General features: G+C 61.6%; 111 protein-coding genes, 1 tRNA gene and 3 pseudogenes (2 of these 115 cut by a window edge). 73 read left to right on the top strand and 42 right to left on the bottom strand.

All coding sequences use genetic code 11. The annotated features are described in order from the left end of the window. Positions 1–1,108 carry the 5' portion of a M24 family metallopeptidase gene (locus tag BWR18_RS17475; RefSeq protein WP_076630399.1) on the bottom strand. It extends 44 nt beyond the left edge of the window, so only the first 1,108 of its 1,152 coding nucleotides appear in the window; its start codon is at positions 1,106–1,108; the stop codon falls past the left edge of the window. 190 nt (positions 1,109–1,298) lie between these two features. Here BWR18_RS17475 and BWR18_RS17470 point away from each other — a divergent pair, with 190 nt between their 5' ends. The 5 genes and pseudogenes from BWR18_RS17470 to BWR18_RS22150 form a co-directional block, all read left to right on the top strand. Next, positions 1,299–2,399 (top strand): ABC transporter ATP-binding protein, encoded by a 1,101-nt coding sequence (locus tag BWR18_RS17470; RefSeq protein WP_076630398.1) that lies wholly within the window; start codon positions 1,299–1,301, stop codon positions 2,397–2,399. A gap of 81 nt (positions 2,400–2,480) precedes the next feature. After that, positions 2,481–3,590, top strand: a complete 1,110-nt coding sequence (locus tag BWR18_RS17465; protein ID WP_076629699.1) for an extracellular solute-binding protein — start codon at positions 2,481–2,483, stop codon at positions 3,588–3,590. A 92-nt stretch (positions 3,591–3,682) separates the two neighbouring features. Next, positions 3,683–3,970: a DUF1330 domain-containing protein gene (locus tag BWR18_RS17460; RefSeq protein ID WP_076629698.1), complete on the top strand. Its 288-nt coding sequence runs from the start codon at positions 3,683–3,685 to the stop codon at positions 3,968–3,970. A 3-nt stretch (positions 3,971–3,973) separates the two neighbouring features. Continuing rightward, complete coding sequence (locus tag BWR18_RS22155; protein ID WP_254684891.1) at positions 3,974–5,617, top strand: ABC transporter permease; 1,644 nt, start codon at positions 3,974–3,976, stop codon at positions 5,615–5,617. A 12-nt stretch (positions 5,618–5,629) separates the two neighbouring features. After that, positions 5,630–6,508: pseudogene (locus BWR18_RS22150) on the top strand (ABC transporter permease); the annotation flags it as partial. 95 nt (positions 6,509–6,603) lie between these two features. Here the strand turns inward: BWR18_RS22150 and BWR18_RS17450 are convergent. Beyond that, positions 6,604–7,956, bottom strand: coding sequence for a lytic murein transglycosylase (locus tag BWR18_RS17450; RefSeq protein ID WP_076629697.1), 1,353 nt, complete (start codon positions 7,954–7,956; stop codon positions 6,604–6,606). Positions 7,957–8,025: 69 nt separating this feature from the next. Next, positions 8,026–8,745: a helix-turn-helix transcriptional regulator gene (locus tag BWR18_RS17445; RefSeq protein ID WP_076629696.1), complete on the bottom strand. Its 720-nt coding sequence runs from the start codon at positions 8,743–8,745 to the stop codon at positions 8,026–8,028. A gap of 85 nt (positions 8,746–8,830) precedes the next feature. Here BWR18_RS17445 and BWR18_RS17440 point away from each other — a divergent pair, with 85 nt between their 5' ends. Next, positions 8,831–9,523, top strand: coding sequence for a glutathione S-transferase family protein (locus BWR18_RS17440; RefSeq protein WP_076629695.1), 693 nt, complete (start codon positions 8,831–8,833; stop codon positions 9,521–9,523). On the opposite strand, the gene rnr is transcribed toward BWR18_RS17440, so the two are convergent. Genes rnr through dapE form a run of 4 tightly spaced genes read right to left on the bottom strand, consistent with a single transcriptional unit; the run spans position 9,520 to position 13,937 of the window. Then, positions 9,520–11,775: a ribonuclease R gene (gene rnr / locus BWR18_RS17435; RefSeq protein ID WP_076629694.1), complete on the bottom strand. Its 2,256-nt coding sequence runs from the start codon at positions 11,773–11,775 to the stop codon at positions 9,520–9,522. The genes BWR18_RS17440 and rnr overlap by 4 nt on opposite strands. 31 nt (positions 11,776–11,806) lie before the next feature. Next, the gene (locus tag BWR18_RS17430) at positions 11,807–12,376 is read right to left on the bottom strand and encodes a TIGR04282 family arsenosugar biosynthesis glycosyltransferase (RefSeq protein ID WP_157598822.1); all 570 of its coding nucleotides are present in this window, start codon (positions 12,374–12,376) and stop codon (positions 11,807–11,809) included. After that, the gene (locus tag BWR18_RS17425) at positions 12,373–12,795 is read right to left on the bottom strand and encodes a GNAT family N-acetyltransferase (protein ID WP_076629692.1); all 423 of its coding nucleotides are present in this window, start codon (positions 12,793–12,795) and stop codon (positions 12,373–12,375) included. Before BWR18_RS17425 ends, BWR18_RS17430 begins: the two co-directional genes overlap by 4 nt. Beyond that, positions 12,792–13,937 (bottom strand): succinyl-diaminopimelate desuccinylase, encoded by a 1,146-nt coding sequence (gene dapE / locus BWR18_RS17420; RefSeq protein ID WP_076630397.1) that lies wholly within the window; start codon positions 13,935–13,937, stop codon positions 12,792–12,794. Before dapE ends, BWR18_RS17425 begins: the two co-directional genes overlap by 4 nt. Before the next feature lie 317 nt (positions 13,938–14,254). On the opposite strand from dapE, the gene BWR18_RS17415 reads away from it, so the two are divergent. Further along, a complete protein-coding gene (locus BWR18_RS17415) occupies positions 14,255–15,334 on the top strand; it encodes a Hint domain-containing protein (RefSeq protein ID WP_076629691.1) in 1,080 nt (359 codons plus the stop codon). Positions 15,335–15,341: 7 nt separating this feature from the next. On the opposite strand, the gene BWR18_RS17410 is transcribed toward BWR18_RS17415, so the two are convergent. Continuing rightward, positions 15,342–16,097 (bottom strand): class II aldolase and adducin N-terminal domain-containing protein, encoded by a 756-nt coding sequence (locus tag BWR18_RS17410; protein WP_076629690.1) that lies wholly within the window; start codon positions 16,095–16,097, stop codon positions 15,342–15,344. Between the two features lie 52 nt (positions 16,098–16,149). Then, on the bottom strand, positions 16,150–17,130 hold the full coding sequence (locus BWR18_RS17405) for a DNA topoisomerase IB (RefSeq protein ID WP_076630396.1): 981 nt from the start codon (positions 17,128–17,130) through the stop codon (positions 16,150–16,152). Positions 17,131–17,220: 90 nt separating this feature from the next. Between BWR18_RS17405 and ade the strand changes: the two genes are divergently transcribed. From ade to BWR18_RS17390, 3 genes are all read left to right on the top strand, one after another. Further along, on the top strand, positions 17,221–19,035 hold the full coding sequence (gene ade / locus BWR18_RS17400) for an adenine deaminase (RefSeq protein ID WP_076629689.1): 1,815 nt from the start codon (positions 17,221–17,223) through the stop codon (positions 19,033–19,035). Beyond that, on the top strand, positions 19,032–20,492 hold the full coding sequence (locus BWR18_RS17395; RefSeq protein WP_076629688.1) for an AMP nucleosidase: 1,461 nt from the start codon (positions 19,032–19,034) through the stop codon (positions 20,490–20,492). Before ade ends, BWR18_RS17395 begins: the two co-directional genes overlap by 4 nt. A gap of 163 nt (positions 20,493–20,655) precedes the next feature. Next, positions 20,656–20,943, top strand: a complete 288-nt coding sequence (locus BWR18_RS17390; protein WP_076629687.1) for an HU family DNA-binding protein — start codon at positions 20,656–20,658, stop codon at positions 20,941–20,943. A gap of 52 nt (positions 20,944–20,995) precedes the next feature. Here BWR18_RS17390 and BWR18_RS17385 read toward each other — a convergent pair whose 3' ends face one another. Beyond that, complete coding sequence (locus tag BWR18_RS17385) at positions 20,996–22,363, bottom strand: DUF3179 domain-containing protein (RefSeq protein WP_076629686.1); 1,368 nt, start codon at positions 22,361–22,363, stop codon at positions 20,996–20,998. A gap of 131 nt (positions 22,364–22,494) precedes the next feature. Between BWR18_RS17385 and BWR18_RS17380 the strand changes: the two genes are divergently transcribed. From BWR18_RS17380 to BWR18_RS17330, 11 genes are all read left to right on the top strand, one after another. After that, entirely contained in the window at positions 22,495–23,364 is an 870-nt protein-coding gene (locus tag BWR18_RS17380; protein WP_076629685.1) for a DMT family transporter, read from the top strand. Positions 23,365–23,435: 71 nt separating this feature from the next. After that, positions 23,436–23,837: a thioredoxin family protein gene (locus BWR18_RS17375; protein ID WP_076629684.1), complete on the top strand. Its 402-nt coding sequence runs from the start codon at positions 23,436–23,438 to the stop codon at positions 23,835–23,837. Next, positions 23,806–24,807, top strand: coding sequence for a GlxA family transcriptional regulator (locus BWR18_RS17370; protein ID WP_254684889.1), 1,002 nt, complete (start codon positions 23,806–23,808; stop codon positions 24,805–24,807). The genes BWR18_RS17375 and BWR18_RS17370 overlap by 32 nt, the downstream gene beginning before the upstream one ends. 61 nt (positions 24,808–24,868) lie before the next feature. Then, entirely contained in the window at positions 24,869–26,116 is a 1,248-nt protein-coding gene (locus tag BWR18_RS17365; protein WP_076629682.1) for a glycosyltransferase family 4 protein, read from the top strand. A gap of 3 nt (positions 26,117–26,119) precedes the next feature. Beyond that, a complete protein-coding gene (locus BWR18_RS17360) occupies positions 26,120–26,890 on the top strand; it encodes an NAD-dependent epimerase/dehydratase family protein (protein ID WP_076629681.1) in 771 nt (256 codons plus the stop codon). Further along, positions 26,887–27,498 (top strand): sugar transferase, encoded by a 612-nt coding sequence (locus tag BWR18_RS17355; RefSeq protein ID WP_076629680.1) that lies wholly within the window; start codon positions 26,887–26,889, stop codon positions 27,496–27,498. Before BWR18_RS17360 ends, BWR18_RS17355 begins: the two co-directional genes overlap by 4 nt. Before the next feature lie 200 nt (positions 27,499–27,698). Next, complete coding sequence (locus tag BWR18_RS17350; protein WP_076629679.1) at positions 27,699–29,606, top strand: polysaccharide biosynthesis protein; 1,908 nt, start codon at positions 27,699–27,701, stop codon at positions 29,604–29,606. Positions 29,607–29,772: 166 nt separating this feature from the next. Further along, positions 29,773–31,887: a YjbH domain-containing protein gene (locus BWR18_RS17345; protein ID WP_076630395.1), complete on the top strand. Its 2,115-nt coding sequence runs from the start codon at positions 29,773–29,775 to the stop codon at positions 31,885–31,887. Continuing rightward, positions 31,884–32,570, top strand: coding sequence for a YjbF family lipoprotein (locus BWR18_RS17340; protein ID WP_076629678.1), 687 nt, complete (start codon positions 31,884–31,886; stop codon positions 32,568–32,570). Before BWR18_RS17345 ends, BWR18_RS17340 begins: the two co-directional genes overlap by 4 nt. 116 nt (positions 32,571–32,686) lie before the next feature. After that, the gene (locus BWR18_RS17335; RefSeq protein ID WP_076629677.1) at positions 32,687–32,932 is read left to right on the top strand and encodes a hypothetical protein; all 246 of its coding nucleotides are present in this window, start codon (positions 32,687–32,689) and stop codon (positions 32,930–32,932) included. A gap of 267 nt (positions 32,933–33,199) precedes the next feature. After that, the gene (locus tag BWR18_RS17330) at positions 33,200–33,457 is read left to right on the top strand and encodes a hypothetical protein (protein ID WP_076629676.1); all 258 of its coding nucleotides are present in this window, start codon (positions 33,200–33,202) and stop codon (positions 33,455–33,457) included. A 529-nt stretch (positions 33,458–33,986) separates the two neighbouring features. On the opposite strand, the gene BWR18_RS17325 is transcribed toward BWR18_RS17330, so the two are convergent. Next, complete coding sequence (locus BWR18_RS17325; protein WP_368073625.1) at positions 33,987–34,454, bottom strand: glutathione peroxidase; 468 nt, start codon at positions 34,452–34,454, stop codon at positions 33,987–33,989. 173 nt (positions 34,455–34,627) lie between these two features. Here BWR18_RS17325 and msrB point away from each other — a divergent pair, with 173 nt between their 5' ends. From msrB to BWR18_RS17310, 3 genes are all read left to right on the top strand, one after another. Further along, a complete protein-coding gene (gene msrB / locus BWR18_RS17320) occupies positions 34,628–35,071 on the top strand; it encodes a peptide-methionine (R)-S-oxide reductase MsrB (protein WP_076629674.1) in 444 nt (147 codons plus the stop codon). Further along, positions 35,068–35,574: a peptide-methionine (S)-S-oxide reductase MsrA gene (msrA, locus tag BWR18_RS17315; RefSeq protein ID WP_076629673.1), complete on the top strand. Its 507-nt coding sequence runs from the start codon at positions 35,068–35,070 to the stop codon at positions 35,572–35,574. The genes msrB and msrA overlap by 4 nt, the downstream gene beginning before the upstream one ends. Positions 35,575–35,650: 76 nt before the next feature. Then, positions 35,651–35,824 carry a DUF1328 domain-containing protein gene (locus tag BWR18_RS17310; RefSeq protein WP_076629672.1) on the top strand — a complete coding sequence of 58 codons (174 nt, stop codon included), beginning with the start codon at positions 35,651–35,653 and terminating at the stop codon, positions 35,822–35,824. A 42-nt stretch (positions 35,825–35,866) separates the two neighbouring features. Here BWR18_RS17310 and BWR18_RS17305 read toward each other — a convergent pair whose 3' ends face one another. From BWR18_RS17305 to BWR18_RS17285, 5 genes are all read right to left on the bottom strand, one after another. After that, on the bottom strand, positions 35,867–37,858 hold the full coding sequence (locus BWR18_RS17305; protein ID WP_076629671.1) for a hydantoinase/oxoprolinase family protein: 1,992 nt from the start codon (positions 37,856–37,858) through the stop codon (positions 35,867–35,869). 25 nt (positions 37,859–37,883) lie between these two features. Beyond that, the gene (gene queG / locus BWR18_RS17300) at positions 37,884–38,927 is read right to left on the bottom strand and encodes a tRNA epoxyqueuosine(34) reductase QueG (protein WP_076629670.1); all 1,044 of its coding nucleotides are present in this window, start codon (positions 38,925–38,927) and stop codon (positions 37,884–37,886) included. Positions 38,928–38,990: 63 nt separating this feature from the next. Further along, complete coding sequence (gene fzlA, locus BWR18_RS17295; RefSeq protein WP_076630394.1) at positions 38,991–39,656, bottom strand: FtsZ-binding protein FzlA; 666 nt, start codon at positions 39,654–39,656, stop codon at positions 38,991–38,993. A 57-nt stretch (positions 39,657–39,713) separates the two neighbouring features. Next, positions 39,714–40,439, bottom strand: a complete 726-nt coding sequence (gene mtgA, locus BWR18_RS17290; RefSeq protein WP_076629669.1) for a monofunctional biosynthetic peptidoglycan transglycosylase — start codon at positions 40,437–40,439, stop codon at positions 39,714–39,716. Between the two features lie 36 nt (positions 40,440–40,475). Continuing rightward, entirely contained in the window at positions 40,476–41,084 is a 609-nt protein-coding gene (locus tag BWR18_RS17285; RefSeq protein ID WP_172839400.1) for an SGNH/GDSL hydrolase family protein, read from the bottom strand. Between the two features lie 207 nt (positions 41,085–41,291). Here BWR18_RS17285 and BWR18_RS17280 point away from each other — a divergent pair, with 207 nt between their 5' ends. Beyond that, entirely contained in the window at positions 41,292–41,525 is a 234-nt protein-coding gene (locus BWR18_RS17280) for a hypothetical protein (protein ID WP_076629667.1), read from the top strand. Here BWR18_RS17280 and gltB read toward each other — a convergent pair whose 3' ends face one another. From gltB to BWR18_RS17260, 4 genes are all read right to left on the bottom strand, one after another. Continuing rightward, complete coding sequence (gene gltB, locus BWR18_RS17275; RefSeq protein WP_076629666.1) at positions 41,526–46,055, bottom strand: glutamate synthase large subunit; 4,530 nt, start codon at positions 46,053–46,055, stop codon at positions 41,526–41,528. Next, entirely contained in the window at positions 46,052–46,756 is a 705-nt protein-coding gene (locus BWR18_RS17270; RefSeq protein ID WP_076629665.1) for a hypothetical protein, read from the bottom strand. Before BWR18_RS17270 ends, gltB begins: the two co-directional genes overlap by 4 nt. Then, positions 46,753–47,190 (bottom strand): GFA family protein, encoded by a 438-nt coding sequence (locus tag BWR18_RS17265; protein WP_083957747.1) that lies wholly within the window; start codon positions 47,188–47,190, stop codon positions 46,753–46,755. The genes BWR18_RS17270 and BWR18_RS17265 overlap by 4 nt, the downstream gene beginning before the upstream one ends. Before the next feature lie 113 nt (positions 47,191–47,303). After that, entirely contained in the window at positions 47,304–48,746 is a 1,443-nt protein-coding gene (locus tag BWR18_RS17260; protein ID WP_076629664.1) for an NAD(P)-dependent oxidoreductase, read from the bottom strand. Positions 48,747–48,958: 212 nt separating this feature from the next. On the opposite strand from BWR18_RS17260, the gene BWR18_RS17255 reads away from it, so the two are divergent. Continuing rightward, the gene (locus tag BWR18_RS17255) at positions 48,959–49,762 is read left to right on the top strand and encodes an undecaprenyl-diphosphate phosphatase (RefSeq protein ID WP_076629663.1); all 804 of its coding nucleotides are present in this window, start codon (positions 48,959–48,961) and stop codon (positions 49,760–49,762) included. Here the strand turns inward: BWR18_RS17255 and BWR18_RS17250 are convergent. Further along, positions 49,759–50,739 (bottom strand): complex I NDUFA9 subunit family protein, encoded by a 981-nt coding sequence (locus BWR18_RS17250; RefSeq protein ID WP_076629662.1) that lies wholly within the window; start codon positions 50,737–50,739, stop codon positions 49,759–49,761. The two genes, BWR18_RS17255 and BWR18_RS17250, sit on opposite strands and share 4 nt — an antisense overlap. A gap of 203 nt (positions 50,740–50,942) precedes the next feature. Between BWR18_RS17250 and BWR18_RS17245 the strand changes: the two genes are divergently transcribed. Together BWR18_RS17245 and BWR18_RS21780 are read left to right on the top strand one after the other, a co-directional pair. Next, positions 50,943–51,029, top strand: a tRNA-Leu gene (locus BWR18_RS17245). A 475-nt stretch (positions 51,030–51,504) separates the two neighbouring features. Next, positions 51,505–51,620 (top strand): annotated as a pseudogene (locus BWR18_RS21780) (IS5/IS1182 family transposase); the annotation flags it as partial. A 145-nt stretch (positions 51,621–51,765) separates the two neighbouring features. Here the strand turns inward: BWR18_RS21780 and BWR18_RS21775 are convergent. Next, complete coding sequence (locus tag BWR18_RS21775; protein WP_157598818.1) at positions 51,766–51,942, bottom strand: hypothetical protein; 177 nt, start codon at positions 51,940–51,942, stop codon at positions 51,766–51,768. 93 nt (positions 51,943–52,035) lie between these two features. Between BWR18_RS21775 and BWR18_RS17235 the strand changes: the two genes are divergently transcribed. Next, on the top strand, positions 52,036–53,070 hold the full coding sequence (locus tag BWR18_RS17235; protein ID WP_076630392.1) for a zinc-binding dehydrogenase: 1,035 nt from the start codon (positions 52,036–52,038) through the stop codon (positions 53,068–53,070). Positions 53,071–53,073: 3 nt separating this feature from the next. Here BWR18_RS17235 and BWR18_RS17230 read toward each other — a convergent pair whose 3' ends face one another. Next, a complete protein-coding gene (locus BWR18_RS17230; RefSeq protein ID WP_076629661.1) occupies positions 53,074–53,901 on the bottom strand; it encodes a nitroreductase family protein in 828 nt (275 codons plus the stop codon). Positions 53,902–54,026: 125 nt separating this feature from the next. Here BWR18_RS17230 and BWR18_RS17225 point away from each other — a divergent pair, with 125 nt between their 5' ends. From BWR18_RS17225 to BWR18_RS17195, 7 genes are read left to right on the top strand one after another with little or no spacing between them, the layout of a single operon-like run. Next, positions 54,027–54,740 (top strand): succinate dehydrogenase/fumarate reductase iron-sulfur subunit, encoded by a 714-nt coding sequence (locus BWR18_RS17225; RefSeq protein ID WP_076629660.1) that lies wholly within the window; start codon positions 54,027–54,029, stop codon positions 54,738–54,740. Then, positions 54,740–55,072, top strand: a complete 333-nt coding sequence (locus BWR18_RS17220; protein ID WP_076629659.1) for a succinate dehydrogenase — start codon at positions 54,740–54,742, stop codon at positions 55,070–55,072. Before BWR18_RS17225 ends, BWR18_RS17220 begins: the two co-directional genes overlap by 1 nt. Continuing rightward, complete coding sequence (sdhC, locus tag BWR18_RS17215; protein ID WP_076629658.1) at positions 55,069–55,419, top strand: succinate dehydrogenase, cytochrome b556 subunit; 351 nt, start codon at positions 55,069–55,071, stop codon at positions 55,417–55,419. The genes BWR18_RS17220 and sdhC overlap by 4 nt, the downstream gene beginning before the upstream one ends. A 1-nt stretch (position 55,420) precedes the next feature. After that, complete coding sequence (locus tag BWR18_RS17210; protein ID WP_157598816.1) at positions 55,421–57,178, top strand: L-aspartate oxidase; 1,758 nt, start codon at positions 55,421–55,423, stop codon at positions 57,176–57,178. Then, positions 57,175–58,131 carry a fumarate hydratase gene (locus BWR18_RS17205; RefSeq protein WP_076629657.1) on the top strand — a complete coding sequence of 319 codons (957 nt, stop codon included), beginning with the start codon at positions 57,175–57,177 and terminating at the stop codon, positions 58,129–58,131. The genes BWR18_RS17210 and BWR18_RS17205 overlap by 4 nt, the downstream gene beginning before the upstream one ends. Continuing rightward, positions 58,128–58,793 (top strand): fumarate hydratase C-terminal domain-containing protein, encoded by a 666-nt coding sequence (locus BWR18_RS17200; protein ID WP_076629656.1) that lies wholly within the window; start codon positions 58,128–58,130, stop codon positions 58,791–58,793. The genes BWR18_RS17205 and BWR18_RS17200 overlap by 4 nt, the downstream gene beginning before the upstream one ends. 7 nt (positions 58,794–58,800) lie before the next feature. Beyond that, positions 58,801–59,547 carry a sulfite exporter TauE/SafE family protein gene (locus tag BWR18_RS17195; protein ID WP_076629655.1) on the top strand — a complete coding sequence of 249 codons (747 nt, stop codon included), beginning with the start codon at positions 58,801–58,803 and terminating at the stop codon, positions 59,545–59,547. Between the two features lie 7 nt (positions 59,548–59,554). Here the strand turns inward: BWR18_RS17195 and BWR18_RS17190 are convergent, their stop codons facing one another. The 3 genes from BWR18_RS17190 to BWR18_RS21770 all read right to left on the bottom strand — a co-directional run bounded on the left by BWR18_RS17190 (position 59,555) and on the right by BWR18_RS21770 (position 61,974). Next, a complete protein-coding gene (locus BWR18_RS17190; RefSeq protein WP_076629654.1) occupies positions 59,555–60,298 on the bottom strand; it encodes a sulfite exporter TauE/SafE family protein in 744 nt (247 codons plus the stop codon). Beyond that, positions 60,295–61,197 carry a LysR family transcriptional regulator gene (locus BWR18_RS17185; protein WP_076629653.1) on the bottom strand — a complete coding sequence of 301 codons (903 nt, stop codon included), beginning with the start codon at positions 61,195–61,197 and terminating at the stop codon, positions 60,295–60,297. Before BWR18_RS17185 ends, BWR18_RS17190 begins: the two co-directional genes overlap by 4 nt. Positions 61,198–61,581: 384 nt before the next feature. Beyond that, a complete protein-coding gene (locus BWR18_RS21770; protein ID WP_157598814.1) occupies positions 61,582–61,974 on the bottom strand; it encodes a hypothetical protein in 393 nt (130 codons plus the stop codon). Positions 61,975–62,119: 145 nt separating this feature from the next. On the opposite strand from BWR18_RS21770, the gene BWR18_RS17175 reads away from it, so the two are divergent. Then, entirely contained in the window at positions 62,120–62,392 is a 273-nt protein-coding gene (locus BWR18_RS17175; RefSeq protein WP_076629651.1) for a metal/formaldehyde-sensitive transcriptional repressor, read from the top strand. 29 nt (positions 62,393–62,421) lie between these two features. Then, the gene (gene dmeF / locus BWR18_RS17170) at positions 62,422–63,378 is read left to right on the top strand and encodes a CDF family Co(II)/Ni(II) efflux transporter DmeF (RefSeq protein ID WP_076630390.1); all 957 of its coding nucleotides are present in this window, start codon (positions 62,422–62,424) and stop codon (positions 63,376–63,378) included. Between the two features lie 472 nt (positions 63,379–63,850). Here the strand turns inward: dmeF and BWR18_RS17165 are convergent, their stop codons facing one another. After that, complete coding sequence (locus BWR18_RS17165; RefSeq protein WP_083957746.1) at positions 63,851–64,426, bottom strand: class I SAM-dependent methyltransferase; 576 nt, start codon at positions 64,424–64,426, stop codon at positions 63,851–63,853. 598 nt (positions 64,427–65,024) lie between these two features. Between BWR18_RS17165 and BWR18_RS17160 the strand changes: the two genes are divergently transcribed. Further along, positions 65,025–65,681 (top strand): transglycosylase domain-containing protein, encoded by a 657-nt coding sequence (locus BWR18_RS17160; protein WP_076629649.1) that lies wholly within the window; start codon positions 65,025–65,027, stop codon positions 65,679–65,681. Positions 65,682–65,803: 122 nt separating this feature from the next. Then, positions 65,804–66,037, top strand: a pseudogene (locus BWR18_RS22505) (IS110 family transposase); the annotation flags it as partial. 594 nt (positions 66,038–66,631) lie between these two features. Here the strand turns inward: BWR18_RS22505 and BWR18_RS17155 are convergent. Together BWR18_RS17155 and BWR18_RS17150 are read right to left on the bottom strand one after the other, a co-directional pair. After that, positions 66,632–68,290 carry a Y-family DNA polymerase gene (locus tag BWR18_RS17155; RefSeq protein ID WP_076629648.1) on the bottom strand — a complete coding sequence of 553 codons (1,659 nt, stop codon included), beginning with the start codon at positions 68,288–68,290 and terminating at the stop codon, positions 66,632–66,634. Between the two features lie 78 nt (positions 68,291–68,368). Then, positions 68,369–68,986 (bottom strand): TetR/AcrR family transcriptional regulator, encoded by a 618-nt coding sequence (locus BWR18_RS17150; protein ID WP_076629647.1) that lies wholly within the window; start codon positions 68,984–68,986, stop codon positions 68,369–68,371. A 185-nt stretch (positions 68,987–69,171) separates the two neighbouring features. Here BWR18_RS17150 and BWR18_RS17145 point away from each other — a divergent pair, with 185 nt between their 5' ends. The 6 genes from BWR18_RS17145 (at position 69,172) to BWR18_RS17120 (ending at position 73,911) form a co-directional block, all read left to right on the top strand. After that, positions 69,172–70,095 (top strand): AEC family transporter, encoded by a 924-nt coding sequence (locus BWR18_RS17145; RefSeq protein ID WP_076629646.1) that lies wholly within the window; start codon positions 69,172–69,174, stop codon positions 70,093–70,095. Positions 70,096–70,195: 100 nt separating this feature from the next. Then, positions 70,196–71,026 (top strand): S-formylglutathione hydrolase, encoded by an 831-nt coding sequence (gene fghA, locus BWR18_RS17140; protein WP_076629645.1) that lies wholly within the window; start codon positions 70,196–70,198, stop codon positions 71,024–71,026. Continuing rightward, the gene (locus BWR18_RS17135; protein ID WP_076629644.1) at positions 71,023–71,472 is read left to right on the top strand and encodes a YaiI/YqxD family protein; all 450 of its coding nucleotides are present in this window, start codon (positions 71,023–71,025) and stop codon (positions 71,470–71,472) included. Before fghA ends, BWR18_RS17135 begins: the two co-directional genes overlap by 4 nt. Beyond that, a complete protein-coding gene (locus BWR18_RS17130; protein WP_076629643.1) occupies positions 71,469–72,089 on the top strand; it encodes an HAD family hydrolase in 621 nt (206 codons plus the stop codon). Before BWR18_RS17135 ends, BWR18_RS17130 begins: the two co-directional genes overlap by 4 nt. Then, a complete protein-coding gene (locus BWR18_RS17125) occupies positions 72,086–73,000 on the top strand; it encodes an ornithine cyclodeaminase family protein (RefSeq protein WP_076629642.1) in 915 nt (304 codons plus the stop codon). Before BWR18_RS17130 ends, BWR18_RS17125 begins: the two co-directional genes overlap by 4 nt. Continuing rightward, positions 73,000–73,911, top strand: coding sequence for an alpha/beta hydrolase (locus BWR18_RS17120; RefSeq protein ID WP_368073624.1), 912 nt, complete (start codon positions 73,000–73,002; stop codon positions 73,909–73,911). Before BWR18_RS17125 ends, BWR18_RS17120 begins: the two co-directional genes overlap by 1 nt. Here the strand turns inward: BWR18_RS17120 and BWR18_RS17115 are convergent. Further along, a complete protein-coding gene (locus BWR18_RS17115) occupies positions 73,908–75,149 on the bottom strand; it encodes an MFS transporter (protein ID WP_076629641.1) in 1,242 nt (413 codons plus the stop codon). The genes BWR18_RS17120 and BWR18_RS17115 overlap by 4 nt on opposite strands. Positions 75,150–75,286: 137 nt before the next feature. Here BWR18_RS17115 and zapE point away from each other — a divergent pair, with 137 nt between their 5' ends. Next, positions 75,287–76,342 (top strand): cell division protein ZapE, encoded by a 1,056-nt coding sequence (gene zapE / locus BWR18_RS17110; protein ID WP_076629640.1) that lies wholly within the window; start codon positions 75,287–75,289, stop codon positions 76,340–76,342. Here zapE and BWR18_RS17105 read toward each other — a convergent pair. The 5 genes from BWR18_RS17105 to BWR18_RS17085 all read right to left on the bottom strand — a co-directional run bounded on the left by BWR18_RS17105 (position 76,339) and on the right by BWR18_RS17085 (position 83,276). Next, the gene (locus BWR18_RS17105) at positions 76,339–76,890 is read right to left on the bottom strand and encodes a hypothetical protein (RefSeq protein WP_076629639.1); all 552 of its coding nucleotides are present in this window, start codon (positions 76,888–76,890) and stop codon (positions 76,339–76,341) included. The two genes, zapE and BWR18_RS17105, sit on opposite strands and share 4 nt — an antisense overlap. Positions 76,891–77,029: 139 nt before the next feature. Continuing rightward, the gene (locus BWR18_RS17100; protein WP_076629638.1) at positions 77,030–78,301 is read right to left on the bottom strand and encodes a bifunctional folylpolyglutamate synthase/dihydrofolate synthase; all 1,272 of its coding nucleotides are present in this window, start codon (positions 78,299–78,301) and stop codon (positions 77,030–77,032) included. Beyond that, the gene (gene accD / locus BWR18_RS17095; RefSeq protein ID WP_076629637.1) at positions 78,298–79,227 is read right to left on the bottom strand and encodes an acetyl-CoA carboxylase, carboxyltransferase subunit beta; all 930 of its coding nucleotides are present in this window, start codon (positions 79,225–79,227) and stop codon (positions 78,298–78,300) included. Before accD ends, BWR18_RS17100 begins: the two co-directional genes overlap by 4 nt. Positions 79,228–79,284: 57 nt before the next feature. Further along, a complete protein-coding gene (locus tag BWR18_RS17090; protein ID WP_076629636.1) occupies positions 79,285–80,193 on the bottom strand; it encodes a CPBP family intramembrane glutamic endopeptidase in 909 nt (302 codons plus the stop codon). Further along, positions 80,193–83,276: an ABC transporter transmembrane domain-containing protein gene (locus BWR18_RS17085; protein WP_076629635.1), complete on the bottom strand. Its 3,084-nt coding sequence runs from the start codon at positions 83,274–83,276 to the stop codon at positions 80,193–80,195. Before BWR18_RS17085 ends, BWR18_RS17090 begins: the two co-directional genes overlap by 1 nt. 168 nt (positions 83,277–83,444) lie before the next feature. Between BWR18_RS17085 and ilvD the strand changes: the two genes are divergently transcribed. The 4 genes from ilvD to BWR18_RS17065 are packed head-to-tail and all read left to right on the top strand — an operon-like array spanning position 83,445 to position 87,040. Next, positions 83,445–85,208, top strand: coding sequence for a dihydroxy-acid dehydratase (gene ilvD / locus BWR18_RS17080; RefSeq protein ID WP_076629634.1), 1,764 nt, complete (start codon positions 83,445–83,447; stop codon positions 85,206–85,208). Beyond that, entirely contained in the window at positions 85,189–85,833 is a 645-nt protein-coding gene (locus BWR18_RS17075) for a hypothetical protein (protein WP_076629633.1), read from the top strand. The genes ilvD and BWR18_RS17075 overlap by 20 nt, the downstream gene beginning before the upstream one ends. 48 nt (positions 85,834–85,881) lie before the next feature. Continuing rightward, positions 85,882–86,655, top strand: a complete 774-nt coding sequence (locus BWR18_RS17070; protein ID WP_076629632.1) for a DUF6478 family protein — start codon at positions 85,882–85,884, stop codon at positions 86,653–86,655. Positions 86,656–86,668: 13 nt separating this feature from the next. Continuing rightward, the gene (locus tag BWR18_RS17065; RefSeq protein ID WP_076629631.1) at positions 86,669–87,040 is read left to right on the top strand and encodes a hypothetical protein; all 372 of its coding nucleotides are present in this window, start codon (positions 86,669–86,671) and stop codon (positions 87,038–87,040) included. Here the strand turns inward: BWR18_RS17065 and BWR18_RS17060 are convergent. Genes BWR18_RS17060 through BWR18_RS17050 form a run of 3 tightly spaced genes read right to left on the bottom strand, consistent with a single transcriptional unit; the run spans position 87,037 to position 90,027 of the window. After that, entirely contained in the window at positions 87,037–88,038 is a 1,002-nt protein-coding gene (locus BWR18_RS17060; protein ID WP_076629630.1) for an ABC transporter substrate-binding protein, read from the bottom strand. The genes BWR18_RS17065 and BWR18_RS17060 overlap by 4 nt on opposite strands. Continuing rightward, positions 88,017–89,339, bottom strand: a complete 1,323-nt coding sequence (locus tag BWR18_RS17055; protein ID WP_368073623.1) for a sensor histidine kinase N-terminal domain-containing protein — start codon at positions 89,337–89,339, stop codon at positions 88,017–88,019. Before BWR18_RS17055 ends, BWR18_RS17060 begins: the two co-directional genes overlap by 22 nt. Before the next feature lie 22 nt (positions 89,340–89,361). Beyond that, positions 89,362–90,027: a response regulator transcription factor gene (locus BWR18_RS17050; RefSeq protein WP_076629628.1), complete on the bottom strand. Its 666-nt coding sequence runs from the start codon at positions 90,025–90,027 to the stop codon at positions 89,362–89,364. A gap of 114 nt (positions 90,028–90,141) precedes the next feature. Here BWR18_RS17050 and BWR18_RS17045 point away from each other — a divergent pair, with 114 nt between their 5' ends. The 5 genes from BWR18_RS17045 to BWR18_RS17025 all read left to right on the top strand — a co-directional run bounded on the left by BWR18_RS17045 (position 90,142) and on the right by BWR18_RS17025 (position 95,245). Beyond that, entirely contained in the window at positions 90,142–91,125 is a 984-nt protein-coding gene (locus BWR18_RS17045) for a Bug family tripartite tricarboxylate transporter substrate binding protein (RefSeq protein WP_076630388.1), read from the top strand. A gap of 142 nt (positions 91,126–91,267) precedes the next feature. After that, a complete protein-coding gene (locus BWR18_RS17040) occupies positions 91,268–91,762 on the top strand; it encodes a tripartite tricarboxylate transporter TctB family protein (RefSeq protein ID WP_076630387.1) in 495 nt (164 codons plus the stop codon). A gap of 3 nt (positions 91,763–91,765) precedes the next feature. Continuing rightward, positions 91,766–93,280: a tripartite tricarboxylate transporter permease gene (locus tag BWR18_RS17035; protein ID WP_076629627.1), complete on the top strand. Its 1,515-nt coding sequence runs from the start codon at positions 91,766–91,768 to the stop codon at positions 93,278–93,280. Beyond that, a complete protein-coding gene (locus tag BWR18_RS17030; protein WP_076629626.1) occupies positions 93,273–94,466 on the top strand; it encodes a CaiB/BaiF CoA transferase family protein in 1,194 nt (397 codons plus the stop codon). Before BWR18_RS17035 ends, BWR18_RS17030 begins: the two co-directional genes overlap by 8 nt. Then, positions 94,463–95,245 (top strand): citryl-CoA lyase, encoded by a 783-nt coding sequence (locus BWR18_RS17025; protein WP_076629625.1) that lies wholly within the window; start codon positions 94,463–94,465, stop codon positions 95,243–95,245. Before BWR18_RS17030 ends, BWR18_RS17025 begins: the two co-directional genes overlap by 4 nt. On the opposite strand, the gene BWR18_RS17020 is transcribed toward BWR18_RS17025, so the two are convergent. From BWR18_RS17020 to BWR18_RS17010, 3 genes are all read right to left on the bottom strand, one after another. Further along, positions 95,242–96,009, bottom strand: a complete 768-nt coding sequence (locus BWR18_RS17020) for an SDR family oxidoreductase (RefSeq protein ID WP_076629624.1) — start codon at positions 96,007–96,009, stop codon at positions 95,242–95,244. The genes BWR18_RS17025 and BWR18_RS17020 overlap by 4 nt on opposite strands. After that, positions 96,010–97,041 (bottom strand): zinc-dependent alcohol dehydrogenase, encoded by a 1,032-nt coding sequence (locus BWR18_RS17015; RefSeq protein WP_076629623.1) that lies wholly within the window; start codon positions 97,039–97,041, stop codon positions 96,010–96,012. 88 nt (positions 97,042–97,129) lie between these two features. Then, positions 97,130–99,313 (bottom strand): dehydrogenase E1 component subunit alpha/beta, encoded by a 2,184-nt coding sequence (locus BWR18_RS17010; protein WP_076629622.1) that lies wholly within the window; start codon positions 99,311–99,313, stop codon positions 97,130–97,132. A gap of 169 nt (positions 99,314–99,482) precedes the next feature. Here BWR18_RS17010 and pcaF point away from each other — a divergent pair, with 169 nt between their 5' ends. From pcaF to BWR18_RS16925, 17 genes are all read left to right on the top strand, one after another. After that, the gene (pcaF, locus tag BWR18_RS17005; RefSeq protein WP_076629621.1) at positions 99,483–100,685 is read left to right on the top strand and encodes a 3-oxoadipyl-CoA thiolase; all 1,203 of its coding nucleotides are present in this window, start codon (positions 99,483–99,485) and stop codon (positions 100,683–100,685) included. A gap of 31 nt (positions 100,686–100,716) precedes the next feature. Then, on the top strand, positions 100,717–101,694 hold the full coding sequence (gene paaA, locus BWR18_RS17000; RefSeq protein WP_076629620.1) for a 1,2-phenylacetyl-CoA epoxidase subunit PaaA: 978 nt from the start codon (positions 100,717–100,719) through the stop codon (positions 101,692–101,694). Further along, the gene (locus BWR18_RS16995) at positions 101,691–102,155 is read left to right on the top strand and encodes a DUF3291 domain-containing protein (protein WP_076629619.1); all 465 of its coding nucleotides are present in this window, start codon (positions 101,691–101,693) and stop codon (positions 102,153–102,155) included. The genes paaA and BWR18_RS16995 overlap by 4 nt, the downstream gene beginning before the upstream one ends. Positions 102,156–102,159: 4 nt before the next feature. Beyond that, positions 102,160–102,444 carry a 1,2-phenylacetyl-CoA epoxidase subunit PaaB gene (gene paaB, locus BWR18_RS16990; RefSeq protein WP_076629618.1) on the top strand — a complete coding sequence of 95 codons (285 nt, stop codon included), beginning with the start codon at positions 102,160–102,162 and terminating at the stop codon, positions 102,442–102,444. Positions 102,445–102,464: 20 nt separating this feature from the next. Next, complete coding sequence (gene paaC, locus BWR18_RS16985; protein ID WP_076630386.1) at positions 102,465–103,163, top strand: 1,2-phenylacetyl-CoA epoxidase subunit PaaC; 699 nt, start codon at positions 102,465–102,467, stop codon at positions 103,161–103,163. Beyond that, complete coding sequence (gene paaD, locus BWR18_RS16980) at positions 103,157–103,624, top strand: 1,2-phenylacetyl-CoA epoxidase subunit PaaD (RefSeq protein ID WP_076629617.1); 468 nt, start codon at positions 103,157–103,159, stop codon at positions 103,622–103,624. Before paaC ends, paaD begins: the two co-directional genes overlap by 7 nt. Before the next feature lie 15 nt (positions 103,625–103,639). Next, the gene (locus BWR18_RS16975) at positions 103,640–103,996 is read left to right on the top strand and encodes a nuclear transport factor 2 family protein (RefSeq protein ID WP_076629616.1); all 357 of its coding nucleotides are present in this window, start codon (positions 103,640–103,642) and stop codon (positions 103,994–103,996) included. Between the two features lie 9 nt (positions 103,997–104,005). Then, entirely contained in the window at positions 104,006–105,070 is a 1,065-nt protein-coding gene (locus BWR18_RS16970; protein WP_076629615.1) for a 2Fe-2S iron-sulfur cluster-binding protein, read from the top strand. Between the two features lie 9 nt (positions 105,071–105,079). Next, the gene (gene paaZ, locus BWR18_RS16965) at positions 105,080–107,095 is read left to right on the top strand and encodes a phenylacetic acid degradation bifunctional protein PaaZ (protein ID WP_076629614.1); all 2,016 of its coding nucleotides are present in this window, start codon (positions 105,080–105,082) and stop codon (positions 107,093–107,095) included. Further along, positions 107,085–107,831 (top strand): PaaX family transcriptional regulator C-terminal domain-containing protein, encoded by a 747-nt coding sequence (locus tag BWR18_RS16960; RefSeq protein ID WP_076629613.1) that lies wholly within the window; start codon positions 107,085–107,087, stop codon positions 107,829–107,831. The genes paaZ and BWR18_RS16960 overlap by 11 nt, the downstream gene beginning before the upstream one ends. Positions 107,832–107,873: 42 nt before the next feature. Then, complete coding sequence (locus BWR18_RS16955; RefSeq protein ID WP_076629612.1) at positions 107,874–108,488, top strand: ribonuclease D; 615 nt, start codon at positions 107,874–107,876, stop codon at positions 108,486–108,488. Next, positions 108,485–109,468 (top strand): KpsF/GutQ family sugar-phosphate isomerase, encoded by a 984-nt coding sequence (locus BWR18_RS16950; protein WP_076629611.1) that lies wholly within the window; start codon positions 108,485–108,487, stop codon positions 109,466–109,468. The genes BWR18_RS16955 and BWR18_RS16950 overlap by 4 nt, the downstream gene beginning before the upstream one ends. A 9-nt stretch (positions 109,469–109,477) precedes the next feature. Continuing rightward, on the top strand, positions 109,478–110,077 hold the full coding sequence (locus BWR18_RS16945; RefSeq protein WP_076629610.1) for a hypothetical protein: 600 nt from the start codon (positions 109,478–109,480) through the stop codon (positions 110,075–110,077). A gap of 40 nt (positions 110,078–110,117) precedes the next feature. Then, positions 110,118–110,570 (top strand): lipopolysaccharide transport periplasmic protein LptA, encoded by a 453-nt coding sequence (gene lptA / locus BWR18_RS16940; RefSeq protein ID WP_172839429.1) that lies wholly within the window; start codon positions 110,118–110,120, stop codon positions 110,568–110,570. Then, positions 110,570–111,328, top strand: coding sequence for an LPS export ABC transporter ATP-binding protein (lptB, locus tag BWR18_RS16935; protein ID WP_076629608.1), 759 nt, complete (start codon positions 110,570–110,572; stop codon positions 111,326–111,328). The genes lptA and lptB overlap by 1 nt, the downstream gene beginning before the upstream one ends. 231 nt (positions 111,329–111,559) lie before the next feature. Continuing rightward, positions 111,560–112,123: a ribosome hibernation-promoting factor, HPF/YfiA family gene (hpf, locus tag BWR18_RS16930; protein WP_076629607.1), complete on the top strand. Its 564-nt coding sequence runs from the start codon at positions 111,560–111,562 to the stop codon at positions 112,121–112,123. 36 nt (positions 112,124–112,159) lie between these two features. Then, the gene (locus BWR18_RS16925) at positions 112,160–112,624 is read left to right on the top strand and encodes a PTS sugar transporter subunit IIA (RefSeq protein ID WP_076629606.1); all 465 of its coding nucleotides are present in this window, start codon (positions 112,160–112,162) and stop codon (positions 112,622–112,624) included. Here BWR18_RS16925 and BWR18_RS16920 read toward each other — a convergent pair. Then, on the bottom strand, positions 112,621–113,549 hold the 3' portion of the coding sequence (locus tag BWR18_RS16920; RefSeq protein ID WP_076629605.1) for a nodulation protein NodH. It continues 499 nt past the right edge of the window; 929 of the gene's 1,428 nt are visible here — the last part of the coding sequence; its start codon lies off the right edge, out of view; its stop codon occupies positions 112,621–112,623. The two genes, BWR18_RS16925 and BWR18_RS16920, sit on opposite strands and share 4 nt — an antisense overlap.

The following is a 113,549-nucleotide window of genomic DNA, read 5'->3' as shown; positions in this document are numbered from 1 at the left end:
CGGCCGGGCCATCCTCGGTGATCCGGATGCTTTCGGTGATGGCAAGGCCCCAACCCTCCATCCACAGACCCGGCATGAAGTGAAACGTCATGTTCGGCTCAAGCACCGTGTGATCGTCAGCGCGGAAGGATATGGTGCGTTCGCCCCAGTCCGGTGGATAGCTCAGACCGATGGGATAGCCGCACCGGGCCGTCCGTTCGATCCCGACCTTCTTCAGCGCGGTGTTCAGGGCTGCGGCCACGTCGCGCGCCTGATGGCCCGCCCGCGCGGCGTCAATTCCAGCCTCCAGCCCTTCGATCACGGCGGCTTCGGCGCGTTTCATGTCATCCGGCGGATCACCCAAAAACACCGACCGGCACAAAGGGGCGTGGTAGCGGCGATAGCATCCCGCGATCTCCAGCGTGGTCGCTTCACCCGAACGAAACCCATCGCCGTTCCATGTCAAATGCGGGGCCGCGGCATCGGCGCCCGATGGGACAAGGGGCACGATGGCCGGGTAATCGCCCCAGTCGCCATCCACGCCCCGAATGGCATCGCGGTAGGCGTCGGCGACCACCTCGTTCTTTGGCACACCCGGCGCGATCCGCTCTGCCATGCCGCCGATCACCGCCTCTGAAATACGCGCAGCCTTGCGCATGAAACCGATCTCGGCCTCTGATTTCACAGCCCGGCACCAATTCACGAGCGATGTCGCGTCCGCAAGCTCCAGCCCGGCGTCACCCAACACGGCGTGCGCTTTGGCTGAGTAATAGTAATTGTCCATCTCGACCCCGACACGGCCAGACAGACGTGTGGCCAGGTCCTCCATCGGGTGGCGCGCGGGTGTTTGGATGCAGTGCTCCGCATACCCGACGGAGCACGCGTCCCCCATCCAGGTGGTCCGCCGCGCACCGGCCACATCCTGCAACCGGCCCCACCACACGGGATCGTCCTGAAGCGTCACGATCACGGCCTGATGCACATAAAAGGACCAGCCATCATATCCGGTCAGCCACCCCATGTTCGACGGGTCCGTGATCAGCAGGCAATCCAGGCTTGCGCTGGACATTGCGGCCCGCACCCGCGCCAAGCGGGTGTGATATTCTGCAATTTCAAAGGCGTGCGCCATGATTCTCAGCATCCCATCGTTCCAATAGTGCAGGAACAATGCCCGAAAACGCGCAACTGTGCAGTGAATCCGACCGGATTGGGCCACCAAAGCGCCTTTTGTGTCATAGTTGGTTGCAATGCGCTGGCAGCCTCGGTTTAGTTTGCGCAAAGCGGCGGCACCAGACCGCCACAAGAACGGGGAGCCAAGTTTGGCCGACACTGCGACTGACCAGGCGTTCGTCGAATTCGAACGCGTGCAGAAGAGTTATGACGGCGAGATCCTCGTCGTCAAAGACCTCAACCTCTCGATGCCGAAGGGCGAGTTCCTGACGATGCTCGGGCCGTCGGGGTCCGGCAAGACGACGTGCCTGATGATGCTCGCAGGGTTCGAGACGGCGACCCATGGCGAAATCAAGCTGGATGGCCGCCCGATCAACAATATCCCACCGCATAAGCGTGGTATTGGGATGGTGTTTCAGAATTACGCGCTTTTTCCGCACATGACGGTCGCCGAAAACCTGAGCTTCCCGCTTGAGGTCCGCAAGATCGGCAAGTCAGAGCGCGAGAAAAAGGTCATGCGCGCGCTTGGCATGGTGCAGATGCAGGACTTTGCCGGGCGGCGGCCGGCGCAACTGTCAGGCGGGCAGCAACAGCGCATCGCGCTGGCCCGTGCGCTGGTGTTCGAACCTGAACTTGTGCTGATGGACGAACCGCTGGGCGCGCTGGACAAGCAGTTGCGCGAGACGCTGCAATTCGAGATCACGCGCCTGGCCCACGATCTGGGGATCACGACCGTCTATGTGACCCACGACCAGACAGAGGCGTTGACCATGTCGGACCGCGTGGCGGTGTTCGACGATGGGCGCATCCAGCAACTGGCGCCGCCGGATGAGCTGTATGAAGAGCCGCACAACAGTTTCGTGGCGCAGTTCATTGGGGAAAACAACACGCTCATGGGCACCGTCAGCAAGATCAACGGCGACCGGTGCGAGGTGACGCTGGACAATGGTGACATCATCGACGCCAAGCCGGTGAACGTGACCGAGGTCGGCCAGAAAACGCGCGTGTCCATCCGCCCCGAACGGGTCGAGATGAACAAGGACCGCCTGCAACCGGATGTCCATACGCTCAAGGCCGAGGTGCTGGAATTTGTCTATATGGGCGACATCTTTCGCACGCGCCTGCGGGTCGCCGGAAACGACGATTTCGTCATCAAGACACGCAACGCCCCCGATCAGGTCCGCCTGACACCGGGCACCCAGATCGAGATCGGGTGGTTGCCACAGGATTGCCGGGCGCTTGACGCCTGAGCAAAAGGAAGAAGGCTTGGGCTGCGCCCGTGGTCCGGCCTTCGCACAGATCAAACGGGCGTTTACAACGGGAGTAAGTTCATGAAACTCACCAAGACCCTACTTGCCACGACAGCACTGACGCTGGCATCCGGTACGGCATTCGCAGACGGCCATATGGCCAGCGACATGACCCTCGTCAGCTGGGGCGGCGCGTATCAGAACAGCCAGCAGAAGGCTTATGTCGAGCCCTATCTGGAGATGAACGACGGCGTGACCGCCGTTTGGGACGAAAGCTCGGCTGAAGCCGTGGCCAAACTGCGCGCCATGAACGAAGCGGGCAGCGTCACCTGGGACGTGGTTGACGTCGTGGCGGCGGATGCGATCCGCCTGTGCGACGAGGGCCTCGCGCTGGAGATTGACCCGGACGAAGATCTGGCCGCAGCCCCCGATGGCACATCCGCGTCGGACGACTTTGGCGACCTGCTGGTCTCCGACTGCTTTATCCCACAGATCGTGTATTCGACCACGTTCGGCTACCGCACCGACCTGGTGGGTGACACACCACCCACGGAAGTCTGCGCCGTCTTCGACACCGAAACCTATCCCGGCAAGCGGTCGCTGGAAAAGCGCCCGATCAACAACATGGAATGGGCGCTGCTGTGTGACGGCGTGGCCAAGGACGACGTGTATGACGTGCTGGCGACCGACGAAGGTCAGCAACAGGCGCTGGACAAGCTGGCCACCATCAAGGACGACGTGATCTGGTGGTCTGCCGGTGCTGACACGCCGCAACTGCTGGCCGATGGCGAGGTCATCATGGGCTCGACCTATAACGGTCGTCTGTTTGCGGCCATCGAAGAGCAGGACCAACCCATCGGTATGCTTTGGGACGCGCAGGTGTTCGACCTTGACGGTTGGATCATCCCCACCGGCCTGAGCCCCGAGCGGGAAGCGCGTGCGCGTGACTTCATCAAGTTCGCGACCGACACGCAACGTCTGGCGGATCAAGCCAAGTACATCAGCTACGGTCCGGCGCGTGCGTCGTCCGCACCGCTGGTCGGTCAGCACGCGACGCTGGGCATCGACATGGCGCCACACATGCCGACCGATCCCGACAACGCACAGAACACGTTCCTTTATAACTACGAGTTCTGGGCGGACTACCGCGACGACATCGACGCCAAATTCCAGGCGTGGCTGGCGCAATAAGCCCCGGTTGGGCGGACGACGCGTCCGCCTTACTGCACATCAATCGTAAGGCGGGGGTGTCCCCCGCCTTGCTCCACCACCGGGGGAAGACCATGCGCAAGGGCTATATCATCGGCCACGTGACGATCCACGACGCGGACGCCTACCAGGCGTATGGCGCCAACAACAACGAGATCTTCCCGAAATATGGCGGCACGTTCCTTGCGCGCGGCGGACAGGCAGAAGTGCTGGAAGGCACGTCGCACCCGCGCCACGTCATTGTTGAATTCCCGAGCTATGCAGATGCCCTGGCGTGCTACAACAGCCCGGAATACCAGGAAAACATGAAAATCCGGCTGGCCAACTCGGACGGCACGATCATGGTTGTCGAGGGGGTCTGAGCGATGGCGGACACAACCACGATGATCGCCGCGGACGGCACGCCGCTGAAGCGCAGCCTGGCCCGCGCCCTGCGTCGCCAGAAACTGCGCGCGTTGGGTTTGATCGCGCCGCTGCTGTTGTTTGTGCTGATCACCTTCATCGTTCCCATCGCCTCTATGCTCTTCCGTTCGGTCGAGAACGATATTGTCGCCAACACGCTTCCCTACACAGTCGAGGCGCTGGCGGATTGGGATGCGACAGGCACCGACCTGCCGCCCGCGCCTGTGTATGAGGCGATGTTTTACGACATGTTCCTCGCCGCCGAAGCCAAGCGGCATACCCGCCTTGGCACCCGCCTGAATTACGAGACCACCGGCATGTCGTCCCTGTTCCGCCAATCCGGGCGCAATATGGATGATGTGGCCGACATATCTTATGAACCGCTCGAAGACCTTGATGACGCGTGGGACGAAGGCGAAACATGGTACGCGTTGTTCAACAGCCGGGGCGTGTCCGACACCACGCTGCTGGCTGATCAGCGCATACGGGTTGCGCGCCTCTCAGGCAACGAGGCGGGGGCAGACATCAACTTTGCACCGGACGCAGAGGTGTCCGCCCTGCTTCCGCTGGCCGCGCGCGAATATACGGCATGGGCTGTTTTTGTTGCGACCCAGGACAATCGCGACCCGGCGGAACGTGATCCGTGGGAGTCGGTGGCACCTGCCCTTGTCACCGATCTGCGAGCCGCCGATCTGTCTGGTTATGCGGGACCTGCGGCTGACATGTTGCGCACGGCCCAGCGGGCCAACCTGCCCATCCCCGATTTCGCCCAGGAATTCGGCGCCATGGACGAAGACTGGGCGTCGCTTGAGCCCTGGCAAACCATTCAGACCCATTCGGGCACCTATACACCCGGCTATTTCCTCAACGCCATTGACGCACAGAAAACGCCCGAGGGCGTCGCCTGGCAGCCCGAAGAAAAGCAGATCCTTCTGACGCTGTTCGGCCGGACGATCTGGATGTCGCTTCTGATCACCTTTTCCTGCATCGCGCTTGGCTATCCCATCGCGTGGCTGCTGGCGAACCTGCCGATGCGGCAAGCCAACGTCCTGCTGATCCTGGTCCTGCTGCCGTTCTGGACCTCGCTCCTGGTGCGGACCTCGGCGTGGAAGGTCATGCTGCAACAACAGGGGGTGATCAACGATGTGCTGGTCTGGATCGGCCTTGTCGCCGATGACGGGCGGCTGATCATGATCAACAACCAGTTCGGCACCATCGTGGCGATGACGCATATCCTGCTGCCCTTTATGATCCTGCCAATGTATTCGGTGATGCAGACCATTCCGCCCAGCTATCTGCGGGCGGCAAAGTCACTTGGGGCGACAAACTGGACCGCCTTTTGGCGCGTCTACTTTCCGCAATCGGTGCCGGGCATTGGCGCGGGCAGCATCCTGGTCTTCATCCTGTCCATCGGCTACTACATCACGCCGGAGATTGTGGGCGGCACCAAAGGCGTCTTCATCTCGAACCGGATCGCCTTCCATATCTCGTCATCGCTGAACTGGGGGCTGGCCGCTGCGCTTGGCACCATCCTGCTGGCCGCGGTGCTGGTCCTCTATTGGGCCTATGACAAGATCGTGGGCATCGACAACGTGAAGCTGGGGTAATCGACCATGGGCCTTCCTCCATACGCCACGCTGGGACAGCGCATTTGGTACTACAGCTTTCGGGTGATCTGTGGACTGATCTTTTTCTTCCTCGTGGCACCCATCGTCGTGGTCATGCCACTGTCGTTCAACGCGCAGGACTTTTTCACCTTCACGCCGGAGATGCTGCGGCTGGACCCCGAGGGGTATTCGCTCAAGCACTACCGCGACTTCTTCACCAACCCGCAATGGCAGTTGGCGCTGAAAAACTCTCTGATCATCGCGCCGCTGGCGACGATCATCTCGGTCAGCTTGGGCACGCTCGCCGCCATTGGGCTGTCGCAATCCCACGTGCCCTTCAAAGGGGCAATCATGGCGATCCTGATCTCGCCCATGATCGTGCCGCTGATCATTTCGGCCACGGGCATGTTCTTTTTCTACGCCCAGCTGGGCAACTGGATGGAGGGGACACTTGGCCTCGACAAAGGGTTTGTAGGCTATGTCAAAGTGATCCTGGCGCACGCGGTGCTCGGCATTCCTTTTGTCATTATCACAGTCACGGCCACATTGGTCGGCTTTGATCGCTCGCTGACGCGGGCCGCCGCGAATATGGGGGCCGGGCCGGTCACAACCTTCTTCCGCGTGCAAATGCCGCTGATCCTGCCCGGCGTGATCTCGGGTGGCCTCTTCGCCTTTATCACGTCATTCGACGAGGTGGTCGTCGTCCTCTTCGTTGGCTCAGCCAGCCAAAAAACCCTGCCCTGGCAAATGTTCATCGGGCTGCGCGAACAAATCAGCCCCACAATCCTCGCCGTGGCCACGATCCTTGTCGTCATCTCCATCGCGCTGCTGACAACGGTCGAACTGCTCCGCCGCCGCAGCGAGCGCCTTCGGGGCATGTCTCCCGGCTAAGCCCCTTCTTCTCTTTGAAAATACGGCAGGGAGCTCGAGGGGCAGCGCCCCTCGTCAGCAAAAATGAATCGTGTCGCCGTCAGGCGTCCTTTGGATCAGCGCAACCGCTTGAGCAGGCCAAGCGACGCATAGCCATCCGCCGTCAGCCCCTGTGACTGCTGAAACGCACGTACCGCGTCCAACGTCTTGGGCCCGATGCGACCGTCGATGCCTTGGGTATTGAACCCCGCGGCCGTCAACCGGCGCTGCATCTCCTTGCGTTCGGAATAGGTCAATGCCCGATCTCCGCGCGGCCAATCCCCGCGAAACGGCGGCGCGCCGCCGATCCGGTCGCTCAGATGGCCGATGCCGATCACATAAGCGTCGGCGCTGTTATAGCGCTCGATCACCCCGAAATTGTCAAAGATCATGAGCGCAACCCCCTGGCCGCCCGCAGGCAGCAAGATCGAGGCCGGACCATGATCGCCCACCGGCGCACCGTCCACACCGACAACGCCCAGGCGTGCCCATTCGGCCGGGCTGCGCGTGTTCTTGCGATTGGCTGAGGCGTAATTGAAATTGCCGGGCAGCGTCACTTCAACGCCCCAGGGCTGCCCCTTGGTCCAGCCGAACTTCGCCAGATAGGCCGCCGTGGACGCGAGCGCATCCGTCGGATCATCCGACCAGATGTCACGCTTTCCGTCGGCAGTGAAGTCGACCGCGTGGTCCAGATAGGACGTGGGCATGAACTGTGTGTGCCCCATCGCGCCCGCCCACGATCCTGTCATGTTGCGGGGCGATGTGTCGCCGCTTTGCAGGATGGTCAGGGCCGCGATCAACTGCGCCTCGAAAAAGGCGCCGCGCCGCCCGTCATGGGCCAGCGTGGCAAGGCTGCGGATCACGTCATTGCTGCCGCGGACCGCGCCAAATGCGCTTTCAAGTCCCCAGACGGCAACCACGACCTCCTTTTCCACGCCGTAGCGCGCCTCGATCGCGTCAAGCGTCCTGGCGTGATCGCGCAGCGCGGCCTTGCCGTTGCGCACGCGGCTGTCGGACACGGCGCCGTCAAGGTAATCCCAGATGGTCTTGGTAAACTCTGACTGGTTGCGGTCCCGCTTGATCACATCCGGATCATAGCGGACCCCGTCAAAGGCCCGATCAAAGGTCGTGCCGCTGATGCCCTGGTTGCGCGCGCGTGTGCGAAACCCCTTGATCCAGTCTTGAAATGCCGCATCAGCAGCGCTGTCAGCGACAGCAGGCGCTGCGGCTTGCGTCAGCGACGCCGGGCGCGATTGGGGACGGGCGACAGACGGTTTTGCGATCACAACCGGGTCAAGGGTTTGCGTCCGACTGACCGTTTCAAGATCGGGCCGCAATTCAGGCCGCATGGATGACGGCGCCGGTTGCGCCAATGCCGAACCAAAGATGAAGACGGCGCTGCCCGCGCCAAGGGTGACTGCCCACCGCATGTTTTGCCTCTTTGTCGCCTGCTTTCTTTTGTTTCCAATGTAGCGACAATTGCGATTCCGGCAAAGGGATCAATCACAATGAGCGCGGTCCTTTGCCACCTGGTCCACCTCCGCCCGGATACGGGCCAGGTGATCGCGCAGAAGCGAGACGCGGTGCGGGCGAAAGCTTTGATCCGTGACGCGCAGGTCATCCATGCGGTCCAGCCGGAACACGCGGAAGTCCTGACGCAGGTGGCACCAGGCCAAAAGCACGTTGGTGTTTTCCATGTAGACGATGCCCAGCGGTTTGACTGTCCGCTCGGTCTGATCCCCCTTGGCGTCCTGATAGGCGAAGTGCACGCTCAGCTCATCCCAAGCCGCCTGACGCAAAATGCCCACATCAATGCGCGGCGGGTCGGGTCGCCAATAGCGGCGGGCGTCCAGCACCGCATGTTTAAGCCGGTGCGCCTGTTTCGGGGGCACGCGCGCCTGGATCTTGGCCAGGGCCGAGGTCGCCGCCTTGGCCAGCGCGGGATCGGCAATGACAGAGACGTCGCGCAAGCCCAGCACGAGCGCTTCCAACTCGTCATCCTCGAACCCGAGCGGGGGCAGTGACGCATCCTCGATCAGGGTAAAGCCGAACCCGGCCTCCCCGTCGATCACGGCACCAAGGCCCCGCAACTCGTCAATATCGCGGTAGATCGTGCGCAGCGAAACATCCATTTCATGCGCCAGCGATTGCGCCGTGATGGGCGGCGTCAGGCGGCGCAGGGTCTGCATCAGTTGGAACAGGCGATGGGTTCTGGTCATGTCTTACGTCATATCACATGTCCTGCCAGTTTCTGACAGCACAGACAGGTATCTCAACCTCAGATTACGCACCGAGGAGAGAAAGATGCTGACACTTGTGACTTACCCTCCTGCCTTTGGCCAACCCAGCGGCAGCCCGTTCTGCGTCAAGGCTTTGTACCTTTTGAACCTGTCGGGCCTGCCCTGGCAGCGCAAGGACACCGCCGATCCGCGCAACTGGCCCAAGGGCAAACTGCCCGCGCTTTGGGTCGATGACGAGATCATCGGTGACAGTGACAACATCCGCACGTGGCTGGAAGAGCGTGGCGCGCATTTCGACGCGGGCCTCAGCGATCTGGACCGCGCCACCTCGCGCGCGTTCATCCGCATGGCCGAAGAGCACATGTATTTCCACATTGTTCTGGACCGTTGGGCGGACAAGGCCGTTTGGCCCATTGTCAGAGACACATATTTCGCCACGATCCCGGCGTTTCTGCGCAAGTTCATCTCGCGCGGGATCCGCCGGATGCTGTTGCGGGGTATGGATGCGCAGGGGCTTGGCCGATTGACCGCGGGCGAGCGGCTGGAGCGGATTGAGCCTGATCTGCAAGCCATCACTGACCGTCTGTGGCACGGTCCGTTCCTGTTTGGCGCACAGCCCAGCGCAGCCGATGCCAGTGTCGCCGCAATGCTGGGTGCCATGGCCTCTACCCCCGGCGGTACGGCCCTGTCGCGCCGGGTCAGCCAGGATGTGATGCTGGTCGATTACATGCGCCGGGTCCAGGCGGCGCTGGGTTAGCGCCGCTTGCGGCTGACCTTGCGCTGGACCTTGTCGGACCGGCGTTTCGCCTTGGCGGGTTTGCGGCGCGGGCTGCGCCCTGCCGGACTTTGTCGCCCGCGCGGCAAGGATTGTCCGTCAAGCGCGAGTAGTTCCAGCGCGATGCCACCCGTGACCGGCACAGCCTCGGCCAGCCGAACGGTGGCACGCTGCCCAAGGCTGATGATCATGCCCGTATCGGACCCCATCAGCGTGTTTGCCTCGCGGTCAAAATGGAAATACTCGGCGCCGATGGATCGCATGGGCACGAGGCCGTCGGCCCCACTGTCATCCAGCTTTACGAAGATGCCGAACTTGGCGATGCCCGCCACGCGCCCCTCCATCTCGTCCCCCACACGTTCGCTCAGATAGGCCGCGAGGTAACGATCCGTCGTGTCCCGCTCGGCCACCATCGACCGGCGTTCGGTGTCCGAGATATGCGTGCCGGTTTTCTCGAGCACTTCGATGTCCTCGGGCGTCAGGCCGTCATTGCCCCACCCATGCGCCGACACCAGCGCACGGTGCACGATCAGATCGGCATAGCGCCGGATGGGCGAGGTGAAGTGCGCGTAACTGCGCAGCGCGAGGCCGAAGTGACCGAAATTCTGCGGGCTGTAATAGGCCTGCGTCATCGACCGCAGGGTCGAGATGTTGATCAACTCGGCATCCTCAGTGCCTGCCGCCTGCGCCAGCAAGCGGTTGAGATGCGCGGTTTTCAGCACCTGTCCTTTGGCGAGGTTCAGACCGGCGGCCTGCGCCGTTTCCCGCAGGCTTTCCAGCTTGTCGGGCGACGGTTCCTCGTGCACGCGGAACAGAAGCGGCGATTTTTTGGCAATCAAAGTCTCGGCGGCAGCGACATTGGCCAGCACCATGAATTCTTCGATCAGCCGGTGCGCATCGAGCCGGTCCTTGAAGGCGACGGAGTGAACGGTGCCAACCTCATCCAGAACGATCTGCCGTTCGGGCAGGTCCAGTTCCAGCGGTTGCCGTTTCTTGCGCGCCTCGACCAAGGCGGCATAGGCGGCGTAGAGCGGGCGCATAACAGGCTCTAACAAAGGCTCAATGCGGTCATTTGGGTGGCCGTCCATGGCTGCCTGCACCTCTTCGTAGTGCAGCGAGGCCGGTGACCGCATCAGGCCGCGGTGAAAGCTGTGCCCGATCTTTTCGCCCTGCGCGTCGATCTGCATCCGCACGGCGATACAAGCGCGCGGCACGCCCTCGTGCAGCGAACACAGGTCGCCCGACAGACGGTCCGGAAGCATCGGCACCACCCGGTCCGGGAAATAGGTCGAGTTGCCGCGTTTCTTCGCCTCGCGGTCAAGGGCAGAGCCAGGCGTGACGTAAGCCGCGACATCGGCAATCGCGACCCAAATGATGTGTCCGCCCGCGTTCTTCGGGTCGTCATCGGCGTGGGCATAGCACGCATCGTCATGGTCCCGCGCATCAGATGGGTCGATGGTGACAAGCGGCATGTCCCGCAAATCTTCGCGTCCCTTCAACCCTTTGGGTTTCTGTGCGTCCGCTTCGGTGATCACGGCATCGGGAAAGGCGTCGGGGATGCCGTGTTCGTGGATTGCGATCAGCGACACGGCCTTGGGCGCAGACGGATCGCCCAGCCGGTTGACGACACGGGCGCGTTGCAGCCCGATGCGCCCACGCGGGCCCGCCTGTTCGGCCTCGACCAACTCGCCATCCTTGGCGCCGTGGGTGGCGCCCGCCGGAACCTGCCATTCCTTGTCGCTGCCCTTGTCGATGGGCACGATCCGCCCGCCTTCGGCACTGACGCGAAAGACACCGAGGATCCGGCGCGGGTTGGTGCCGATGCGGCGGATCAGCCGCGCCTCGTAATTGTGGTCGGTGTCCTTGACCAGCGTGAGGCGCGCCAGAATGCGGTCGCCCTGGCCCAAGGCAGGGTCAGAGGCGCGGGGCAGGACCAGTATCTTGGGTTCGACCCCTTCGCCCTGCCACTCCATCGGCTGGGCAAAGAGGTCGCCGTCGGCATCCGGGCCGGTCACTTGCAACACGCTGACGGGCGGTAGGCGGTCGGGGTCCTGATAGGTCTTCTTGCGCTTTTCCAGATGCCCCTCGGCCTCAAGCTCTTTCAGCAGGCGCTTGAGGTCGATCCGCGCGGCACCCTTTATGCCAAAGGCCTTGGCGATGTCGCGTTTCGCAGTGAGGGTGGGATTGGCGGAAATCCAGTCGAGGATCTCGGGCTTGCTTGGAATACGGCTCATGAGGCCGAGGTAGCACGCGTGCGTTCAAGCGTCATGGCAAATCGTCGACGGTGTCCACGTCGGCCAGTGTTTCGACCAACGCGACCCGGTCCATACCCAGCGCTGCGCGGCTGTCGGACAGGGCGTGTTCGGTAGACCAGCGCGCCCCGTCCAGCGCCGTTTTTGTCAATTTAGAGCCTGTTTTAACCCCGATCAGCCAGTATCCCCCGTCAGGGGCAGGCCCAAATACTGCGTCGTGCCGCCCAAGCGCGGTAAAGGCTGCCGAAATACGCTGTGGGGTGATGCCGGGGATGTCTGCGCCGATGACACAGACAGGCCCACCGGCCCGGCGCATCATACGGATCATCCGATCGCCAAGATTTCCGCGCCCTTGCGGCCAGCGTTCAAGGCGCGCAGGCCAGACGCGCGACTGCATCCCCTCGTGATCCGGGGCGACCGCGAGCACGACACGCCAGCGCGGGTCCTCGACCCGGCGCAACAGGTGGCGGACCTGATGCCGGAACCACCACGCCGCCGTGACCATGCCGATGTCGCGACCCAGGCGTGTCTTGACCCGACCCGGACGCGGCACCTTGAGCATCAGGACAAGCGTTGGCCTCAAAGGGGCCGCTCCATATCACGGTGCGGGATGCCCGCGTCGTCGTAAACCGGCCCGAATGCGGCAAAGCCAAGCCGTTCGTAGAAGGCAAGCGCGTGCGTTTGCGCGCCCAGTTTTGCCTTTGTCAGACCCTGTTCTGCCCTCGCCACATCCAAACACGCCTCGATAATGGCAGCGCCCAATCCGGTGCCGCGCGCCGGTTTCAGAACGCATACCCGCCCGATCTTGGCCGTGGTGCCGTCGATCAGGATGCGCGCGCAGCCAGCAGGTGTGCCGTCGACCGTTGCCAATACATGCAGCGCCTCGTCGTCCCGGCCGTCGACCTCTTCGGCTTCGCTTACGCCCTGTTCTTCGATGAACACGGTCCTGCGCAACGCATGGCACGCCGCCAAATCGTCTGTCTGTTCAATCGTCCAGGTCACGCGAAGTAATCCCGCAGAATACGGCCGTAGATCGACTTGAGCTGCCGGATATGGGCCACGTCGACATGTTCGTCCACCTTGTGCATCGACTGACCGACCAGGCCAAACTCGACCACAGGGCAGTGATCTTTAACAAAGCGCGCGTCGGACGTGCCGCCCGATGTACTGAGCACCGGTGTAACGCCGGTTTCCGCCTCCACCGCGCGCGCCACAAGGTCAGAAAGCGCACCCGGCGGGGTCAGGAAGCTTTCGCCGGACACTTTGACCGTCACGTCGATCTCGACCCCGTAGGCGACGGCAACCGCGTCGGCCTGCGCCTTGAGCCAGGCCGTCAGGCTGTCGCCGGAATGGGTGTCGTTAAACCGTATGTTGACGGTAGCGCGGGCCTGCGCCGGGATAACGTTGGTGGCTGGATTGCCGGTATCGACCGTCACCACCGCGAGCGTGGACGCATCGAAGTGATCCGTGCCCTGATCCAGTTCGTGGCTGGCCAACTGGTCCATCAGACGCATGAGCGGCGGGAGCGGGTTCTTGGCACGATGAGGATAGGCCGAATGGCCCTGCACACCGGTGACCGTAAACCAAGCGGTCAACGAACCCCGGCGCCCGATCTTGATCATCTCGCCCATCGTCTCGGGGCAGGTCGGCTCGCCCACAAGGCACACACTCATCGCCTCGGCCTCCGTCTCCATATGGGCCAGCAAGGCGGTGGTGCCGTCGGTCGCGTCCCCCTCCTCGTCCCCGGTGATGGCCAGGATCACGGCACCGTCGGGGGGCGTCTGCGTCACGAAATCCACCGCAGCCGCGGCAAAGGCGGCCACGCCGGATTTCATATCGGTCGTGCCGCGCCCATACATGATGCCGTCACGTTCTTCGGCGCCAAACGGTGGCGCGGTCCAGTCGTCAGGATTGCCGATCGGCACGACATCTGTGTGCCCGTTGAACCCGAAGGTGCGGGCGTGTCCCTTGGGACCGAAGCGCGCGAACAGATTACGGATGCCGCCGCGGTCGGCCCACGCACAGTCAAAGCCTGCGTCGCTCAGCAACGCGTGCAGGATGTCGAGCGCACCCTCGTCCGCCGGGGTCACAGACGGGCACCGCACCAGATCGGCGGTCAGGGCAACGGGATCGACAGGGGGCATGAGCGGGTCCTTTGGCATGGCATGTGGCGAAAAGGACGCGATATCCGCATCTTGCACCGCAGGCACAGTTAACAGGCCGCAAAATCCTGTGCTAGGGTCAACGCAACAATATGGCCTAAGGCAAGGCATCAGCAGTCCGGTCGCAACACGCATGTGCCAGCGCACGAAGACAGACCTGTCGGCTGCGTACACTAGGCCGCGTTGGCCGCCCAAAACGAGTTTGCAGGCACGGTGACACCAGCAGCGCCCACGATACCGAAAACGCTGACACCATGCGGCGCGGCGCATCGTGCCCAAGTGGTCCGGGGCGAGGCGGCATGACCTGGATCGGCATCACAGATCGCGCGGCTGGCCGCTTTTCCCCAACTGGACTGGGCGACGACAGCGGTCCCACGAAGGTTGGACCGCTGATTGAGCGTGGCACGCTGATGTTCGAGATACGGATCATAGATGCCTCAATCCCCCGTGACCTGCTTGGAATTTCGTCCGCCGCACCATGGCCCCGCACGTTGAGCTTTCAAATCGTGCCCGACGGGGGCATCGCGCTGTTGCATCGGCACGGCAGCAACATCACGCAGGCGGCCCTCCGATGGCCCGATGACGGGCGCGCGCAAACCACCCGCGTGACCTATGCCTGGGACGCGCCCGATGGATGGGGCAGGCTCGCACTGGAACGGCCCGCGTCCGGTGACATCCGCCAACGGCACGTGCATCTTCCGCGCCCGTTGGTTGCGGATGACATGCGCGACCTGATGCTGGCCGGTAAAGCGCGCACCCTTGCAGACGAGGTCCTGTTTGCGGGCATCAGCACCGATATACAGCCGCTTGGCCCCACGCCATCGGTGCATCCCGCCACACCCATTGCAACGCCCGGCGGCTACAGACCGGCGGGCAGCCTGCGCCGCGGCGACACGGTAATCACTGACACGGGTGCAATTGTGCCTGTCCTGCATGCGGTCAGTCATACGGTGCCCGCACGCGGCAGCTTTGCCCCCATCCGCTTGCGCGCGCCCCATTTCGGACTGCAGCGCGACATCGTGGTTGCACCGGAACAGCGCCTCGTTCTGCGCGGATCAGAGGTCGAATACACCTTTGGTCAGGAAGCGGTCGTCGTGGCCGCAAAACATTTGATCAACGGCAAGGGTGCTTGCCGGATCAGCGCCGGTAACACCGTAGAATATATGCAGGTGATCCTGCCCGGGCACGAGGCGCTGATGGCCGCAGGTTGCGCGCTTGAAAGTCTGTTTATCGGGCGCATACGACGCGATAAAGCACGACTGGATGCCAGTATTCTGTCAGATGTCCCAAGTCGCCTGCTGCCGGAACATGCGCACCCGGCCTATCACGCGCTCAGCGCGTTCGAGGCGACAACCCTGGTCGATCAACGCGCCGCCTGAAAGGTCATCAGCTGGCGTAGTTTGACCCTTCCTCGTCCAGAATGGCCTTGAGTTCCGCCAGATGGCGCAGATCCTGTTCGGGATAATCCTCGATCTCTTGCGCCGTCTTTTCGGCCACATCATCCGGGATCATGCGCAGCGGCTTGCCCGTCTGCAAGGCCAACAGATACGTCTGGCAGGCACGCTCGAAATAGAACATCCGGTTGAAGGTTTCGGCCACCGTATCGCCAATCACCATGATGCCGTGATTGCCCATCACCATGACTTTCTTTTTGGGATCATCAAAGAGCTTGGCACAGCGTTCTCCCTCTTCTTCGAAGGCCAGCCCGCCATAGTGTTCATCTACGACCACCCGATTGAAGAACATGCACCCGTTCTGATCAACGGGGGGCAAGGTGCTGTCAGCCAGTGCCGCAAGCGCGGTGGCATAAGGTGAATGGACGTGCATCGCGCAGCGGGCGTGGGGGCAGTGGCGGTGCATCCCGCAATGAAGGCCCCAGGCTGTCGGGTCTGGCGCGTCAGGGCCTTCCATGCTGGCAGGGTCATTCGCATCGACCACGATCAGGTCCGACGCCTTGACGCGCGAAAAATGCATCTGGTTGGGGTTCATCAGGAACTTTGTGCCGGCGTCGTTGATGGCGAGCGAGAAGTGATTGGCCACCGCCTCGTGCATGTTCAGGCGCACCGTCCAGCGAAAGGCGGCGGCCAGGTCGACGCGTTCCTGCCAATTGTCCATGTTCGGGCGAATCTGTGTGACGGTCATGCGGCTTCTCCGATGCTTTGGGGCAAAGCCTGCACGGCGTGGTGCAGTTGGATCAAGCCAAAAGGGCCAGAAGCGCGCGCTCGGCCACGCGCAAGCCGACAGGGCGGTCGGGAATGTCCAAGCGCGTATCTGCACCTGCCAGCGCGATCACTTCGGGGTGGATGTAGCTGTTGCGCGCAATTGTCGGCGTGTTGTGCAGGATTTCGGCAGCGGCTTCGGCCATCTCCTTTATCGTCACAGGCCCGTCCGCGCGCAGGACTGCATCAAGTGCAGAGGCCGAGCCGTTCCAGGTGCGGAACGTCTTGGCCGTCAGTCCCTCGCGCCCCGTTGCATCGCGCAACCAGGCGTTGACCTGTTCCGGCCCGAGCTGGCGGACAGTGCAAGCATTGTCCTCGTACTGCATCAATGCACCACCCGGCAGATCGCCCATCTGTTCCAGCGCCCGGTTCAGGGTGCGGTCACTGAACTGCTTGCGCACCCGCTGCCCACCCTTGGCGCGATAGTCGAGCCGCACGCGATTGCCATCGAGGCGCACATGCCGCGCGCGCAGGGTGGTCGCGCCATAGGTGTCATTGTCAGCCGCATAATCGGGCGTGCCCACCCGCAGCGACACCTTGTCCATCAGGCGCAGGGTGGCGGCGATGGCGAACTCTTCGTCCCGGGCGCTTTGGGTCAGCGTCTCCTGCACGCGCCGCCTGATGCGGGGCAGGGCCTGTCCAAAGGTGGCCAGATCGTCGAACTTGGTCTGCGCGCGGAAGGTCATGTAGTCCGGATGATAGCGGTATTGCTTGCGCGTCCGCGCATCATAGCCGGTCGCCAGCAGATGGCCGTTGGCACGCGGGCTGATCCAAACGTCTTCGTATGCGGGCGGCACGGCAAGCGCCTCGATCCGCTTCCGCTCTGCCCCGTTGTCGATGCGCGTGCCGTCGGGGGCGATATAGCTGAACCCCCGACCCGCCCGCCTGCGCGTGATCCCCGGCTGGTCATCGGCATACCAGATCAGACTGTCGGGAATTTCTACGTGCAAAGACATGCAGGCAGAACGCGCACGCCCCGTGGCGGTTCCTTGCGCTGTCATCGGAATATCACTTGCAGGCCCCATGGCCCGGTGAAATATTGGGTCATGGAACACGACCTTTCTTCCGCCCCCTTCCCAGCCTGGCCTGATGTTGCCCCCGATCTGGTGAATGTCGCCGCGGGCCGCGCGCCTGCCGACACCGTCATTCGCGGTGGCATCTGGGTGAATGTTCATACGCGCGAGGCGCTACCGGACCACGACATCGCCATCAAACAGGGGCGTATCGCCTGTGTACTGCCGGATGCCGGCGCCCAGATCGGGCCGGACACCGAAGTGATCGAGGCCAAGGGCCGCTACATGATCCCCGGCCTGTGCGACGGGCACATGCACATTGAATCGGGTATGCTAACCCCCGCCGAGTTCGCCGCGGCCGTCATCCCCCACGGCACCACCACCATGTTCACCGACCCGCACGAGATCGCGAATGTCCTCGGCCTCGAAGGGGTCCGTTTGATGCATGACGAGGCGCTGATGCAGCCCGTGAACATCTGGACCCAGATGCCGTCCTGCGCGCCGTCGGCGCCCGGGATGGAAACGACAGGGTACGAGATCAGCGCCGAGGACGTGGCCGAGGCGATGGCATGGCCCGGCATCATCGGGCTGGGCGAGATGATGAACTTTCCCGGCATGGCCAATGCCGATCCGCAGATGCTGGCCGAGGTTGCCGCGACCCAAAGGGCCGGCAAGACTGTGGGCGGGCACTATGCTTCGCCCGATTTAGGGTCTGATTTTGCGGCTTACGTCGCCGGTGGCCCCGCCGACGATCACGAAGGCACGTGCGAGGCTGACGCCATCGCGCGGATGCGTCAGGGCATGCGGTCGATGATCCGCCTGGGCAGCGCATGGTATGACGTCGAAACGCAGATCACCGCCATCACGCAAAAGGGTCTCGACCCACGCAACATGATCCTGTGCACCGACGATTGCCATTCCGGCACGCTGGTGAATGACGGGCACATGAACCGCGTCGTGCGGCACGCCATCTCGTGTGGCTGCGACCCGCTGGTGGCGCTACAGATGTCGACGATCAATACGGCCACGCATTTCGGGCTGGAGCGTGAGATCGGATCGCTGACGCCGGGACGCCGGGCGGATGTGATCCTGACATCCGACCTCAAAGCCCTCCCCATCGAACAGGTCATCGCGCGCGGAAAAACAGTCTCTATCAACGGTGAATTAACCGCAGAATGCCCGCATCTCGACTGGCCGACCAAAGCACGGCAGACGGTCAATATGGGCGACCCCAAAACCGCCGCAGACTTCGAGATTGCGGCGCCTGAAGGGCGCAATTCCGTCACTGCAAACGTCATCGGCGTCGTGGAAAACCAGGCCCCAACAAAGGCGCTCAAGCGCGATATGCCCGTGAGCGACGGTAAGGTCGAAAGCCACGGCGACACCTGCCAGATCGCGTTGGTCGAACGACACCAGGCGACGGGTGGCGTGGCCAATGCGCTGGTGTCCGGCTTCAACTACGAGGGCCGGATGGCCATGGCCTCGACCGTGGCGCATGATAGCCACCACATGATCGTCGTGGGCACCGACCGGGACCAGATGGCACTGGCCGCCAACCGGCTGGCCGAGGTCGGGGGGGGCATCACCATCTTCCGCGATGACGAAGAACTGGCGCTGGTCGAGTTGCCCATCGCGGGCCTCATGTCCGACAGCCCCGCGCGCGAGGTCGCAGCCAAGGCCGACCAGATGGTCCAGGCCATGACCCAATGCGGCTGCACCCTGAACAACGCCTACATGCAGCATTCGCTGCTGGCGCTTGTCGTTATTCCTGAACTGCGCATCTCCGACCTGGGACTGGTCGATGTCCGCACGTTTGATTTCATTCCAGTCCTTGAGCCAACAACATGAGAACACTTGAACAGGCCGGTCACGGCCACACCGAATACCACGACGCACAAGAAGCTGTGGACCAACTGCGCGAGCTTTATGACGAGGCGGTCCAGTTCCTGAGCCAGCAATTCCAGCACGCGATGGAGCATGGCGCGCCTGAGGGACGCGTGCGCGCCTACTATCCGGAAATCCGCTTTACCACCTCGTCCTATGCCCAAGTCGATACGCGGCTCAGCTTTGGCCACGTGGCGGATCCCGGCACCTATGCCACCACCGTCACACGGCCCGACCTGTTTGCAAACTACCTGACGCAGCAGATCGGCCTGCTGATCACCAACCACGGGCAGCCGGTGGAAATCGGCTATTCCAACACGCCCATGCCGGTGCATTTCGCGGTGGCCAACAACCCCAACATCACCGTGCCGCAACAGGGTGCGGCGGCGTTCCCGCTGCGCGATGTGTTCGATGTGCCGGACCTCAGCAACACGAACGACGACATCGTCAACGGCACATACGAGGCTGCGGACGGCATCGGCCCGCTTGCCCCCTTTACCGCCCAGCGCATCGACTATTCGCTGGCGCGGCTTGCGCACTATACGGCGACCGATGCCGATCACTTCCAGAACCACGTGCTGTTCACGAACTACCAGTTCTACGTCTCGGAATTCGAAGCCTACGCCCGCGCCCAACTCGATGACCCGGACAGCGGCTACACATCTTTCGTGTCAACCGGCAATGCCGAGATCACGGCAGGCGATCAGGACCTGCCCACCAGCCCCAAGATGCCGCAAATGCCGACCTACCACCTGAAACGTGCGGACGGGTCGGGCATCACGCTGGTCAACATCGGCGTCGGGCCGTCCAATGCCAAGACAGCCACAGACCACATTGCCGTCCTGCGCCCCCATGCGTGGCTGATGGTCGGCCACTGCGCGGGCCTGCGCAACTCTCAGGCCCTTGGCGACTTTGTCCTCGCCCATGCGTACTTGCGTGAGGACAACGTGCTCGACAGCGACCTGCCGCCGTGGGTGCCGATCCCGGCGCTGGCCGAAATCCAGATCGCGCTGGAAGAAGCGGTGGCCGAGACCACGCAGCTTAAGGGGTATGAACTGAAACGCATCATGCGCACCGGCACAGTTGCCAGCTATGATGATCGCAACTGGGAACTGCGCGACCAGCACGGACCGGTGCAGCGCCTGTCCCAATCCCGCGCCATCGCGCTGGATATGGAAAGCGCGACGATCGCGGCCAACGGCTACCGTTTTCGCGTCCCCTATGGCACGCTGCTCTGTGTCTCTGACAAGCCGCTGCACGGCGAATTGAAGCTGCCGGGCATGGCCTCGAACTTCTACAAGGAACAGGTCGCGCGCCATCTGATGATCGGAATCCGCGCAATGGAGCATCTGCGCACCATGCCGCTGGAACGCATCCACAGCCGGAAATTGCGCTCGTTCGAGGAAACCGCCTTCCTGTAACAGGCTCGTAACAGGCCCGTGACAGGCTTCAAACGGCGAAAAACAGCGGAAAACCCCTTATTTCGGGTTGCCATGGGCCACTATTCGTTGTGTGTTCGCACAACATTCCGTTATACAACGGTTCAGAGGCCCAAGTTGTCGGGCAGACGAAGGAGACCATGAAATGGCAAAACCAATGACAAAAACCCAACTCGTCGCCGCGCTGGCCGAAGAAATGGGAACAGACAAGAAATCCGCAGGCGGCGCTCTGGACGCGATCTGCGGCCTGATCACCAAGGAAGTGTCGGGCGGCGGCGCCGTGACCCTGCCGGGCGTCGGCAAGATCTATTGCCGCGAGCGTCCCGAGCGCATGGTGCGCAACCCCGCCACCGGCGAACAGTTCAAAAAAGAGGCGGACAAGGTCGTCAAAATGACCATCGCCAAAGCGTTGAAAGACAGCGTGAACGAATAAGCGCACGTCTTTCGACAGACTTCAGGGTCGCCATAGGGCGGCCCTTTTTCGTTCAGCCGTCATAAACCGTCGCGGCATCGCCCAGATAGTTGTCCCACGCAAACCAGTAGCTGATATGCCCCGCCACACGGTCCAGCCGCGCCCCATCCGGGCCCAGAAGCGCGTCTTCGGTCACACGCCATGCGGCGCCAGTTTGATCCGCGATCTTGCTACCCGACTGCGTGAATGTCCGATCCCCGCGTTCATAGGCGCGCACGCTGCGTTTGCCGACATCGCCGATCAGCAACAGCGGCGTGTCCGCAATCGCGTCATTGATGATCGGGCGCCCGCCAAACGCCTTTAGCGGCCAGGCCCGCGCCGCGCCGAACTGGCGTACGGCAAAGACATAGTCTTTCTGCGCATGTCGCCCCTGATCCACCTGCGCCGGAAACATCAGATCGGGCGAGGCGAAATAGTCGTTGTAGACGACGCCCGACCCATAATCGCGGCGGTGCCCGGTGTTCAGGCTCAGGACCATGGTCCCCGGATTGGACGCTTTCCAGCTGTCCCACGTCGTGATGACCACCGGGCGCTGCCTCAGCTCAATCCCGCTGTCCACAAGGGGGCCGACCACCGGCTTGCCCGTCCATTGGTTCCACAGCGAATGCGTCTCCCGGTCGAACATCAACTTGTTGGACCGGTAAAGGAACCCGGATGACCCAAAGACAAGCGGCGCGGACCGCCCCGGCACGTCCGTTTCGAACAGGATGCCGGAGCCGCAAAGCGTGCAATAGGCCAGCGCCACCGGCACGCCGCCGATTACCTCGTTGAACATCTCGTGCCAGCCCATGATCCGCAGGGGATAGGCGCGCACATCGCCGTTGATCGACACGCCAAAGACCAGATCGTCGCCGCGCAGATACTCCGCCTCACCCGCCGGGATCAGTTGGGGATTGTCCAGCGACGGGATCCCGTCCTTGACCACCCCGCCCCATGTGATCTCTTCCAGCCGGATGCGCATCCGGTCAGGCCGTATGTCCTCAGGCCGCAGGAACAGGTCGAAATTGTCGTCGATGCGCAGCATCACCTCGCGCTTGTAGGTCGGAAAATCGGCGTGCGGCGTGATCTGCGGATTGCGTTCCTGCCACAGCATCCACTGAAACCAGTCGGTAAAGTAATCCTCGCCGGTGATCGCCGTCAGCGTCTCGGCAATCTGCGGGCCGCGCGACCGGGAAAAGCGCAGGGCGGTGATCAGAGCGGCGGCCATGTCGGGCGATCCACGCTCCTCCATCCACGTCAGCGCCGCCTCAAATTCGGTCGTGGGTGCAGACAACGGCGCGCGCATCGCGTGCAGCGGTGACAGCGCTTGCGACAGGGCGGCACGGGGCAACAAAGCACCGGAGAGGGTCAGGCCCCCAAAGGCGCGGCGGGTCAAGGTCATGGGCAGGCTCCTTTACGTCTGCGCCAGCATGGACCGGTCGCCGATCACATGCACCGCAAAGGGTCGTGATCGCCGCCTTGCATCCGGGCCCGAATTGCCCGAACGTCCGCGGACACGCCAAAGGACCGGTCATGGACATCCGCGCACTTCTGATGGGCCTGACCTTTGCCCTGATCTGGTCGTCTGCCTTTACCTCCGCCCGGATCATCGTCACGCACGCGCCACCGCTCGCCGCATCATCGCTGCGCTTTTTAATGGCCGGACTGATCGGTGTGGCCGTCGCCCGCATGATGGGGCAGACTTGGAAGCTGACGCGTGACCAGTGGCGGGCGACGCTGATCTTTGGCCTGTGCCAGAACGCGATCTACCTCGGCCTCAACTTCTACGCCATGCAAACGGTCGAGGCGTCGCTCGCCTCTATCATCGCGTCAACTATGCCGCTGATGGTCGCCTTTGCCGGATGGGTGGTGTTCCGGGACAAGCTGCCGCCGCTAGGGGTCATCGGCCTGGTCCTTGGGATCGCGGGCGTCATCCTGATCATGTCAGCGCGGCTGGATGCCGGCGTCGACGTCTTTGGCGTGGCGCTCTGCGTGATCGCCGCTGTGGCGCTGGCCATCGCGACACTGTCGATGCGCACCATGTCGTCGGGTGGCAACCTGATGATGGTGGTGGGGTTGCAGATGTTCGTGGGGGCGATCGTGCTGGGCATCGTCTCTGCCCTGATCGAAACGATCGAGGTGACACCGACACCCGCCCTCTTTGCCGCCTTCACCTATACCGTGTTCATACCCGGCCTTGTCGCCACCTGGATCTGGTTCGCCCTTGTGGCGCGGATTGGCGCAACAAAGGCGGCGACCTTCCACTTCCTCAACCCGTTTTTCGGGGTCGCCATTGCCGCCGCACTGCTGGGCGAACGGCTGGGTGCGCAGGACATTCTGGGCGTCGCCATCATCACGGTGGGCATTCTTGCGGTACAAGTGTCACGACAGGTCAAAAGCTGACACGCTTTCACTTGCGCGGCACGACACCGACCATATTGTGGGCCAACATTTCAGGGATCGGAGCCCATTTGATGCACCGCCGCAAATTCATTTTATCGGCCGCAGCGCTCGCCATTGCGGGGGGCGCCCACGCCGCCTATCCGGCCAAGACGTTCACGCCGGCCGTCTGGCGCAGCTTGCGCGACACGGACAAGACGGTGGTGATGAATTTCCGTGCCACATGGTCGCTGACCTGCCAGATCAAGGCGGACCTGATTGCCGACGCTCTGGCCGAAAACCCGGCCTATACCGACCTCACATTCCTTGACGTGGACTGGGACACGTTCGGACCGTCACAAATGACCCAGCGGCTCAAGGTCGAACGCCGCTCCACACTGCTGGTGATGAAGAACGGCGATGAGGTGGCCCGGCTGGTGAACGAACCCTATGCCCGCAAGGTGCGTGCGCTCCTGGACGCCGCCCTTGCCGCCTGAGGCGACGACGCCTAGGCGCTATGCCTTTCTTCTGATCCCCGGCTATTCCCAACTGGGCTTTGCCTGCGCGCTCGAGGCGCTCAGCCTCGCCAACCGGCACCCCTCGGGCCAGAGCTTCTATGCCTGGCGGGTCATCGGCGAAACGGGCGATCCGGTGCCCGCCTATAACGGGATCACGACGACCGTTGACGCAGCCCTGCCAGAGCTGGCGCGCGACGAAACACTTGTGGTCTGCGCAGGCAGCCGCGCCGCCGAAGGCAGCACGTGCCCCATCCTCAACTGGCTGCGACGCGAAACGCGCAAGGGCATGGATTTCGGCGCGCTGTCGTCGGGCACGTATACCCTCGCGCTCGCCGGATTGCTGGCGGGCAAGACGGTGACGACCCATTGGGAATACCGCGATGCGCTGATCGAATTGCTGCCCGATGTCATCATCGAAAACAGTCTCTATTCCAAAGATGGGCGTATTTTCACGACCGCCGGCGGGGCCGCGTCCATGGACATGATGCTGGACCGGATCAAGGATGACTACGGCATCGACCTCGCCACATGGGTGGCCGACCAGATGGTCTATACCGATCCGCGCGCGGCCAGCCACGGACAACGGCTGTCGCGGCGCGCCCGGCCCGACATGGCGCATGGGAAGCTGGGTCTGGCGCTGCAAATCATGGAAAACAACCTCGAAGATCCTCTGCGCCCGGACGAGATTGCCGACCTGATCGAGCTGAGCACGCGGCAGCTGGAACGGCTCTTTGCCAAGCATCTGGGCATGTCGCCCAAGCGGCATTACCTGCAACTGCGGCTGGAAAAGGCGCGCGGACTGCTGCGCCAAACCAGTATGAGCGTGACGGATATCTGCGTCGCCTGCGGGTTCCGGTCGCTCTCGCATTTCTCGAAAAGTTACCGGGGCACCTTCGGCCTGAGCCCCGGTCAGGAAAAGCGCGGCACCGGGTCGATGTGGCCGGTTTAGCGGTGATTGCGATGCGGCACGGCGCGCGTTATCTACAGGCAAAAAAGGGACGCGTTGTTTTATGAAATTACTGTTTGTGCACCAGAATATGCCGGGGCAGTACCGCGAACTGATCCAATGGCTCGCGGCGCAAGGCGGGCATGAGATCGTGTTCCTGACACAGCGCAAGAACGCGCCTGAATTCGCCGGTGTGAAGACGGTCAAGTACAAGACGCACCACACCGCCAAGGAAGACGCCTATGGTCTGTCGCGCACATGGGAGAATGCAGCAGGCAACGGTTTTGGCGCCGTCATGGCGCTGCGCGAGATCGTGGACAGCGGCTTCAGCCCGGACATCGTGATCGGACATGTCGGCTGGGGCGAAATGACCTTTTTCCGCGAGGTGCTGCCGAATACACCGATGATCGGCTTTTTCGAGTACTACTATTCGGTCCACGGCGGTCCGGTCGGGTTTGACCCCGAAAGCCCGGTCAGCGAACACGCCCCTTTCATCATGCACGGCCACAACGTGGTGCCGCAGGTCAATATCAACGTCGTGGATGTGGCCCACAGCCCGACCTACTGGCAGCGCGACCGCTTTCCCAAGCAGTTCCATGACAAGATCTACGTCTGTCACGACGGCATCCGCACCGACAAGCTGAAGCCAAACAAAAAGGCGCAGGTGACGCTGGGGCGGATCGGCCGTCCGCTCACCCGCAAGGATGAGATCGTCACCTTCATGTCCCGCAACCTCGAGACGACGCGCGGCTACCATCAGTTCATGCGCGCCGTGCCGCACATCCAGAATGCGCGGCCCAATGCGCGTATCCTCGTGATCGGCGGCAACGACGTGTCCTATGGTGGCAAAAGCAAGCACCCCGGCGGCCTGCGCGGCGAGATGGAGGCCGAGGTCGGCCACCTGATCGACTGGGACCGGCTGCATTTTCTGGGCCAGGTGCCGTTTGACAGCTATCAGTCGATTGTCCAGATCAGTTCCTGCCACCTCTATCTGTCGATGCCCTTCGTGCTGTCATGGTCGCTGCTGGAAAGCATGTCGATGGAGGCCACAATCGTCGCCAGCGACGTGGCCCCGGTGCGCGAGGCGATCACACATGGGGAAACCGGCCTTCTGGTCGACTTCTTCGACCCCGAAGCGATTGCAGCGCAGATCGCCGATGTTCTGGCCAAGCCGCGTGACTATGCGCATCTTGGACCAGCCGCGCGGCAACATGTGGTCGACACCTACGACTTCGAAACGGTCTGCCTGCCCGAGCATATTCGACAGATCAACGCGCTCGTGCCTGCCGACAAACAAATCGCGATGGGCTGACCCATGCGGACGGTGATCCTCGGCTCCGGCGGCAAACTCGGGCGCCTACTGCGCCCGCGATGGCCAGGAACCGCGGAATGGACCACCCGAGAGACGGTCGACATCCATGACGCGGCGCAGCTGACCGACGTCCTGACGGGGGCAGACGCGGTGTTCTGCCTTGCCGGTGTGACGCCGGGCAGTGATCAGCCGATGGACCTGAACGTCACCCTTGCCCGACAAACACTGGATGCGGCCCAAGGCGCGCACGTCTTCCTATTCTCATCCGCCGCCGTTTACGGCGCACTGCCCGGCGCGCTGTCCGAGACCGGCCCGACATCACCGCAAAGCGACTACGCCGCCGCCAAACTTGCGATGGAACGGATGGCCCGCGCGCACCAGAACCCCAGCACGGTGCTGCGGCTTGGCAACGTGGCAGGGGCCGACGCGATCCTTGGCGGTTGGAAACCGGGCTTCACACTGGACCAGTTCCCCGATGGACGCACACCCGCACGCAGCTATATCGGGCCGGCCAAGCTGGCACATGTACTGCACACGCTCGCAGGGTCAGCAGAGTTGCCCGCAGTCGTGAATATTGCGGCACCCGCCGTTGTGGCGATGGGAGACCTGCTCGACGCCGCCGGGCTTGACTGGCAACCGCGCCCGGCAACGGCGCAGACAATCGCAAAAGTGCATCTCGACACATCCCGGCTGGAACAGCTTGTGTCCTTCACCGCGACAGACAGCACAGCATCGGGTATCGTGCAGGACTGGAAGACCAAGGGAACCCTATGACCTGGCGCAAACGCATCTTTGATCTGTTCTTTGCCAGCTTGCTTGTGATCATCCTCGGGCCGATCATCCTGTACCTGATCTGGGTGATCTGGCGGAAACAGGGGCGCCCGCTGTTCTATGTGGCGGAACGGATGAAAACCCCGACTGAAAGTTTCGGGTTGTGGAAATTCCGCACGATGACGGTGGTCGACGCCGATCAGGGCGTGTCGGGTGGGCACAAGGATACCCGGATCACGCCCCTGGGTGCGAAACTGCGGGCCAAGCGGCTTGATGAGTTCCCGCAGCTCTGGAACATCCTCAAGGGGGACCTGTCCTTTGTCGGCCCCCGGCCACCGCTGCGCGAATATGTCGAACGCTTTCCCGACATTTACGGCAAGGTTTTGCAATCCCGCCCCGGTGTCACCGGCCTTGCAACGATTCGCTTCCACAAACACGAGGGGCAGCTGCTGGCGCGATGTGACACAGCCGAAGAAACCGACGACATATATTGCAAGGTCTGCGTGCCGCGAAAGGCGCGGCTGGACATGATCTACCAACGGAATCAAAGCACATGCTACGACTTCGACCTTGTCTTCCAAACCATCGGCAACCTGTTTAGGCGACGATGAAACTGGCTCAAACCCTTATCGAATCGTTAATTATGTGTAAGAATCTGCCGAACCTGCACAATAAATAAGCATTTTTTGGCACTTTTCCGCTGCAAATCCGTTCAGTTTTTCTGCAACTGCAAAATGGCGGCACGAATTTGATACGTAAGGATGATACCGGTGACCGCAGCCTACAAAGGGCGAGGGACCAAGGGGGCAACATGTTGAATCTGCTCAAGTCGCTTTCGCGCACACAGAAACGAAACATTCTGATCGCGATTGATACGGGCCTCATTCCTGCCGCACTTCTCTTTGCTTTCAGCCTGAACCTTTCGACGCAAACCGCGTGGGACAGCTTTGTCACCTATCTGCCTGTGCTGCCTTACATGCTGGTCGTCGCCGTGGCCCTGTCCCTTTGGCTGTGCATCTCCACGTCCACACTCAACGACTACGACACCGGGTCCATCGGCAGGACAGGCGTGTTCTCCTGCCTTCTGGCGATGACATCCACACTGCTGACAGCGGCGGCGAACATGCCGCTGCCCCTGTCGACCCAGATCACCTTTGGCATCTCTTTCTTCGTCTTTTCGATTATGAGCCGGGCAATCCTGCTGCAAGTGGTTCTGGCACTCTACCGGAAGGGAACAGATCGGTGCCGCGTTCTGATCTACGGCGCAGGCACAACGGGGATGCAGCTTGTCTCGGCACTGCGGAGCCACGAACAGATCGAACCGGTTGCCTTTGTGGACGACAACCAGGCGCTGCAAGGCGTCAGTGTCCTGCGCCTTCCGGTCTACAGCCCCGTCCGCATTGCCGAAATCGTGGCCGAGGGGCGCATCGACCGCGTGCTGCTGGCGATCCCGTCGCAAAGCCACCCCAAGCAGATGCAAATCGCGCGCCGCCTGCAAAAGATGGGGCTTGAGGTGCAAACCTTGCCTTCCTTCTCGCAACTGATCGGCGAGGAAGCACTGGTCGACAAGCTGACACCGGTGAATGCGCGCAACTTCCTGGGCCGGGATGAGGTGATGACCCCGCAAGATGGCGGTGGAGAGGCCTATGTCGGACGCCGTGTTCTGATCTCTGGCGCGGGCGGGTCCATCGGCTCGGAACTCAGCCGCCAGGTGCTTGAATATCATCCGAAAAAGATCGTGCTCTATGAGCTGAGCGAACTCGCGCTCTATCAAATCCATCAGGAATTGACCCAATTGGCCGAGGGCAGCGATATCGAAATCGTGCCGCTTCTGGGCTCGGTGACCGATGCGCGTCAGGTGCGCCGTGTCCTCGCAGACCACGAGATCGAGGTCGTTCTGCACGCCGCCGCGTACAAGCACGTGCCGCTTGTCGAATACAACCCGCTCGCAGGTTTGGCCAACAACGCGCTTGGGACACAAACCCTTGTCACCGAAGCGGCAGAGGCAGGCGTGGAACGCTTCATGCTGATTTCATCGGACAAGGCCGTGCGCCCCACCAACATGATGGGCGCATCAAAGCGTCTGGCGGAACTGGTTGTTCAGGACATTGCCAATCGTGTCGCGGCGCCCAAGGGTCTGAAATTCTCCATCGTCCGCTTCGGTAACGTGCTTGGGTCCTCGGGCTCGGTCGTGCCGCTGTTTCAGGAACAATTGCGGCGCGGCGGCCCCCTGACGGTGACGCACCGCGACGTGTCACGCTTCTTCATGACGGTGCAAGAAGCAGTCAATCTGGTCCTGCGCGCAGGGTCCATGGCCAAAGGCGGCGAGGTGTTCGTGCTCGACATGGGCAAACCGGTGAAAATCGAACAGCTGGCGCGGCAGGTGATCGAAAGCGCGGGGTTCACCGTCCGCGACGTCCATAACCCGGATGGCGATATCGAGATAGAGTTCACCGGTCTGCGCCCAGGCGAGAAAATGACCGAAGAGCTGACACTGAGCGGCACCCAGGTCGGCACCGGCCACAAAAAGATCTTTTTCACCAACGAAGAGGGTCTGAGCGAGATCGAAGTGGCGTCGGCCATGCGCTCCCTGCGCCATGCCCTTGCGGCCAGCGACGAGGCTGCCGCCCGGGCCACGGTCAAGCGCTGGGTCGAAGGGTATAGCGCACCCAAGGAAACAGCCGGTGAAAACCGCGAGTTCATTGCGCCTGTATCTTGAAAGCCGCGCTTTTCCGCTAGTTTGGCGGCCCCGCGCCTGCAAGATTGTTTAACGCATACGCCCATGTTTAATGACGCCAACGATTTGAGAACGACCGGACAGTGAACACATGCCTTTGCGGATAAGATCGCTTGTTTTGGCCGGCCTTGGCGGCCTGTCTGTTGCAATGGCCACCCCGTTTGCCACCGCACAGAACAGCGAAGCCCCAAAGCGCGAGGTCATCACATCCGCGCCGACACTCAACTTCTACGGTTTGCCTGGCCTCATCGACACACCATCAGGCGAGGCGATGCCAGACGGCCAATTGGCGCTTGGGGTGTCACATTTTGGCGGTCAAACCCGCACGACACTGTCTTTCCAGTTCTCGCCACGGATCAGTGCGAGTTTCCGCTATATCGGCATTCAGGATTGGAACTCGGACGGCTTCGACACCTATCGCGACCGCAGCTTTGACTTCCGCTATCTGCTGCTCAAGGAACGGCAGTACCGCCCGGCAGTCAGCGTCGGTCTGCAGGATTTTGCAGGCACCGGTATCTATGCGGGCGAATACGTCGTCGCGACCAAAAACTTCATTCGACCCTTCCGCCTGCCCGGCCGCGCCAAGGTGACGGCAGGTCTGGGCTGGGGTCGTCTGGGCTCGTCAGGCTCCATCGGCTCTCTCTCGGGGGGTGACCGCCCTGCATTTGACCCGAACGGCACCGGCGGCGAGCTTGCGACCGATCAGTGGTTCCGCGGCCCGGTCTCCCCGTTCGGCGGGATCGAATGGCAATATAGCGACCGTCTCGGCTTCAAGCTGGAATATTCGCCCGACGCCTATGTCGCCGAAACGTCGCGAGGCGTGTTCGAACGCGACTCGCGGATCAATTTCGGGGTCGAGTATCAGTGGACCAACGCGATCCGGCTGGGGGCATACTACCTTTACGGCTCCGAGATCGGTGTGAACGCGCAAATACAGTTCAACCCCAAGACCCCCGCCACGCCTTTCACCTTGGCGGGCCCGCGCCCCATCATCGTCCGCCCCACGCGGGAGGCAAACCCGCAATCCTATGACACGGCATGGGCCGCCTCGCAAAGCGCACCCATGATCCTGCGCGATGTCGTTGAGCCCGAATTGACCGAAGACGGCATTCGCCTCGAAAGCCTGCAAGTCACGGCCAACCGGGCAGAGGCGCGTGTGTCCAGCTCACGCTACGCTAACCTTGCCATCGTTGTGGGCCGGACGGCACGCGCGCTCGCACGCCAGCTGCCGCCGTCGGTCGAAGTCTTCGACATTGTCCTGATGAACGAAGGCTTGGCACTGTCCACCACGACCATTTCGCGGCGCGATCTCGAAACGCTCGAATTCCGGCCCGACGCGGCCAACGCGTTGCTTGCCGCATCCGAACTGTCCGACGCGGCACCCCGCGCGCCCGAGGGCGCAATTGACGGAACACAGGCCTATCCGCGGTTCAGCTACTCGCTCGGACCTTTCCTGCGCCCCAGCTATTTCGACCCGGATCGTCCGGTACGGTTTGACGTCGGCATCTCGGCCCAGGCCCAATACCGCTTCGCCCCCGGTTGGCTGGCCAGCGGTGAGGTTCGGCACCGGCTCGCCGGCAACATCGACAGCGGCCGCCCCTCCAATTCGGTGCTGCCACGCGTGCGCACCGACGCCCTGCTCTATGCCCAGGCCGCCGACACGACGATCGAAAACCTGTTCGTCTCGCGCCAGTGGAAGACGGGCAAGAACACCTATGCGCGCGTCACGGCGGGTTACCTTGAACAATTCTTTGGCGGCGTCTCGGCTGAATTCCTTTGGAAGCCCGCCAGCAGCAAGCTTGGCCTGGGGGTCGAGGCGAACTATGTCCGACAACGCGATTTTGACCAGCAATTTGGCTTCCAGGACTATGACGTCGCAACGGGACATATCTCGGCCTATTACGATTTCGGCAAAGGCTATTACGGCCAGGTCGACGTGGGCCGCTACCTGGCCGGGGATGTGGGCGCAACCTTCACGGTTGAGCGTCAATTCGCAAACGGCTGGCGCGTCGGCGGCTTCTTTACCCTGACAGATGTCAGTTCAGAAGAGTTCGGCGAAGGCTCGTTCGACAAGGGGATCAACATCACCATCCCGACCAGCTGGTTTATCGGCCAACCCAGCCGACAAACAGTCTCGACAACCATCCGGCCGGTGCAACGGGATGGTGGCGCACGGTTGAGCGTTTCGGGTCGTCTCTATGAACAAATCCGCACCGGTCACATCACAGACCTGAATGCAGATTGGGGAAGGGTCTGGGAATGATGAACGGGCTGAAGTCCCTCGCACTTTGCGCGTCTCTCTTGGTTGCGGGTTGCTCTGGCGGCACCGACGAACAGAACACGCAGGCCAGCCAGTTCCGATCGGTGCTCGACGCATATCGCGCGGGGCGGCAGGACGTGGCGCCACCGCCGCAGCTCACACCGGCCCTTATCGCGAGCCTGACCGTGCCCGCACTCGAAGTGACGATCGAGAACCGCAATGCAACCGCTTTTCTGGTGCCCTTCTCGGAACGGCGCGACGCGGGACCGGGCCTCGTCCGGACATGGCGCAGCGCTGATGACGTGCAGATCATCGTACGGGACGGCGTGATCGCCGCAACACGAGGGGTCAGCAACGACATCGGATCCGTAGACGCCGACGCGGCTGTCAAAGCGATCCAGCAACGGTCGCCGATATCCGGCCGGCACACGCTGTATATCAAGAATGGGAACAACGGGATTGATGAAATCCCGCTTGATTGCGAAATGCGCACGGTCGGGAACGAAGACCTGGTGATCGTGGGCAGGTCCTTCCCGGTGGTGCACCTGCAGGAAAACTGCACCGGCTGGAAGGGGGTCGTCGCCTTTGACTATTGGGTGGACCGACGTGACGCGACCGTGTGGCAGACACGCCAATGGTCGGGGCCGGGGCTCGGCTATATCCGCACCCGCTTGCTCAAAAAGTGATCACCTTTCCGCGGTGCAGCAAAAATGTATCAGAAATGGGGACAGAGCAGCGAAGCAGATTGAACTTTACCTGAAATTGCCTTATTTCCTCACTTAGACGTTATAGGAGTCATATCATGACCAAAGCATTGAAACTGATTTCCGCGACCGCTCTGGTTGCAGCAACATCCACCGCAGCTCTGGCCCAAGACGTGCCTGTGAACTCGACAGTGTCGGGCGGCCAGGGTGCCGAGATCCAGCTTGGCCAAGGCGAAGCCGGCGCATTGACAATCACCCCGATTGGCGCGGCCGCTGCGTTCACGATCGGCCTGGCCATCGCCGCTGGCGGTTCGTCGTCCTCGACCACCACCACAACGCAATAATTAAGCGTCTGAGCTTAAACAAAATTCTTGAGAGGGCTTGCTTCGGCAGGCCCTTTCTTTTTTGCGACGTGCCTTGATCACGCAATCCGCACATGCGTCCCTCACCACCTTGAAAGACGCGGCCACCCGCAAACTTCCGCCATACGCACCGCACAAAAACGGCAAGGAGCCTCCTGTCGCCAGTGCTGCGGTGCAGCGCCCTTGCACATGGCGTGTCAGCGGGAAACCTATGCGAATGATCTCGACCAGCCAAAAGGTACCCTCCGAATGATTCGCACTTTCTTTGCTGCGACCGCTCTGACCGTCGCAGGACTTGCGATGCCAGCAGTGGCTCAGGATGCAGCTCAAACACCTCCACCCGGGCCTGCGACCACCACGCCGCCGCCCGCAACAGGCGGCGAACTGTTTGGCGGCACACTGACGCCCGCCGCAACGGCAGCCATTGTTGGCGTCGGCATTGCCGTCATTGCCGTCGCTTCAAACGGCAGCAACGGTACGACCACAACGACGACGACGGGCAATTAGTAACCACCGTTCGACTTTGCAAAAGATGAGTTAGGGCTTGCTTCGGCAGGCCCTTTTCTTTGGGTGAAACAGATCGGCCATGGCGCCATAGCGTCCCGATGCGACACAAAAAACGCGGCAACATGCGGTCTTCCGCTACGTGCATCTTGCAAAAACGGCGAGGTGCCTCCTGTCGCAAATGCTGCAGTGCGGCGCTATTGCGCATTACCCGCAGTCAGCAAACGTAAGGGCACCTTGAACCCAACCGGAAGGTATCCTCAGAATGCTTCGCACTTTCTTTGCTACGACCGCTCTGGTCTTCTCAAGTCTTGCAATGCCAGCTGCGGCTCAAGATGCCGCTCCAACACCTCCGCCCGGCCCAGCCGTAACAGCGCCTCCGCCGTCAGCAAGCGGCGGGTTGCTTGGTGGAACGCTCATGCCGCCTCCATCAGCGGCCGCAATCAGCGCAGCAATGGCAGCTGCCGCCGCAACAACGACAACCGGCACTGGCACCACGACAACAACCGGTACTTCGCCGTAAGGTTAAACATCACTCTCGGTTCAGTTCTGCCTCGATGCTGCGGCGCACAGGTCGTGACATCGGGGCGGACTGTGCGCCCCAGGTTTCCACCACCTGGCCATCCGCACCAACGAGGATCTTGTTGAAGTTCCAGCGCGGCACAAAGCCGACTTCGTCCTTCACAGCCTGATAGAATGGATGCGCATCATTGCCTTTCACCGGCAGGATGTCCGTCATCGGCATGTCCAGACCAAAGGCGATCTCGCAAAACTCCCTGACCTCCTCGGCGCTGTCCAACTCCTGCCGGAAGGTATCCGACGGCACGGCCAGCACGACCAGGCCGCGATCACGATAGGTATCGTACAGGGTCTGCAGATCCTCATACTGCCGGGTGAACGCGCATTGCGACGCCGTGTTGACGACCAGCACCGGTTTGCCCGCCCATTCCGACATGTCCAACGTGCCACCGTCTATCGATGGAAAGGTGACGTCCCGCATACCTGCGCTGGCCATCTGTCCTGCTAAAAGACAAAGCATAACCACAAAAGCGCGCATAATGACCCTCCCGGTGCATATCTGGTAGACAGATAGTGCGCGATCCCGACAGGTCACGCCCTTCCAATTCGCTGGGCCCGCACCACATAAGGCCGAAGAGAAGGGAGTGGCCCACCATGACAACCTACACCAAAAACCCCGACGTCATCGCGACCCTGTCGCCCGAAGAGTTCTACGTCACACAGGAAAGCGGGACGGAACGCCCCGGCACCGGCAAGCTCTTGAACAACAAGGAACCGGGGATCTATGTTGACATCGTCTCGGGCGAGCCGCTGTTTGCCTCATCCGACAAATACGAAAGCGGCTGCGGCTGGCCGTCTTTCACCAAACCCATCGACAACGTCACCGAACACCGCGACGCCAGCCTTGGCATGGTGCGCACCGAAGTCCGCAGCAAACACGGCGACAGCCATCTGGGCCACGTCTTTCCTGACGGCCCGCGCGACCGGGGCGGCCTGCGCTACTGTATCAATTCGGCCTCCCTCCGCTTCATCCACCGTGACGACATGGCGGCGGAAGGCTATGGTGACTACCTGACCCAAGTGGAGGATGTGGCATGAGCGATCAGCGCGCAGTACTGGCAGGCGGATGTTTCTGGGGCATGCAGGACCTGATCCGCAAGAAACCCGGGATCAAGGCAACGCGCGTCGGCTATACCGGCGGCGACGTGCCAAACGCGACCTACCGCAACCACGGCACCCACGCCGAAGGGATCGAGATCATCTTCGACCCGCAGGTGATCTCCTACCGCGACATCCTCGAATTCTTCTTTCAGATCCACGACCCCACCACACTGAACCGGCAGGGCAACGACCGCGGCCTCAGCTACCGCTCAGCCATCTACTATGTGGACGAGGCTCAGAAACAGGTGGCCCACGACACCATCGCCGATGTCGAAGCATCCGGCATCTGGCCCGGCAAGGTCGTGACAGAGGTCGAACCCGTCGGCGATTTCTGGGAGGCAGAGCCGGAACACCAAGACTACCTCGAACGCATTCCGAACGGCTACACCTGCCACTTCCCACGACCCAACTGGGTCCTGCCGAAACGGGCGGCCGAATAAAGTTCGGAACCATCGCCGGGTGACCACGTTCTTTCTGCAAGACAACGCAAGTTAGACAGATAGAAAGGACGAACAAATGCTTGGTTGGGCACTGACCTTCCTGGTGATCGCCCTGATCGCCGCACTGATGGGCTTTGGCGGAATCGCCGGGGCATCGGCTGGGATCGCACAAATCCTCTTCGTGATCTTCCTGATCCTGTTCGTGGTCGCCATGGTGGCACGCGCAGTCCGGGGGCGCCCCCCGGTCTAACGACAGACATTTGGAAAAAGGCGGGCCATGTGCCCGCCTTTTTCATGCCCCGGCGATGCGTGGTCGCCCCGTTGCTTCCGCGGTCAGGGTCGCTTCCACAAACACTTCACGCGCCTCGGCCTGTGCCGTGCGAATGTCACGGGACACGCGCAGCTCGATATCCGACGCGCCCGCCACCAACGCAGCCTCACGGGCCTCCTGCCGCAAAACAGTTTCTAACCGGGCCAAGGCGGGCTCTGACCCCGCAAAATCCTCCGGGCCGGACGGCAAATGCACGCGAAACCGCCCCTCGCTCGGTGCCGTGACGGTCCCCGTCCGGCGCATGGTCACACGGCCAACAACGGCCCCAATGGCATTGGCCACGGCGCCGTCCTCCGGCAACTGCATCTCGCACCCCAACCGTGCCCCCACGGCGGGGTAATATGCACGGGCCGAGGCACCAAGACCCACAACCGGCACATCCAGCCCCGTGGACACACGCACCAACCCGCGTGCTCCTGACAAGCCGCGCTGCATCAGTGCATGGGTGGCCAGGGCCTCATCCAGCCCATCCTCGGCCAGCGCCGCCTGCAAGAGCGCCACACCGGTCTGATGCGTCAACTGATCCACAACGATCCGCGCCATCCGCTCCGGCGTGTCCGCAAGGCGCTCACCCGCACCCGTGCGCCGCCGTCCGAACAGGGCGCAAGCCATCCGCGCGCCCTCTGCATCCCAAGCCGCCAGATCGCCCAGCACATGGCTCGCATCCGATGGCGTCAAACCCGCCACCTGCACCAATCCCCGCGCCACCAACCGCTTCAACGCGGCCTGATCCATACGGGTGCGCAACACCGCACCCAAACCCTGCACACCGTCCCCGATCCGCGCGAGCAGCGCCGCCTCCCGCGGCCCCACCCCATCGGCAGAGACACCCGGCACCGCCCGCACAAGCCGCCCATCATGCTCCCCCGGCGTCGTGCTGCGCATTTGCGTCTCTAACAACGGCAAAACCACATCCGGCGCCTCCCGCGCGATCAAGGATACCGGGACCACCCGTCGCGGCCCAAGGGTCACCCCGCCCCGCAACCCCTCGGACACAAAATGCACCTCACTGTCACCGCCCAGCCCGGTCGTGCGCATCGCCACCGCCTCGACCATGGTGCGATGCGGACCAACGCGCGCACCGTCCGGGTCAATGACGGGACGGCCCCCGCGCAAGATGGCCACATCGGTCGTCGTCCCGCCAATGTCGCTGACCAGTGCATGATCGGCCCCGGTCAACCACCGCGCGCCGACGATCGAGGCCGCCGGACCGCTCAGGATCGTCTCGATGGGCCGTGCCCGCGCCTGCGCCGACGACATCAGCGCGCCATCCCCCCGCACCACCATCATGGGCGCGCTAATGCCAATGCTGCGCAACTCCGCCTCAGCCCGCCCGATCAGCGCATCAATCATCCCAATGAGCCGCGCATTCAGCACCGCCGTCAGCGCCCGCTTCGGCCCACCCAGCTTGGCCGACAAGTGGTGAGAGGCGGATACGGGCCGTCCCGTCACGTCCCGCACCATCGCCATGGCGCGCAATTCGTGATCCGGGTTGCGCGTCGCAAACTGCGCCGCCACGGCAAAGCCGCTCACATCCGCCTTATGCGTCTCTAAAAAGGCCAAAAGCGCCGCCTCATCCAGCGGCGCCCCCTCTGACCCGTCATGCCCATGCCCACCAGCCAGCACACAGACCGGATCATCGCCCAGCGCCTCGGCCAGCCCCTGCGCGCCCAGATCCTTCTCACGAAACCCGATATAGATCAGCGCGACACGCCCACCCTGCCCCTCGACAAGCGCATTGGTGGCAAGCGTTGTGGACAGGGACGCCATACCAACATCTTCCGGCTGCACACCCGCTGCGGTCAGCACCGCCCGCACGGCCTCCCCCACACCCACAGCCAGATCATGGCGCGTGGTCAACGCCTTGGCACGGGCCAGCACCCGCACCTCGTCCTGCATCAATACCGCATCGGTATAGGTGCCGCCCGTGTCCACACCCAGCAAAATGGCCATGCATGCCCCCATGTTTTCCGGCGGCTTACCGCGCCTGTTCGCGACCCGTCGCGCCCAATTGCGTCACTGCCCAACGCGCCGCGTCAGCAACAGCAGGGTCCGGGTCATCCACCAACGCCTGCACAGCAGGCAGCAAGTCAATCGTCCCCGAATTGCCGATGGCATAGGCCACATTGCGCACAAACCGATCCCGCCCGATCCGCTTGATGGGCGACCCGGAAAACCGCGCGCGAAAGCCCGCGTCATCCAACGCGGCCAACTCGGCCAAGGGCGGCGCTCCCACAGCCCCCAGATAGCGCATGTCACTGGCGGCCACGGCAAACTTGTTCCACGGACATACCGCCAGACAATCGTCGCACCCGTAAATCCGGTTGCCCAAAGCGGGGCGTAACGCATCGTCCACAGGGCCTTTATGCTCGATGGTCAGATACGAAATGCACCGCCGCGCATCCAGTTGATAGGGCGCCGGAAACGCATCCGTCGGGCACACGTCCAGACAGGCGCGGCACGACCCGCAATGATCGACCTCCGCCTCGTCCGGCTCCAACTCCAAAGTGGTAAAAACCGACCCTAAAAAGGCCCAATTGCCCCACTCGCGGCTCACAAGGTTTGTATGCTTGCCCTGCCACCCCAGGCCCGCCGCCTGCCCCAACGCCTTCTCCGGTACGGGCGCGGTATCGACAAACACCTTCACCTCGCCCCCGGCTTCGGCAATCAACCACCGCGCCAACCGCTTCAGGCGTTTCTTGACGATATCGTGATAATCCCGCCCCTGCGCATAGACGGACACGGCCCCCAACGCGGGCCGCTCCAGCGCCGCAAGCGGATCATGCTCCGGCGCATAGCTCTCGGCCAGCATGATCACCGACCGCGCCTCTGGCCACAGCGCCGCCGGATTGCCGCGCCAATGCATCCGCTCGGCCATCCACCCCATCTGCCCATGCCGCCCGCCCTCGACAAAGGCTTCCAGCCGCCCCGCCACCTCAGGCACAGCATCCGGCAGGCAGACCCGCGCCATCACAAACCCTTCATCAAGGGCACGCCCTATGACCTTCTCTTTCAGGCCCATGTCTTCTTCTGGCCAAAAATACTTCGGGGGTCTGGGGGCTGGCCCCCAGTCCAACGCCTGACTTTAAAAATCCAGATCATTGTAATGCCGCGGCGGTGGAAAACCCGGCACCTGATCGGCAAGGATCGACCGGAACGCAGGGCGCGACTTGATCTTCGCATACCAGTCCTTGACCACCTCAGATCGGTTCCAATCCACATCACTGATATAGTCGAGCGCCGACAAATGCGCAGCAGCGGCAAAATCGGCCAGGGTCATCACGTCCCCCGCCAACCAGCGGCGGTGGTCAAGCAGCCACGTCATGTAATCCAAGTGATACTTGATCGCCTTCGCCCCATCCTTGACGTTGCGGCTGTCCGGAAAGCCTTGGCCCATCATCTTCTTGTTCACCCGCTCATAAAGCAGCTTCGACGTCACCTCATTGTGGAACTTGTCGTCGAACCAGCCCACCAAGCGGCGGACCTCCAGCTTGGCCAAAGGGTCCGAGGGCATGAGCGACGGCTCGGGGCGCGTCTCTTCGATATACTCGCAGATGGCAGCGCTTTCGCTCATCATCACCCCGTCCAGACGGAGCACAGGCACCTTGGCGGCAGGGTTGCGGCGCAGGAAATCCGGGTCGGCCTCCCAATACCGCTCCTCAACCAGCTCCACCTCGATCTTCTTCTCGGCCAGGCTCAGGCGCACCTTGCGGCAGAACGGGGACAGGGGAACGTGGAACAGGCGGGCCATGGACAATCCGGGATCATGAAATGGGTCCAGCATCCATGCACGCCAGACGCGGGATTTTCAACTCTGGAAACAACGGGCGCGGCCATCCGCGCGGATCGTGGCTGCCCCATCCAGAATGCCGGCCGCCCGCTTGCGCACGAAAGTGGACGGGTTGCTGGCCGAACGATCCTTTGGGTTGGGCAGGATCGCGGCCAGGCGGGCGGCCTGTGTACCGGACAAATCCTCGGGGCCCACGCCAAAGTAATGGCGCGCCGCCGCCTCGACGCCAAACACGCCCTCATCAAACTCCGCCACGTTCAGATACACCTCAAGGATACGCCGCTTGGACCACAACGCTTCCATCAGCGGGGTCATGCCCGCCTCCATCACCTTGCGCACCCAGGACCGGCCATGCCACAAAAACACGTTCTTCACGACCTGCTGGCTGATGGTCGACGCGCCGCGTCGGCTGCCCTCATCAATCGCGCGCCGGATGGCCACGACATCCAGACCCCAATGGTTGCAAAAATTCGCGTCCTCGGCGGCCACGGCAGCACGGGCCATGACCGGGGCAATTTCTTCCATCGGCACCCATTCATGATCGACACCGCCCAACCGGCGGCTTTCCTGCATCATGTAGAAGGTGGTCGGCGGATTGACTATAGACCACAGCAGGGTCACCGCCACGGCCAGCAGGAACACCACGCTGACCAGCCGCAGCGACCAGCGAAACAGCCACCGACCCGGACGAAACGACCGCTTCGCCTTGCTCTTTGTTGTCCGCCTGCTGCTCTTTCTTGCCATGCGCCCAGCTATAAATCGCTGCTTGGCGCATGGAAACTACTGCGCGAGCGATTGCGCCAGATAGGTGCCGATACGACGCGCCCCGGACGGCGATGGGTGGATCCCGTCAAAGGCAAAAAGCGACCGATCAGACGGGTCCATCACATCCTCACTGTCGATGAACCGCACACCGTCCATCTGCGCCGCCAACCGGGCAAGGCGCGCGTCATACTCCACCAGATAGGGACGGCACCCGGTGAACTGCCCCGACCGCGCGCTGGCATAGTAGCCCATCCAGATCACCTCGGCCCCCGTCTGCCGCAACCGGGCCAGAAAACCGGGCACCTCACCGCTCAGGTCCGGCCCGATCAACCCGTTCAAAACGCCGTCACAGGCGCTGCACGAACAGTCATTCAGAAAATCATTGGCCCCGCCATTGATCAGGATCACATCCCAATCTCCCGCCCGAAACTGCGCCCGCACGTCAAAGCCAACGGCACGGCCCAGTGCCGAGGCGTTGGAAAACCGCGACGCCGCCACGGCGTCATTCTCGACCTGCGCGCCCAGCAAATCGCCCATGACAGAAGGGATGTCGCGCCCGGTCCATTTGTGCCAGGCCATGATACTATCGCCGATGGCCAGAACGCGCAGCGGTTCCGCCGACACAGACGTCGCAAAACACAAGAAAAGAACGGCCACCCATTTCATGAGCAACAGATATGATCCTTGCGCCCGCAAACCAGTGGTTAAGGCGAATTCACCAATTCATCGGAAAACTATAATCAAAAACAAAACGTTAATCGCTTCGGCGTGTTAACCGATTCTGCTAGCCTCGTTCCGGGTGAGGGCACCGCTCGTACTCGGAGACAGGAGATGATCGAAAGCACAAACGGCGTCCAACCCGGCGCCATCGCCCCGCAATACCGCGTGCTCAACGCAACCGATGCCGCCCTTGTCTGGGTCTTGAAATGGGGCGGCGACGCAGACCACGTGATCGCCAACAAGCTCGGCACCATGCCCAGCAAAGTGGCCGACATTCTGGCCGAAAACACCCATGTGGGCAGCAAGGACCAGGCGACCAAGATGGTCGCCCAGCCCAAGGACTAGCTATTCCGCCGGAATGGCCGTGTCTTCCAGGCTGATGGGATGCGCCAACTTGTCCAGCATCTCCTTCGGACAAACCTGAAGGAAGTTGTGCTGCTCAGTGTCCCAATGCTGCAGGATATCGGCGGCCTTGACGCTGCCGGTTTCCTCCAGATGCCGCTCCAACAGACCTTCCAACTGCGCCTTCCAATGATCCACAGTTACCGGGCAGGTCACCAAGGTTTCCATGTTCATCAACGCCTCGGCCTTGCCGTCGGGATCGTACAGATACGCCATGCCGCCCGTCATGCCCGCGCCAAAGTTGGCGCCGATCTCGCCCAGGATCACGGCCACGCCGCCGGTCATGTATTCGCACCCGTTCGACCCACAGCCTTCGATCACCACTGTTGCGCCCGAATTGCGCACGGCGAACCGCTCGCCGGCCCGACCGGCAGCAAAAAGATAGCCGTCGGTCGCGCCATACAGCACCGTGTTGCCGATGATCGTGTTATCGGCGGCCACGATGGGCGATGACATCGGCGGACGCACCACAACGGTTCCGCCCGACAGGCCCTTGGCCACATAGTCGTTGGCGTCGCCTGACACTTCCAGCTTTAGCCCAGGTGCCGCAAAGGCACCCAACGACTGCCCCGCACTGCCAGTCAGCTTCACGGTCAGGTGGTCAGGCTGCAACGCGTTGCGCATTCCGAACTTGCGCACGATATGGCTTGAGGTCCGCGTGCCCACGGTCCGGTGCGTGTTCTGGATCGCATAAGACAGCTGCATCTTCTCGCCATCCTCCAGGAACCGCGCAGCATCCCGCACGATCTGCGCGTCCAGCGTATCCGGCACCGCATTGCGATCCTTATCCCGGTTGTAAACGATGTCCGCCGCGCCATCCACGGTGATCAGCATCGGGTTCAGGTCCAGATCATCCAGATGGGCCGACCCGCGCGACACCTGCGCCAGCAGGTCCGCTCGGCCAATCACCTCATCCATAGATCTCGCACCGATCTGCGCCAGCAGCTCGCGCACCTCTTGCGCATAGAAGGTGATCAGGTTCACCACCTTGTCCGCGTTCCCGGTGAACTTCGCACGCAGGCTCTCGTCCTGCGTACACACGCCCACGGGGCAGGTGTTCGACTGGCACTGACGCACCATGATACAGCCCATCGCGATCAGGGCGGCAGTGCCGATGCCGTATTCCTCGGCCCCCAGCATCGCCGCCATGACAATGTCACGACCCGTGCGCAAACCGCCATCGGTGCGCAGGGTCACGCGGTCGCGCAGGTTGTTCATGCTCAGAACCTGATGCGCCTCGGTCAACCCCATCTCCCACGGCAGACCCGCGTATTTGATGGACGTCGCAGGCGACGCACCGGTCCCTCCGTTGTGACCCGAAATCAGGATCACGTCCGCCTTCGCCTTGGCCACACCTGCGGCAATCGTACCCACGCCCGAGGACGCCACCAGCTTCACCGTCACCTTGCAGCGCGGGTTGATCTGCTTGAGGTCATAGATCAGCTGCGCCAGATCCTCGATCGAGTAAATATCGTGGTGCGGCGGCGGCGAAATCAGCGTCACACCCTTGGTCGAATGCCGCAGCCGCGCGATCAGGTCCGTGACCTTCATGCCGGGCAACTGCCCCCCCTCACCGGGCTTGGCCCCCTGCGCCACCTTGATCTCCAGCTCTTCGCACTGGTTCAGGTACTCGGCGGTCACACCAAATCTACCGCTCGCGACCTGCTTGATCTTGGCCGACGGGTTGTCGCCATTGGGCTCCGGTTGGAAATGCGCCGGATCCTCGCCGCCCTCACCCGAGTCACTCTTCGCGCCAATCCGGTTCATCGCCACGTTCAGCGTCTTGTGCGCCTCCGGGCTCAGCGCGCCCAAGCTCATGCCCGGCGTCACGAACCGCTTCCGGATCGAGGTGATGCTTTCCACCTCTTCCAGCGGCACCGGCTTGCCCAACGGCTTGATGTCCATCAGGTCGCGCAAGTGAATGGGCGGCTGCGACCGCATCTTGGCCGAATACTGCTTCCACATCTCGAACGACGCGCGATTACAGGCCATCTGCATCATATGCATCGAGGTCGCTTCCCACGCGTGGGTCTCCCCCTTGGCCCGCGCCTTGTAGAAGCCGCCAATGGGCAGCACATTCGTGCCGGTCCACCCTTGCGCATGAACCTCTTCCGCCTTCGACTGAATACCCGTCACACCGATGCCCGAGATGCGGCTGGTCATGCCGGGGAAATACTCCGCCACCATCGCCCGGCTCAGGCCCACGGCCTCAAAGTTCAGGCCACCACGGTACGAGGACACCACGGAAATCCCCATCTTCGCCATGATCTTGAGCAAGCCCTGATCAATCGCGTTCCGATACCGCGCCACCGCTTCGGTCAGCGTCCCGTCCAGCAGGTTGCGATCAATCCGATCCGCCAGGGAATCCTCCGCCAGATAGGCGTTCACAACGGTCGCCCCGCACCCGATCAGCACAGCAAAATAATGCGGATCAATACACTCAGCCGACCGCACGTTCAGCGAACAGAAGGTGCGCAAGCCATTCCGGGTCAGATGCGAATGCACGGCAGAGGTCGCCAGGATCATCGGCATCGCCACCTTGTCGGCATCCGAATGCTGGTCCGTCAGCACGATATGCCCCGCGCCCGAGCGCACGGCATCCTCGGCTTCGGCCCGCACACGGGCCAGCCCCGCGCTCAGCGCGCCGACACCCGGCTCGAACGTGCAGTCAATCTCGACCAGCGCCGAATTGAAGGAACTGACCAGCTTGTCCCACTGCGCATTGCCGACGAACGGACTGTCGAGGGTGATGATCTCGGTCTGCGCACTCGACTCGTCCAGCACGTTCTTGAGGTTCCCGAACCGCGTCTTCAGGCTCATCACCCGATACTCGCGCAAGCTATCAATCGGCGGGTTCGTCACCTGAGAGAAATTCTGACGGAAGAAGTGGCTCAGCGGCCGATATTTCTTCGACAACACAGCCGACGGCGTGTCATCCCCCATCGACGCCAGCGCCTCTTTCGCGTCCTCGGCCATCGGGGCCAGGATGTTCTCCAACTCCTCAATCGAATACCCGGCCGCAATCTGACGGCGGCGCAGGGCCTCACCATCAAACAGCGCTTTCTCGGTCACACCGGACAATTCACCCTCAAGGTCCGTGATCTTGCCAACCCACGCGCCAAATGGCTGCGAGGCGGCCAACTGATCCTTGATATCGGTGTCGTGGTACAGCTTGCCCTCGACCATATCGACGGCCAGCAACTGACCCGGGCCCAAAGCGCCCTTTTCAACCACGTTCGACTCTTCCAGCGGCACCATCCCGGTCTCTGACCCGGCAATGACCATCCCGTCGCGGGTCACGACATAACGCATCGGGCGCAGCCCGTTCCGGTCCAGCCCGGCACAGACCCAACGGCCATCCGTCATGGCAAGGGCAGCGGGACCGTCCCACGGCTCCATCACCGAATTGCAGTAGGAATACATGTCGCGCCACGCCTGCGGCAGCTCAATCGCCTGCTTGGACCACGATTCGGGCACCAGCATCGTCTTGGCCATCGGCGCATTGCGGCCTGCGCGGACCAACACCTCGAACACGGCATCCAGCGCTGCCGAATCCGACGACCCGTTGGCGACGATAGGCTTGATGTCCTCCGCCATATCGCCAAACGCACCGGATGCCATCCGGATCTCGTGCGATTTCATCCAGTTCAGGTTGCCCTTCAGCGTGTTGATCTCGCCATTATGGGCCAGCATCCGGAACGGCTGTGCCAGCCACCACTGCGGGAACGTGTTGGTGGAATAGCGCTGGTGATAGATGGCAAAGGCGCTCTCGAACCGCTCGTCCAGCAGATCGGGATAAAACTCCGCCACCTGCTCGGCCAGCATCATGCCCTTGTAAATGATCGACCGGCAGGACAATGACGCGATATACAACTGCGGCACCTGCGCGGCCGCGGCGGCCTTTTCGATCCGGCGGCGAATGACATACAGCTCACGCTCAAACGTCTCTTCATCCACACCCTTGGAATTTGAAATCAGGATCTGCTCAATCTCGGGCCGGGTCGCGTTCGCCTTTTCACCCAGACAAGCGATGTCCACCGGCACGTGCCGCCACCCATAGATGTAGTAGCCCATGCGCAGCACTTCGGATTCCACGATGGTCCGGCAGGTCTCCTGCGCGCCAAAATCGGTGCGAGGCAGAAACACCTGACCGACGGCCAGCAACTGATCGCGGTTGGGGGTGTGGCCGGTCCGCTCGACCTGATCATAAAAGAACGACACGGGGATCTGCACGTGAATGCCCGCGCCATCGCCGGTCTTGCCATCGGCGTCGACAGCACCGCGGTGCCAGATCGCCTTCAGCGCCTTGATCCCGTTTTCCACGACAGCCCGGCTTTTCGACCCGTCCACGGACACCACAAGGCCCACACCACAGGACGAATGCTCCTCAGCCTCGGAATACAGACCGTTTTCGGCCATGAACGAGCGTTTTGCTTCCTCGCGGCGGACCCAGTCGGCATCATATTTGGTCATTGGTCGGTTCCTTTCGTCGGGCTTGCGTAACGCGCCAGCGTCGGCTCGCATTCATAGAGGGGTGTCGTGGCGAAAAATCCGGGCTCGCCCGGATAGATGAAGTCGATAGGGGACAGATCCCACTCCTCGATCGCGCCATCGCGGTTGATCCGGTACGTCCCGGAGATGAAGTGACGCAGGCGCGGCACGACATATTCTGTACCTGCCATGGTGAAATCACCTTCCTTGGTGCTTTCGCGGCGCATGGAAAACTCGGTCTTCAGCAGCGTCTCACCGTCGATCACAACGTTTTCGGACACGATCCGGTCGTACCCGACGAAACGCTGTACCTCGTCCGGCCCGCGCCGCTGGAAATCATAGGAATCGGTGCCCGTCTCCATCAGCTCGGTCAGGTTCAAGGGATCATCGGCGGGCTGCACCAGCACATAGCGTTTCGTCGGAAACAGGTCATAGCTTTCCAGCCATTGCGTTTCCCGGTCGACCTTGCCCATGTAGCGAGGGCCATGGGCATCAAAGACAATGTTCCACCGCTCACCGGCAGTATCCGCGGCGCAATTGTAAATGTGCATGACTTCGCAACTGCGCTGCTGGATGGTCAGATCACCGACACACCCCGGCGGCGGAGTGAACACCAACGGATCATCCTGCGCCTGCACGGCACTCGCGACCAGCACGGCCAGTATGGTGGCAAGGCGTCTCATATCGTTGCCACATCCGGGTTCAGCGCGATCACCTCGGCGCGGGTCAGCCGCTTTTGGCCGCTGTCTTTCAGGCAGATACCGTCGGGCGCGTGATCGACAAAGATCTCGTGGGTCAATGTGAAACCATTGGGATCATCAAACAGGCCAAGCGGCAGGTCCGTGCCACCAAACCACTCGCCCTCTTTTGTCTGTCGGAAATACAGGGCGGTGCCACATTCCCGGCACCACGCACGTTCCGCCCAGTCGCTGGTTTGACGGGTCGCAATATGCTCGGTTCCTGTCCAGTTCAGATCGTCGGTCTTCACGCTCACCTCGAACAGCGCCGATCCGGTCCAGCGGCGGCACGCCTCGCAATGACAGATGCCAAAGGTGGACGGCACGTTGCGGGCGACAAAACGCACGGCTCCACACAGGCATCCTCCTTCCTTGATCATCTGACGCTCCCTGATCTGTCAGCCTTGCTGACCTATGTGATCTCAATGTGTGACAGGGCGGTGCATACTTTGTGCACAGGTTGTGCACGCGGCGTGTACCGCCAGTTTCGGGTCTATTCAGCGGCCATGACGGTTTCGCCCGCACCGAATTTCTGCAGGATCGCCTCGGCGCAATCGCGACCATCGCGGATGGCCCAGACCACCAGGGACGCGCCGCGCACGATGTCGCCCACGGCATAGACACCCTCGACCGCGGTCTTGCCTGTCGTGAATTCCGCCTTGATCGTGCCCCAGCGGGTCACGTCCAGACCGTCGGTGTTCCACAGGGTCGGCAGGTCCTCCGGCTCAAAGCCCAGAGCCTTGATCACAAGGTCCGCTTCCTCGACATAGTCTGCATTTTCAATGACTTCCGGCGCCTGACGACCCGTCGCATCGGGGGCACCCAGGCGCATCTTCTGAACCATCACGCCCGCGACCTTGTCGCCGTCGGTGGTGAACCCTTTGGGCGCGCTAAGCCATTCAAACACAACGCCTTCTTCCTCGGCATTCTGCACTTCGCGCTGGCTGCCCGGCATGTTGGCCCGGTCCCGGCGATACAGGCACGTCACGCTCGTCGCACCCTGCCGGATCGACGTGCGCACACAGTCCATCGCCGTGTCGCCCCCACCGATCACAACCACCTTCTTGCCCTCGGCATTCAGGCGGCCACTGTCAAAGTCCGCGACGTCATCGCCAAAGCTTTTCCGGTTGGACGCAGTCAGGAAATCAATCGCTTTTTCAATGCCTTGCGCCTCTCCGTTCGGCATCGCCAGGTCGCGGCTCTTGTAGACTCCGGTGGCAATGATGACCGCATCATGGGCGGCCCGGATCTCATCAAACGAGATGTCTTCACCCACATTGCAATCCAGCTTAAACGTCACGCCACCCGCCTCAAGCTGCTGGTTGCGGCGCATGACCACGTCCTTCTCCAGCTTGAAGCCCGGGATGCCATAGGTCATCAGCCCGCCCGCGCGGTCATAGCGGTCGTAGACGGTGACCTGCACACCGGCGCGGCGCAGCACATCCGCCGCTGCCAACCCGCCGGGCCCCGCGCCAATTATTCCAACAGATTCAGCACGTTCCGCCGAAGGTGCGATGGGCATGACCCACCCTTCTTCCCATGCCGTATCGGTAATATACTTCTCAACCGACCCGATGGTGACGGTGCCGTGACCCGACTGTTCGATCACGCAATTGCCTTCGCACAGGCGGTCCTGCGGGCAGATACGGCCACAAATCTCGGGAAACGTGTTGGTCGCCTGGCTTACCTCATACGCCTCGCGCAAGCGCCCCTCGGCCGTCAGCTTCAGCCAATCGGGGATGTTGTTGTGCAGCGGGCAATGCGACTGGCAATAGGGCACGCCACATTGCGAGCAGCGCGATGCCTGCTCCTTGGCCTTGGCATCGGCGTACTCGGCGTAAATCTCGCGGAAATCTTCCCGGCGTATATCTGCGTCACGCTTTTCAGGCATGTCACGTTCGATCTTCACGAACTTAAGCATGGGTTGTTCGGCCAAAGCTGTCCCTCCACAGTCAGTCCGCGCCGTTTATTGCATAGCGATCGGAATTAAAAGTCAGTAGTTATGACATATTTTGTGTTTTATGGCCAATGGAGCGCGGCAAAGTCACACTTTTGCGCGAAATATATATCCGAACCGGACCTATATTCTGGCTTTGCGTTCAGAATCAGAGGCTTGTAACGTCACCATAACATAGGGACGCAGGCGCCATGACTCTTTTTCAACTTCTGATGGTAGCTATCATTCAGGGCGTGACCGAGTTTTTGCCTGTGTCGTCGTCAGGCCACCTTATCTTGTTGCCAACACTGACGGGCACACCAGATCAGGGGTTGGCAATCGACGTGGCCGTGCACGTGGGCACATTGCTGGCTGTCATTCTCTACTTCTGGGCCGATGTCCGGGTCGCTGCGCACGGTCTGACCCGTCTGGCCCGACGCAAGGTCGACACCCAGGGCGCATTTCTAGCGCTTTGCCTTGTGACCGCAACGATTCCCGCGCTGATCGTAGGCGTTGTCATCAAAGTCACCGGGCTGGACGAAGCCATGCGCAGCGCCGCCGTCATCGGCTGGACCATGCTGATCTTCGGCCTCGTGCTCTACTGGGCAGACAAGCGCGGACCGACCGAACGCACGGCAGAGCGCTGGACGATCACGCATGCCGGGATCATGGGGCTGGCCCAGTGCCTCGCGTTGATCCCCGGCACGTCGCGGTCCGGCATCACGATCACCGCCGCCCGCGCCCTTGGATATGAACGAGAGGGGGCTGCAAAACTGTCGATGCTGATGTCGATCCCGGTTATTCTCGCCTCGGGCGCAGTGCTGAGCATAGATGTCATTGCCGAAGCAAACTGGGCTGTCATGCGAGACGCAGTGATCGCCGCAGCCTTTGCATTTTTGGCCGCCCTGGCCGCGCTTGTGCTGATGATGCGCCTACTCAAAACCGTCAGCTTTACTCCCTATGTGGTCTATAGGGTCGCTCTAGGCATTGGCTTGCTCATCTGGGCCTACACTTAGGTGCGCAGGTTCCTGGCGCTTTCCTTGATGGCGTCATACTGACCCGATGGACGGAAGCGCCACAGGTATTCCGGCAGGACGGACGCCATGGCAACCGGCTTGATACCCAGCGCGTCAAAGCCCCTTGCATCGTCGGCAACGACATTGTCCCTGCGCAGGTTGCGCACCTGATCGCGCGTGATCTGCGCCGGGATCAGCCCCAGCGTCAACGCGTTCAGCGTGTCAAACCCAAGCCCCATGATCGACGCCAACCAAAACGGGATGTTGACCACCGCCCGGCGGCGCCGGATCACGTGCAACATGGTTTCCATCAGCGCGCGGAACGTGCTGACATCAGGACCGCCCAATTCATAAACGCCAGGCTCGACCGGTGTGATCAGCGCCGTTTCCGCAGCCTTCGCCACATCATCCACATAGACCGGTTGAAAACGGGTGTCGGCGCCCACAACAGGCAGGACCGGGCCCAGGCGGGACATTGACGCAAAGCGGTTAAAGAACTGGTCTTCGGGCCCAAAGACGATGGATGGACGCAGAATAACCGCACCTGGCATATGCTCCGACACGGCTGCTTCGCCCTCTGCCTTGGTGCGCGCGTAGTCGCTGCCACTGTCGGCATCCGCGCCGATGGCAGAGACATGCACCATCTTCTCGACACCCTGCTCTGCCGCGATGCGCGCAATACGCGCCGCACCGTCAGATTGCACGGAATCAAACGTGTTCTTGCCCTGCTTGGCCAAGATCCCAACGCAGTTCACAACCGCATCGGCGCCCATCATAACCTGCGCCACAGATGCATCGTCACGGATGTTGCACAACACCGGCTCAACCTGCCCCACAACGCCATAGGGTTTGACAAAGATCGCCTCGTTCGGGCGGCGCACCGCGACGCGGACACGCCATCCGGCCTTGGCCATGCGTCGGGCAATATACCGCCCGACAAAACCGGACCCACCATAGATCGTGACCAGCTTGGACATCGCTCGCTCCTCGCGCACAGCTTTGCACGGTGGTCTATCCCCCGCCCGGCCCACAGACAAGACGCCAATTTGGCGCGGGCCCTCTCCTACTTCCCCGTTTCAAAACCCCCTGCCAGAGGCTCCCACGATTTCCGCCGGGTCAGGCCTGAGAATCGGATTGACACCCCTTGTCGCCACGCTTAAACGACGCTCCACCAACCCGTGCCCAGATGGCGGAATTGGTAGACGCGCTAGCTTCAGGTGCTAGTGTCCGTATGGACGTGGAGGTTCGAGTCCTCTTCTGGGCACCAATCCTTCCAATTTTCTCTTATGTTTCAGGCGCTTGAAAATGGAAGCGGAGGTTTTGCCCGCCCGGAGGTTTGAACCCCCGGCACCGCATTGCGCGACCCACTGCGTCACTTGAGCGTGCTGGGCATCTCTGCGGCATTATCGCCAATCGGCGTCACGCCTCCCGGCTGGCAAATAGTGCTGCAAGTGCAAGGTGCGCGGCCTGCAGGTTTGACCTCTGCCCCAATGCGGTCAAATCGCTTAGGATCAGAATATCCCCGCCGCGCAAAAATGGCGCTCCCAACAGCCTGAACCCCGGACAAGCCGCCACGCGTCCTTTGGGGAACTTCGACGGAACACTCTCGGCACCTATAAAAATAGAGGTGGCGGGCCTTTGTTGTCGCGCCGGTCATGCTGTCCGTGACAAGTTACCCAAGCTCCCGACCAACCTTCGAAAATCAACGGCCAGTAAACCCGGCGACCAAGGCGCTTAGCGGGGCCAAACTACATGTCATCTGCGACAGCCAAGGACGCCGCTTGATCGGTTCGTGACCGCCGGACAGGTGAGCGATTACATCAGGTCACGCGCCTTGCTCAGCGGCTTGCCGAACGTGTTTGATCCCACGGTTTGACGGTGTAATCTCTTCTTTGGAATGGAAGAAGGCATCATGGGACAAGTCTGTCATCGGTGCGCCAGGAGTTGCCCAAACAGCCTGTTGTTCTCGTTTATCTGAGCACCAGTCATTCCCATGGCGTAGCTCATGGCCTTAAAATCCCGACCCGGCGTGGCAGCGTTTGTCTCGACTTCACACAGACGGTCATGGATCCGCGATAGTCCCGCTCTTTCTCGCTCATCTGCTCTTCCAGCGTTTCGACGGTTGATAGCGCCACAGTCGTCTCAACAACAACTGTCGCAGCCAACGGAACGATGTGCATCACATTCCCCAGGCTCAGGTTACTCAAATTGCTTTGCGTTTCGGGGCCGCACGCGTACCACTTCAGATAATGCCGGACGAGGGAGGGGAGCCCGTGAAAGCAGCTGTCGTGCGCACATTCAACGAAGATTTGTCGATCGAAACCGTTCCGGATCCCGACTGCCCGGACAACGGTGTCGTGCTAAAGGTTGCGGCCTGCGGCGTGTGCCGGTCCGATTATCACGGCTGGACCGGCGAGCATCCCAAAGTGCAGAACGGGTCGATCTTGGGCCATGAGTATTGCGGCACGGTGGTGGCGGCAGGCCCTATGGCCAAGCATGCTATCGGCGACAAGCTGATCGCGCCCTTCATCCTGTCCTGCGGCGATTGCCCCGCCTGCCATACGGGTGTGTCCAACACTTGCGGAAACCAGATCGTGCCGGGCTTTGGCACGCCGGGCGCCTATGCGGAATATGTTGCCGTTCCATTTGATCACAACTTGGTCCACCTGCCAGACACTATGTCACCCGCGCTGGCCGCAGGGCTCGGCTGCCGCGTGACAACCGCATGGCACGCGCTGACGGATCGGGCGAATGTGCGGGCGGGCGAATGGGTCGCCGTCCATGGAACGGGTGGCATCGGGCTCGCCACTCTGCTCTTGGCCAAGATGCTGGGCGCTCGGGTCGTCGTGGTGGATGTGGTCGAAGAAAAGCTGGCGCATGCCACCGGGCTGGGCGCGGATGCTGCCGTAAATGCGGCGACCACCGATACGGCCGAAGCGATCCGCGACATAACACGCGGCGGCGCCCATGTCTCGGTCGAGGCGCTGGGGATTGCGGCAACCACCAACGCCTCCATCGACTGTCTGCGCACCTTGGGCCGTCACGTGCATGTCGGCATGCCTGCCGGGTCCGGCATGATGGAGATCAACATGCGCGGCATCTACGCCAAACAACTGTCCTTCTTTGGAACGCGCGGGATGCCCACCTGGAAATACCCCACGCTGCTCGAGATGATTGAACGGGGGGATGTGAACCTGAACCCCATGGTCGCCCGCGAGGTGCCGCTGTCCGGCGCAAGCGCCGAACTGCGCGCGATGCACGGACCGACGCCGCCGGGCACGGCTGTCATCACCGATCTGCTGAACTGAGCGTTAATCCAGGTAAAAGCCACGCTTGCGGATGAACGCGCCAAACTCGGCCCGCTCCGGTGCGCTGTACTGGCGGACCTTGTCATCGGACCACCCATAGGGTTCGGTATGCCCAAACCGGTCCACGAACCGCTGTTTGGAGTATGGCTGCGCGGCGGCGCGATCCGTGTCATACGCTTCGACCGCAGCGCGCAGGCCCTCCTCTTCGTAACGGTCGACATGGCACGTGACGCGCAACGGCAACCGCTTGGATATGGTCGGCGGGGCCGCAGGATACCCAAGCGCCAGCCCGGCAAAGGGAAATACGTGATCGGGCAGACCCAACAGGTTCGACACGGCCTCTGCATCGTTGCGCACAGCGCTGATGGGACAACAGCCCAAACCCAGCGCCTCTGCTGCAGTGACAAAGGCCCCCAGCGCAATAGCAGCATCCGCTGTTGCATTGATCAGCGCATCGAGATGATCATTGGCAAAGGGAACGCGGTGCCAGTCATGCAGCAGGCGCTGCCGCCGATTGTTGCCGCAAAACACCAGCAGCATCGGGGCATCTGACACCCAAGCCTGCCCCGCGACAAGCGCAGCCAGTTGCTGGCGTTGATCTGATGACTTCAGCATGACGATGTCACGTTGTTGCAGATCACTTTTGGTCGGCGATGCCATCGCGATGGCGCACAAAGTGTCCAGAACGTCGTCAGGAATGGCCCGATCTTCAAAGGCGCGACAGGATCCGCGCGCCGCCATAGACTGAACAAGTGCAGCGCCATCCGCACAAGATACCGGCACGTCGCTGTAGCGTGCTGCAAATGCCTGGGTCAGATTGGTCTGGCTCATAGGGGACACAATGCCTTTTCGTAAGAAGTTCTGACAGAAACCTTCACGGAAATTCGCATTTCTTAAGCTATCCTGTCCGTTATACTCTGCATGAACTTCGAACCCAGCGGAAGACCAAGCAAGGCATGACGTCGAAAACGCTCACGGTGACAATCGACCGCGGCGCATCCGGGCCGGACAGGTTCGATGTGCCCGCGCATGACAACCAAACCGTGCTCGACGTCGTCTCTTGGGTCCAGCAGAACGCAGACCCAACACTCAGCTATCGCTTTGCCTGCCGCGTCGGGATGTGCGGCAGTTGCGCGATGATGGTCAACGGTGTGCCGCGCTGGACGTGCCGGACACATGTGTCGAAGGTCGTGCAAGACGGCGCGGTCAACATCGGCCCCCTCCGCAACCTGCCGGTGGTCAAGGATCTGGTGGTCGACATGGACCCGTTCTTTGACAAGTGGGTCGGCGCCGAAGGGGTGCACCACGGCGCCCTGACCCGCGACGACCCCATCGCAGCAGTAGACGAAACCAGCGCCGCGCGGGTTGAGGCGAATGCCGGGATCGAGTGCATCAACTGCTCCGTCTGCTACGCCGCTTGCGACACGGTTGCGGGCAATCCGGATTACCTTGGCCCCGCCGCCCTGCAACGCGCGTGGACTCTGCTGAACGACGCCAAAGACGAAGGGCGCTTGGCCATCCTGGACGCGGTATCGGGCACCGGCGGCTGCCACAATTGCCACGCGATGGGATCTTGCACCACGTACTGCCCGAACGATCTGGACCCGATGTCCGCCATCGCCGGGCTGAAACGCGAAACGGCCAGATCGTTTTTCCGAAGGGGTCGCTGATGCTGAGCCTGCGCCTTTACATGCTGCAACGGATCACCGCACTTTTGATGGCGCCGCTTGTGATAGGCCACATCGCCGTGATGATCTACGCCATCCAAGGGGGCCTGAGCGCCGCCGAAATCCTGGGGCGCACCCAAGGGTCAGTGGCCTGGTTCCTGTTCTACGGCCTGTTTGTCGTGGCCGTGTCCATCCATGGCGCAATCGGAGTGCGCGCCGTCGCGCATGAATGGGGCGGACTGAAGGGCGCCGCACTCGACGCGGCCATGTGGGCCATCGGGCTGGGCCTGTTTGCATTGGGAGCACGCGCCGTCTGGGCCGTGACATTCGCATGAGGGCCGCTGGCATCACATCCCGCGCGCACCCCTTGTGGCTGGCCTACATCCTGCACCGGGTGTCGGGCATTGGCCTTGCCCTGTTCCTGCCCTTCCACTTCTGGATCCTGTCGCTCGCACTCACGAACCCCGCGCGGCTCGACGGTTTTCTTGCCTTCACAGACATTGGCGCGGTCAAGCTGGCCGAATTTGGCCTTGTCTTCCTGTTGGCCGTTCACATGTTCGGTGGACTGCGCCTGATGGCAATGGAATGGCTGCCGTGGACGCCCCCGCAAAAGACGCTCGCGGCAGGCGCGACGGCGCTGTCCTTCCTGATTGCAACACTCTTTCTGATGCAGGCGGTATGACATGAGACTGTCGGACATTGAACGCCACGACACAGACATCCTAATCCTCGGCACGGGGGGCGCGGGCCTGTTCGCGGCCCTCCACGCCCAGCAAACCGCGCCCGCAGGCACCAAGATCACCATCGCAGTCAAAGGGTTGATCGGCAAATGCGGCTGCACCCGCATGGTGCAGGGCGGCTACAACGTCGCCCTTGGTGGCGGCGACACGGTCGAACGGCATTTCATGGACACGATCCAAGGGGGCAAGTGGCTACCCAATCAGGACATGGCGTGGCGGTTGTGTGAACAGGCCGTGGTGCGCATCCGCGAGTTGGAGAACGAAGTCGGCTGTTTTTTTGACCGCAACCCGGACGGGTCGCTGCACCAAAAGGCGTTTGCGGGCCAGACCGCCGACCGCACCGTGCACAAGGGCGACCTGACGGGGATCGAGATCATCAACCGGCTTATGGAAAAGGTCCTCGCCAGCGGTGTCGAGAAAATGCAAGAGCACCGCGCTGTCGGTCTGATCCCGACCAAGGATCGCGGCTCTTTGGCCGGTGTCCTAATGATCGACATGCGCACCGGACGCTTCCGTCTGGTGCGGGCCAAGACCGTGCTGATGGCCACCGGCGGTGGCCCGACGATGTACAAGTATCACACGCCCTCGGGTGACAAGACGATGGACGGCCTCGCCATGGCCCTGCGCGCAGGGTTGAAACTCCGCGATATGGAGATGGTACAGTTCCACCCCACGGGCCTTCTGGCCGGGGATCATACACGCATGACCGGAACGGTGCTTGAGGAAGGGTTGCGCGGCGCCGGGGGGCAACTCATCAACCACGCCGGCCAACGCTTCATGTTCGACTACGACGGCAAGGGCGAGCGCGCCACCCGCGACGTCGTCAGCCGCGGTATCTATGCCGAGATGCGCAAGAACAACAATCCGGATCAGGACGGCGTGTTCATCTCCATGTCCCACCTTGGCCCCGACTGGGTGGCCGAGAAGTTCAAGGGCATGGTCAAACGCTGCGCCGACAGCGGCTTCGATCTGGCCGCGGGCAAGGTCGAGGTGGTGCCAACGGCGCACTATTTCATGGGCGGCGTGGTGGTCGATGTGGATACGCGGACAGCGATGGAAGGGCTGTACGTCGCGGGCGAAGACGCGGGCGGCGCGCATGGCTCGAACCGCTTGGGCGGCAACGGGGTGGCCAATTCTACGGTCTATGGTGGCATCGCAGGCGACACGATGGGCCGCGACGTGGGCGCGATGACCCTGCGCGACCCGGATGAAGACGTGCTGGCCGCCGAATTCGAACGCGCCACCTTCCCCCTGACCCGCAAACCCGATCTGATCCTGCCGCTGCGCAAGCAGCTACAGGACCTCATGTGGGAAGAGGTTGGTGTGATGCGAACCAAAGCAGGGATGGCGCGCGGGTTGGGCGGTATCGCGCAGGTGTCAGACGCGCTGATGGATGTGGGCGTTGATGCCACCAACCTCGCCTTCAACCTCACTTGGCATGATTGGCTGAACCTCCGCTCGCTCTGCGACATCTCCGAAGTGATCACCAAAGCCGGGATTGCACGCGAAAATTCACGTGGCGCGCACTACCGCGAAGATTTCCCATTGCCCGGCGCGATGGAAGACAGCGAGTTCACGGTGGCGACGCTTGACGGCGGTAAGGTCAAGGTCACCCGCGAACCCGTTCAATTCACCATCGTCCGCCCCGGCGAAACGATCTTGCCCGAAGGCGAACCCGAAACATTGGTGGCAGCACAATGATCCCCATCTCCCTCATCCAATCTACCGCCGAAGTCCTCATGGACAAGGCGGCCATCGAAATCCCGCAGGACTACCTCGACGGTCTCCAACACGCGGCCAAAACCGAGGATGGCGACCTCTCCTCCTTCGTCCTTAAGGCCATGCTGGAAAACTACGAAGCAGCTAAGGAAGATCGCCGCGCGATGTGCGGCGACACCGGTGTCCCCCGCTGGTTCGTGAAGATGGGCAACGACGCGCGGGTTGAGGGCGGGATGGTCGCGCTTGAAGCCGCCTTGCGCCGCGCCACGGCAAACGCCACCAATGGCGTGCCCCTGCGCCCCAACCGCGTGCACCCGCTCTGGCGCACGGATCACGACAACAATGTGGGCATCGGCGCACCCGAGATCGAATACGGGTTCGAGCCGGAAGGCGAATGGATCGACCTGATCACGGTCCACAAGGGGGGCCTGTTCGGCACCGACTACCGCATGCTCTTCCCCTCGGACGGGATGGAGGGGATCAAGCGGTTCTACCTCGACACGCTGATGGCGTTCGGCAAACGCGGCCTTGCCTGCCAACCCGCGATCATCGGGATCGGGCTGGGCGGGTCAAAAGATATCTGCATGGTCCTGGGCAAACGGGCGTCGATCCTGCGCACCGTCGGCAGCCGCAACTCCGACCCCCGCATTGCTAAGATTGAGGATGAGTTCAAGGAACTGGGCAACTCCATCGGCATGGGCGCAATGGGCTTCGTGGGCAAGAACATGGTAATCGACTGCAACATCGAGGTCGGGTACTGCCACACCGGCGGCATGCCGATGTCGGTTCACGCCTTCTGCCTGTCCTCCCGCCGCGCAGTGGCCCGTATCCATGCCGACGGGCGGGTGGAACACCGTACAGACCCCGACTGGTTCACAGATTACCAGCGCCGCGAAACGGTCGAGTGGGAACCACAGAAAGAGGCCGCAGAATGAGCCCCCGCGAAGTTCGTCTCTCCACCACGCCAACCGACGACGCCATCGCTGATCTGCGCTTGGGCGATGTCGTCTACCTAGATGGCCTTATGTACACCGCCCGCGAGGGCGTCTACATGCGCGCGCTGGAGGACAAGGCGAACATTCCTATGGAGCTGCCCAGCCAGTCGGCGGCCAACTTCCATTGCTCGCCCGCCGCCCGCATCAACCCCGACGGCAGCTTTGAAATGGGGGCGGTGACGGCCACCGCCTCCTTCCGCTTTGCCAAGTGGCTGCCCGAATGGATGGCCAAGACCGGCGCCAAACTGATCGTCGGCAAGGGCGGCATGACGTCCAAGGACTACAAGGAATACTTCGTCCCAAACGGCGCCGTCTACCTCTCCACCGTCGGCTACGGCACCGGCGCGCTGCTCGGGCGGGGCGTGGAAAACGTGGAAGCCGTCCACTGGAACGAAGAGCTGGGTTTGGCTCAGGCCATGTGGGTCATCAAATGCAACAAGATGGGACCGTTCATCGTCGCCTCCGACATGAATGGCGACTGCCTGTTCGAACGCGAAAACGCCAAGATCGCAGAGAATGTGGCGCGGGTGTATGAAGGCACCAAACCCGCCGTCCTCAAACGATACGGCGAAAGTGACGATCGCACGGATGAAGTGATCTGAAGCGTCCATGCCTGACCTGTCCATGATCGCGTTCGCCAGCGCCGTCCTGCTGCTGGCCGGGGCGGTGAAGGGCTTTATCGGGCTCGGGATGCCCACCGTGGCGCTGGCACTGCTGACCCTCCAGCTGGATGCGCGGTCTGCCGTCACACTGATCGTGATCCCAATGCTGCTCAGCAATGTCTGGCAGTTCTGGCGCGGGCCGGACATGGCGGGATGCATCAAACAGCATTGGCGCTATGCGGTGATTTTGGGCCTTTGCGTGGCGGCGACCGTCTGGGTCAGCCAATCTGCGCCGGACCGATTTCTGCGCGTCGTTCTGGGTGTTTTCGTTTTGGCGTTCTGCTTTTTCAGCTGGCGCAACATCGTGCCCGCGATCCCTGACCACCGTGTGCGCCTGTTCGAAGGGATGAGCGCCGTCATCGCCGGGTTGGTCGGCGGATTGACCGCCGCTTGGGCCCCGCCCTTGGCCATGTATCTGACAGGCCTCCGGCTGGAACGCGATGCCTTCGTGCAGGCGCTGGGGTTCCTGATCGCGGCAGGCAGCGTGTCGATATTTGTCATGTTCATCGCCGTCGGACACAGTGCGCCCCCCGATCTGGCGGTCTCGGCGGTTTTGCTGATCCCGGCGCTCATTGGGTTTTCTGTGGGCGAACGCCTGAGACACCGGACAGACCCCGAACGGTTCAAAACGTATTTCCTTGGCGCGTTTTCGGTGCTGGGGGCAAACCTGGTGTTGGGCGCGCTCTTGAGGTGATGCGCGGCTATGCCGCTTCGCTCAAGAGGATGCCCACGCCCATCGCAAGCGTCAGAAGGATCAGCAGACGGCGGAATCCAGTGTCGCTGAGGCGACGAAAGACCGCGATACCCACCTGCGCCGCGAGCAGGCCGCAAGGAATGGTCACGGCCAATGCCTTCAGCGCGGTCTGATCATAGGCACCGCGCAAAAACAGCAAGGTTACCGTTGTCGTCAGCATCGTCATGTTGAAGGGCTGCAGCACCGCGCGCGTCTCGGATTTGGTCCACGGACGAATGGACAGCCACATGGACGGCAACGCCCCCGACACACCAGCCGCACCGCCGAACACGCCCCCCAGAAAACCGACGGCCCCGTCGATCACAGGCGTGCGCCGCGAAAAAGAGGGCAGAGCCGCACGAAAGCCGAAATACCCGCCATACACGATCAGGAACACGGCAATCCCGACGCGCAGCGTGCCACTGTCGACAACATCCAGCAGGATCAGCCCCAATGGGACACCGTACAGCCCCGGCAGAATGAACCGCAACAGCCGATCACGGCGGGCAAAGATCGACGCGCGCACGATCCACATGCCCTGAAGTCCGACCAGTACGGACATGAAGGCCACAATCGCCACGGATGTCGTGGGCGGCAGGACCACCAGATAAAACCCCAACGCAAACAGCGCCGTACCGGTGCCGGACAAACCGTTGATGAACCCACCGGCAGCGGCGCCCATGATCAGCAACAGGATCACCTCGTACGTCATGCAGGCGTCGCTCTGCCATCCGCCTGCGCGCGGGCGATAACGGTTTCAAAGGACCGGAACAGCTCGTCCACCGCGCGCGTCTTGATCTGATCTTCGGGATAGGCAAGGCCCAGCACCCGCGTGGGCCCATCCGGCCCTAGGGCCAACTGCTTGACTGGCGCGCTTTCCAGAGGCTTCACGGTCAGGTCCGGCACGATGGACACCCCCAGATTGGCATACACCATGCTTGCAATAGCCTCCGGGCTATCCAGCTCCATCGTCTCGGACACGCGAATGCGCCTCGACTGGATCCAGTTGTCGATCAGCGTGCCCAGCACCGCATTGCGGTTGAACCGGATATAGGGACGCGTCCGCAACAGCGTCAGCGGATCATCCTCGGGCTCCTCACACGCTGCGATCAAATGCATGGGCTCTTCCGCCAGCGGACGAAAGACAATGCCGGTGGGCATCAGATGCGGCTTGGTGATCAGGGCAGCATCCAGATTGCCCCGCTCGATCTCCGCCAGGGACGCGCCGGTCAGCGCCGGACGAATGTGCAACCCTACGGCGGGGAACCGCCCCTTGAAAATGGCAACCGCCTGTGGCGTCAGCCCCGTCAGCGTTGTGCCCAGGGCACCTAGCTTCAGCACACCGCTCAACCCGCCATCGGCCAGCACCGAAGGCACCAGATTATCGTAATCGGCCAAAAGGAGGCGCGCCCTCGCGACGACCTCGTGCGCGACGGGCGTCAATTCGGGGGTGCGGGTGGTCCGATTGAACAGGGTCAGACCCAGATCTGCCTCAAGGCTCTGCATCTGCTGGCTCACGGCGGCGTGGCTGACATGTACGGCCTCGGCGGCAGCGGTAAAGGTCTTGTGGTCCGCCACGGCAACAAGCGTGCGCAAAAGGCGTATCGTCATGTCCTCACGCCCCTTCCGAAAGCCAGTCTTTCAAAACAAACGAGCAAAGGCACAAAAACGCAAGCTGAACTTGCGCTCAACCAATCAAATACCACGTCGCGACGCCATTTGGTGTAAGATGACACGACGGTCGTGGCTCCATTTTGCTCTACGCATTTCGAGAAACCACATATCGCGATCCATTCATGACACGAAATTGCAGTTCATCGACAGTTAGACCTTTGCTTTTGCAGGTGATCTGGGTCCGGACTATGCACACCAAACCAAAGGAGAATGTGCCCGGGCGGGACGCGTCTTGCTTTTGGCATGCTGTGGGCTTGAGCCGTTATCGCGTGTCGCGGACGCCAAGGCTTTCTTTGATCACGGGATGTCATGTTATAAGTGTTACTCTGCATAAGCGATTGATGTTTCATGGGGCGCATATCGCTCTTTCCAACCGGCACTTAACCATTTGCGCAAACCAATGCACAATTGATTGGTGTCGGTGATAAATATCTTACCATTGAGCCGGCGGACTTCGTGGGTTTTTGCTCCAACCTCCGTCAAACCGGCTTTCGCTGTTTCGCGTTGCGTTGTTCCGCTTCCGTCTACGGATTGATTTAACAAAAGGTCGAAAAATACTTTGAGGGTCGCGCCGCGTGCAGTCGCTTTACCTCGGTTGTCGAGCGTAAAGATACGAGAAGCATTGCTGAGCGCGTCGATATTTAACCCAGTTCGGCGGACGGTTCGCGCGGTTCGCCGCTTTGGACAAGACTTACGACCATGTTTCAGCAGCAACGGGCAGCGCGTTCACTTTAGCGGATGCTGCGCAACGCACGAATGTCGGCTTGCGAGTTTTCTAGCTAGGTTCACGTATGTTCGACGTATTTGTCAGCTGCGAGAAATTTAGTATACCCCCCTATATTATATTTCAAGGATGAGAATGAGCCATCTCAGTCGTGACAATTCAAAGCTGATTTCCCGCTTGCGGCGGATCAAAGGGCAGGTTGAGGGTGTTGAACGCGCTTTGGAAGCGGATGCCGACTGCGCGGAAGTGTTGCGGCAGATCGCATCCATTCGTGGAGCCATGACAGGGCTGACGAACGAAGTCTTCGAAGAGCACCTCCGCAGCCATGTTGTTGACGCCGCCGACGATACCGCTCGCGAACAGGGCGCAGAAGAGATGATCCAGATTTTGAAATCTTACCTCAAATGACGGGAGAGACTGTCGAGAAGGACCAAGCAATGAACCAGAAAACGGCAGATGCGTTCGAACATGACCATGTCTTCTTGGGTGCGAACCAAGAGCGAAACGAGCGCCGCGTTTGGCTTGTGATTGCATTGACCGCCACCATGATGGTTGTGGAAATCACAGCGGGTCATTGGTTCGGCTCCATGGCGTTGATCGCTGACGGCTGGCACATGTCCACGCATGCCGCTGCCATGTTAATTGCGGTGCTCGCCTATCGGTATGCGCGCAAGAACGCCGACAATCGGGCGTTCACATTCGGCACCGGCAAGGTCGGTGATCTGGCTGGCTTTGCGAGTGCGGTGATCTTGGCGCTCATCGCGCTTCTGATCGGCTGGGAGAGCTTTCAAAGGCTCGTGGAGCCTGTGCCAATCAGTTTCAATCAAGCCATTTTGGTTGCGGTGATTGGGTTGTTTGTGAACTTGCTAAGTGCGTTGCTGCTGCGTGACGACCATCACCACCACCATCATCACGGTCACAGCCATGAACATCATCACCACGATCACGACCATCACCATGAGCAGGACAACAACCTTCGAGCGGCCTACCTGCACGTCTTGGCCGATGCACTGACATCGGTTCTGGCCATCGTCGCCCTTCTTCTGGGTCGTGCCTACGGTTGGTTCTGGGCTGACCCGGTGATGGGGATTGTCGGCGCGATTGTGATTTCGCGTTGGTCATGGGGACTTATCAAAGACTCCGGCGGTGTCCTGCTGGATCGCGTTCCCGAAGGTGGGCATATCGAAACAAAAGTACGTAAAGCAATCGAGACCGGCCCCGACAAGATCACAGATTTGCATATATGGCAGGTTGGTCCCGGCCATTACTCGGTTATCGCCTCGATTGCCTCAGATACCCCCAAGACAGTCGCTGAATACAAGGGAATGATCAGCCACATCGATCAGGTGTCGCATACCACCGTGGAAGTGCATCAGGTTGGCCGGGCCGCATGATCACGGCTTAGCTGGGCTGGGCGGTCCCATCTCCTGTCTTGGGCGCGGCCCCGATCATTGTAAGCTCAATCGTTCTCAGGACTACACCAACGTCAATCGTCGCCGGTTTTTCGTAGGCTTGGGATCATCGGTGTGAGCGCCGCCATTACGCGCCGGTAGCCCAGGCGGCAAATTGCGCAACCGCATTAAGATCATCTTGGCCAACTCAAGGATTGGGGGGCCTGAAGACCCGCTATGATCGCTGTCCCGGGGTCTTTCTTTGTGCCATCGCTTTCGCAGCGACCGCCATTATTGGTTGCGAATCCAGACCCTAAGGCTTTGTGGCAGTCTGGCTTACATAAGACATGAAGCCGAAAAAGGTGTTTTCACACACCCTGCGTCTTGCCCCTGCCTTCAATGCCTTCGCTGTTTCGGGAAACATCACACCTTCTTCGACCATGCGATCCGCGCCCCGGTCAATGACGGTCAGAAATTACGTCGCTTCTTTTGCGGCAACATATCCATGCCCTGTACACGCCCCAAGCTCAAAGCCGGTTTCTAAAAGGATTCCAGGGATTTGACGCATGATCCAAAGGTTCGTGACGTTTTGATTGATCATTAAACGGACGAGTTGATGCAGCGGATCGAAATCTGCAATCTGGGCCGTTGCCGTGTTGTAGTCGCCGTCGCAGATAGCCAAGACACCCCCCGTCTTCAAAATACGAAACGCTTCGCGAACAATATCTTCGGGTCCAGGAACATGGCACAGCAGTGTATGCATGCGCACAAGATCGAACGAGGCGTCTTCAAAGCCAGTGCTCTTGGCATCCCCGATCTCGAAAGTTAGCCGCGCATCATCACCAAAACTCTTCTTGGCCCGTGCGACCATCACTGGCGAAGGTTCGAGCCCGTGCGCGGTTTTTGCGCCTGCAAGATTCAATAGATCTTTCGTTACATGGCCTGTGCCGGATCCCAATTCCAATGCATGTGCATCGCTTGGAAGGCTCAAGTTGCTCAGGTAAGCTCTGCGAATTGCGATCTGCCCGGGCTCAAGACAACGGGCCTCCATAGCTGCTGCAATCCGTTCCTGAAGGGCGTGATCTTGCGCCCCAGGATCAGAGTATGGATCAGACTTGGCACCGCCATTTAATTGGGTCGTAAAGCAGCATGCTAAACATAAGGCTGCAGGAATTTGGAGATCATTTCGAAACCGTTGTCGGGTATGTCACGAAATACAAGCAGCCCCAGTGGAGGCCTCGCTACTCATCATTTCTCTTTGGTCGCATCGACGGCCTTGACGTTAACGACGATGAGAGGACTGCACCAAAAGTTGATGAGGGCATCGTCAATCCACTCGACGTCTCCGAGCCGAGCAAATTCGACCTCGCAAACCATACCTACCAGACCTCCGCACTTGTTCCAGTCGGGCAAGTATACAGCAGCCTCTGCGCCAGCATAAAGGTTAGCAGAACGGCCCACCCGACTTGGTTACCCTTGTTGCAGACCATCTTATGTTGCCGCACCGCCGCAAGGCGGCCGCGAGCCCCAACGAGACCTATGCTGCGGAGACTACGAGCGACCGCCACTGGCGAAGGCTGGTTGTTTGAGTTGTGTCTCGCACGCTGTAACCTCGGAAAAACAGAACGTGTTGATGATGTGGTGTGGGCATGAGACGGGCATTCAAGATTGCAGTGAGCTTGTTGCTCCTCCTTGGTGCCGGAGTGTTCGGCTATGGCGCTTTTGGATACTGGGACGCCGTTCGCAAGTCGGACGAGTTTGCGGCGCGTGCAGATGCCTTGATAGCCGAAGGTATGGGGCCGGACGGCTTGGGCGTCGAACGCCTTCGGCCACTCATCTTGGTGCAAGATCCCGGTTTTCTGGACCACGGCGGTGTCGATCTTTCGACGGCGGGAGCGGGGCTGACGACGATTTCCCAATCGCTGTCAAAGCGCCTGGGTTTCGAGGAATTTCGCCCCGGGATCGGCAAGATACGCCAGACGGGCTTTGCCATTGGCCTAGAAGACCGACTGAACAAGGTTCAAATCCTAGCGCTCTGGCTCGATACCGTCGAGATGGGACGGGGTCCTGAGGGATGGATGACAGGGTTCTTTCAGGCAAGTGAAAGTATCTACGGCCGAGCCCTCGGGGAGCTCAACAATCAAGAGTATCATCGCCTTCTGGCAGTGCTGATCGCGCCGGGGCAGTTTCGGCTGCTTGAAGCCGATGGGGCACTTGATGAACGTGCATCTCGGATCTCAAGGCTCCTGTCGGGCGATTGCAGCCCGGACGGTCAAGGGGGTGTCTGGCTTGACGGCTGCGCATAAACGCATGCGATCTTGGAAATCGTTCCTGACAAGATACGCAAATTTCGCGGGAGCAGATGGGGTCGATGGGTCCCGCTGCCCGGCGTCGCAATGCGCCGTAATGCAGGTGTCGAAATCTGCGATTGAGAGGGGCCACCCCATGCAAAGCTAACACTGTCGGCCTGGGCTTGGCCAAGACCATCTTTCATGTCCACGGCGTTACGGACGATGGGCAGGTTGCGTTCAACAGACCTTTGCGTCGCGCTCAGGTCCGAGCGTTATTTGAGCGGCTAAACCCATGCCGCATCGGCGTTGAGGCTTGCGCATCGAGCCATTATTGGGCGCGCGAGCTGTCAAAACTTGGCCATACCGTCCGGCCGATCTCTGGCTGACCGGCCTGTTGCAACGAAAGCACGCGCGCCTTGTAACAGTTGCCATGGCGAACAAGACAGCTCGGATCATGTCGCCAGTCCTGACCAAAGACGAACCCTACCGCCTCCACGCTGCCTAAGCAGAAAGGAACAAAAAGATGGCAAGGCCAACGATGTGAGGGAGTACCCTTCAGCCGCTACGATCAGGACACTCCGCCGAATATCCCGGGCGCTGTTGCCCGCAAAGCAGTTGGGAACCCGATTTGCGAATCCTATCCACTGCCCGGCAGGACATTGCAACGCAAGGTCCCGAGAGAGAGCCAGCGGTCAAAACCGCGCAAACGGGCCGGACACAAGATCAGTTCCGAAAAGGTGCACAAGGTCGCGGTCAAACCGTGCTATGCGGAAGCCTTCGACACAAGAAATTTGCGGGTCAAGATGCTCTCCAGAGCTGTTGACCAAGCAAGCCCAACCGCGTCTTACTGTCAGATTAACCATGATAGCGAGTGGTGCCTCTGAGAAAATACGCAGTTTGCCCGCCAAAACATGCAGTTTCTCCGCTCAAGACCCATCGCAAGCCCTGTTAACCCCACCGGACGGTCACGCAAAGGATCCGTGACAGAACCACCCGGGCGACATCGCTCCGCCATGGGCATAGAACAGCCACAGCCGCTGCCCATCCGTCGTATCCGTCACCCAATAATCCCGCGTCCCCGACCGCCAGTTCGGGTCATCCAGCCACCATTCCGGCGCAATACGCTCGGGTCCGATGGCGTTAAGCCGGGTCAAAGTCATGCCCCGCCAGCGAAAGGTTTCCGGCATCTTCGGCGTGACCGGCGCATGCACCGGCTCAGGGCGCCACAGCAGAAAAGGGCGCGGATTCGTCGGCTTGGGCCACGGCCCCTTATGCGGTTTCGACCAGGCCGCAGACATGATTTTATGTGATTTTTCAGGGATATGGCTGTCCGCCGGTTCAAAGCGTCGGATCGCATCCAGCCCAACACGCGCGCCCAGCAGCCCGATCAGATCGTCCATCGCATTGGCGTTGTTCAGCCGCGCCTGCACCGCCGCGCCCGCCTCGCGGTGGCCCACAGTCACCTCGTCATGGACCGGTTCGACCTGCACCGCCTCCAGCCGGATCATGTCGATACCAAAGCCCGCATCGATCCCCTCGATCTTCATCTCCAGCAGCGGGCGGATGCGGTGTGGATCATGGGTCGCACGAGCGAGGCCAATTTCCACCATCTCAACCGCACGATCGCTGCGAAAGGCCTGCAACATCACCCGCCGCGCACCTTTCCCTTTATCTTTCAATATTTTACAAAGCCGTGGCAAGGTCCGGTCAATGGCCGCCATCACATCCTCGACCAGGCCAATCGGGTCGGGCAAGGTCATTCGAACCGCAAAATGATCGGGCGGCTTCGCGGGCGACACGGGCTCGGGGGCGCTGCCCATCGCCTGGTCCAGCCGCAGCACCAAACCGCGACCAAAACGGCGCGCGAGTCCCGCCCGCGGCTGGCCCAACAAGTCGCCGACTCGGCGCAAGCCCAGACGGCCCAGCTGCGCCGTCATATCCGCATCCAAGCGCAGCGCCGCAATGGGCAGGGGCGACAGCGCGCCATATGTCTGACCGGGCGGCGCAATCCGTTTGATATCAGGGGCTTGGGTAGTGATGGCCGGGGCTGCGCCCCCCTTGGTCCAATGCCGCCGCTTGCCCGCGCGGGACCGCGTGGCGCGCGCCTCCTGATCAATGGAATCGCCCGACCGATCCGACCCCGCCGCCCGCCCCGCATAGCGCGCCAAAGCCCACGCCGCCCCACGGGTGTCCGCCAGCCCCATCAACACGCTCAGACCCAGATCGGTGCAGTCATCCTGCACCACCTGCATCAACGCGCGCTCGCCCCCGAACAGGTGCCCGCAGCCGGTCAGATCCACCACCAGCGCATCCCCATCCTCCGGCGCAACCCAAGGCGAAAACTTGCCCGCCCACCGCTGCAAAGCCTCAAGAAACCGCTGTTCCTGCGGCGCAGATCGGGTAAAGGTCAAAAGCCCAGGGCACATCGCATGGGCATCGCGCACCGGCTGGCCCACCTGCAAACCATTCGCCTGCGCGACCCCGCTCAGGGCCGTAATCACCTGCATATTCTGCTGATCTTCGACCACAGCCACAGGCTGATCGGCCAGCACGGGCTGGCGCCGGATCAGACGCTCGGCCCCCAGCCGGGGAAACCAGATGGACAGGATACGACGGTTGGGCATCACCAAATGTTCGCATTTTGTTCTTTCTGCAAACTAGGCTGAGTCGCCGTCTTGAGTCGAGTCAGCCCGCCTGCGACATCACGCGCCGTAGCGGGCCAGGAATGTCTTGACCGCGCTGTCGACCACCCGGTCGATGTCCTCGTCTGTGACGCTGTCGATGACACCAAACATCAGGCGCGGCCAGATGTCAGCCTTGCACAGCTCGCCAAACTGATCCGCGGCCAGCGTGTAATCGTCAATCTTCAGGTCACCACGCGACACGGCGGCCTCGAAATACTCGCCCATCTCTGCGCGCATCCGTTCCGGCCCGGATTTGTAAAAGGCGCGCCCGATTTCCGGAAAGCGATCCGATTCCGCCACGCAGATACGAAACACCTGTTGCCCGAATTTCGAGGTAATGAACCTCAGGAAGTGCTTGCCCGCCTGACACAAAACCTCCTGCGGGGCAGCGTTCATGTCGATATTGTCGATTGCGTCCTGGCTTTGACGCGCGCATTCCGAATTCGCCACTTCCATGAACAGCAAGCGCTTGTCGGGGAAGTAACTGTAGAGCGTGGCCTTGCTCACACCCGCAGCACGGGCGATGTCATCGACGCTCGCCCCCTCGAATCCGTCGGCCATGAACACATCACGCGCACCGTCCAGAACCTGGTCAAACTTCCGGCCCCTGCGGACAATAGGCGTTGCGTCGTTCATCTGGCTTCCTGTTTGGCGGGATGCTGCACAATATAAACCGTTTCGTTCAGTTTCTATAAGAAAATCGAGGCTGCGCAGCGCTTCACGCCTCTTCAATCCGGCAAATCAAACAGCATGGCACTTTTCCCGGCAGGCAGGGATCATCGGCAATGGATAGACAAGGCAACACGCGCTATCCCTGACACATGCTGCCCATCCTGCTGAAGACCCTGCCCTTTTTCGCCCTGATCGGCCTTGGCTATTGGGCCGGGCGCACCCGCTTCTTCACCCAGGAGGCGACGGCCTATCTGACCAAATTCGTGTTCTACTTCGCCCTGTCCGCAATGATCTTTCGCTTTGCAGCAAACCTGGAACTGGCACAGGTCTGGGATGGGCGCCTGGTCGCCGCCTACCTCTGGGGCACGGCATTCGTCTACGGAATTGCAACCTTGGTCGGCTTCCTGCGCGGGCTGGATGTGCAGACCAATGCGGTCGAGGCGCAATGCGCTGTCATCGGCAACGCGGGCTTTCTGGGGCTGCCCATGCTGGCCCTGCTCTTCGGTCCAGAGGCCATCGGCCCTGTGATGCTGGTCCTGGCCACGGACCTCATCGTCTTTTCCAGCCTGATCGTGATCCTGATCACTGTGGGTCGCGACGGACACATGTCGCCGGCAATCATCAAGACTATCGGCATCGGGCTAATCAAGAACCCGATGATTGTCGCGATGGCCCTGGGTCTCATGTGGTCGGGGCTTAGAATACCCATTCCCGACCCGATGAACGACTTCCTGACGATCCTCGGCGGCGCAGCCACGCCGGGCGCGCTCTTCGCCATCGGCGCCTCGCTCGCCTCGAAATCAGCCGAGCGGATTGAGATTGCTGGCTGGCTCAGCTTCTGCAAGCTGGTGCTGCACCCGGCCTTTGTCGCGTTCTCGGCGCTCTACCTCTTCAGCGTCGAACCCTTTGGCGCGGCCATGATCATCGCCTGCGCCGCGATGCCGGTCGCGGGCAACATCTATATGCTGGCCCAACATTACGGCGTGGCTCCGCAACGGGTCTCGGCCGCCATCCTCGTCTCGACAACCCTCAGCGTGGCCACCCTCACAGCGGTTATTGCCTGGGTAAGCTGATCCATCTTCATTTCGCCAAATAAACCGCCGCCGGAGGCTCCCGAAACTTGCCGCTCGCGCCAACGCCCGCTAGCGATGAGAAAACGAAAGGAACACACCCATGGAAACCGTCTCGGAAAACGCCTGCTTTGGTGGCACCCAAGGGGTCTACACCCACGCGTCAACCGCCTGTTCCTGCAACATGACCTTTGGCCTGTTCCTGCCGGCCGAGGCCAAGGACGGTCCGGTTCCCCTGCTGTGGTATCTGTCCGGCCTGACCTGCACCCATGAAAACGCGATGACCAAGGCTGGCGCGCAAACCTGGGCGGCGGAGCACGGCATCGCCCTGTGCTTTCCAGACACCTCCCCGCGCGGCGATGCGGTGGCAGATGACGATGGCTATGATCTTGGGCAAGGCGCCGGGTTTTATGTAAACGCCACCGAAGAACCTTGGGCCTCCCATTACCGGATGTGGGACTACGTGATGGATGAACTGCCAGTCCTGCTGGAGCGAAACTTCAGCCTCGACATGGACCGCCAGTCGATCACGGGCCATTCCATGGGCGGGCACGGGGCGCTGACCATGGCGATGTCCCCGCGGGGACAGTTCCGGTCTGTATCCGCCTTCTCGCCTATCACCAACCCCACGGCAAGCGACTGGGGGCGCAAACAGCTTTCTGCATATTTGGGGAACAATGAAGACATCTGGTCGCCCCACGACGCCACCCTGTGTATGCGCGACCGCGGCTTTGACGGGCCGATGCTGATCGACACCGGCACGAATGACCAGTTCATCGACCTTCTGAAACCCGAAGCACTGGCCGAAGCCGCCGCCGCGCGCCGTCAACAGATCCAGTTCCGGATGCAGCCCGGTTACGACCACTCTTACTTCTTCGTCTCGACCTTCATGGAAGATCACTTGGCCTTCCACGCCGAACATCTTTGGGCATGACGACGCTCTATATCGACGCGGACGCCTGCCCGGTCAAAGCCGAGGCCGAGCGGGTCGCCACCCGCCACAAGGTCCCGATGAAAGTCGTGTCGAACGGCGGTCTGCGCCCATCCCAGAACCCTTTGGTCGAAACAGTCATCGTGCCCGAGGGACCCGACATCGCTGACATGTGGATCGCCGACCGCGCAGGCCCAGGCGATGTGGTCATCACCGGCGACATCCCGCTCGCTGCTAAATGCGTCGAGGCCGGTGCGCGGGTGCTGAAACACAACGGCGAAGCACTGACGCAAGCCAATATCGGCAACGTGCTCGCCACGCGCGATCTCATGTCCGACCTGCGCGCCGCCGATCCGTTTCGGCAAGGCGGGGGCAAAGGCTTTACCAAGGCGGACAGATCGCGTTTTCTGGACGCATTGGAACGAGAATTGAGAGCAGCAAAAAGATGACCATCCAAGCCGTCATATTTGATATCGGAAACGTCCTGATCGAGTGGCAACCCGAACGGTTCTACGACAGTGTGATCGGAGAGGACCGGCGCCGCGCCTTGTTTTCAGAGGTCGATCTGAATGGCATGAACCTTGAGGTGGACCGTGGTGCGCCCTTTGCGCAGTCGGTGCACGATCTGGCCGCCAAGCACCCGAAATGGGATGCCGAAATCAAGATGTGGCATGACCGCTGGATCGAGATGGCCTCGCCCCAGATCGACCATTCCGTCCGCCTCATGGCCGCCCTGCAGGCCAAGGGGACCCCCGTGTTCAGCCTGACGAATTTCGGCGTCGATACCTACGACCGCGCAGCGCAAGACTACCCGTTCATGCGTCAGTTTAATCGCGATTTCATCTCCGGCCATATGAGGGTGATCAAGCCCGACCCGACCATCTACCAAAGGCTAGAAGAGGAAAGCGGGCTGCGCGGCGAAAACCTGATCTTCACCGATGACCGCAGTGAAAACATCGCCGCCGCACAGATGCGCGGCTGGCGCACGCATTTGTTCAAGGGCCCGGACGGCTGGGCCAAGCGCCTTGTGACCGAAGGGGTGCTGACCGAAAGCGAAGCGGCGTGACCTCCGTCCCTTACATCCCCTTTGCCGAGGGCGAAGCCGTGCTGGACTGGATCGGCCTGACCGATGCGCTGGCAAGCGGGCACACGCGACCCAAGGCGGAGATTGGGGATACGTTCCTCTACCGCGATCCCGACACGCTGCTCAGCCGTGCGGCCTGGATCGACGGGATGGGTATGGCGGTCAAAACGGCCACCGTCTTTCCGGGCAATCCGGGACGCGGAGCGCCGATGATCAACGGCGGCGTAAACCTCTATTCCGATGGCGACGGCACCTTGCAGGCCATCATCGACTTTCATCTGGTCACCAAATGGAAAACGGCGGGCGACAGCCTGCTGGCCGCCCGCAGACTGGCACGGCCCGACAGCCGCAATATCCTGATCGTCGGCGCTGGCACCGTGGGTCGCGCACTGCACGATGCCTATTTCGCGATCTTTCCAGACGCGCATTTTCAGGTCTGGAACCGGACCCGCGCCAACGCGCTGGCCATGGCCACGGAACGCCCCATGCTGACCGTTGCACCCGATCTGGAACAGGCCGTGCGCACTGCCGACATCATCACCAGCGCCACCATGTCGACAGAACCGCTGATCCGTGGTGACTGGTTGCAACCGGGTCAGCACGTTGACCTGATCGGCGCCTACCGCCCGGACATGCGCGAGGTGGACGATGCAGCTCTGCTGAAATCGCGCGTCTTTGTCGACAGTTTCGACACGACCGTCGGCCATATCGGCGAAGTGAAGATCCCGCTTGAGGCGGGCACGATCCCACGCGACCACCTGCTTGCGGATTACTATGATCTGGCCGCGTTCACCCGCAGCCCGGACGACATCACGCTGTTCAAGAACGGCGGCGGTGCCCACCTGGACCTGATGACCAGCCGGTACATTCTGGATCGGTGGATCGCCTCTTGATGTGGGTGCTTCTGATTGCCCTCGGTCTGGCCGCGGTGCCCTTCACCATCGAGTTGACGCGCAAGGGCATGACAGATGCCGAGCGGGCCAAGGCACCGGGACAGTCCGCCCTCCTGTCACAGGGCACCACCCATTTCGAATGGCTTGGGCCGGAACGCGGGCCGGTGGCCGTCTGCGTGCACGGCCTGACCACACCGTCTTTCGTATGGTACGGAATGGCCAGGGGGCTTGCTCTGCTTGGCTTTCGGGTCCTTGTCTACGACCTTTACGGGCGCGGGTTTTCAGACCGGGTGCGCGGGGCCCAAACGGCAGAGTTCTTTGAACAGCAGCTTGTCGATCTGCTGGCACACGAACGGGTGACGGAACCTGTGACGCTGTTGGGGTATTCCATGGGCGGCGCCATCGCCGCGCATTTCACCGCGCGCTATCCGGCCCATGTCAAACAATTGATCCTTCTGGCCCCGGCAGGGATGGTCGAACTGACGGGGGGCAAACTTGCCCTGGCCCGCGACGTGCCGGTCTTGGGCGATTGGCTGTTTCTGGCGACCTATCCGTGGATCCTGCGGCGCGGCATTTCCCAAGAGGCAGGTCAGCCTTCCTCCGTTGATGACATTCACGAACTGCAACACGCGGAAACGGCACGGCGGGGGTTCTTTCCGGCGGTCCTGTCCAGTCTGCGCGGTGTCCTGCGCAACACATGTGACCAACAGCACAGGGCGATAGGGGCCGCCGGTGTGCCTGTGCTCGCGATCTGGGGCGAAGAGGACGATGTGATCCCGCTGTCGAGTAAGGAGACTCTGGCCCACTGGAACCCCATGGCGCAGCAATCGGTGATCGCAGGGGCGGGCCACGGTCTGACCCATACCCACACGGATGCCGTGCTGGACCTGATACGCGCCTCGCGCGGTTAAGCGGTCGCCGTTCGGGCCAAGGGCCGCTCGCGAATGGGCAAATGCACAACCGCACTGAACGCCCCAATCGCCACACCGATCCACCACACCTGATCGTAAGAACCATAAGCGTCGTACAGACGCCCGCCAAGCCAGACACCCAGGAACGATCCCAATTGATGGCTCAGGAATACGATGCCGTAAAGCGTACCCATGTAGCGCAGGCCATAAATATGAGCGACCAGCCCGCTTGTCAGGGGCACGGTCGCAAGCCACAGCGCACCCATACATATCGAGAAGACAATGACAGTGGTCGGTGTCATCGGTAGAATGATGAACAGCGACGCAACGACCGTGCGTCCGGCGTAGATTCCCGCCAGCAGGTACTTCTTGGGGAAGTATTTGCCTGCCCAACCTGCAGCCAACGTGCCGCCGATGTTGGCCAACCCGATCAGTGACAACGCCACAGCACCGAGCGCCGACGTCGTCGTGATGCCGATGCTGTCCAGCACGCCGCCCGGCACGATGGGTCCGCACACCTCAGTCACGAATGCGGGCAAATGCGCCGTCATGAATGCAACCTGGTAGCCGCAGGAAAAGAAGCCAAGGAAGATGAGGGTATAGGACGGATCCCGGAACGCGCGAAGCAGAACCTGACCAAGCGATTCCTCAAGCTCCGCCTTGGATGCCATGGGCGGCACGCCCATGGCAGGCAAGGTCAGAACCAACAGGATCACCGCCAACGCAAACCACAAAAAGACGGATTGCCACGGCATGACACTCAGCATCCATTCCGCCACCGGTGCGCCGAAAATCTGCCCGGCGGACCCCATCGCCGCCACAATGGCCAGCGACATCGACCGGTTTTCATCACTGCTGGCGCGCCCTACGACCGCCAGAATCACGCCAAAGCCGGTGCCGGCGACCCCAAAACCAACAAGCCACGCATACATCTGATGCTCAACGGGCGTTGTTGCCCCCGCACTCAGAACCAGACCCACGGCATAGACGATTGCCCCCATCAGGATCGCCTTGCGATCCCCGATCTTTTCCGCAATCGCACCGAAAATCGGCTGACCGATCCCCCAGGCGAGGTTCTGGATCGCAATAGCGAGCGAGAATTCCGTGCGCAGCCATCCGAACTCTTCCGCAATCGGAATCTGAAACACACCGAAGGAGGCGCGCACGGCAAAGCTGACCATGATGATCACGCAGCCCACAAGCAGGACAGGGGTAAAGATGGGTGTGCGCTCGGTCATAACGGTCTTCTCTGGCTGGCCTGCCGACTGTATGGAACCGTGCAACTCCGTCAAATCAGGAATTCTTGGCATCGCATCACCATTCCTGATCTGACCGCGCTTCCCATGACCGAACGCGCACGCTACGACAGACGGCGATGACTGACCTTTTGACTGAATACCAAGCGCTTGTAGACAAGGGCGACCTGCAACCCGACCCCGCGCAGCTGGCCATCTTGCCCGAGTTCGAGCGTATCCGCGCGGCCTTGGCCGCCCCAGTGAAAAAGGGGCTGTTCCGCAAGGCGCCCGAGCCGCCAGAGGGACTGTACCTGTGGGGGGGTGTTGGCCGTGGCAAGTCAATGCTCATGGACTTTTTTGCGTCGCGCCTCGATGTGCCTGCGCGCCGGGTGCATTTTCACGCTTTCATGCAGGAAATTCACGCCGCCATGCACACGGCCCGCCAACGCGGCGTTGACGACGCCATCGCACCTGTCGCCGCCGATGTCGCGGCCTCGGTTCGTCTACTCGCCTTTGACGAGATGCAGATCACGGACATCACCGACGCGATGATCGTCGGGCGCTTGTTCGAGGCGCTGTTTGCCGCCGGTGTGGTGGTCGTGACCACGTCCAACCGGGTGCCGGATGATCTGTACAAGGACGGGCTGAACCGGCAGCTTTTCGTGCCATTCATCGACCTGTTGAAAGACAGGATGGTGGTGTGGGAACTGGCCTCGCCCACCGACTACAGACAGGATCGGCTGTCAGGCAGCCCGGTCTACTTCTCTCCGCTGGGCGCGAAGGCCCGCACCGAAATGGACGCAATATGGGCGGACTTGTCCGGCGGGCAGGCCGAAGCGCTCGACCTGACGGTCAAAGGGCGCACCGTCACCATCCCGCAATTTCGCAACGGCATCGGGCGCAGCAGCTTCTTCGAACTGTGCTCCAAACCGCTGGGGCCGGGGGATTATCTGGCCATCGCCGACGCGTGCAAGGTTCTGATGATCGACGACATCCCATGCCTGGGGCGTAGCAATTTCAACGAAGCAAAGCGTTTCGTCACCCTGATCGACGCGCTTTACGAAGCGCATGTACGGCTGATCTGTTCGGCCGCCGACACGCCGGAAATGCTGTATCTGGAAGGCGAAGGCACGTTCGAGTTTGAGCGCACCGCCTCGCGCCTGCGCGAAATGCAAAGCGCGGACTGGGCGACCTAACCCTGCGACTGACGAACCAGCGCGACCAGCAGTGCTTCGGTGTCCAGACGTCCGGTTGCCGTCGTCAACTGACGAGGCAAAGAAAACTCACCCCGCGCTGCGGCAGTGTTCAAAAGCGCGTCGATATATGCGTTCGATTGTCCTTCGGTCAGGGCCTGCACCAACAGGGCCTGCAAACGGTCACCTTGCTGCGGCGTGTGTCCAAAGCCGATCAGCACTGCCGAGGTCAGGCTGCGCAAATCCGTATGCCGCGCATCGGTGTCGGTCAGGCGAATGGGCTGACGCAGCTGACGGCTCACCGCCTCCGAGGCTGGAACGGTCTGGAGATCCAAAAGGGAAGCGTCCGCGCGCGTCACCGTTGCTTCGACGCCGGTCTGTTTCGCCGTCACCGGCGCAGTGGCGACCTGTTCTATCGGCTGTGTCACAGATCCGGGCTGCAACAGGATCAGCACAATCGTCACCGCAAGAAAGGCAGACGCAACCAACAGTAACTTAATGTTGGACGACGCGTACTGCTCTGACGCTGCCGCCTCTTTCCGCCTGAACATGCCACTTCCTCGAAAGCAAACCCGCCGTGGTTGGTCCACGTTTGGGCCAAAATCTGCTCTAGATATAGCGAAATCACCGCCGTTTCGTCAACATAACGCGGTTAGACCCACATATTGAAGCGTCTGTCACAGACCGTGCTCAGCCGTTTTCGCGCAGAACAGCCCCGGCAAGATAAAGCGAGCCACAGATCAAAACGCGCGCCTGCGGTTCTTTGGTCAGGATTGCAGTCAGGGCAGCCGCAGCATCCTCAGCCTCATAAGCCGTGATACCGATATCCCGCGCCGCCGCCGCCGTTTCAGCAGCGGGCAACGTGTTCTTCTCGCCTGGGATCGACATCGCGGTCAGGCTGTCCACATACGCCGCAAGCGGGCGCAAATATCCGCGCGCGTCCTTAGTGTTCAACATCCCGCAGATCAGGTGCGTGGACCGCTTCGGCAAGCTGCGCAAGACGCGGGCCAGCGCAAGGCCCGCCGCCGGATTGTGCCCACCATCCAGCCAAAGTTCTGCATCGCCCGCCTGTTCGACCAGCGGCCCGGTGCGCAGCCGTTGCATCCGCGCGGGCCACTGCGCTTGAGTGACAGCCGCTTCGCAGGCCGCCTCATCACAGCCCAGGTGACGCAGCGCGGCAAGGGCTATGCCCGCATTCTGGATCTGGTGATCGCCCGGCAGCACGGGGCGCGGCAGATCCAGCAAGCCGACCTCATCCTGATACACGATACCATCTCGTTCGGGTGCCGCATGCCAGTGTTGACCGTAGGCCAGAATGGGCGCGCCCAGCCTCGTGGCACGCGCCTCGATCACATCCAGCCCATCATCATCCTGCGGTCCGACAATGACGGGCACGCGGCGTTTGATGATCCCCGCCTTTTCACCCGCGATTTTGGCAAGCGTGTCGCCCAGAAACGCCTCGTGGTCCATGGAGACCGGCGTGATGATCGTCAGCGCGGGTTGGTCGATCACATTGGTCGCATCCAGCCTGCCGCCCAGCCCCACCTCAAGCAGCGTGTAGTCAGCAGGCGTCCGGGCAAAGGCAAGGATCGCAGCGCATGTCGTGATCTCGAAATAAGTGATGTCGGCGCCATCATTTGCGGCATAGCATTCATCCAGATAGGCCGTCAGATCAGGCTCGGAAATCAGCTCGCCCACCAGCCGGATCCGTTCGTGAAACCGCGCCAGATGGGGCGAGGTGTAGGCGTGCACCCGGTGGCCTGCCGCCTCGAGCCCCGCGCGGATCATCGCGAGTGTCGACCCCTTGCCGTTGGTGCCCGCGATATGGATCACCGGCGGCAGGTCGTTCTGCGGATTGCCCAGCGCGTCCAAAAGCCGCCAAACCCGGTCCAAGGTCAGGTCGATGATCTTGGGGTGCAGCGCCATCATCCGTTCGAGGATGGCGTCGGAACCGGTGCTCATTCCTTGGCTGCGTCCTCGGTCACAGGCTCTTCCGTCGGGATGGGCGCCGGTGCAGGCAGGTCCCCTTTGACCGCGGGCGGTTCGCCCATCAGCATCCGGGTGATCGTGATCAGCTCATCCCGCATTTCGGTCCGGCTTGTCACGCGGTCCAGCATGCCGTGATCCAGCAGGTACTCGGCCCGCTGGAACCCTTCGGGCAGCTTCTCGCGAATGGTCTGTTCGATGACGCGCGGGCCAGCAAAGCAGATCAGCGCGTTGGGTTCGGCAATATGAACGTCACCCAGCATGGCATAGGACGCGGTTACACCGCCCGTCGTCGGATGTGTCAGCACAACGATATAGGGCAGGCCCGCTTCTTTCAGCATCTGCACGGCGACGGTGGTGCGCGGCATCTGCATCAGGCTCAGGATCCCCTCCTGCATCCGCGCGCCCCCAGCGGCGGAAAACAGGATCAGCGGGCGCTTCAGCTTCACCGCCTCTTCGGCGGCAGCGATGATGGCGTTGCCCACATACATGCCCATGGACCCACCCATGAAGGAAAAGTCCTGCGCGCAGGCGACAACCGGTGTGCGGCCCATCTCACCCCGGGCGACAAGCATCGCCTCACTTTCACCGGTGGTCTTCTGGGCGGCCTTCATCCGGTCGGGGTACTTTTTCTGATCGCGGAATTGCAGCGGGTCAGCCAGCGGTGCAGGCACCTCGACCTCGGTAAAGATGCCACCGTCGAACAGCGCCGTGAACCGATCCCGCGGGGTGATCGCCATGTGATGATTGCAATTGGTGCAGACATTCAGATTGTCCGCCAACTCGCGGTGAAACAGCATGGTGCCGCAGTTGTCGCACTTGGTCCACAGATTGTCCGGGGTTTCGCGCCGCGAAAAGATCGAGTTGATCCGGGGCCGGACGTAGTTGGTGATCCAGTTCATGTGGGCTTCCTGCTGCCGTTCTTTGCTTCAGTTAATCCGGGGCCGCGCCAAATGCAATCAAGCGCGGATAGCAAGACGCGCCGCCAGCCAGCTCACCAGCATGAAACCGAAGTCGACGGGCAGCCACGCCGCCATCGCCGCCTCGTCCCCCATCCCAAAGGGCAGGACATAAAGCGCCAGGCCCGACATCTCGTCCGGTGTGGCGGTCAGCACCATCGCCGAGATGTTGTTTGCAAAATGCACCGCCATCGCAGGCCCAAGCGTACCCGAACGCGCCGTCAGATCCGCCATCAGGATGCCGAACATCGTGGCCCACAGCGCGATCGTGAGCGCATTGCTGCCCGCACTGTCCGGAAGATAATGCCCCGCCCCGAACAGCGCCGCGGGGGCAATCATCCAGATCAGCGGCGACCGAAACCGCGCCGCCAATTGCTGCTGCAAATACCCGCGAAAGACAATCTCCTCCGCCCCGATCTGGATCAGAACGGCAACCACCGCGATGGGCAACAGGACCAACCAGCGCCCGACGGACATGTTCAGGGTCAGTGTCCCCTCGCCCATGTCGTAAGGCGGCAGCAGCCACAGGGCGATGGTCAGCAACACCATCATGAACAGCACGGCGCCGAACTGACGGATTGCCAGCCCGATGGGCCCAATCAGGGTCGCCGGACGGCGCTTGTGCACCATGACGACAACCATGGACGCCGCAACAGCCAAAAGGCCAAGCTGAAAAAGCAAGAGCAGCATGCCACCCGCAGTCCGGCCGGTCTGTGCGTCCCGCACGACAGCGCTGGCGGTCTGCGGGTCCAGCACGCCAAGGATGGTGCCAAAGACCAGATTGCTTAGGACCAGAAAGAAGCCGGCGACCAGCACGACACCCAGACCCAAGCGCCACAGCTGTGCGCGATCCCGTGCGGGATCAATAAACCTGGCATGTGGGCGATAATCGAAGCTCAGAACTCCCATCAACGATCCAGCGGCGGCGGTGGCGGCCCCTCGTCCTCGGGGATCTGGATGTTGGCCTGCCGGAGCAGTTCAGCGGCACCTGTCAGGTGCCCGGCCACGGTGTTCAACAGGCTGCGCAGCACAGTGGCATCTTCCTCCAGCACGGCGCGGAATTCACTCGCGCCGATGCGCAGGAACGTTACGTCGGTCAGCGCGGTCAGATGCAGCTGCCGGGGCTCGTTCAGGATGATGGCCAGATCGCCGATCAGTCTGCCGGGCTCCACAACGGACACGTGCCTGTCCTCACCATTCTCACCGTCATAGGTCAGCACCGCGCTGCCTTTGACGCACAGATACGCAGCATCAGGCTTTTCATCCATGGAAAAGATGCGCTGCCCCTGCTTGGCCGTGTACCACTGGGCCGCAAAGGCCAGCAGCCGCTGGTTGCGACTGGTCACGCCCGAAAACAGCTCGGCCCGAGAGATCACGCGCAACTTGCGGCTCAGATCGTCGGCTTCCTCCTCATCCTCATCATGCGCCTGAACCCCATCAATCCGCCCGTCCTTGATCTCGACAAACATGTCGTAGGCGTCGGGATTGTTGAAATTCTCTTCCAGGAAAATCAACGTGGACTCGGGCAGCAACTCCCGCAGCGCCTCACGGGTCTTGCGCCGCTGCTCATTCCCATGGCTGGCCAGCGCGCGGTCCAGCACAAGGATATCCGGCCGCTTGATCCCCGCGCGCGAGAACGCGGCACGTTCGTGAAAGATCGTGGGCAAGTTCGTACCACCCAGACCGGTGCGAATGTCGAACACGGTCTCGGCCACCTTTCTGCGCAACTCATGCTTGTTCAGCACGTCGGCCACCAGATCCTCGATCACTTCCGCCTTGGCCCCGGCAAACATGGAAATCCGACCATAGAGAAGGTTTTCGACCAAAGTCAGGCGCGGCAGATACGTGTCAGGCGCAATGGGGATAAAGAACCCCTGCGTCTGCTCGCGCAGAGCCGCACCGCTTGTCTTGCGGATCTGCACGATCTCGTTCTTGAAACTTTCGGGAAAGGCCGGGCCGATCTGTTCGGCCGTAAAGGCAAAAGGCACCGTTAGAAGCAGCGCGAACTCGTCATCAGTCAGCGCAATGTCGCCCCGGTCTCGCCTGCGGGACGAGATGTCGACCAGCTGCTCATACATCTCTTCATCGATGTTGAGCGCGGTGAACAGCGGGTGGCTGGTGCCGTCGCGGCCAAAGGTCTGGTGCAACGTCTCAATCAGCGTCTGTGAGATGGCGATGCCCTGCTCCGCCAATCCGTGTTCAAACACCAGGTTGATAAAGCGTTCGTCCCGCGCCAGCCCCTGTTGCGAGATATCGCGCGATGGTGCGGCGAACAGCAGGTTGCCGCCCAGCGGGACCGCTGGGTTGAATTCGTCGGGGTCAAAGCGATAGACGGCGTCCTCCAATCCCTCCTCCCGCAAGCGTTCTGCCACTACAGGTCTCAGCCCCACGATGGCCTCTGCCAGATCAGGGTGCTGGTTGGGGTCCATGCGGCTGTCCAGCATCCGGCGGAACATGAACTCATCAATGCCCATCGCCTCGACCAGCGCGAACCACCACGCCCGCACCTCATCTTCGGTCCCCAGACCGGCCAGTGCGGGATCGACCCATTCGGTGTCGACCCGATCCGGGCTGTTGCCCGACCGCAGCGCCTCGGTCACATAGCGGTCCTTGCGGCCCTGACCCCACGGCACCGTGTTGGGCCGGGTCATCAGCGGCATCAACAGGTTGGTGCCCAGCGTTCCATCAAACAGATACGGGCGCGCTTGGGCATAGCCGATGCGCGCCGACACGACCTCTTGGTGCAGTTCGGACAGGTCATGCCCGGCTATCGTGATCGACCCGCGCGTGGGGAGCACCTCGCGCACCAGCAACTCCGCCAAAGCCGTCCGTTCCGTCTGGTTTTTGGCCTGAATGGCAACACGCGCGCCTTTGGGAATGGTCAGGTCAATGCGTTCCAGCACAGGCGTGTTTTCCGCGTTGCGCACGGTCACGTCATTCAGAACGATATCGCCCTGCAAATGCGGGATCACCTCCGGCTCACCCTCGAACAGCGCCTCATCAATCATGTCGCGCGGCGCGAACCGGTCCGTCACGATCTCCCATCGCAACGACATGTCCTGCGTCTGGTTGTAATAGGTCAGAAGCTCTTTCCACGGGCTCGACAGATCCTTGTACGCCGCGATGGCTGCGACAAGCGCGCCCACGGTGATGTCGCCCCGGATGGCCAGCACCCCGCCGACGGAATAGAAAAAGAATGGCGTCAGCTGCGTGATGAAGTTGTTGAGAAACTTCATAAAGAACTTTTTCTGGTAGATCTGGAAGCGCACTTCGAACAGCCGACCCAACCGGCTTGTGAATTGCGCCAAACGGTAGCGCAGGCCGCCATTGGTGCGCAGATCGGAAATGCCCGCCGCACTTTCCCCGATCTCGGATGAAAACGATCTGATCTGGCGAATACGCTCTTTGTTCAAAAGGTTGATCTGACGTTGCAGCATCGGAATGATCCAAGCCTGCAGCGGGATCAGCGCGATCCCCGCCAACCCGAACCACACCGATTGCAGAAACAGGAACACCACGATGATCAGCATCTGGCCCGCCTGAAATACCGGCTGGGCCACCATGTCGCCCATCAGCCCGCCCATCGGCTCCGCCTCGGACGTGACCATACTCACCAACTCGCCCTGGCTGGTGGACCGGAAGTAGCTACGGGGGAACCGCAGCATGCGGCTCAGCAACTGGAACCTGAAACGGCGCAAGAGCCGCTCGGCTGTCACACCCTTCATGGTGTTAAGACGCATCTTCAGCAGACCATGCGCCAGCACCGCACCCAGATAGCCAAAGCACAAGGCCAGCAGGAACTGGATCTGGGTCAGATCGAACCCAAACACGTTCACCACGTCATCGGTCGCGCCGATGGCGTCATTGATGATCCGCTTGGGCAATTCCAGCGTGGCAAACAGAAACGGGAACGTGACAATCGTCAGCCCCAACAACATCAACTGATCACGCTTGGAATGCTTCCAGATGAAAGCAAAGATGGTGGAATCCATGGCACGTCCTGATGGAGTGCACCCCTGTCCAAACGGTTGGCCAAGCAACCGGGTGCAATCCGTCCGGAAAACCTAGTGCCAGCAATAGTCTATTACAACCGCGGGCGCTTGCAGCACGGCGGGCCAATGGCTATTGCAGTCCGGACGCTATTACGGGGGAGACGCCAGATGCTCAAAGGCAAGTTCGACAAGTCCAAGCTGCCCAGCCGCCACGTGACCGAAGGGCCCGCACGCGCGCCGCACCGGTCCTACTACTACGCGATGGGCATGACAGAGGAAGAGATCCACCAGCCCCTCGTCGGCGTCGCCACCTGCTGGAACGAAGCGGCGCCCTGCAACATCGCCCTGAATCGTCAGGCGCAATCGGTCAAGATGGGCGTGAAAGCCGCCAGCGGCACCCCGCGCGAGTTCACCACCATCACCGTCACCGACGGCATCGCCATGGGGCACGAGGGGATGCGCTCGTCGCTCGCCAGCCGCGAAGCGATCGCCGACACGGTCGAGCTGACCATGCGCGGCCACTGCTATGACGCCATCGTCGGTCTTGCGGGCTGCGACAAATCCCTGCCCGGCATGATGATGGCGATGATCCGTCTGAACGTGCCGTCCGTGTTTCTTTATGGCGGATCCATCCTGCCGGGCCGCGCGCCTGTCGGTGCCAAAGTCCCCGTGGAATACGCCAACCGCGACCTGACCGTGCAGGACATGTTCGAAGCCGTCGGCCACCAGCAAAACGGCACCATGACCGAAGCGGAACTTGACGTGCTGGAACGCGTCGCATGCCCGTCTGCGGGCGCATGCGGTGGCCAGTTCACCGCCAACACCATGGCCTGCGTGTCCGAGGCCATCGGCCTCGCCCTCCCGAACTCCGCCGGGGCCCCCGCGCCTTATGAGTCCCGCGACCAATATGCCGAAGCCTCCGGCGCCGCGGTCATGCAACTGATCGAAAAGAACATCCGCGCCCGCGATATCTGCACCCGCGAAGCGTTCGAAAACGCGGCTCGCGTCGTGGCCTGCACCGGCGGGTCCACCAACGCGGGCCTTCACCTGCCCGCCATGGCACACGAGGCCGGGATCGACTTCTACCTTGATGACGTGTGCGAAATTTTCCGCGACACGCCATACTTCGTCGACCTGAAACCGGGTGGCCAATACGTGGCCAAGGATATGTACGAGGCCGGCGGCACCTATGTCGTGATGAAAGAACTGCGCAAGGCGGGCCTGATCAATGAGGATTGCATGACCGCCACCGGCTATTCAATCGGCGAAGAGCTGGACAAGATCAGCCTCGAGGCGGACGGGCGCGTCATCTACCCCATCGAAACCCCGATCACGAAAACCGGCGGCGTCGTGGGCCTCAAGGGCAACGTCGCCCCCGAAGGCGCCATCGTGAAGGTCGCGGGCATGGAAGCCCAGCACCAGATCTTTACCGGTCCGGCCCGCGTGTTCGAATGCGAGCAGGATGCCTTCGAGGCGGTCCAAAACCGCACCTATGAGGAAGGCGACGTGTTCGTCATCCGCAACGAGGGGCCATCGGGCGGCCCCGGCATGCGCGAAATGCTCGCCACCACGGCGGCCCTGTCCGGTCAGGGCATGGGCAAGAAGGTGGCGCTGATCACCGATGGCCGTTTCTCGGGCGCGACGCGCGGCTTCTGCATCGGCCATGTCGGCCCCGAAGCGGCCCATGGTGGCCCCATTGCACTACTGAAAGACGGCGACGTGATCACCATCAACGCGATTGAGGGGACGATCAACGTCGACCTCACGGACGAAGAACTCGCGGAACGCAAAGCCAATTGGTCCGGCCCACGCGAAAACATCTACGCCTCCGGCGCACTATGGAAATACGCGCAGCTTGTGGGCGAAACATACAAGGGCGCCGTCACACATCCCGGAGCAAAAGCAGAGCGGCATGAGTACTGGGATCTCTAAAGGGGTCCTGCTCGGCACGCTTCTGCTTGGCCTCGCCGCATGCGAGGATTTCGCAGGGCTCAACCTGGCCGGGACAGGACAAAGCTTTGCGCTGAGCGGTGCAAACCTTGCGGGCGGCACGGTCAAACTGATGCCGCCGCCCGGGTTTTGCGTGGACAGGCGCAGCGTACGCGACAGCTTTGCCCTCATGGCGCGCTGCGACACGCTGGGCGGCCAGCAAACAACGGACGCACCGCTCGCGATCATCACGGCGACCACGGTCGCAGTGACCGGCGCGGCACAAATCAGCACGTCGAATTTCGACAGCGCGGCGGAAACTGTCCTGCAACGCGCCGATGACGGTCCGCTGGCATTGGTACAAGTGACGGGCGCCCCACCCAGCACCGATATGCGCAGCACCTACTGGCGTGGTGCTGCCCAAGTGGGTAACCATGTGCTGGGCCTCGCCATCTACGAAGACGCGAACAGCACCGCACTGGACCGCGCTGGACAAGGCCTGTTGACGCAAACGGTGGAGCGGACCCAGGAACAATCTGTCGTCGCGGCGGTGGCACCCCCGGACAATTCTGCAACGCCAGCTCCGAAACAGTCGGGCAACGGGGTCCTCGCGGGTTTATTTGAGTGAAACCTTTGGCATAGATAGTGCACCGTGACACGCACTGGCGCAGGGCACATGGCAGGCAACCACATCTCATTCATCGACCGTATCGCGCACAAGCGGATGATGCGCCGTTGGGCGCGTGCCGCACGCAATGCAAAAAGCACGGATCTGGGGGAATTGCGCGGCCTGCGCTCTGCCGCGCGCCTTTTACGAACACATCTCGACCGTTTGATCCACCGGGCCGACGAACGGCTTGCGCTGCCCGCCATCGGCTCCAGCGCCTTTCCCCATCCCCACAACACCGAATGGTCCTGGCGGCCGGAACTGTGGCGCGGATCGCTCGGCATGCCCGGCATGTCGTCAGTCCAGACCAAGTCGATGCTGGGCAGTGAAGTGACGCTGTTTCACGATTGCGAATTCAGCGAGATGACTTTGCGCCAGCTGCGCAACCTTCGGGAACAGGATCTCGCCCCCTACGGCGTCCGGCTTGACGTGTTCAAATTCGACGGCTCGTTCCTGTCTCTGGTGATCGACCTGCCCGCCGACGCAGTGAATGGTCTGACGAAGAACCACCTTCTGGGCATGAACACCATTGTCGAAATGGAAAAACCGATCGAGATTTTTGCCCGGCTCAACGTGCGCCACGGCCCCAACACTGAACAGATCGTACGCGAATTGCCGCTGCACGAGGCGGACGTGACGGTTGAGTTTGACCTCGCCTATTCCAAGCTGAATGAAAAGCGGGTGGAAGGCGCCTGGGTCGACCTGATCTTTGAGGGGCCGGAAATGAACCAGGTGACGCTGCGCGATCTGACCTTCTCGCGCCGCCCGCGCGCGGCACTGTGACGAAAGGGACCGCATGAGCACACTGACCCTCACACCGATCAAGATGCGGCATGGCGTCTGGCAGGCCCTGATCCAGCAGAACGGGACCGGCGTTCCACAGATCAAGGTGACGCATCAGGACACCGACGTGCCCGATGTGAAGGTGACCGAACAGGGCGAAGATGGCGGATGGCTGCTCCATGTCCCGATCCCGCCCGAGGCCATCGCCGACGGTGTTCAGGTCTTTGTCATCACCGATGGAACCGATGATGAAAAGCTGGGTGATTTCACCATCATCGCGGGCGAAGCGTTGGGCGATGACATCCGGGGCGAAGTGGCGCTGCTGCGCCAAGAACTTGACATGCTCAAACGCGCCTTCCGCCGCCACTGCGTAGAGACGACCTAGCGCAACAGGGCCGAGGACCATGCCTCAAGAAACAGCGCGCGCTTCAGCCGGTCGAGGTACACCAACAAACCGGGGTCGAGGCTGACCACATTCAACATCTGCGCATCCGCCCCGCCGATGGACGGCAGCGGAAAGCCGGGCCGATCCTGCGCCGCCCATGCCCCCGACGTCAGATACGCCACCAGCGCCTGCGCCGTGTCCCCGCGACCCGTGGTGTCCAACACCAGCGCGGTCCGCATCATGGTGGTCGCAAAATCCTCGGGCGTGATGACAACCACCTTGTCCAGCGTCTCGGGCCGGGTCTGCGTGTAGCTGCCCAGCACGTTGTACGCGACATACAACTCACCCGACACCAAATCGTCGATCATATCCCCCGAACAACAATAAAGCCGCGCTTCAAGGTTCCCGAACACCTCCATCAGCCGCCAGAACGTCTCGGACGTGCGGGCATCCTGCGTGGCAAACAGATACCCCAGCCCCGACAACCGCACGTCATACGTACCCAACCGCCCGCGAAAATGCTCCGGCTCCGCGCGCAAGGCTTCGATCAACTCCTGCCGCGTCGCAGGCAACGGGCGCCCCTCGAACGCAGCGCGGTTCAGAACCACCGTCGCAGGCTCCAGCGTGAATCCAAAGAGCGTCTGCCGCCACGCCGTCCCGCCCGTCTGCGCCAGCCCCGGCAGCCGCCGCGCCAGACCGTCATTGGCCAGCTTCAGCTGCAGGTCCATCGCACTGGAAATCACAACGTCAAAGCAATCAGGGCACTCGGCAATCAGAGTGACGATGTCGGCAGAGCCTGCCACAGCATAATCAACCGACACGGTCGGATTGCGTGCAATGAACCCCTCAAGAATGGGTGCAAAAATGTCAGTGTCCGTGCTCGACAAGACGCGCAGGGTCACGCCCTCCTCGCCATGAAACGTCTGGCGATCCTCCAACGCCGCCGCATTTGCAACGGCCCCCCAAAGGCACGCGATCACAAATACAAAGCCGCGCACGCCCCGCCCCCTTTTATGTTGACCAACTCCAACCGCCCACCATGCGCCTCGGCCACGTCCTGCGCGATGGTCAGACCCAGGCCAGACCCCACCGTATCCCCCGCATTGGCCCCACGCTGAAACCGCTGGGACAACTCGGCGATCTGCGCGGCGGGAAAGCCCGCACCCTCGTCACACACAAGAATCGCAACCGGATCGGACCCAACCTCGATCCGCACCTCACTTTCAGGCGGTGAATACTTCAGCGCATTATCAATCAGGTTCCGCACCGCATTCTGGATCAGGATCGGATCGGCCTGCACTTCAACCGGCCCCTCGGCCCGCAATACCAACTCCAGATCCTTCATCTCGGCCACCGGGGTCAGCCGGTCCACCAACTCGCGGCAAATCCCTACCAGATCCACGTTGCGCCGCTCCAGCTGGTCGCCGCGAAAGGTGACCATGGCATGGTCTAACAATTGCCCTGCCGCACGCGAGCTTTCGTCAATCGCCCGGATCATCGACCGCAGCGCAGCGCGGTTCTCATCCTTGTCCACACGCATCAGCGTCGCCTCCGCATGGGTACGGACAGTCGCCAGTGGCGTCCGCACCCGGTGCGCGGCCTCTGCAATGAATGTCTCGGACTGAGTCAGCGATGCGCTCAGCCGGGTCATCAGCGAATTCAGCGACGTGACCAGCGGCGACAACTCCGTCGGCACCGCCCGCACCACCGGACGCAGATCGCGCGGACCCCGCCGGGCGACCGCCTCCGCCATCTGGCTCAGAGGCCGCACGGTCGACCGCGACGTCCACAGCGCCATCCCCGCCGCCAACACAAAAAACGCCCCGCCAAACAGCGCCGCATTCACCGAAATCGCCCACAACGTGCCCGCCAGACTGTCCCGCGTCTGCGCCACACTCACGGTCAGCACAACCGAGGCCGGACTGGCCGGCAACACCCGCGTCAAACGGGCCAGCCGCACCTCTGCCCCGGCAAATCCAACCGTGTCGAACGCGAGGCTGGGCACTGGATCAAACGGGCCTTCAACCAACCCGTCATACCCGGTCAACAACATATCACCCCGGTGCATGGCATAAAACACCCGGTCATCTGCCGCCGTGTCCAGCATCGCAAAGGCAGCGTACGGCAGATCCACCTCCACCTCCCCATCCCGCACCACAGCAGCGTCCATCAGGGACGTCAAAGACGCCTCAAGTATCCGATCCTGCCCCTGCTGCGCGATCTGCTGGGCATAGGTCCGAACCACCAGATAAAACAGCACGGCCAGCACCGCCGCACCGCCGATCAGCGTCCAGGTCAACCGGCGACGCAGGGATGTGGCCCTACCCCTCATCCAGCCGATACCCCAAACCGCGATGGGTTGAAATGGTCAGGCTCGATGGCTCCAGATGCTTGCGCAGCCGCCCGACATAGACCTCAATCGCGTTCTCGGTCACCGTCCCGTCATAGGAAAACAACCGATCCACCAGCTTGTCTTTGGAAAAGATCTGGCCGGGCGCGTTCATGAACAATTCCAGCAAGCGCAGCTCGCGATTGCGCAAGGTCACCTCTGCCGCGCCAATGCGCAGAACAGACGCGACCGGATCCAACGCGGCATCACCGCGCCGAATGACCGTCTGCGCCGACCCGGCCCGACGGCGCAGCACGGCCCGGCAGCGGGCCTGCAACTCCGCATGGTCAAAGGGTTTCGTCAGATAATCATCGGCCCCCAGATCCAGTATGCTCACCCGGTCCGACACCTCCGACCGTGCGGTCAGCACGATGACCGGCGTGTCATCCTCTTGCGCGCGGTGGTGTTCCAGAAACGCACGACCATCGCCATCGGGCAACATGATGTCCAACAGGATCAGATCGTATTCCCCGACATGCAAAAAATCCGACCCTTCGGACAATGTACCAGCATGGTCAATCACATGCCCATCCAGACGCATTCGGGTACACAAGGCCCCGGCCAGTTCTGCATTGTCCTCAATCAGCAGGTATTTCATCCAATCCGCCCACGCTGCGCCGCCATGACAGGCCCATGACAGGTCTGTGTCAGGTTCGCATGTTTTCAGGGAACCATTCGCGTGAACGCGCGCGAAGTCAAATGGGAGGACACCATGAAAACATTCCAGATGGGCCGCAGGGCCCTGCTTGGCGCAGCTATGGCATTTGGCCTGGGCGGCGCAGCCATCGCAGACGGCCACCAGGTCGTCGACAGCATCCACTTCCTGATCCCCGGCGGCGCCGGTGGCGGTTGGGACGGCACCGCGCGTGGCACGGGCGAAGCACTGACAAATGCGGGCCTCGTGGGCACCGCATCCTTTGAAAACATGTCGGGCGGCGGCGGCGGCAAGGCCATCGGCTACCTGATCGAAAACGCCGAAAGCAACCACGGCACGTTGATGGTCAATTCGACCCCCATCGTGATCCGCTCGCTGACAGGCGTGTTCCCGCACAACTTCCGTGACCTGACACTGGTCGCAGGCACCATCGGTGACTACGCCGCCATGGTCGTGGGCAAGGACAGCCCCATCAACTCGATGGAGGATCTTCTGGCCGCCTATGACGCCGACCCAAACAGCACCGCCATCGGCGGCGGCTCTGTCCCCGGCGGCATGGACCACCTCGTGGCCGCCATGGTGATGGAAGCCGCGGGCAAGGACGCGTTGGGTGTGAAATACATCCCCTACGACGCAGGCGGCAAAGCCATGGCCGCGCTCCTGTCGGGCGAGATTGCGGCACTGTCCACCGGCTTCTCCGAAGCGGTTGATCTGGCGAACGCGGGCGAAGTGAAGATCATCGGCGTCACAGCCCCCGAACGCGTGGACGCGGCCCCCGACGCCATGACCATGAAGGAACAGGGCATCGAAACCGAATTCGTGAACTGGCGCGGGTTCTTCGGCGCCCCCGGCATGCCCGAAGAACAGTTGGCCGCCTATCAGGACGCGCTGACCAAGATGTACGACACCCCCGAGTGGGAAACCGTGCGCGCGCGCAACGGTTGGGTCAACATCCACAACAACGGCGACGAGTTCAAAGCTTTCCTCGAAGATCAGGAACAGGTCATCGGCGACCTGATGAAGAAGCTCGGCTTCCTCTGATCTGACGCTTCTGATGCGGGGCTTTCGTGGTCCCGCATCCGCCCTGAACGGGGGCCAAACCGTTAAAATTAAGTAAAATTAACCCTTTTTCCTTTTGGAATCAAAGGTGTCCCCGCGGGGACAGATCAATCGGGGGGACAACATGGCACTTGATCGCTGGATCGGACTGATCCTTTTGGGCATCTTCGCCGCCTACGGCTACGCCGCGTGGTTCACCATGGACGGCAACCTCGCCCCCTTCATGCAACGCAATCCCATCTGGCCCTCAACCTTCCCCAAGGTGCTGAGCTTGATGGGCATCATCGTCGGCCTGATCATCGTTCTGGGGCTTGAGAAAAGCGACAAACCGCGCGAGGAAAACCCCTCCGTCATCGTCTACCGCCAGCTGAAGGAATTCAAACTCGGCCAGGCCGGTCTGCTCCTCGCCCTCATGGTCGCCTACGCCTTGCTGCTGCGCCCTGCGGGGTTCATCATCGCCACAGTGGGCTTCCTCGTCATCGGCTCCGCCATCCTCGGCGAACGCCGCTGGATCACGATGATCGTCGTCGCAGGCCTCGCGACCGGCATCGTCTGGTATCTGGTGCAAGTCGTCCTCGGCATCTTCCTGCGCCCCCTGCCCGCGTTCATGGGGGTCTGAGACATGCTCGAAGGAATCCTGATCGGCCTGCAAACGGCCTTCTCCATCCAGAACCTGCTCATGGTCATCGGCGGCTGCCTGATCGGCACGTTCATCGGCATGCTGCCGGGCCTCGGGCCGATGTCGATCATCGCCATCATGATCCCCGTCGCCATCTCGCTCGGCGACCCCTCCGCCGCGCTCATCCTGCTTGCGGGCGTCTACTACGGCGCCATCTTTGGCGGCTCGACCTCGTCCATCCTCCTGAACGCGCCAGGGGTCGCAGGCACAGTCGCGACCAGCTTTGATGGCTACCCCATGGCCCGCGATGGCAAGGCGGGCAAGGCCCTGACCATCGCTGCCATCGCTTCGTTCTGCGGCGGCTCCATCGGGGCGATCCTGCTGATGATCTTTGCGCCCATGCTGTCTTCGGTGGCGCTCCTGTTCCACTCCGCCGAATACTTCGCGCTCATGGTCGTGGGCCTGTCGGCCATCGCCGCCTTTGCCGGCACAGGCCAGGTGGCCAAGGCCATCATGATGACCCTGCTGGGCCTCATCATGGCGACGGTGGGCGAGGGTGCGCTGTTCAACATGCCGCGCTTCACCATGGGGCTTATGGACCTGCAATCCGGCTTTGCCTTCATCACGCTGGCCATGGCGATGTTCGCTCTGCCCGAAGCGCTGTATCTGGTGATGGACCCCAACCGCTCGAAGTCCGGTCAGTCTGGCGACATCAAGGATCTGCGGATCACAAAGGCCGAGGCGAAGTCCATCGCCCCGGTCATTGGCCGCCAGTCCCTGCAGGGATTTTTCATCGGCGTCCTGCCCGGCGCAGGTGCGACCATCGCGTCCTTCCTCGGCTACGCGGTCGAGCGGAACATCGCACCGGAGAAAGAAAAGCAGGAGTTCGGCAAAGGGTCGATCAAGGGCCTCGCCGCACCCGAGACCGCGAACAACGCCGCCTGTACGGGCTCTTTTGTTCCCTTGCTCACGCTTGGCATCCCCGGCTCTGGCACCACGGCCATCCTGCTGGGTGCGCTGATCGCACTGAACGTCACGCCCGGCCCGCGCCTGATGGTCGATGATCCCCAGATCTTCTGGGCCGTTATCATCTCGATGTATATCGGCAATCTGGTTCTCTTGATCCTGAACCTGCCGCTTATCCCCTACATCGCGAAAATCCTCGCCGTGCCGCGCAACTTCCTGATCCCCTTCATCCTCTTCTTCACGCTGATGGGGGCCTATATCGGGCAAAACAACGCGACCGAACTGCTGCTGCTTGTCGGCTTCGGCATCTGCGCCACAATCCTGCGCTTCGCCGACTACCCGCTCGCCCCGCTGCTGATCGGATTCATCCTCGGCGGGATGCTCGAGGATAACTTCAGCCGGTCCATGCAGCTTTACGACGGCATCAGCTTTATCTGGGAACGTCCCATGACCCTCGGTCTGCTGATCATCGCCTGCCTATTGGTCATCCTGCCCAGCTACCGCGCGCGGCGCGCACGCGCTCGGGCGGAAGGGGTGGCCGACGGTGACTAAACCGCTGGACGGGGTCCGGGTTCTTGATCTGACCAATGTCCTGGCGGGACCGTTCTGTTGTCACCAACTGGCGCATATGGGGGCCGAGGTGATCAAGGTCGAAGCGCCGGGGCGTGGCGATCTTGCGCGGCAATTGGGGGCTGATCCTGAGCTGAATGCGAAGGGGATGGGCGTGTCATTCCTTGCGCAAAACGCGGGGAAGAAGTCGGTTACGGTGAACTTCAAACATGCGGACGGAAAGGCGCTGTTCCTGCGGCTGGTCGAAACGGCGGACGTAGTGGTGGAGAACTTTCGCCCCGGTGTCATGGAGCGTTTGGGTCTTGGGTACGGGGTACTGAAAGAGCACAAACCCGACCTGATCTATTGCGCGATTTCGGGGTTTGGGCAGGATGGTCCTTGGGTGGACCGGCCCGCCTATGACCAGATTGTTCAGGGGGTTTCCGGCGTGATGTCGATCACCGGCGATACAGACAGCGCACCGTTGCGCGTGGGCTATCCGGTGGCGGATACGGTCGGCGGGATGACCGCGGCATTTGCCGTAGCGTCGGCGCTCAATGCGCGTCCCCGCGGGGCGTTTATTGATTGCTCGATGCTTGAGAGTGTTTTGGCGACCATGGGGTGGGTTGTGTCCAACCATGTGATTGCAGGCATCCATCCGGATGCGAATGGTAACGAAAATCCGACCTCTGCGCCATCCGGGGCCTTTCAGACTCGCGATGGGTTGATCAACATTGCGGCGAACAAGGACGAGCAATGGGTTTTGCTGACGGACTTTCTTGGGTTGGCGGCGCTGCGGGACCGGGCCGAATATGTGTCGCGCGAGGATCGCAAACGGAACCGTACGGATCTGCGCGCAGAAATTGAGCATGCCCTGTCCGAACTCTCGGCCCGTGACCTGGCGCGAGACCTCAATGCGATTGGTGTACCTGCCGGGGCGGTCATGTCGGTGCCCGAAGTGCTCGCGCATCCACAGGTGGCGGATCGGGGGTTGATGACGGCCTATGCCGATGTGCCCGGTGTGGGGCGTGATATTGAGGTGGTGAATACCGGCGTGAAACTGGACGGCGCGCCGTTGACGGTGCCAACGCCGCCGCCGCAGCTTGGGGAACATGCGGCGGAGGTGTGGGGCGCGTTGGGCCTGAGCGAGGACGATATCGCAACACTGGCCGACAAGGGGGCGATATGAGCGACGTATCGGATTGGTGGTCGACGGACATCATCGACATGGCGCCGGGGCAGATCCGGTTACGTGGGCATCCGATTGAAGAGTTGATTGGCGCGGTGAGCTTTCCGCAGATGATCTGGCTGATGACGCGGGGTGGTGTACCGTCAGAGGCCGAGGCGACGTTGTTTGAAGCGGCCCTTGTGGCCGCCGTGGACCATGGCCCGCAGGCGCCGTCCATTGCGGCAGCGCGCATGGCGGTCACCTGTGGGCTGAGCCTGAACGGGGCGATGGCGTCCGCTGTGAACATGCTGGATGACGTGCATGGTGGCGCGGGGGAGCAGGCTGTCGAATTGTACCACCGCATTGGCTCGGCGGATGCGCCTTTGGCCGAGATTCTGGAGGAGTGGCGCGCCGAGCATGGGCAGTTCATTCCCGGCTTTGGTCATCGGTTTCACAAGCCCGTTGATCCGCGTGCGCCACGGTTGTTGGGCTTGGTGGATGCTGCCGCAGAAGATGGTACCGTATCTGGTCGCTTTGCTGCGATTGCGCGCGGCATCGAGGGCGCCCTTGCTGGTGAGAAGGGCAAGCCTGTGCCCGTGAATATTGATGGCGCGACCGCTGTGATCTTTGCCGAGTTGGGTTTTCCGGCACCTTTAGCCCGTGGGCTTTTTTGCCTGTCTCGGTCGGTTGGCATCTTGTCTCACGCTTATGAGCAGCAACAGCAGGGTGGCCGGAACAAGGGGCCGACCCCGCCCGGCTATCGCTGGACCTATACCGGACCCAATCCGATAGACGATTAGCGGCCCATCCAGCCGCCATCAACCAGCATCACGTGGCCGTGCATATAGGCCGATGCGTCAGAGGCGAGGAAGACGGCGGGGCCTTTGAAGTCTTCTGGTGTGCCCCAGCGGCCTGCCGGTATACGCTCTAGTATGGATTTTGATCGAACCGGGTCGTTTCGTAGCGCTTCGGTGTTGTCGGTGTCGATGTAGCCGGGCGCGATGGCGTTTACATTGACGCCCTTGCCTGCCCATTCGTTGGCAAAGGCCATGGTGAGTTGGCCGATCCCGCCCTTAGACGCTGCATAGCCAGGTACTGTGATCCCGCCCTGGAAGGTGAGAAGCGAGGCGGTGAAGATGATTTTGCCCGACCCGCGTTCAACCATGGTCTTGCCCACCTCGCGGGTGAGAATGAATTGAGCGTTCAGGTTCACCTCGATCACCTTATCCCACATATCGTCGGGGTGATCCGCGGCAGGGGTGCGCAGGATAGTGCCAGCATTGTTGATCAGGATGTCGATCTGGGGGTGGTCGGCGAAGACTTGGACGGCGAAGGCTTTGACAGCTGCGCGGTTCGAGAACTCGCAGGCGTATGGTGTGAAGGTGCGGCCCATCGCTTCGACGGATTGCTGCACCTCTGAACCGGGTGCGAGCGTTGCGCTGACGCCGATAATGTCGGCGCCCGCTTCGGCCAATGCTTCGGCCATGCCGCGCCCGATGCCGCGTTTTGCGCCAGTGACGAGAGCGGTTTTGCCGGTGAGGTCGAAGGTGTTGAGAACGGACATTTACAGACCCTCCGTCACGCGGATCATGGATTTCATGGCGTTTGGGTTTTCGGTGAGCATTTTGAAGGCACCCTCGATATCATCCAGCCCCTGAATGTCTGTGATGAAGGCGTCGCAATCGACGACGCCCTGGGCGAGCAAGTCCATGGCCTTGTCGTAATCCTCAGGCCTGTAGACGCGGGCGCCGATCAGGTCCAGCTCGCGCCAGAAGAATTGGAACATGTCGATTTGCGGTTTGGTGGCGTGGATGGCAACCATCACGATACGCCCCCGTGTGGCAGAGGCAGCGGTCATCAGGTCAACGCCGGGTTGGCTGCCGGACACCTCGAAGACGACGTCGGCGCCCTTGCCGTCCGTGGCTTCGTGCATGGCTTTGGCGACATCGGTGGTTTTGGGGTCCATGGTGGTGAAGCCGACGCTTTGGGCGAAGGCGAGGCGGTTGTCGTTGATTTCAGCCACCGTGACGTTGGCGCCTGCGTGGCGCGCGGCCATGGCGACGAGCATGCCGATGGGCCCGCCGCCGATGACCAGAACGTCCTCGCCCGGTTGCACCCTGCCCCGGTCCACGTCGTGAACGGCGACAGCCAGAGGTTCGATGAGGGCGGCGTGCGCGAGGTTGAGGCCTGCGGGCAGAACGTGGACGGTGTGAGCCGGGACGTTCCATTTCTGTTGAAAGGCGCCGTCGCTGTCGATGCCGATGAATTTGAGGTTGTGGCAGATGTGTTGGTGGCCCGCTTTGCAGGCGGGGCAGTGACCGCAATGGTCGAGGGGGCGGACGACGATGTTTTGACCGGGCGCGAGCCCCTCGACGCCGTCGCCCACGGCTGACACCACGCCGGACATTTCGTGCCCGATGGTCCGCTCAAAGCCGACGCGCGCGTCCATGTGGCCGAGGTAGATATGCAGGTCGGTGCCGCAGATCCCGCAATAGGCGACGTCGATTTGCACGTGGCCGGGGCCGGGGCCGGGTGTTTCTACCGCTTCGACCGAGAAGTGTTTGTCGCCGCGGTAGAACGCTGCCTGATGCGTCATTTGATGTCCTCTCTCCCTGTTGCCGCCACTGTGGACCGGGGGGAAAGGGGCGATCAAGGGGTGGGATGAATTTCGTGAAACCGGAATCTCAGGACTTAGCGAGGAGGGCCTTGGCCGCAGCTACGATCCCGTCGGTTGAGGGCAGCGTGGCGGCATAGGCGGGGCCGGTGGCAATAAAGCAATCCTCGGCGGTGAGGCGAGCGAATTTTTGAAATTTCGCTTCTGCCAGCATCGCCATTAACGCCTCGGATTGGCTGCCTGTGCGGCGGCATTCATCGACGATGAGAGTGGCGGAACAGGCTTTCGCCTGTTCGATCAGGGCGGCTTCGGGCAGCGGGGCGAGCCAGCGCATGTCGATGATGCGGGTGCTGATACCTTCGGATTGAAGCCGTTTGGCAGCTTGTTCCGACAAATACCGTCCGTTTCCGTATGTTATGATGGCGAGGTCGGTGCCTTCACCGCTGACGCCAACCTCGCCCAGCGCGATCCGTTCGTCGGAGGCGGGATAGGCGGACATCCAGCCCTTGTCCCCGTCTGCGTGCAGGTCGCGCATGGAATAGAGCGCGATGGGTTCGATGAAGACGACGACGCGCTGTTCTTCGCGGGCAAGGCGGACGGATTCCCGCAGCATTTTGGCGGCATCGTCGCCGCGGGACGGGCAGGCGACAGTAAGGCCGGGAATGTCGCGCAGGACAGCGAGAGAGTTGTCGTTGTGGAAGTGGCCGCCGAAGCCGCGCTGGTAGCCAAGGCCCGCGATGCGCAGAACCATAGGGTTGGCGTATTGGCCGTTGGAAAAGAAGGGGAGCGTGGCGGCTTCTCCCCTGAGCTGATCCTCGGCGTTGTGGAGGTAGGCGAGGAACTGGATTTCGGGGATCGGGACAAAGCCGTTGTGGGCCATGCCGATGGCGAGGCCGAGAATGGATTGTTCGTCAAGCAGCGTGTCGATGACGCGGTGGGGACCGAAGCGGGATTGGAGCTTTTGGGTGGCGCCGTAGACGCCGCCTTTTTTACCGATGTCTTCGCCTGCCATGACAATCTCGGGGTGTTCGAGCATGAGGTCGGTGAGGGCCCAGCTGATGAGTTTGCTCATCACCTGTGGGTCTTCGCTGGTGCGCAGGTCGGAGCCGAAGGTTTGCGCGCGGTGTTCCGGCGAGGGGCCGTTTGTCGGTGCGCAAGAGCGCGATGCTGGGATGAGGCTGGCGCTGACCTCAGTTGATGTTTGCAGACGGGGTCGTTTGGTGGCTTTGGCGGCGAGCGCGGTGCACTCCTTGCCGATCTGTTCGTAGTGGGTGAGCGCCTCTTCGGGTGTCGCGGCACCGCTGTCGCGCAGGAGGCGAACGGTGTGGAGGAGCGGGTCGTTGCCCTCATCGGCTTCGATCTCGGCTTTGGCGCGGTAGGTGGCTTCGACGTCTGACCCTGCGTGGCCATAGAGGCGGACGGTGCGGATGTGCAGGAATGCGGGGCGCTTGTGGGTGCGGACGAAGGTTGCCGCCTGTGCCGCGATGCGGGCGGTTTCGGCGACGTTGAGGCCGTCGCATGTGAAGTATGTCAGGCCCGGTTTGTTGGCGAAGTTGGCGGCGATCCAGCCCGATGGCGTGGGGGTTGAGATGCCGATGCCGTTGTCCTCGCACACGAAGAGAAGGGGCAGGGGCACATTCTGGAAGCTGGTCCAGCAGGCGGTGTTGATAGCCCCTTGGGCTGTTGAGTGATTGGCGGAGGCATCGCCAAAAGAGCACATGACAAGGCTGTCGTCCGGCAAATGCGCGTGCTCCGGACGTTGCCGTTTGGCAAGACCGATGGAATAGGCGGCGCCAACCGCCTTGGGCAGGTGGCTGGCGATGGTTGAGGTCTGGGGCGGGATGTTCAGTGCCTTGGACCCCAGCACCTTGTGGCGACCGCCGGACATGGGGTCGTCGGCAGACGCGGCAAAGCTAAGCAGGATGTCCCATGCGGGGGTCTGGTCCGGCCCTTGACCGGCGCGGGCGATTTGAAACGCGGCATCGCGGTAGTGCAGGAAGGCCATGTCGGTGGGCCGTATAGCATGGGCAACACCCGCCATCCCCTCGTGCCCGCTGGAGCCGATGGTGTAATATCCCTGCCCCGCCTTTTGCATCGCCCGGCTGGTGCGGTCGAGTTGCCGCGAGAGGCATTGGGCGCGGTAAAGCGTGAGAAGCGTCTCGGCATCCATGTCCCCCGCACCGTCGCCGTCAGGAAGGTCGTTGTCCGTCAGCCGCCGTTGGAAGTTGTCGTGAACGATGGCGGCGCGATCCATGGCGGGGTCCGTATGCTGAAAGTCGTCGGGCGCATAGAACCGCGCTTGGACGGAATGGTCCAGTGGGGGCGAAAAGCGTTACGAAATTCACGGCGCTCCACTTCACAGTGTAACATTTTCATTGATCGGAATCGCGGGACGTCCTATTTTCCATCACAGGAGGAGTTTCATGGACGCTTGGATTTGTGACGCGCAGCGCACCCCCATTGGGCGGTATGGCGGTGCATTGTCCGGCGTTCGTGCCGATGATCTGGCGGCGGCACCGATTGCCGCGCTGATGGCGCGCCATCCCAATCTGGATTGGGCCAGCGTCGATGATGTGGTCATGGGCTGTGCCAATCAGGCGGGTGAGGACAACCGGAACGTCGCCCGGATGGCAGGTTTGCTGGCTGGTTTGCCGGTGGATGTGCCGGGGATCACGGTAAACCGGCTGTGTGCGTCGGGCATGGATGCGGTGGGCATTGCGGCCCGCGGGATCAAGGCGGGTGACATGGACTTGGTCATCGCCGGTGGGATCGAGAGCATGAGCCGCGCGCCCTTTGTCATGCCCAAGGCGGAGGCGGCGTTTTCCCGCGCCAATCAAGTCTATGACACGACCATCGGCTGGCGGTTCGTGAACCCGAAGATGAAGGCCGACTATGGGATCGATTCGATGCCCGAGACGGCGGATAATGTGGCGGCGGACTGGCAGGTTGAGCGGGAGGCGCAGGATGCCTTTGCCGCGCGATCGCAGGCGCGGTGGGCGGCGGCGCATGAAGCTGGTGCCTTTGCCGAAGAGATTGCGCCAGTGACCATTCCGCAGCGCAGGGGCGATCCGGTTGTCGTGGATACAGATGAGCATCCGCGTCCCGGCACAAGCGCCGAGAAGTTGGCGGGATTGCGCGGAATAAACGGGCCGGACCTGAGCGTGACGGCGGGCAATGCGTCGGGCGTGAATGATGGGGCTGCGGCGATTTTGCTGGCGTCGACCGACGCGGCAGAGGCGAATGGGCTGACGCCGATGGCGCGGATTGTGGGCATGTGCGCCGCCGGGGTTGAGCCTCGGGTTATGGGCATCGGGCCGGTGCCTGCATCCGAGAAGGTGTTGAAGCGCGCGGGCCTGACCATCGACCAGATGGACGTGATCGAGTTGAATGAGGCGTTTGCCTCGCAGGGCCTCGCCACGCTGCGCAGTCTGGGTGTGGCGGATGATGACCCCCGTGTGAACGCGCAAGGTGGAGCCATTGCGATTGGCCACCCTCTGGGCATGTCGGGCGCGCGGCTGGTGATGACCGCAGCCTATCAATTGAAACGAACCGGTGGCCGCTATGCGCTCTGCACGATGTGTGTGGGCGTGGGACAGGGCGTTGGTATGATTTTGGAGCGCGCCTGAGGCGCGACGATATTGGAAAGGGCTTGAGACGATGTATGCACAGATGATCAAATCCGAAGCGACGCAGGACGATCCCGAAAAGCTGGCCGCCTTTCAGGCCCGCATTGATGCGGGTGACAAGATCGAGCCGAAGGATTGGATGCCTGCGGGCTACCGCAAGACGCTGATCCGCCAGATCGGCCAGCACGCGCATTCCGAGATCGTGGGCCAACTGCCCGAAGGCAACTGGATCACCCGCGCCCCAACGCTGGAACGCAAAGCGATCCTGCTGGCCAAGGTGCAGGATGAGGCGGGGCATGGTTTGTACCTCTATTGCGCGGCTGAAACGCTTGGCGTGAGCCGCGATGAGCTGACCGAGATGCTGCTGGACGGGCGGATGAAATACTCGTCCATCTTCTCTTACCCGACCCTAACATGGGCGGATATGGGCGCTGTGGGCTGGCTGGTGGATGGCGCGGCCATCATGAATCAGGTGCCGTTGCAGCGTACATCTTATGGCCCGTATGCAAGGTCGATGGTTCGGATCTGCAAGGAGGAGTCGTTCCACCAGCGCCAAGGCTTTGACATCATGATGAAGATGGCGAACGGGACGGAGGCGCAGAAGCGCATGGCGCAGGATGCGCTGAACAGGTTCTGGTATCCGTCGCTGATGATGTTCGGCCCGTCGGACGCCGAAAGCGTGCATTCGGAGCAGTCGATGGCCTGGAAGATCAAGATGAATTCCAACGACGAGCTGCGTCAGAAATTCGTGGATCAGACGGCGCCGCAGGCGGAATACCTGGGCCTGACGATCCCGGACGAGACGCTGGCCTGGAACGAGGAAAAGGGCGGGTACGACTTTGCCGAACCCGACTGGTCCGAGTTCTTTGACGTGCTGAAGGGCAACGGCCCTTGTTCGGTGGAGCGGATCGAAGCGCGGCAGAAGGCTTGGGACGATGGCGCATGGGTGCGTGAGGCGCGGTTGGCGCATGCGGCGAAGAAGCGAGCGGCGAAGGTGGCGGCGGAATGAAACTGGCGCAACTCAACGTGGGCTACGCCCGCTACCCGACCGATGACCCGCGCATGGCGGAGTTTATGGATAACTTGGATCGTATGAACGCGATGGCCGAACGCAGCCCGGGTTTCGTCTGGCGCATGCAGTCCGACAGCGGCAATGCAACGGACATTTCGGTGCCGGGCGATGCCGACATGATCTCTAACCTGTCAGTGTGGGAGGATGTGCCGAGCCTTGGGCATTACGTGTTCAACACGCTTCATGCGCGGTTTTACGAAAAAGGCACAAATTGGTTTGTGCCGATGAAGACGCCCCACTTTGTCATGTGGCATGTGCCGGACGATCATATCCCGACGCTGGCCGAAGCGATGGATCGGCTTGGGCAGCTGTCTGAGCGTGGATCGACCCAGGATGCTTTTGGCTGGGACGCGGTTGATACGTCCGCGTGGCGCCGATGCGCCATGGCAGCGGGGTGACGCGATGAAACAGGAATGGCCCCTTTGGGAAGTATTCATACGCGGTCAACATGGCCTGTCGCATCGCCATGTCGGCTCGCTTCATGCGACAGATGCCGAACATGCGATCCAGAATGCGCGCGACGTGTATACACGTCGCAAGGAAGGAGTGAGCATTTGGGTGGTGCCCGCAACCGACATCACCGCGTCGTCGCCCGAAGACAAGGGATCGCTCTATGACCCGGCGGATGACAAGGTGTATCGCCACCCGACCTTCTTTGACATTCCAGACGATGTGGGGGCGATGTGAGCATCGCAGGTCTTATCCGGATGGGAGACAACACGCTGGTTCTGGGCCAGCGCGTGTCGGAATGGTGCGGACACGCCCCTGCGCTGGAAGAGGACATTGCGCTGGCCAACACGGCGCTGGATCTGATCGGGCAAACGCAGTTGTGGTTGGGGCTGGCGGCAGAGCGTGAGGGTTCCGGTCGGACGGCCGATACGCTGGCCTATCACCGGGACGCGTGGGACTTTCGGAACCTGTTGCTGGTCGAACAGCCGAACCGGGATTTCGGCGTGACGATGATGCGCCAGTTTCTGTTCGATGCCTGGCATCTGGAGGCTTTGACCGCGCTGTCATCGCACGAGGACGCGGAAGTCTGGGCGATCGCGCAGAAGTCGGTGAAGGAGGTGACGTATCACCGCGAACGCTCTTCCGACACCGTCATCGCGTTGGGTGATGGAACCGAGGAGAGCCATGCGCGGATGCAGGCGGCGCTGGATCGGTTGTGGCCTTATGTGGGCGAGATGTTCAGCACCGATAGCGACGATCTGACGGACATGGCGGCGCTGCGACCCGCCTTTGACGCTTATATAGAGACTGTTTTGGCGCAAGCGACGCTAACGCGACCCGACAGTGACTTTGCCCATATGGGCGGGAAAACCGGGGCGCGCCACACCGAGCATCTGGGCCATATGCTGGCCACCATGCAGGTGCTGCCCCGCAGCTATCCGGACGCGACATGGTGACGACGCGCGCCTCTGTGGATGAAGTCTGGATCTGGCTGGCGGCTGTGCCGGACCCGGAAATTCCCGTGATCTCTCTGGTCGATCTGGGGATCATCCGCGATGTGCAATGGTTGGGCGACACTCTGGAAGTGACCGTGACACCCACCTATTCCGGTTGCCCGGCGACCAGCATCATCAACATGGAGATTGAGGCGGCGTTGCGGGCTCAAGGGATCGAAAACCTGTCTCTAAAAAGGCAGATTGCGCCGCCTTGGACAACTGATTGGATGACCGACACCGGCAAGGCCAAGCTGGAACGCTATGGCATCGCGCCACCGCAACCGGCGGGTGGGCCGAAACGCTGCCCGCATTGTCGGTCTGAGAACGTCGAAAAGATCAGCCAGTTCGGATCGACCCCGTGCAAAGCGCAATGGCGCTGCACCGACTGCCTGGAACCCTTTGACTACTTCAAGTGCATTTGAAAGGAGCCAGTAGCGATGACCGAAGCGACAGCATCACCCAAGGCCGTGGTCAAAGCCTATATCACAGGCACCAAGACGCGGGACATCGACCTGTTGAAATCCATCTTTCAAGACGATGCAATCATGACCGGTTGGCTCGGGCCTGACCTGCTGCACGGCAGCCCAGAGCCTTTCTACGGCGCGCTTGAGGCGAATGAGGTTGGCGACGACTACCGTGCCGAGGTCACTGCGCTGCAAGTCGATGACAAGATCGCTACAGCGTCGATCAAGGAGCAGAACCTGCTAGGCATGTCGTTCGACAACCATTTCCAGATTGTGCAGCTCGACGACGGCACGTGGCGTTTGTCAGCCAAATTGTTCCGACACTACTGACCGCAGATCATGGCGCAGTTTTATACCCTGAAAGTGACCGATATTCACCGCACCATCCGTGATGCGGTGGTGCTGACGTTGCAACCAGATGACCCGGAGGCGTTTCGCTTTGTCCAGGGGCAGTACCTGACCTTCAAACAGGATTTCGAAGGGACGGAGCTGCGTCGGAACTATTCGATCTGCGCGGGCCTTGATGACGGTCGGTTGCAGGTGGGGATCAAGCGGGTGGATGGAGGCGCGTTTTCGACTTTTGCCAACACCGCATTGAAGGTCGGCGATACGCTGAAGGCGATGCCACCAATGGGCAGTTTCTATACTGAAATAGAGCCTAACAGGGGCAAGTCGTACCTGGGCTTTGCGGGCGGATCGGGGATTACCCCCGTCCTGTCGATCCTGAAAACGGTGCTGGCGCGTGAGCCGGACAGCACCTTTACCCTCATTTACGCCAATCGCGCGGTCCACACGATCATGTTCCGCGAGGAACTGGAAGATCTGAAGAACCGCTATATGGGGCGGCTGACCCTGATCCATGTGCTGGAAACCGGGCAGGACATAGACCTGTTCTCGGGCCGGGTGGATCAGGAAAAATGCGCGCTGCTGTTCAAGTCCTGGATCAATATTGCAGCGGTCGACACCGCCTTTATCTGCGGGCCGGAGCCGATGATGCTGGCCATTGCCGAAGCGTTGGAGGCGCATGGTCTGACAAAGGATCAGATCAAGTTCGAGCTGTTTGGCGCGGGTCAACAGGGGCGCCTCGCCAAACAGGCCGTGAGTGCGCGGGCCGCAGGTGCGTCGGAGACGACGGTGCAGATTACCCTCGACGGTACGACCCATCAGATGGAGATGGCCAAGGATACCTCGGTGTTAGAGACTGCTTTGGCCAATGCTCTCGACGCGCCATTTGCTTGCAAAGCGGGTGTTTGTTCGACCTGCAAGGCCAAGGTGACGCAAGGCGAGTACGAGATGCTGACCAACCACGCGCTTGAGGATTACGAGGTTGAGGCTGGGTTCGTTCTGACCTGTCAGTGTTATCCCATCAGCGACACGCTCAACATCGACTACGATCAACACTAGGGGGCCATCATGCGCCAGGTTCATTCGTTTGCCGCGGGGGCGTGGGTGCCGCCGGGGCTTGGCGCGCGGCCCATTGCCAGCGCCGTCACCGGTGATGTGATTGCCGAGGCGGGGAACGACGCGTTGGATGTGCGGGGCATGCGCGCCTATGCACGCGATGTGGGCGGCCCGGCCCTGCGGGCGATGAAATTTCATGAGCGCGCCAAGATGCTGAAGGCGCTGGCGCTGTACCTGCGAGAGCATCGGCAGGCGCTGTATGACCTCAGCTTTGACACGGGCGCCACGCAGGCGGACCACCTGATCGACGTGGATGGGGGCATCGGCACGATGCTGGTTTTTGCCTCGAAAGGGCGGCGCGAGATGCCGGATGCACAGGTGTATCTCGACGGCCCGCCCGAGCAATTGGGGCGGGGCGGTCAATTCTTTGGCCAGCACATCTGTACCCCGTTGCAGGGGGTGGCGGTGCACATCAATGCCTTCAACTTCCCAGTCTGGGGTATGCTGGAAAAGGTCGCGCCGACCTTGCTGGCCGGCGTGCCTGCCATCGTCAAACCGGCGACAGCGACGTCCTATGTGACCGAGGCGTGCGTGCGGCTGATGATCGGCAGCGGCTATCTGCCTGACGGTGCGTTGCAGCTGGTGTCGGGTGGTGTGGGCGATTTGCTGGACCATCTGGATTGTCAGGATGTGGTGACATTTACCGGCTCGGCAGACACCGCGCGCGGGCTGCGGGGCAATCCAAACCTCCTGAACAACGCGGTGAGGTTCACAGCGGAGCAGGACAGTTTGAATGCGTCGGTTCTTGGACCGGATGCGGGGCCGGGCACGCCCGAGTTCGATCTGTTCGTGAACGAAGTGCAGCGCGAGATGACGGCCAAGGCCGGGCAGAAGTGTACGGCCATCCGGCGGATCATGGTGCCCGAAGCGCATGTGGAAGCCGTGATCGCCGCGATCAAGCAGCGGCTGGCCAACGTGACCATTGGTGACCCTCGGGCTGAGGGCACAAAAATGGGCGCACTGGTCTCTAACACGCAGAAAAACGACGTTATAGAGAAGGTGGAACAGATCGGGGCAGAGGCGGAGCGGGTGTTCGGCGATCCCGCTGATTTCGCGATGTCCGACAGCCGGGGCGCGTTTCTGCCGCCCATGTTGTTTCACTGTGCCGACCCGGATGCCGCACAGGCCGTGCATGATGTCGAAGCGTTCGGCCCCGTGTCGACCGTTATGCCATACCGCGATCTGAACCATGCCGCGGCGCTGCTGAACCGGGGCAAGGGCTCGCTGGTGGCATCGGTCATCACCCATGATGGCGATGTGGCACGCGAGATCACTATGGCCTCAGCCGCGTTCCACGGGCGGCTCTACTTCAACAACCGCGACAGCATGGCAGAGGCGACGGGGCACGGTGCGCCCCTGCCGCATATGGTGCATGGCGGGCCAGGGCGGGCTGGTGGTGGCGAAGAGCTGGGCGGTATTCGTGCGGTCAAACACTATATGCAGCGCACAGCCATTCAGGGCAGCCCGGACATCCTGACGAGCATCGGGCAGCGATGGGTACCAGGGGCGGCGGAGGCGGCGGACAAACCGCATCCATTTAGGCGGCCCTTTGGCGATCTGGTGCTGGGCGACACGTTCAACAGCCCATCGCGCAAGATCACGCTCGACGATATCGAGACCTTTGCCCATTTCACCGGCGACACGTTCTATGCGCACATGGACAACGACGCGGCCAAAGCGAACCCGTTCTTTCCGGGCCGTGTGGCGCATGGCTATCTGCTGCTTAGCTTTGCGGCAGGTTTGTTCGTGCAGCCCGATCCGGGGCCGGTGCTTGCCAATACAGGCCTCGACAATCTGCGCTTCATGAAGCCGGTTGAGGCGGGCGACAGCATCAAGGTGCGCCTGACGGTCAAGGCCAAGACGCCGCGCAACGATGAATACGGCGAGGTCCGTTGGCACGTGACATTGACCACCCAAGATGATGATGTGGTGGCTGAGTACGAACTGCTGACCATGAATGCCCACTGACACCTATTCCGAAGCGCTGCGCAGCCTGAGTGACCTTGGCCCCTTGCGGGTTTGGTCCCTGTTAGTGACTGTTTTTGGCGACCTGGCACCGGACCGGCCACTGGATGGGCCGACGTTGTCTGCCGTCATGGCAGAGATCGGGATCAAGCCCGAAGCGTCGCGTGTCGCCCTGCACCGCTTGCGCAGCGACGGGTGGGTCACGTCGGTCAAGAAGGGGCGCAACAGTCTGCACAGCCTGACTCCCAAGGGTCGGACGGACAGTGATGCCGCGCGTGGACGCATTTACGGAGACGATCAGACAAGCGAGGCCGTCGTTGTTCTGACGCACGGGATGGTGGATCTGGACCTCACTGCATTCGCGCAAGTCGCGCCCCGCGTGTTCCTGTGCAATCCGGCCCAACCGCTGCCGTCGGACGCAATGCGTTTGACCCCGGACAGCCTGCCGAACTGGCTGGGTCCTCAGATCGAGACGGAGACGATGCGCGATGCGTACAAGTCCCTGCACGCGGTCCTCGTTAACATAGCCGAAGAGCTGGACAATGGGCTGAACCCGATCCAAATCGCGGCCCTGCGCGTCCTGATCGTGCATGCGTGGCGGCGGCTGACGTTGAAGCACCCGCATTTGCCACGGGCCGCGCATTCTGCCGATTGGCGCGGGCATGATTGCCGAGCCCTCGTTCTGAACCTGCTCAACCGCTATCCGCGCCCCGATTTGGATACGATCAAACCTGCCTAAACCCGGCTTTCCCAACTGGTCAACGCGCGTTATAGCGGGCCCATGACGAACCATTTGCATATTTCCGACCTGCCGGACGACCTTGATCTAGGGCCTGTCGTGGCCATTGACTGCGAAACCATGGGTCTGAATCCCCACCGTGACCGGCTGTGCGTCGTGCAGCTTTCGGGCGGCGACGGCAACGCGCATATCGTCCAGATCAAGCTGGGCCAGACCGAAGCACCGAACCTGTGCCGCCTGCTTGAAGACCCCGATGTGCTCAAGCTGTTTCACTTTGGCCGCTTTGACATCGCGGCCATGCTGAACGCCTTTGGCGCTGTCACAGCGCCTGTCTATTGCACCAAGATCGCAAGCCGCCTGATCCGCACCTATACCGACCGGCACGGGCTGAAAAACCTGTTGCAGGAAATGCTGGGCATCGACATTTCGAAGCAGCAGCAATCCAGCGACTGGGGCGCCGACACGCTGACGGATGCACAATTGGAATATGCGGCATCAGACGTGCTGTACCTGCACAAACTGCGCGTCGTGCTGAACGAGCGGCTGGAACGTGAAGGGCGGATGGAGATCGCGCAGGCCTGTTTCGACTTTCTGCCGATGCGGGCCCGCCTTGATCTTGCGGGATGGCCCGAGACGGACATCTTTGCCCACTCATGAACAGCAAGACGCCCTTTCTCGACACCGCGCGCCGCGTGATTCGGACCGAGGCCGAGGCGCTTGGCGTTCTGGCCGACGGGCTGGATGACAGGTTTCGCACTGCCATTGACGTTCTTCTGAACGCATCGGGCCGTGTGATCGTCACGGGGATCGGCAAATCCGGCCATATCGCGCGCAAGATCGCGGCAACACTGGCCAGCACCGGAACACCGGCGCAATTCGTACACCCGGCAGAGGCAAGCCATGGCGATCTGGGCATGGTGACGCGGGCCGACGTTGTGCTGGCCATTTCCAATTCGGGCGAGGCGCCGGAACTGGCCAACATGATCTCGTTTTCGCGCCGGTTCGACATCCCGCTGATAGGGATCACCAAGGCGCCGAAGAGTGCATTGGGGGTCGCATGCGATGTCGTCCTGCAATTGCCGGATCTGGGCGAGGCATGCGGCACGGGTGTCGTGCCGACGACGTCTACAACACTCACGCTTGCGATGGGTGATGCGCTGGCCGTGGCACTGATGGAGCACCGGGAATTTACCGCCGAACATTTCCGCGAGTTTCATCCCGGTGGCAAACTCGGCGCGCAGCTTGCCCGCGTATCCGACCTGATGCACATAGGCGCAGCCATGCCGCTGGTCACAGAAGACACGACGATGGCCGATGCACTGCTTGAGATCAGCGAAAAGGGTTTTGGCGTTGTGGGCATCACGAACGAAGCCGACCGTTTGGTCGGGATCATCACCGATGGTGACCTGCGGCGCCACATGAGCAACGGCTTGCTGGACTTGAAGGCGAAGGAGGTGATGACCATCTCACCAAGAACAATCGGCCCGGATGTCTTGGCACAGGAAGCCGTCAGCATCATGAACGGGCGCGCAGGTGAAAGATCGGTGACGTGCTTGTTCGTGGCCGAGGACAACAACGGCAGCACGCCCAAGGGTCTCATTCACATCCACGACTGCTTGCGCGTGGGACTGGGGTAAGGACATGGCATGGACAGGTATTCTAAGCTCGTCGCCTGGCTCAAGGTGCTGCTGCCCCTAGCGGCGCTTGCCCTGCTGTCCACACTGTTTCTGCTGTCGCGCAACATCGATCCGGTGTCGTCCGTCCCCTTTGCAGAGACCGAGATCCAGGAACGGCTGCAAGGTCAGCAAGTGACGGCCCCATTCTTTTCCGGCACGTCCAGTAGTGGCGACCGTATTTCCGTCTCTGCCGGGACGATGGCAACGGCGGATGGTCAGAACAACGCTGCTACGGACCTCGCCGCGCATATCGACCTTGCTGGAGGCACACGCGTGGTGCTGTTTTCGGATCGCGGTGCATTTGACATGATGCGTGGCGCGTCATCGCTGGAAGGCAATGTCGTGATCACTACTTCCACCGGGTACAAGCTGAACTCCGAAGAGCTGTTGACCGACTTCGAGAGGATGACGGTTGAATCGCCAGGGCCCGTGAACGGCACTGGCCTGTCCGGGACTTTGAAGGCAGGGCACATGCGGCTTGAAAAACCCGACGGCGGCGAGACTGCCCAATTGATTTTCACAAACGGCGTAAAGTTGATATACCGCCCACAAGATTTGGAAGAAGAATAGACCCGTGACTTTTTTGCGTGCCATAGCCTGCCTGATCCTGATGGGTCTGATCTCACCTCTTTATGCACAGGGCACGCAAGTGGCCTTTGGCTCCATCCAACAGGACACATCGGCCCCGGTCGAGGTCAGCGCGGATGAACTGAACGTGGATCAGGACACAGGCGCAGCAGTATTCACAGGCAATGTCGTCATCGGCCAGGGCGAGATGCGCTTGTCCGCCCCGCGCGTTCTCGTGATCTACCGTGAGGACCAGGCTGGAATCGAACGGATGGAAGCCACGGGAGGAGTCACGCTGGTGTCCGGTCCGGACGCTGCCGAATCGCGGCGTGCGGATTACAGCATCGACACCGGACTGATCGTGATGACGGGGGATGTTCTGCTGACCCAGGGGCAAAGCGCCATCGCTTCCGAAAGGATGACGGTCAACCTCGAAGACGGGACCGCACGCATGCAAGGCAGCGTCAAAACGATCCTGCAAACTGGCAACAACTGATGGCGGCCCCAGATCTGAAAGTGGCTGAGGGGTCATCCGGACTGCGCATTTCGCACTTGAGGAAATCCTACCGCAAGAAGCTGGTGATCCGTGACTTTTCCATGGAACTGAACCGGGGCGAGGTTGTCGCACTGCTGGGCCCGAACGGGTCGGGCAAGACCACCACATTCTATGCCGTGGCCGGGTTGGTGACTGCCGAAGGAGGGACCGTCACGTTGGATGGGACCGATGTCAGCAGCCTGCCCATGTACCGGCGTGCACAGATGGGCATCGGCTATCTGCCTCAGGAAATGAGCATCTTTCGCGGCCTGAGTGTGCAGGACAATATCCTTGCCATCCTCGACATCACCGAACCGGACCGTCACAAGCGGCGCGAACGGCTTGAGGAGTTGTTGAGCGAGTTTTCGATCGAGCATTTGCGCCGCGCACCCGCGCTGGCCCTGTCAGGGGGCGAACGGCGGCGGGTTGAAATTGCGCGCTCATTGGCGGCCAATCCGAAATATCTGCTGTTGGACGAACCCTTTGCCGGGGTTGATCCGATCTCGGTCGGGGATATTCGCCATCTGGTCGCTGATCTGAAGAAGCGTGGCATTGGAGTGCTGATCACGGACCATAACGTGCGCGAAACACTCGAGATTGTGGATCGGGCGTACATCTTGCATGACGGGCAAGTTCTGATGTCAGGAACGCCTCAAGACGTCGTTCAAAACGAGAATGTGCGCCGTGTCTATTTGGGCGAAAACTTCCGTATCGGGTGAGCAACGGCATGCGTGTTCAATCCGCTTTTCATTGACTCGAGGTGCACTTTTGGCGTGCAATAGGGTCATGGCTTCTACGCTGTCCCAGATTTGCTACATCGTCGCCCCGTCGAGGGGTCTTGACATAGATCAGGGTCACAACAGGCCTATTCCGCAATTCTGAACGCATGTGCGCCGCCACGGTCGCGGCGCTTGTGCACGTGCATTGCGGACACATCAGAAGGAGCAAGAATGCAGTATCAAATCAGTGGCAAACAGATCGACATCGGCGAAGCGCTGCAAACCCATGTTCGGGACGATTTGGGGGCGGTTGTCCAAAAATATGCCGAACGTCCGACCAACGCCCAGGTGGTGTTTTCCAAGTCAGCACATGAATTCGTCTGCGAAGCAACGGTGCACCTGTCCACCGGCCTGACGGCTCAGGCCAAGGCCCATGCCACTGAAATCTATGCCGCTTTTGACGGCTGTTCGGAGAAGATGGAAAAGCAGTTGCGCCGCTACAAGCGGCGGCTCAAGGACCATCACAAGGAACGCGCACAGCCGGTTGAACTCTCCGGCGCGGCCTCTTATATCCTCGCTTCTGACGTAGGCGCAGACGACTCGGAGCCCGAGACGCTGCAGCCGATGATCGTGGCCGAGATGGAAACCAAGATCCCATCCCTTTCGGTCGGTGAAGCGGTCATGCAAATGGAATTGGCGGGCGCCCCTGTGCTGGTGTTCCGGAACGAAGGGAAAGACGGGCTGAACGTAGTCTACCGTCGCGAGGACGGGAACATAGGCTGGATCGACCCGTAAGGGATCGGTGTCACGACGCACCGACAAGCGAGCAGAATGACTTTTGGGACCCTTTTGACACCCGAGGCGGTTAAGGTTGTGACCTCCGCCTCGTCCAAGAAACGGCTTTTTCACGAGATCGGCGATCTCGCGCAGGGGGCCTATGACCTGAATGCTGCCTTGGTGGTCGAGTCTCTGATCGCGCGAGAAGCGTTGGGGCCAACGGGTGTGGGCCACGGTGTGGCCCTGCCCCACGCGCGAATTGACGGGATTTCGGACGTCATCGGGGCTTTTGTCCTGCTCGACAAACCCATCGACTTTGACGCGGTTGATCGTCAGCCGGTTGACATCGCTTTTGCCCTATTTGCGCCTGAAGAAGCTGGCGTCGAACACCTCAAGGCACTGGCACTGGTGTCGCGCACCCTGCGTGATCCAGCCATCTGCACCAAGCTGCGCGCGAACCCTGATGCCAGCACGCTATATGCGATCCTCAACGAGGCGAAACCGGCGCAAGCCGCCTAGGCTGCCGTCCAATCCGTGAACCCGAACATCAGGTAGTCGCGCGTATAGGCAGCGCGGCACAGCTCTTCGATCTGCGCGTCATAGATGTCGATAAGTTGGTATGGCGCGTCCATGCCCGCTGGGGCGAGTTCCGGGGCCGACGCGAGGCCGACAGTTGCACCCAGTTCTGCGAATTCATGCGCCATGGTTTCACGCCGGATCAATCTGTCCGGCAGAACGAACTCCGCAAACCCTTCGATCGACTTGGCCTGGCTGGCCCAGTCTGGGTCGACGCGCACCGAGGTCTGCCCGTTTAGATTGGCCTTCAAGAACCGAAGGAAAGCGGCAAACGCATCGCGGTGCGCCACTTTGTCATAGGAACTATCGCTGGGATCATCGGGCAGCGCCATCTTGTACCGTTTGCCCAAAACAGAGCGAATTCCGGCATAACCGCCCTTGCCGGTATTCAGGATACGGTGGCAGAACACAGCGTGCGCTCGCTCCAGCGGATGCCGCAACACGCTGAAACTCCGGTGGCCCGGATGCGACCGCATCCAATCTCGCATTTCGTTTTGCGACAGTTTCGAAGCCGGCTTGCCTCCCTCGGTCCCGTCAATTGCCTGCATCCAGCGCAACGCCTGATCCTCGGGCCAGCCACGGATTGGCAGGTACATGAGCGGCACTGTTTGACTGGCGAAATAGGTGGGGACCGCCGCGCCGCGCCGCGGCTCGAAATTCGGGGTACGGGTCAGGTTGAAACGATCCAGGCCCGACAAGGCGTCGGTCATGTTGGTGAAGTTGCTCACCTTGTCTGACATTGCGCTTGGGTTCTGAACTTTCAGGCTCTTGTCGAGCGCCTCAAGGGTGCTGTCGACGCCCAGCCATTTGGCCAGACCATTCATCACGTCCAAATTCTGCAAGTCTTCGTAAGCGAGGTAAAACGCCG

This window comes from Tateyamaria omphalii (assembly GCF_001969365.1).
Classification (GTDB): domain Bacteria; phylum Pseudomonadota; class Alphaproteobacteria; order Rhodobacterales; family Rhodobacteraceae; genus Tateyamaria; species Tateyamaria omphalii_A.
This window is presented reverse-complemented; position numbering and strand designations above follow the sequence as displayed.

Bases quoted from the DNA above. Each gene is read 5' to 3' on its own strand.
- BWR18_RS17075 (WP_076629633.1), top strand. From the start codon at position 85,189: ATGAGTACTGGGATCTCTAAAGGGGTCCTGCTCGGCACGCTTCTGCTT.
- BWR18_RS17105 (WP_076629639.1), bottom strand. From the start codon at position 76,890: ATGTTCAGGCGGAAAGAGGCGGCAGCGTCAGAGCAGTACGCGTCGTCC.
- sdhC (WP_076629658.1), top strand. From the start codon at position 55,069: ATGAGGGCCGCTGGCATCACATCCCGCGCGCACCCCTTGTGGCTGGCC.
- BWR18_RS17335 (WP_076629677.1), top strand. From the start codon at position 32,687: ATGACCAAAGCATTGAAACTGATTTCCGCGACCGCTCTGGTTGCAGCA.
- BWR18_RS17210 (WP_157598816.1), top strand. From the start codon at position 55,421: ATGAGACTGTCGGACATTGAACGCCACGACACAGACATCCTAATCCTC.
- msrB (WP_076629674.1), top strand. From the start codon at position 34,628: ATGACAACCTACACCAAAAACCCCGACGTCATCGCGACCCTGTCGCCC.
- BWR18_RS17160 (WP_076629649.1), top strand. From the start codon at position 65,025: ATGAGACGGGCATTCAAGATTGCAGTGAGCTTGTTGCTCCTCCTTGGT.
- BWR18_RS17410 (WP_076629690.1), bottom strand. From the start codon at position 16,097: ATGACCGTCACACAGATTCGCCCGAACATGGACAATTGGCAGGAACGC.
- paaZ (WP_076629614.1), top strand. From the start codon at position 105,080: ATGCGCCAGGTTCATTCGTTTGCCGCGGGGGCGTGGGTGCCGCCGGGG.
- fzlA (WP_076630394.1), bottom strand. From the start codon at position 39,656: ATGGCCCGCCTGTTCCACGTTCCCCTGTCCCCGTTCTGCCGCAAGGTG.
- BWR18_RS16960 (WP_076629613.1), top strand. From the start codon at position 107,085: ATGCCCACTGACACCTATTCCGAAGCGCTGCGCAGCCTGAGTGACCTT.
- BWR18_RS17360 (WP_076629681.1), top strand. From the start codon at position 26,120: ATGCGGACGGTGATCCTCGGCTCCGGCGGCAAACTCGGGCGCCTACTG.
- BWR18_RS17090 (WP_076629636.1), bottom strand. From the start codon at position 80,193: ATGGGAGTTCTGAGCTTCGATTATCGCCCACATGCCAGGTTTATTGAT.
- BWR18_RS17280 (WP_076629667.1), top strand. From the start codon at position 41,292: ATGATCGAAAGCACAAACGGCGTCCAACCCGGCGCCATCGCCCCGCAA.
- BWR18_RS16995 (WP_076629619.1), top strand. From the start codon at position 101,691: ATGAAACTGGCGCAACTCAACGTGGGCTACGCCCGCTACCCGACCGAT.
- BWR18_RS17225 (WP_076629660.1), top strand. From the start codon at position 54,027: ATGACGTCGAAAACGCTCACGGTGACAATCGACCGCGGCGCATCCGGG.
- BWR18_RS17155 (WP_076629648.1), bottom strand. From the start codon at position 68,290: ATGCCCAACCGTCGTATCCTGTCCATCTGGTTTCCCCGGCTGGGGGCC.
- BWR18_RS17185 (WP_076629653.1), bottom strand. From the start codon at position 61,197: ATGACGATACGCCTTTTGCGCACGCTTGTTGCCGTGGCGGACCACAAG.
- BWR18_RS17165 (WP_083957746.1), bottom strand. From the start codon at position 64,426: ATGGAGGCCCGTTGTCTTGAGCCCGGGCAGATCGCAATTCGCAGAGCT.
- BWR18_RS17050 (WP_076629628.1), bottom strand. From the start codon at position 90,027: ATGAAATACCTGCTGATTGAGGACAATGCAGAACTGGCCGGGGCCTTG.
- BWR18_RS17310 (WP_076629672.1), top strand. From the start codon at position 35,651: ATGCTTGGTTGGGCACTGACCTTCCTGGTGATCGCCCTGATCGCCGCA.
- BWR18_RS17115 (WP_076629641.1), bottom strand. From the start codon at position 75,149: ATGACCGAGCGCACACCCATCTTTACCCCTGTCCTGCTTGTGGGCTGC.
- BWR18_RS17145 (WP_076629646.1), top strand. From the start codon at position 69,172: ATGCTGCCCATCCTGCTGAAGACCCTGCCCTTTTTCGCCCTGATCGGC.
- lptA (WP_172839429.1), top strand. From the start codon at position 110,118: ATGGGTCTGATCTCACCTCTTTATGCACAGGGCACGCAAGTGGCCTTT.
- paaC (WP_076630386.1), top strand. From the start codon at position 102,465: ATGGGAGACAACACGCTGGTTCTGGGCCAGCGCGTGTCGGAATGGTGC.
- BWR18_RS17350 (WP_076629679.1), top strand. From the start codon at position 27,699: ATGTTGAATCTGCTCAAGTCGCTTTCGCGCACACAGAAACGAAACATT.
- BWR18_RS17450 (WP_076629697.1), bottom strand. From the start codon at position 7,956: ATGCGGTGGGCAGTCACCCTTGGCGCGGGCAGCGCCGTCTTCATCTTT.
- BWR18_RS16945 (WP_076629610.1), top strand. From the start codon at position 109,478: ATGGACAGGTATTCTAAGCTCGTCGCCTGGCTCAAGGTGCTGCTGCCC.
- BWR18_RS17065 (WP_076629631.1), top strand. From the start codon at position 86,669: ATGAGCACACTGACCCTCACACCGATCAAGATGCGGCATGGCGTCTGG.
- rnr (WP_076629694.1), bottom strand. From the start codon at position 11,775: ATGAGCCGTATTCCAAGCAAGCCCGAGATCCTCGACTGGATTTCCGCC.
- BWR18_RS17100 (WP_076629638.1), bottom strand. From the start codon at position 78,301: ATGAGCACCGGTTCCGACGCCATCCTCGAACGGATGATGGCGCTGCAC.
- accD (WP_076629637.1), bottom strand. From the start codon at position 79,227: ATGAACTGGATCACCAACTACGTCCGGCCCCGGATCAACTCGATCTTT.
- BWR18_RS17250 (WP_076629662.1), bottom strand. From the start codon at position 50,739: ATGTCCAAGCTGGTCACGATCTATGGTGGGTCCGGTTTTGTCGGGCGG.
- mtgA (WP_076629669.1), bottom strand. From the start codon at position 40,439: ATGGCAAGAAAGAGCAGCAGGCGGACAACAAAGAGCAAGGCGAAGCGG.
- BWR18_RS17190 (WP_076629654.1), bottom strand. From the start codon at position 60,298: ATGACGTACGAGGTGATCCTGTTGCTGATCATGGGCGCCGCTGCCGGT.
- BWR18_RS17385 (WP_076629686.1), bottom strand. From the start codon at position 22,363: ATGACCTTGACCCGCCGCGCCTTTGGGGGCCTGACCCTCTCCGGTGCT.
- BWR18_RS17130 (WP_076629643.1), top strand. From the start codon at position 71,469: ATGACCATCCAAGCCGTCATATTTGATATCGGAAACGTCCTGATCGAG.
- BWR18_RS16975 (WP_076629616.1), top strand. From the start codon at position 103,640: ATGACCGAAGCGACAGCATCACCCAAGGCCGTGGTCAAAGCCTATATC.
- BWR18_RS17460 (WP_076629698.1), top strand. From the start codon at position 3,683: ATGCGCAAGGGCTATATCATCGGCCACGTGACGATCCACGACGCGGAC.
- BWR18_RS17085 (WP_076629635.1), bottom strand. From the start codon at position 83,276: ATGGATTCCACCATCTTTGCTTTCATCTGGAAGCATTCCAAGCGTGAT.
- BWR18_RS17445 (WP_076629696.1), bottom strand. From the start codon at position 8,745: ATGACCAGAACCCATCGCCTGTTCCAACTGATGCAGACCCTGCGCCGC.
- BWR18_RS17305 (WP_076629671.1), bottom strand. From the start codon at position 37,858: ATGGCCATTTTGCTGGGTGTGGACACGGGCGGCACCTATACCGATGCG.
- BWR18_RS17375 (WP_076629684.1), top strand. From the start codon at position 23,436: ATGCACCGCCGCAAATTCATTTTATCGGCCGCAGCGCTCGCCATTGCG.
- BWR18_RS21775 (WP_157598818.1), bottom strand. From the start codon at position 51,942: ATGCACATCGTTCCGTTGGCTGCGACAGTTGTTGTTGAGACGACTGTG.
- BWR18_RS17010 (WP_076629622.1), bottom strand. From the start codon at position 99,313: ATGGATCGCGCCGCCATCGTTCACGACAACTTCCAACGGCGGCTGACG.
- BWR18_RS17390 (WP_076629687.1), top strand. From the start codon at position 20,656: ATGGCAAAACCAATGACAAAAACCCAACTCGTCGCCGCGCTGGCCGAA.
- BWR18_RS17020 (WP_076629624.1), bottom strand. From the start codon at position 96,009: ATGTCCGTTCTCAACACCTTCGACCTCACCGGCAAAACCGCTCTCGTC.
- dapE (WP_076630397.1), bottom strand. From the start codon at position 13,937: ATGCCCCCTGTCGATCCCGTTGCCCTGACCGCCGATCTGGTGCGGTGC.
- paaA (WP_076629620.1), top strand. From the start codon at position 100,717: ATGTATGCACAGATGATCAAATCCGAAGCGACGCAGGACGATCCCGAA.
- BWR18_RS17355 (WP_076629680.1), top strand. From the start codon at position 26,887: ATGACCTGGCGCAAACGCATCTTTGATCTGTTCTTTGCCAGCTTGCTT.
- BWR18_RS17380 (WP_076629685.1), top strand. From the start codon at position 22,495: ATGGACATCCGCGCACTTCTGATGGGCCTGACCTTTGCCCTGATCTGG.
- BWR18_RS17340 (WP_076629678.1), top strand. From the start codon at position 31,884: ATGATGAACGGGCTGAAGTCCCTCGCACTTTGCGCGTCTCTCTTGGTT.
- BWR18_RS16970 (WP_076629615.1), top strand. From the start codon at position 104,006: ATGGCGCAGTTTTATACCCTGAAAGTGACCGATATTCACCGCACCATC.
- paaD (WP_076629617.1), top strand. From the start codon at position 103,157: ATGGTGACGACGCGCGCCTCTGTGGATGAAGTCTGGATCTGGCTGGCG.
- BWR18_RS17395 (WP_076629688.1), top strand. From the start codon at position 19,032: ATGAGAACACTTGAACAGGCCGGTCACGGCCACACCGAATACCACGAC.
- BWR18_RS17440 (WP_076629695.1), top strand. From the start codon at position 8,831: ATGCTGACACTTGTGACTTACCCTCCTGCCTTTGGCCAACCCAGCGGC.
- queG (WP_076629670.1), bottom strand. From the start codon at position 38,927: ATGGGCCTGAAAGAGAAGGTCATAGGGCGTGCCCTTGATGAAGGGTTT.
- BWR18_RS16950 (WP_076629611.1), top strand. From the start codon at position 108,485: ATGAACAGCAAGACGCCCTTTCTCGACACCGCGCGCCGCGTGATTCGG.
- BWR18_RS17035 (WP_076629627.1), top strand. From the start codon at position 91,766: ATGCTCGAAGGAATCCTGATCGGCCTGCAAACGGCCTTCTCCATCCAG.
- BWR18_RS17200 (WP_076629656.1), top strand. From the start codon at position 58,128: ATGAGCCCCCGCGAAGTTCGTCTCTCCACCACGCCAACCGACGACGCC.
- zapE (WP_076629640.1), top strand. From the start codon at position 75,287: ATGACTGACCTTTTGACTGAATACCAAGCGCTTGTAGACAAGGGCGAC.
- BWR18_RS17230 (WP_076629661.1), bottom strand. From the start codon at position 53,901: ATGAGCCAGACCAATCTGACCCAGGCATTTGCAGCACGCTACAGCGAC.
- BWR18_RS17330 (WP_076629676.1), top strand. From the start codon at position 33,200: ATGATTCGCACTTTCTTTGCTGCGACCGCTCTGACCGTCGCAGGACTT.
- gltB (WP_076629666.1), bottom strand. From the start codon at position 46,055: ATGACCAAATATGATGCCGACTGGGTCCGCCGCGAGGAAGCAAAACGC.
- lptB (WP_076629608.1), top strand. From the start codon at position 110,570: ATGGCGGCCCCAGATCTGAAAGTGGCTGAGGGGTCATCCGGACTGCGC.
- fghA (WP_076629645.1), top strand. From the start codon at position 70,196: ATGGAAACCGTCTCGGAAAACGCCTGCTTTGGTGGCACCCAAGGGGTC.
- BWR18_RS17195 (WP_076629655.1), top strand. From the start codon at position 58,801: ATGCCTGACCTGTCCATGATCGCGTTCGCCAGCGCCGTCCTGCTGCTG.
- BWR18_RS17405 (WP_076630396.1), bottom strand. From the start codon at position 17,130: ATGTCTTTGCACGTAGAAATTCCCGACAGTCTGATCTGGTATGCCGAT.
- BWR18_RS17265 (WP_083957747.1), bottom strand. From the start codon at position 47,190: ATGATCAAGGAAGGAGGATGCCTGTGTGGAGCCGTGCGTTTTGTCGCC.
- BWR18_RS17465 (WP_076629699.1), top strand. From the start codon at position 2,481: ATGAAACTCACCAAGACCCTACTTGCCACGACAGCACTGACGCTGGCA.
- BWR18_RS17255 (WP_076629663.1), top strand. From the start codon at position 48,959: ATGACTCTTTTTCAACTTCTGATGGTAGCTATCATTCAGGGCGTGACC.
- BWR18_RS17150 (WP_076629647.1), bottom strand. From the start codon at position 68,986: ATGAACGACGCAACGCCTATTGTCCGCAGGGGCCGGAAGTTTGACCAG.
- BWR18_RS17175 (WP_076629651.1), top strand. From the start codon at position 62,120: ATGAGCCATCTCAGTCGTGACAATTCAAAGCTGATTTCCCGCTTGCGG.
- BWR18_RS22155 (WP_254684891.1), top strand. From the start codon at position 3,974: ATGGCGGACACAACCACGATGATCGCCGCGGACGGCACGCCGCTGAAG.
- BWR18_RS17045 (WP_076630388.1), top strand. From the start codon at position 90,142: ATGAAAACATTCCAGATGGGCCGCAGGGCCCTGCTTGGCGCAGCTATG.
- BWR18_RS17120 (WP_368073624.1), top strand. From the start codon at position 73,000: ATGTGGGTGCTTCTGATTGCCCTCGGTCTGGCCGCGGTGCCCTTCACC.
- BWR18_RS17015 (WP_076629623.1), bottom strand. From the start codon at position 97,041: ATGACGCATCAGGCAGCGTTCTACCGCGGCGACAAACACTTCTCGGTC.
- ilvD (WP_076629634.1), top strand. From the start codon at position 83,445: ATGCTCAAAGGCAAGTTCGACAAGTCCAAGCTGCCCAGCCGCCACGTG.
- BWR18_RS16955 (WP_076629612.1), top strand. From the start codon at position 107,874: ATGACGAACCATTTGCATATTTCCGACCTGCCGGACGACCTTGATCTA.
- paaB (WP_076629618.1), top strand. From the start codon at position 102,160: ATGAAACAGGAATGGCCCCTTTGGGAAGTATTCATACGCGGTCAACAT.
- BWR18_RS17205 (WP_076629657.1), top strand. From the start codon at position 57,175: ATGATCCCCATCTCCCTCATCCAATCTACCGCCGAAGTCCTCATGGAC.
- BWR18_RS17070 (WP_076629632.1), top strand. From the start codon at position 85,882: ATGGCAGGCAACCACATCTCATTCATCGACCGTATCGCGCACAAGCGG.
- BWR18_RS17220 (WP_076629659.1), top strand. From the start codon at position 54,740: ATGCTGAGCCTGCGCCTTTACATGCTGCAACGGATCACCGCACTTTTG.
- msrA (WP_076629673.1), top strand. From the start codon at position 35,068: ATGAGCGATCAGCGCGCAGTACTGGCAGGCGGATGTTTCTGGGGCATG.
- ade (WP_076629689.1), top strand. From the start codon at position 17,221: ATGGAACACGACCTTTCTTCCGCCCCCTTCCCAGCCTGGCCTGATGTT.
- BWR18_RS17365 (WP_076629682.1), top strand. From the start codon at position 24,869: ATGAAATTACTGTTTGTGCACCAGAATATGCCGGGGCAGTACCGCGAA.
- BWR18_RS17040 (WP_076630387.1), top strand. From the start codon at position 91,268: ATGGCACTTGATCGCTGGATCGGACTGATCCTTTTGGGCATCTTCGCC.
- hpf (WP_076629607.1), top strand. From the start codon at position 111,560: ATGCAGTATCAAATCAGTGGCAAACAGATCGACATCGGCGAAGCGCTG.
- BWR18_RS17345 (WP_076630395.1), top strand. From the start codon at position 29,773: ATGGCCACCCCGTTTGCCACCGCACAGAACAGCGAAGCCCCAAAGCGC.
- BWR18_RS17325 (WP_368073625.1), bottom strand. From the start codon at position 34,454: ATGCGGGACGTCACCTTTCCATCGATAGACGGTGGCACGTTGGACATG.
- pcaF (WP_076629621.1), top strand. From the start codon at position 99,483: ATGGACGCTTGGATTTGTGACGCGCAGCGCACCCCCATTGGGCGGTAT.
- dmeF (WP_076630390.1), top strand. From the start codon at position 62,422: ATGAACCAGAAAACGGCAGATGCGTTCGAACATGACCATGTCTTCTTG.
- BWR18_RS17135 (WP_076629644.1), top strand. From the start codon at position 71,023: ATGACGACGCTCTATATCGACGCGGACGCCTGCCCGGTCAAAGCCGAG.
- BWR18_RS17415 (WP_076629691.1), top strand. From the start codon at position 14,255: ATGACCTGGATCGGCATCACAGATCGCGCGGCTGGCCGCTTTTCCCCA.
- BWR18_RS16925 (WP_076629606.1), top strand. From the start codon at position 112,160: ATGACTTTTGGGACCCTTTTGACACCCGAGGCGGTTAAGGTTGTGACC.
- BWR18_RS17270 (WP_076629665.1), bottom strand. From the start codon at position 46,756: ATGAGACGCCTTGCCACCATACTGGCCGTGCTGGTCGCGAGTGCCGTG.
- BWR18_RS17025 (WP_076629625.1), top strand. From the start codon at position 94,463: ATGAGCGACGTATCGGATTGGTGGTCGACGGACATCATCGACATGGCG.